Source organism: Listeria costaricensis, from assembly GCF_900183385.1.
GTDB lineage: Bacteria > Bacillota > Bacilli > Lactobacillales > Listeriaceae > Listeria > Listeria costaricensis.
Map to the genome: position 1 here is coordinate 1 of NZ_FXUT01000014.1, position 87,245 is coordinate 87,245.

Annotated in this window: 78 protein-coding genes and 1 pseudogene; 19 read left to right on the top strand and 60 right to left on the bottom strand. The window is 44.9% G+C overall.

Annotation, left to right across the window (positions count from 1 at the left end; translation table 11 throughout):
- The 3 genes from CS921_RS11555 to CS921_RS11565 form a co-directional block, all read right to left on the bottom strand.
- Nucleotides 1–1,367 (bottom strand): adhesive domain-containing protein (locus CS921_RS11555; protein ID WP_240422352.1); only part of this gene is annotated, 1,367 nt, incomplete at its 3' end.
- Nucleotides 1,368–1,792: 425 nt separating this feature from the next.
- Nucleotides 1,793–2,260 carry a YfbM family protein gene (locus tag CS921_RS11560; protein WP_099224055.1) on the bottom strand — a complete coding sequence of 156 codons (468 nt, stop codon included), beginning with the start codon at nt 2,258–2,260 and terminating at the stop codon, nt 1,793–1,795.
- Between the two features lie 15 nt (nt 2,261–2,275).
- Nucleotides 2,276–2,635 (bottom strand): DUF4259 domain-containing protein, encoded by a 360-nt coding sequence (locus CS921_RS11565; protein WP_099224057.1) that lies wholly within the window; start codon nt 2,633–2,635, stop codon nt 2,276–2,278.
- A 179-nt stretch (nt 2,636–2,814) separates the two neighbouring features.
- On the opposite strand from CS921_RS11565, the gene CS921_RS11570 reads away from it, so the two are divergent.
- A complete protein-coding gene (locus CS921_RS11570; RefSeq protein ID WP_099224059.1) occupies nt 2,815–3,177 on the top strand; it encodes a DUF4180 domain-containing protein in 363 nt (120 codons plus the stop codon).
- 36 nt (nt 3,178–3,213) lie between these two features.
- Here CS921_RS11570 and CS921_RS11575 read toward each other — a convergent pair whose 3' ends face one another.
- Entirely contained in the window at nt 3,214–3,471 is a 258-nt protein-coding gene (locus CS921_RS11575; RefSeq protein ID WP_099224061.1) for a YdeI/OmpD-associated family protein, read from the bottom strand.
- 152 nt (nt 3,472–3,623) lie between these two features.
- Between CS921_RS11575 and CS921_RS11580 the strand changes: the two genes are divergently transcribed.
- Nucleotides 3,624–5,132: an IMP dehydrogenase gene (locus CS921_RS11580; protein ID WP_099224063.1), complete on the top strand. Its 1,509-nt coding sequence runs from the start codon at nt 3,624–3,626 to the stop codon at nt 5,130–5,132.
- 50 nt (nt 5,133–5,182) lie between these two features.
- Here CS921_RS11580 and CS921_RS11585 read toward each other — a convergent pair whose 3' ends face one another.
- On the bottom strand, nt 5,183–6,037 hold the full coding sequence (locus CS921_RS11585; protein ID WP_099224065.1) for a metallophosphoesterase family protein: 855 nt from the start codon (nt 6,035–6,037) through the stop codon (nt 5,183–5,185).
- Nucleotides 6,038–6,288: 251 nt separating this feature from the next.
- Here CS921_RS11585 and CS921_RS11590 point away from each other — a divergent pair, with 251 nt between their 5' ends.
- Entirely contained in the window at nt 6,289–9,090 is a 2,802-nt protein-coding gene (locus CS921_RS11590) for a MucBP domain-containing protein (RefSeq protein ID WP_099224067.1), read from the top strand.
- Between the two features lie 330 nt (nt 9,091–9,420).
- Entirely contained in the window at nt 9,421–12,228 is a 2,808-nt protein-coding gene (locus CS921_RS11595) for a MucBP domain-containing protein (protein ID WP_099224069.1), read from the top strand.
- A 515-nt stretch (nt 12,229–12,743) separates the two neighbouring features.
- Here the strand turns inward: CS921_RS11595 and CS921_RS11600 are convergent.
- From CS921_RS11600 to CS921_RS11625, 6 genes are all read right to left on the bottom strand, one after another.
- Complete coding sequence (locus tag CS921_RS11600) at nt 12,744–13,001, bottom strand: GNAT family N-acetyltransferase (RefSeq protein ID WP_099224071.1); 258 nt, start codon at nt 12,999–13,001, stop codon at nt 12,744–12,746.
- A complete protein-coding gene (locus CS921_RS11605) occupies nt 12,968–13,294 on the bottom strand; it encodes a hypothetical protein (RefSeq protein WP_099224073.1) in 327 nt (108 codons plus the stop codon). Before CS921_RS11605 ends, CS921_RS11600 begins: the two co-directional genes overlap by 34 nt.
- Complete coding sequence (locus CS921_RS11610) at nt 13,294–13,473, bottom strand: hypothetical protein (RefSeq protein WP_099224075.1); 180 nt, start codon at nt 13,471–13,473, stop codon at nt 13,294–13,296. The genes CS921_RS11605 and CS921_RS11610 overlap by 1 nt, the downstream gene beginning before the upstream one ends.
- Before the next feature lie 510 nt (nt 13,474–13,983).
- The gene (locus tag CS921_RS11615; RefSeq protein WP_099224077.1) at nt 13,984–15,645 is read right to left on the bottom strand and encodes an alpha-amylase family glycosyl hydrolase; all 1,662 of its coding nucleotides are present in this window, start codon (nt 15,643–15,645) and stop codon (nt 13,984–13,986) included.
- Entirely contained in the window at nt 15,646–18,243 is a 2,598-nt protein-coding gene (locus CS921_RS11620; RefSeq protein ID WP_162921756.1) for a glycoside hydrolase family 38 N-terminal domain-containing protein, read from the bottom strand.
- Nucleotides 18,244–18,319: 76 nt separating this feature from the next.
- The gene (locus CS921_RS11625) at nt 18,320–20,326 is read right to left on the bottom strand and encodes a fructose-specific PTS transporter subunit EIIC (RefSeq protein WP_099224081.1); all 2,007 of its coding nucleotides are present in this window, start codon (nt 20,324–20,326) and stop codon (nt 18,320–18,322) included.
- Nucleotides 20,327–20,519: 193 nt separating this feature from the next.
- On the opposite strand from CS921_RS11625, the gene CS921_RS11630 reads away from it, so the two are divergent.
- A complete protein-coding gene (locus tag CS921_RS11630; protein WP_099224083.1) occupies nt 20,520–21,278 on the top strand; it encodes a MurR/RpiR family transcriptional regulator in 759 nt (252 codons plus the stop codon).
- A 55-nt stretch (nt 21,279–21,333) separates the two neighbouring features.
- Here CS921_RS11630 and CS921_RS11635 read toward each other — a convergent pair whose 3' ends face one another.
- The 3 genes from CS921_RS11635 to CS921_RS11645 form a co-directional block, all read right to left on the bottom strand.
- On the bottom strand, nt 21,334–22,644 hold the full coding sequence (locus CS921_RS11635) for a Mur ligase family protein (RefSeq protein WP_162921757.1): 1,311 nt from the start codon (nt 22,642–22,644) through the stop codon (nt 21,334–21,336).
- Complete coding sequence (locus tag CS921_RS11640) at nt 22,641–23,309, bottom strand: type 1 glutamine amidotransferase (protein ID WP_205527781.1); 669 nt, start codon at nt 23,307–23,309, stop codon at nt 22,641–22,643. The genes CS921_RS11635 and CS921_RS11640 overlap by 4 nt, the downstream gene beginning before the upstream one ends.
- A 386-nt stretch (nt 23,310–23,695) precedes the next feature.
- Entirely contained in the window at nt 23,696–24,442 is a 747-nt protein-coding gene (locus tag CS921_RS11645; protein WP_099224087.1) for an EAL domain-containing protein, read from the bottom strand.
- A gap of 206 nt (nt 24,443–24,648) precedes the next feature.
- Between CS921_RS11645 and CS921_RS11650 the strand changes: the two genes are divergently transcribed.
- Complete coding sequence (locus tag CS921_RS11650) at nt 24,649–26,973, top strand: 5'-nucleotidase C-terminal domain-containing protein (RefSeq protein ID WP_420843756.1); 2,325 nt, start codon at nt 24,649–24,651, stop codon at nt 26,971–26,973.
- Between the two features lie 159 nt (nt 26,974–27,132).
- On the opposite strand, the gene CS921_RS11655 is transcribed toward CS921_RS11650, so the two are convergent.
- Entirely contained in the window at nt 27,133–28,584 is a 1,452-nt protein-coding gene (locus CS921_RS11655) for an AcpB/EbpR/MafR family transcriptional regulator (protein WP_099224091.1), read from the bottom strand.
- Between the two features lie 331 nt (nt 28,585–28,915).
- On the opposite strand from CS921_RS11655, the gene CS921_RS11660 reads away from it, so the two are divergent.
- A complete protein-coding gene (locus tag CS921_RS11660) occupies nt 28,916–30,118 on the top strand; it encodes a multidrug efflux MFS transporter (protein ID WP_099224093.1) in 1,203 nt (400 codons plus the stop codon).
- Nucleotides 30,119–30,426: 308 nt separating this feature from the next.
- Nucleotides 30,427–31,443, top strand: a complete 1,017-nt coding sequence (locus tag CS921_RS11665; RefSeq protein WP_099224095.1) for a C39 family peptidase — start codon at nt 30,427–30,429, stop codon at nt 31,441–31,443.
- Nucleotides 31,444–31,625: 182 nt separating this feature from the next.
- On the opposite strand, the gene CS921_RS11670 is transcribed toward CS921_RS11665, so the two are convergent.
- The 23 genes and pseudogenes from CS921_RS11670 to CS921_RS11775 form a co-directional block, all read right to left on the bottom strand.
- Nucleotides 31,626–32,357 (bottom strand): leucine-rich repeat domain-containing protein, encoded by a 732-nt coding sequence (locus CS921_RS11670; RefSeq protein WP_099224097.1) that lies wholly within the window; start codon nt 32,355–32,357, stop codon nt 31,626–31,628.
- Nucleotides 32,358–32,505: 148 nt separating this feature from the next.
- Entirely contained in the window at nt 32,506–33,084 is a 579-nt protein-coding gene (locus CS921_RS11675; protein ID WP_099224099.1) for an HAD family hydrolase, read from the bottom strand.
- A 27-nt stretch (nt 33,085–33,111) separates the two neighbouring features.
- Nucleotides 33,112–33,711 carry a short chain dehydrogenase gene (locus CS921_RS11680; protein WP_099224101.1) on the bottom strand — a complete coding sequence of 200 codons (600 nt, stop codon included), beginning with the start codon at nt 33,709–33,711 and terminating at the stop codon, nt 33,112–33,114.
- Nucleotides 33,712–33,755: 44 nt separating this feature from the next.
- Nucleotides 33,756–34,907 (bottom strand): FAD-dependent monooxygenase, encoded by a 1,152-nt coding sequence (locus tag CS921_RS11685; RefSeq protein ID WP_099224104.1) that lies wholly within the window; start codon nt 34,905–34,907, stop codon nt 33,756–33,758.
- Nucleotides 34,908–35,087: 180 nt separating this feature from the next.
- Complete coding sequence (locus CS921_RS11690) at nt 35,088–36,740, bottom strand: 6-pyruvoyl-tetrahydropterin synthase-related protein (RefSeq protein WP_099224106.1); 1,653 nt, start codon at nt 36,738–36,740, stop codon at nt 35,088–35,090.
- Between the two features lie 120 nt (nt 36,741–36,860).
- Nucleotides 36,861–37,952: an N-acetylmuramoyl-L-alanine amidase gene (locus CS921_RS11695; protein WP_099224108.1), complete on the bottom strand. Its 1,092-nt coding sequence runs from the start codon at nt 37,950–37,952 to the stop codon at nt 36,861–36,863.
- Complete coding sequence (locus CS921_RS11700; protein WP_099224110.1) at nt 37,952–38,209, bottom strand: phage holin; 258 nt, start codon at nt 38,207–38,209, stop codon at nt 37,952–37,954. The genes CS921_RS11695 and CS921_RS11700 overlap by 1 nt, the downstream gene beginning before the upstream one ends.
- The gene (locus CS921_RS11705; protein ID WP_099224112.1) at nt 38,210–38,557 is read right to left on the bottom strand and encodes a hypothetical protein; all 348 of its coding nucleotides are present in this window, start codon (nt 38,555–38,557) and stop codon (nt 38,210–38,212) included. It lies immediately after the preceding gene.
- A gap of 88 nt (nt 38,558–38,645) precedes the next feature.
- Nucleotides 38,646–38,771 carry a CD1375 family protein gene (locus CS921_RS15800; protein ID WP_276108137.1) on the bottom strand — a complete coding sequence of 42 codons (126 nt, stop codon included), beginning with the start codon at nt 38,769–38,771 and terminating at the stop codon, nt 38,646–38,648.
- A gap of 13 nt (nt 38,772–38,784) precedes the next feature.
- On the bottom strand, nt 38,785–39,120 hold the full coding sequence (locus CS921_RS11710; protein ID WP_099224114.1) for a hypothetical protein: 336 nt from the start codon (nt 39,118–39,120) through the stop codon (nt 38,785–38,787).
- An 898-nt stretch (nt 39,121–40,018) separates the two neighbouring features.
- A pseudogene (locus CS921_RS15735) lies at nt 40,019–40,109 on the bottom strand (hypothetical protein); the annotation flags it as partial.
- Between the two features lie 3 nt (nt 40,110–40,112).
- Complete coding sequence (locus tag CS921_RS15875; protein WP_121497044.1) at nt 40,113–40,487, bottom strand: hypothetical protein; 375 nt, start codon at nt 40,485–40,487, stop codon at nt 40,113–40,115.
- 11 nt (nt 40,488–40,498) lie between these two features.
- On the bottom strand, nt 40,499–41,083 hold the full coding sequence (locus tag CS921_RS11725) for an alpha-amylase (protein WP_099224116.1): 585 nt from the start codon (nt 41,081–41,083) through the stop codon (nt 40,499–40,501).
- Between the two features lie 15 nt (nt 41,084–41,098).
- The gene (locus tag CS921_RS11730; protein WP_240422353.1) at nt 41,099–41,398 is read right to left on the bottom strand and encodes a CCA-adding enzyme; all 300 of its coding nucleotides are present in this window, start codon (nt 41,396–41,398) and stop codon (nt 41,099–41,101) included.
- On the bottom strand, nt 41,395–42,537 hold the full coding sequence (locus CS921_RS11735) for a phage tail protein (protein WP_099224118.1): 1,143 nt from the start codon (nt 42,535–42,537) through the stop codon (nt 41,395–41,397). Before CS921_RS11735 ends, CS921_RS11730 begins: the two co-directional genes overlap by 4 nt.
- Before the next feature lie 12 nt (nt 42,538–42,549).
- Complete coding sequence (locus CS921_RS11740; protein WP_099224120.1) at nt 42,550–43,368, bottom strand: phage tail family protein; 819 nt, start codon at nt 43,366–43,368, stop codon at nt 42,550–42,552.
- Entirely contained in the window at nt 43,368–45,221 is a 1,854-nt protein-coding gene (locus CS921_RS11745; protein ID WP_099224122.1) for a phage tail protein, read from the bottom strand. The genes CS921_RS11740 and CS921_RS11745 overlap by 1 nt, the downstream gene beginning before the upstream one ends.
- On the bottom strand, nt 45,211–45,543 hold the full coding sequence (locus tag CS921_RS11750) for a phenylalanine racemase (protein ID WP_240422357.1): 333 nt from the start codon (nt 45,541–45,543) through the stop codon (nt 45,211–45,213). Before CS921_RS11750 ends, CS921_RS11745 begins: the two co-directional genes overlap by 11 nt.
- 110 nt (nt 45,544–45,653) lie before the next feature.
- Nucleotides 45,654–45,956 carry a segregation and condensation protein B gene (locus CS921_RS11755; protein WP_099224123.1) on the bottom strand — a complete coding sequence of 101 codons (303 nt, stop codon included), beginning with the start codon at nt 45,954–45,956 and terminating at the stop codon, nt 45,654–45,656.
- A gap of 62 nt (nt 45,957–46,018) precedes the next feature.
- Entirely contained in the window at nt 46,019–46,549 is a 531-nt protein-coding gene (gene lmaA / locus CS921_RS11760) for a protein LmaA (protein WP_099224124.1), read from the bottom strand.
- Nucleotides 46,550–46,561: 12 nt separating this feature from the next.
- The gene (locus CS921_RS11765; RefSeq protein WP_099224125.1) at nt 46,562–46,963 is read right to left on the bottom strand and encodes a DUF5072 family protein; all 402 of its coding nucleotides are present in this window, start codon (nt 46,961–46,963) and stop codon (nt 46,562–46,564) included.
- 214 nt (nt 46,964–47,177) lie between these two features.
- On the bottom strand, nt 47,178–47,540 hold the full coding sequence (locus tag CS921_RS11770; protein ID WP_099224126.1) for an ArpU family phage packaging/lysis transcriptional regulator: 363 nt from the start codon (nt 47,538–47,540) through the stop codon (nt 47,178–47,180).
- 142 nt (nt 47,541–47,682) lie between these two features.
- Nucleotides 47,683–48,114, bottom strand: coding sequence for a hypothetical protein (locus CS921_RS11775; protein ID WP_099224127.1), 432 nt, complete (start codon nt 48,112–48,114; stop codon nt 47,683–47,685).
- Nucleotides 48,115–48,346: 232 nt separating this feature from the next.
- On the opposite strand from CS921_RS11775, the gene CS921_RS11780 reads away from it, so the two are divergent.
- The 6 genes from CS921_RS11780 to CS921_RS15580 all read left to right on the top strand — a co-directional run bounded on the left by CS921_RS11780 (nt 48,347) and on the right by CS921_RS15580 (nt 54,509).
- Nucleotides 48,347–48,682: a helix-turn-helix transcriptional regulator gene (locus CS921_RS11780; RefSeq protein ID WP_099224128.1), complete on the top strand. Its 336-nt coding sequence runs from the start codon at nt 48,347–48,349 to the stop codon at nt 48,680–48,682.
- Between the two features lie 5 nt (nt 48,683–48,687).
- On the top strand, nt 48,688–49,140 hold the full coding sequence (locus CS921_RS11785) for an ImmA/IrrE family metallo-endopeptidase (protein ID WP_099224129.1): 453 nt from the start codon (nt 48,688–48,690) through the stop codon (nt 49,138–49,140).
- Between the two features lie 340 nt (nt 49,141–49,480).
- Nucleotides 49,481–51,307: a LapB repeat-containing protein gene (locus CS921_RS11790; RefSeq protein WP_099224130.1), complete on the top strand. Its 1,827-nt coding sequence runs from the start codon at nt 49,481–49,483 to the stop codon at nt 51,305–51,307.
- Nucleotides 51,308–51,693: 386 nt separating this feature from the next.
- Nucleotides 51,694–52,809, top strand: a complete 1,116-nt coding sequence (gene ald / locus CS921_RS11795) for an alanine dehydrogenase (protein WP_099224131.1) — start codon at nt 51,694–51,696, stop codon at nt 52,807–52,809.
- Nucleotides 52,810–52,917: 108 nt separating this feature from the next.
- On the top strand, nt 52,918–54,282 hold the full coding sequence (locus CS921_RS11800) for an APC family permease (protein WP_099224132.1): 1,365 nt from the start codon (nt 52,918–52,920) through the stop codon (nt 54,280–54,282).
- Nucleotides 54,279–54,509 carry a hypothetical protein gene (locus CS921_RS15580; protein ID WP_162921758.1) on the top strand — a complete coding sequence of 77 codons (231 nt, stop codon included), beginning with the start codon at nt 54,279–54,281 and terminating at the stop codon, nt 54,507–54,509. Before CS921_RS11800 ends, CS921_RS15580 begins: the two co-directional genes overlap by 4 nt.
- Before the next feature lie 667 nt (nt 54,510–55,176).
- Here CS921_RS15580 and CS921_RS11810 read toward each other — a convergent pair.
- From CS921_RS11810 to CS921_RS11915, 21 genes are all read right to left on the bottom strand, one after another.
- On the bottom strand, nt 55,177–56,160 hold the full coding sequence (locus CS921_RS11810; RefSeq protein WP_099224133.1) for an internalin N-terminal domain-containing protein: 984 nt from the start codon (nt 56,158–56,160) through the stop codon (nt 55,177–55,179).
- 273 nt (nt 56,161–56,433) lie between these two features.
- Nucleotides 56,434–60,237: a LapB repeat-containing protein gene (locus CS921_RS11815; RefSeq protein ID WP_099224134.1), complete on the bottom strand. Its 3,804-nt coding sequence runs from the start codon at nt 60,235–60,237 to the stop codon at nt 56,434–56,436.
- Nucleotides 60,238–60,615: 378 nt separating this feature from the next.
- Nucleotides 60,616–64,494 (bottom strand): endo-alpha-N-acetylgalactosaminidase family protein, encoded by a 3,879-nt coding sequence (locus CS921_RS11825; RefSeq protein WP_162921759.1) that lies wholly within the window; start codon nt 64,492–64,494, stop codon nt 60,616–60,618.
- A gap of 27 nt (nt 64,495–64,521) precedes the next feature.
- On the bottom strand, nt 64,522–64,935 hold the full coding sequence (locus CS921_RS11830) for a PTS sugar transporter subunit IIA (protein ID WP_099224140.1): 414 nt from the start codon (nt 64,933–64,935) through the stop codon (nt 64,522–64,524).
- Nucleotides 64,928–66,718 (bottom strand): glycoside hydrolase family 35 protein, encoded by a 1,791-nt coding sequence (locus CS921_RS11835; protein WP_099224141.1) that lies wholly within the window; start codon nt 66,716–66,718, stop codon nt 64,928–64,930. The genes CS921_RS11830 and CS921_RS11835 overlap by 8 nt, the downstream gene beginning before the upstream one ends.
- Before the next feature lie 12 nt (nt 66,719–66,730).
- A complete protein-coding gene (locus tag CS921_RS11840) occupies nt 66,731–67,213 on the bottom strand; it encodes a PTS sugar transporter subunit IIB (RefSeq protein ID WP_099224143.1) in 483 nt (160 codons plus the stop codon).
- Between the two features lie 24 nt (nt 67,214–67,237).
- The gene (locus tag CS921_RS11845; protein WP_099224145.1) at nt 67,238–68,200 is read right to left on the bottom strand and encodes a tagatose 1,6-diphosphate aldolase; all 963 of its coding nucleotides are present in this window, start codon (nt 68,198–68,200) and stop codon (nt 67,238–67,240) included.
- Nucleotides 68,187–69,371, bottom strand: a complete 1,185-nt coding sequence (gene nagA, locus CS921_RS11850; RefSeq protein WP_099224147.1) for an N-acetylglucosamine-6-phosphate deacetylase — start codon at nt 69,369–69,371, stop codon at nt 68,187–68,189. The genes CS921_RS11845 and nagA overlap by 14 nt, the downstream gene beginning before the upstream one ends.
- Nucleotides 69,372–69,383: 12 nt before the next feature.
- Entirely contained in the window at nt 69,384–70,556 is a 1,173-nt protein-coding gene (locus CS921_RS11855; RefSeq protein WP_099224149.1) for an SIS domain-containing protein, read from the bottom strand.
- 84 nt (nt 70,557–70,640) lie between these two features.
- Nucleotides 70,641–71,366: a GntR family transcriptional regulator gene (locus tag CS921_RS11860; protein ID WP_099224151.1), complete on the bottom strand. Its 726-nt coding sequence runs from the start codon at nt 71,364–71,366 to the stop codon at nt 70,641–70,643.
- A gap of 116 nt (nt 71,367–71,482) precedes the next feature.
- Nucleotides 71,483–73,438 (bottom strand): alpha-amylase family protein, encoded by a 1,956-nt coding sequence (locus tag CS921_RS11865; protein WP_162921760.1) that lies wholly within the window; start codon nt 73,436–73,438, stop codon nt 71,483–71,485.
- A gap of 23 nt (nt 73,439–73,461) precedes the next feature.
- A complete protein-coding gene (locus CS921_RS11870) occupies nt 73,462–74,289 on the bottom strand; it encodes a PTS system mannose/fructose/sorbose family transporter subunit IID (RefSeq protein WP_099224154.1) in 828 nt (275 codons plus the stop codon).
- Nucleotides 74,273–75,166: a PTS mannose/fructose/sorbose/N-acetylgalactosamine transporter subunit IIC gene (locus CS921_RS11875; RefSeq protein ID WP_099224155.1), complete on the bottom strand. Its 894-nt coding sequence runs from the start codon at nt 75,164–75,166 to the stop codon at nt 74,273–74,275. Before CS921_RS11875 ends, CS921_RS11870 begins: the two co-directional genes overlap by 17 nt.
- A 289-nt stretch (nt 75,167–75,455) precedes the next feature.
- Nucleotides 75,456–77,639 carry a bacterial Ig-like domain-containing protein gene (locus tag CS921_RS11880; RefSeq protein ID WP_099224157.1) on the bottom strand — a complete coding sequence of 728 codons (2,184 nt, stop codon included), beginning with the start codon at nt 77,637–77,639 and terminating at the stop codon, nt 75,456–75,458.
- Nucleotides 77,640–77,691: 52 nt separating this feature from the next.
- Nucleotides 77,692–78,381: a hypothetical protein gene (locus CS921_RS11885; protein WP_099224158.1), complete on the bottom strand. Its 690-nt coding sequence runs from the start codon at nt 78,379–78,381 to the stop codon at nt 77,692–77,694.
- A gap of 503 nt (nt 78,382–78,884) precedes the next feature.
- Nucleotides 78,885–79,886 (bottom strand): GTP 3',8-cyclase MoaA, encoded by a 1,002-nt coding sequence (gene moaA / locus CS921_RS11890; RefSeq protein WP_099224159.1) that lies wholly within the window; start codon nt 79,884–79,886, stop codon nt 78,885–78,887.
- A 12-nt stretch (nt 79,887–79,898) separates the two neighbouring features.
- Nucleotides 79,899–80,378, bottom strand: a complete 480-nt coding sequence (gene moaC, locus CS921_RS11895) for a cyclic pyranopterin monophosphate synthase MoaC (protein WP_099224177.1) — start codon at nt 80,376–80,378, stop codon at nt 79,899–79,901.
- Nucleotides 80,379–80,393: 15 nt separating this feature from the next.
- Nucleotides 80,394–80,591 carry a MoaD/ThiS family protein gene (locus CS921_RS11900; RefSeq protein ID WP_338037324.1) on the bottom strand — a complete coding sequence of 66 codons (198 nt, stop codon included), beginning with the start codon at nt 80,589–80,591 and terminating at the stop codon, nt 80,394–80,396.
- Nucleotides 80,592–80,622: 31 nt separating this feature from the next.
- Complete coding sequence (locus CS921_RS11905; RefSeq protein WP_099224162.1) at nt 80,623–81,045, bottom strand: molybdenum cofactor biosynthesis protein MoaE; 423 nt, start codon at nt 81,043–81,045, stop codon at nt 80,623–80,625.
- On the bottom strand, nt 81,042–81,530 hold the full coding sequence (gene mobB, locus CS921_RS11910; RefSeq protein ID WP_099224163.1) for a molybdopterin-guanine dinucleotide biosynthesis protein B: 489 nt from the start codon (nt 81,528–81,530) through the stop codon (nt 81,042–81,044). Before mobB ends, CS921_RS11905 begins: the two co-directional genes overlap by 4 nt.
- Nucleotides 81,509–82,723, bottom strand: coding sequence for a molybdopterin molybdotransferase MoeA (locus CS921_RS11915; protein WP_099224165.1), 1,215 nt, complete (start codon nt 82,721–82,723; stop codon nt 81,509–81,511). The genes mobB and CS921_RS11915 overlap by 22 nt, the downstream gene beginning before the upstream one ends.
- A gap of 232 nt (nt 82,724–82,955) precedes the next feature.
- Between CS921_RS11915 and CS921_RS11920 the strand changes: the two genes are divergently transcribed.
- Nucleotides 82,956–84,092, top strand: a complete 1,137-nt coding sequence (locus CS921_RS11920) for a Fic family protein (protein ID WP_099224166.1) — start codon at nt 82,956–82,958, stop codon at nt 84,090–84,092.
- Between the two features lie 276 nt (nt 84,093–84,368).
- Here the strand turns inward: CS921_RS11920 and CS921_RS11925 are convergent, their stop codons facing one another.
- The gene (locus CS921_RS11925) at nt 84,369–85,160 is read right to left on the bottom strand and encodes an ATP-binding protein (RefSeq protein ID WP_205527782.1); all 792 of its coding nucleotides are present in this window, start codon (nt 85,158–85,160) and stop codon (nt 84,369–84,371) included.
- Nucleotides 85,161–85,194: 34 nt separating this feature from the next.
- Between CS921_RS11925 and CS921_RS11930 the strand changes: the two genes are divergently transcribed.
- From CS921_RS11930 to CS921_RS11945, 4 genes are all read left to right on the top strand, one after another.
- Nucleotides 85,195–85,410: a helix-turn-helix domain-containing protein gene (locus tag CS921_RS11930; protein WP_099224168.1), complete on the top strand. Its 216-nt coding sequence runs from the start codon at nt 85,195–85,197 to the stop codon at nt 85,408–85,410.
- 266 nt (nt 85,411–85,676) lie between these two features.
- Nucleotides 85,677–85,961, top strand: coding sequence for a DUF3130 family protein (locus CS921_RS11935; protein WP_099224169.1), 285 nt, complete (start codon nt 85,677–85,679; stop codon nt 85,959–85,961).
- Nucleotides 85,962–86,330 carry a hypothetical protein gene (locus tag CS921_RS11940; protein WP_099224170.1) on the top strand — a complete coding sequence of 123 codons (369 nt, stop codon included), beginning with the start codon at nt 85,962–85,964 and terminating at the stop codon, nt 86,328–86,330.
- Nucleotides 86,327–87,245: T7SS effector LXG polymorphic toxin (locus CS921_RS11945; RefSeq protein WP_240422355.1), on the top strand; the 919-nt coding region annotated here is incomplete at its 3' end. The genes CS921_RS11940 and CS921_RS11945, both read left to right, overlap by 4 nt.

The window sequence follows — 87,245 nt, forward strand, 5'->3', positions numbered from 1 at the left end:
CCAGTTCCTGTCACCGTATAGCCATCCGTGCTATTTCCCGTCACACTATCAACTGTCGGGCTAGAAGGAAGCTCCACACTGTCAGCTGGGGTCGTAAATGGCGTCGGCGTGCTTTGATCACCATTACTATTTTCAGCAATCGCATTCAACGCTTCCTCCGCTCCTGCACTACCGGCTGGAAGCGTCACCGTATAATTTCCATTCCCATCTACCGTTCCCGTTCCAATCGTATTTCCACCCGCATTTTGAATCAAAATCGTGTCGCCTGCTGTTCCAGTTCCTGTCACCGTATAACCGTCTGCACTGTTTCCCGCCACGTTATCAACTGTCGGCGGAGTGACCACAGCGGCTTCCCCGGCATAATAGACATAGGAGACACCATTGGCCGTATTAAGCAAATTCACATCAATGAGATCACTTTGGATGACCGTTCCAACAAATTTTGCATCTAAGTCTCCCGAAAGATTGGTAGGACTGTTGATCGTTGTTGGGATTGACACTGTTGTATTACCTAATATAGAAGCATCCGCCAATTGACCGACACCTGAACCACCAACTTGAATCAGTGGTAATACTCCTTGAATGGCCAATGTGACCGCCCCTTTTAAAGGAAGCAGTGTCGTATTGATCGTCGCCGCAACTGATACCGCTACACCGTTAAGCGGGTTTGTCACTGTAGCTTGCAAAGTATTAATCGAAGCATTCAAATCATTCAAAGCATCAGATAAATCCTGCGCAATCACTGGGCCCAGTCCATCACTAATCGGCGCTGAAATGTAAGTCCCACCGCCTAATACTGCTGCATCAGAAGAGAACGATGCGGCACCTAGATTCTCAATGTTATTCACCGCATCCACTTTTTGCTGAACATCTGTCAGATTAATATCGATATCCGTTAAACTGCCCAATCCCCCCGAAGCGATATTTGTTAATGCCGTGGTTAAATTATTGATAGCACTAAGTGTTGTTGTCAAAATTGAAATCTGGTCAAGCGGTACCGTGACATTCGTATCGACTGTTGCCACACCATTTGTAGCCACATTGCCTTGCAGTTCAGTCGGGATTGTTAACACGGCCTGTTTCTCACCAGAAAAAACAGTCGAGGCTCCGACCAGCTCCCCACCTTCAATCGTAAAATTCACATTTTTTGCTGTACCATCATCCGCCCATCGATCGGTTGACGAAGTGGCACTATTATTATCGCTTGTAATATTAGATAATATTTCCGCATCTAAAACTGCCGCTTTTGCAGGCGAGGATTCTATCGGTGAAAAAGCAGCTAATATTCCTAGAGCAGCTGACAATGTGACAATATTGGCGGTCGCCAGTATCGTGACACATTTTTTCAATAACCTTTTTTTGATCAATACAACCAAATCCCTTCGCTAAACAATTAAAGTGATCTGTTCATCACTTTCAAAGCCACTTCTTTTGACTGCACATCTTTCAAGCAAATTCTTTTCTTTCTCGTTCAGGGATACACTAACAAAGATTCTGAACATTATTTGCAGAATGTACATAAGTAGAATTCTAGTGAAGTATCATTTTGTCTAAAAGCTCTAGATTGATTAACCTGCAACGATAGCCTCCTCCCCTCCTTTCCCTTGTTTGATACCCATAACCAACATCTCTAAACATCAAATTTTCAGTTATTAAAACATCATTGTGTCCTACAATAAGTATGCTGAAACAAAGATAATCAGTCATTCCAAAGCGCCACTTGACTCAGCGGCTTCACAAAAAAAGAATGCATTGAATCATTTCTGATTTATGCATTCTTTTTTACATTTACCTAACAAATTTCAAACACCACATAGCTGCCGGCTTTTTCGGCTTCTTGATAAAACGTCTGTAGCGCATTGAAATGGGCCCAGATATAGTCATAAAGCTCTTTCTCATCTTCATCTGAACTGAGCGGATAGAGTTCATCCTCCACCATCGCTTCAAAATCAAAGCGTTCAGCAAAAGCCGGTTCATCAATCTGTGCAATTCCCTGTGCAGCAGCTCGCACTTGCTCGGGTGTCAAAATAGCCGCCATCATTGCCCGAGGTTCCGCAAGTGTCTCCACATCTTCTGCAAGAGGGATCACATAGCCAAGTGGCGGCTCCCCATCCGCAATATCCCCCGTCAGCAGATAGTGGATTTCCTGCCAGCTTTTATCAATATCACAGTCAAACTGATCATAGGAAAGCTCCTCGCCCTGGCGGTACCGCTCGACTTCTTCTTCCGTCATTTTTTTAAAAACAGCAAACATACCCATTTAATCGTTCACCTCTTATTTCAAATTTTTAAGTGTGGCAATTTGTTCTTCAACAGATGTTTTGACTTTCTCATTGTCTCCCCATGCGTCCATAAATTCGGAACCCGGTTCGATCATTTTTTCCAGATAAGTAATCAAATAGGCGCGCGCTTCGTCTAATTCGTCAGCTTCCATACTCGGCCAGATGTAAGTACGACCAAGCGCACCCATCACATGCGCGAGAGCCCGAGCACGATCCCCATCATAATCAACGTCACCCATATCTAAACTCTTGATTTCCGCCAAAAGATAGGCAGTATCTACTTTTTCCATGAAACCGCCAAACCAGTCGGCAGCTGTGTCATTATTCCACGGTTCATAACCCCATGCACCCATTTTTAGTCAGTCCTTTCGTTGCATAAATTTTGCTTTTTGGTGCCCTTAGATTTCTTCCATTATATCATAAAGTGACATACACACTCTTTTTCCACTTGCTTCCTATATAAGAAATTGTTAAACTAATATCCTTCAATAAAAATGAACCATTATTCAACTATTGAAAGGAGTCAACGTCCATGCATGTTAGCACTGAAACACTAAATCAGCAGGTTTGTGCAATCGTCACAAGTGAAAAACTAATCATCCACGACACTCAAAGCGCGCTGGACTTCATCCTGTCAGTCAGCCACCAAACAGATTGCTCACGGATCGCCTTAAATAAAGAAGCTTTCAGTGAAGACTTTTTCTCGCTGCGGACTGGTTTGGCCGGCGAAATCCTGCAAAAATTCAGCAATTATCAAATTAAATTCGCGATTATTGGCGACTTTTCCGGCTATACAAGCAAGGCGCTGCACGATTTTATTTATGAATGCAACAACGGACAGCAAATCTTTTTTGTCTCTACAAAAGAGCAGGCCATCCAAAAATTATGTGCATAAAAACAGCCATTTCAACGGTAGAAATGGCTGTTTTTCTTACTCCCGATAATCCATCCCCATATACCTATCCCCCTGCTCCAGCTCTGCAACCATCTGGTCGAGCCGCTTCATGCGGGTTTCTTCGCGCCGCGCCCGGGTAATCCAGCCGATGTAGTCGTTTTTCTGGTAATCTGGCCGGCGTTTGTAGGCCTCGATCAATTTCTTCTGCTGCAAAAGTTCTTCTATTTCTTTCGGCATTGGATAAATCGTGCGTTTCAAATTTTCACCCTGAATATACGGATTTTTTTCATCCATTTTCTCGTTCCTCCTGTTTTCATATTTACTAAAAAACCCAGATTATCTAGTTAAATATTACCTTTTCTTTAAATTCCCCAATTGCCCATTGACAGAAACATGGTTCCTTGAAATAATGGTAGGAAAAACAAAACTAAAGGAGTGTTTAAAAATTGGCATTTTATTATGAAGAACCTTCCCGTACTTTTAGTGAGTATTTATTCGTTCCCGGATATTCCTCCGCGGAAGCAATCCCGTCTCGCGTGGATCTTAAAACACCACTTGTGAAATTTAAAAAAGGTGAAGAACCTGCGCTTTCGATGAACATTCCGCTTGTCTCGGCGATCATGCAGGCGGTTTCGGATGACAATATGGCGATTGCACTTGCTAAAGAAGGTGGAGTTTCTTTCATTTATGGCTCACAATCCATTGAAAGCGAAGCAGCAATGGTTAAACGTGTCAAAAATTACAAAGCGGGTTTTGTCATCAGTGATTCCAATATCCGTCCTGATCAAACACTCGCCGACGTGCTTGCATTAAAAGAAGAAACCGGTCACTCTACTGTAGCAGTTACAGATGACGGCTCGGCAAACGGTAAACTTCTTGGAATCGTGACCAGCCGCGACTATCGTGTGACACGTATGGAACTGGACGAAAAAGTGGCTGATTTTATGACGCCATTTGAAAAACTTGTAACAGCTAACAAGTCGACTACTTTGAAGGAAGCGAACAACATCATCTGGGACAACAAGTTGAATGCTTTGCCGCTCGTTGATGATGATCAGCACTTGGTTTACATGGTTTTCCGCAAAGATTACGACTCCAATAAAGAAAACAAATTAGAACTTCTCGACGGAAATAAACGCTATGTCGTGGGTGCCGGTATCAATACGCGCGACTACGAGGAACGGGTGCCCGCTCTTATCGAAGCCGGTGCAGATGTTCTTTGTATCGACTCGTCTGAAGGCTTCTCGGAATGGCAAAAACGGACACTTGATTACGTTCGCGAAAATTATGGCGACAGCGTGAAAGTGGGCGCTGGTAATGTGGTTGACCGAGACGGCTTCCGTTTCCTTGCTGAAGCTGGTGCTGATTTTATCAAAGTCGGTGTTGGCGGCGGTTCAATCTGTATCACACGTGAACAAAAAGGTATCGGCCGCGGTCAGGCAACTGCTGTGATTGATGTTGCAAAAGCACGTGATGAATACTTCGAGGAAACTGGTATCTACATTCCAATCTGTTCGGACGGCGGTATCGTCTATGACTACCATATGACACTTGCTCTAGCGATGGGCGCTGATTTTATCATGCTGGGTCGCTATTTCTCCCGCTTCGATGAAAGCCCAACTAACAAAGTAAATGTCAATGGCACCTATATGAAAGAATACTGGGGCGAAGGTTCGAGCCGCGCCCGCAACTGGCAGCGTTATGACATGGGCGGCAAAAAAGGGCTCAGCTTTGAAGAAGGCGTTGATTCCTATGTACCATATGCCGGACCACTTAAGGATAACGTTGAAATCAGCCTGAGCAAAGTTCGCTCGACTATGTGCAACTGTGGCGCACTTACAATTCCAGAATTACAACAAAAAGCGAAAATCACACTCGTTTCATCCACTTCAATCGTTGAAGGCGGCGCACATGACGTGGTCGTGAAGGACGCTTCAAATAATATGATGAAATAATTTTCAAAACAGCTGAGCCTATTGAATGGGTTCAGCTGTTTTTTCATGTGCTAATTTTCAACTATTTGCTTAGCGAGAAACTGACGAACATCTTTTTCATACTGATAAGCCACATTCAGTTTCCCAAGCAGTTCATGATCATGCGTGTATGCTTTGCCCGTCTGCAAAAGTTCCTTGTATAGGGCTAAGTAAGGCCAGCTCGCTTGCTCTGCCAAATCGATTTCTTTTTGCACATCATAAGCCACTTTTCTAAAATCCACCCCTGAAAATCCTCGCCCATCTATTTCTAAAATGGCATACTGTGCCCTTAGGTCGGGCTGTAAATTCGGCCACTTATTGAAGGGCTGACCGATAGAACCCGGATTAATGATCAGCTGTTCCTGACTGCCGTACCTCATCAAAGGGTGATGAACATGAGCATAAACTGCTATATCAATATTTTCACCTTCTGAAAAAAGCTGGTCAAAATGCTGCTGCTCATTTGTTGGTAACAAGGCGCCTCCATAATTTTGTTGTGGCAGATTATGTGAAATGCCAATATGTAAATCATGAACTTTTTTAATTTCTTGAAGCGGCCATCGTTTCAGCTTACCTAGCTCGTCATTTTGTAATTTTGGAAATAATGATTGCGACAATTTGGCAAGATATAAGTCGGATGGATCTGTCAAATCGACATTCCCTACAAGTACATCCAGAAAACAATCCTCCCAATTCCCCTTAACAAACACCGTTGTATTCACCTGCTCCAAAATCTGAAAAAGTTCAGCCCCTCCTGGTCCAGGTAAAATCAAATCGCCCAGAAACCAATATTCCGTCACATTTTGCCTTATACTGTCTTCCACTACAGCTTGTAATGCCGTTGCATTGCCATGAACATCGGCTAATAGCGCAATTCTGTGCTTCATTTTTCACCAGCTCCTCTGTCAGAATGCCATGATTTCATATTCAAATTTTCGTTTATTATAGCATAACGAAAGCCATTTTATTTTCCTATCAACAAATTTCCCTAAATATAGAACGCGACTTTATAACTTGAACTTCAAGAATTCTTCATAAAAAACACCTAATTTTGTATTAATCAAAGATAAGTATTTTTTTATAAAAGCGTATAATTAAATGATTATGCCCTATAATTAACATCTGGAGGACACGCTTTATGAAAAAAATCTTACTACTTTGCCTCATCCTTTTGACCTTTATTGGCTCATTTGCTGCCTTTGCAAGCTCACAAGAAGATATAACATTAAAAGTTGATAATAAGATTCAAGAAAATCAGGCCTTTCATTTAGAAATTAGCAATGCCTCTTCCTCGCTAATCGTCTATTTACCTGAGGATATTACATATACACCTACATCTGAAAACACCGATGCTGACCTTTCTGTTGAAAAAAATGATGATCAATTGATTATTACACCCAATCAAGAAACTACTATGCCGACTAAAATAAATATCTCCCTTTCAGCTGCAAAATCAGGTGATTACAGTATTGTGGTGGAGAACGGGACCGATCATTCTTCTATTGATTTCACTGTTGAATCAGCTGCAGAAGAAAACACTGCGAATAAAAAGGACAACGAAGTAGTTATCGCGACATCCGAAACATCCAATCCCACTAATGATGCCTCTTCCGTAGCAGAAAACAGTAGTCAGCTACAATTAAAAGCGGAGCAGGATGGGTGGACAGAACAAACCACCTACCGAGCAAGTGCGATTAATGTTGACCCGGCTACCACATTATACTATCAATTTGGCAATAAATATCTCCAAGGTACCACGGTTAGTTTAGATGATATAACCTACATTTCTCCCGGTGCTTATATTTATGATAAAATAGCAGATCGCGCGATTTATGCGCTTTATGGACAAGAAAGCACTGACTCAGCTATAAATGCACAAACCAGTCATATTGATATTTTAATTGGGGATGAGCCAAATAGCACATCGGTTTTAACTAACAGCAATAGCTATACTTCATCATGGAATAACCTGCATTACTATACAAAAAGTGATCCAAATGGCCTTGTAGCACAAAAATTAGCCTTTGATTTTGTCGTTATGTTGAACGAAGTCCCATATACTTTCAATATGTCCATAGAACTGCATGGCTATACAAATGGCTATGTGTCAATTACGCAGGAGCTGACAAACCTTGGGGATGAAGAAGTGGCAAACATTGTAATAGGCGACCGCAGCGACACAAAATTAGATGGTGATGATAATGTTCCCATCAAATTTATTGGTCAAAATAAAGGTCTTTATATTGAAACAAGTGATAAAAAATACCGTCTATTCTATATTTTTAATAGAGCAAACAGTTTCCCAAACTGGAAGGGAGACTATTTCACGAATAGCTCCGTTATTTCAAGCACTCCTAGTAATAATGTTATCCATTTCCAGTATCCTACATCCACTGGACAAGAAGTAACAAATGCTGCTGCTGGCACCGATGCCTTCTATGTATATAGAAAAGATTCTGCTATTTTCTTCAAAACGCAGCCATTTTCTTTAAAGCCAAACGAAAGCCATACAAGTGAGTACACCCTCACCCTACAAAGCAGTCCGCCTAAAATGACGGGAACACTTGATAATTTAGAAAATGAATCGGTCTATTATGGTGGCAACCTTGAATTTTCAGGTACTTGGAATGATTTAAATAGTGATTATATGGATCTATACTATCAAATTGACGGCCAAGATCCAGTGTTATTTGAAGATGATCTCATGAATTCTGAAAAGGGTACTTCACGGGACTGGGCACAAACTATTTCGGAAGAAGAAATTCTGAATGGACAAGCATTTACGCCAGGTACAGAACATACCATCACATTTTATGCAACTGATGATGAAGAATATACATCCAATCTCGTCACCTTCAACTTCACAGAAACATACCCTGCCGTAACCGCTAAATATTTAGATTCAAGTGGACAAACATTGGCTCCCGATGAAGTACTCATTGGAGCTCCCGGAACCGATTATCAAACTATAGCTAAAGAAATAGAGGGCTATGCGCTTTCTACTATTGATGGTGAGGCTCAGGGCACGTTCACAACTGAAAACAAGATTATTACCTATACCTACGAAAAACTCAACTACTCGCTGACGGGGCAAGTGTTGGCGAAACAAGGCGATAGTTATGCCGAAATTACCACAGCGTCTCCTGGCGATACGGTACGCTACTCGTATACTTTTAACACCCCTTATGGCGTAAAACAAGGCTATTACTATGATGCAGCAGCTTTTACTTTGAATCAGATTGATGATGACATATCCGAAATCAACAACATTCAAATTACGGACAGTACAGGAAAAGAAGTGGGAAACGGTTCATTTTCTACTGAAAACCGAACACTTACAGCCAATTTGACTGCTAAAGATACAGAACGCTCAGAAAAGCTGACTTTAACTTTCGATGCAAAAATCAGTCCGACAACTGAGATTGGTGCTACAATCGACCAGACTGCACATACAAATGGAAGTTTTACAAGTGGCAATGCATTTTCAACCGATTCCAATACGGTTCATTTGGATATTGTAAGCGGTGAATTGAAGTTTATTTCTACACCTGATACGCTCTCATTTGGAAGTCACTCCATCTCTAACAATGAGACAACGTATTACGGGACAGCAGATGATGATTTAGCTGTACTGGATGCTCGCGGGGCTGGCAGTAGCTGGAAATTAATGCTCCAACTACAGACGCCCCTGCAAGGAACATTAAGCAAGGACGATCTGACTGCCTATCTCAGCTACTATCGCGGCGGACAGGTTTATCCACTATCAACAACGGACGCTATGGAAGTAGCAAATATCCAAACAAAAGATGCCAATCCTGTCGTCATTTCCAGCAATTGGGCGAAGGGGCAAAACGGTTTTCATTTAACGCTTCCTGGGTCTCGCCCTCTAAGTGACAGCTATGAATGTACGGCCACCTGGACATTGCAATCCGCTCCTTGATACGGATTTTAGACTAAATTAGGATCTATAGTATTTCAATTTTTACAGTTCAATATACTAAGCCAATTTTAATAAATACTATACTTGTACTGCTGTTGCATTGCCATGATTTCACGCTCGAATTTTCGTTTATTACAGCATAAACGAATACTATTTTATCTTCCCGTCAACAAATTTTCCCGAATATAGAGCACGACTATATAATTTGAACTTCACGAATTGTTCATAAAAAACACCTGATTTTGTATTAATCAAGGACTAGTATGCTTTTTAAAGAGCGTATAATAAAATTAGATTACTCTATAATTAACATCTGGAGGAAAAACTTATATGAAAAAAATCTTGTTACTTTGCCTTGTTCTTTTGACCTTTATCGGGTCATTTGCTACCTTTGCAAGTTCACAAGAAAATGTAACTTTAGACATTGAAAGCAATATTCAAGAAAACCAAACTTTTAATTTAGAAATTAACAATGCCTCTGCTTCCACTTCACTCGTCGTCTATCTGCCTGAGAATATTACATATACACCTACATCTGAAAGTACTAATGATGCTTTTTCTGTTGAGGAAAACGATGATCAATTAATTATTACGCCCACTCAAGAAAATGCTATGCCGACTCAAATAAATATCCCTCTTTCAGCCGCAAAATCGGGTGACTATAATATTGCAGTAGAAAGTGGGGCCGATAGTTCTTCTATTGATTTTACTGTTGAACCAGCCACAGAAGAAACTGCACAGACACCAGAAACAACTGTCGATGAAGATGATAATGATAATGATAATGACACTGATACATCCACCCCTACTAGCGATGCCTCTTCTGTAGCAGAAAACAGTAGTCAGCTGCAATTAAAAGCGGAGCAGGATGGATGGACAGAACAAACTACCTATCAGGCAAGCACCATTGAAGTGGACTCGAGTACCACACTATACTATCAATTTGGCGGTAAAAATCTTCAAGGTACCACTGTTAGTCTAGATGACACTGCCTATATTGCTCCTGGTGCTTATATTTATGATAAAGTAGCTAACCGTGCTATTTATTCACTTTTTGGACAGGATAAAAACTCAATGACATCCAGCAATATAGATATTTTAATCGGAGCCGAGCCAGATAGTTCGTCTATTCTTTCAAGAAGAGGTAGCCCTTCATCACAGAGTAACATCCATTATTATACAAAAACTGATTCAAATGGTCTTTTAGCACAAAAGTTGTCTTTTGATTTTACCATTACACAGAATAGCATCACTTACTCTTTCAATATGTCTATAGAAATGCACGGCACTACAAGCGGGTACGTGTCAGTCACTGAAACGCTGACAAGTCTTGAAGATGCAAAAGTGGAAGACATTACATTGGGCGCGCGCGCTGATACAAAACTAGATGGAAACGATTATGTTCCCATTAAGTATATTGGCCAAAACGAAGGACTTTACATTGAGACGGACGATGAAGAATATCGCCTGTTTTATATTTTCAAAAGAGCTAACAGTTTCCCAAATTGGAAAGGAGACACTCTCAGCAATAGCTGTATTATTTCAAGCACTCCTCATAATAACGCGATTCATTTCCAGTATCCCACGTCAATAGGGCAGGAAACTGAAAATGCCCATAGCGGCAATACCTCCTTCTATACGGCTAACACAGATTCCAGTATTTACTTTAAAACACAGCCTTTTTCTTTAGAAGCGAATGAAAGCCGCACAAGTGAATTCACGATTACACTACAAAGCAGTCCACCTAAAATGTTAGGAGAAATTGATAATTTGGAAGATGACTCGATCTATTATGGTGATGATCTTGAATTCTCAGGTACTTGGAACGATTTAAATAGTGATTATGTTGACCTATACTATAAAATTGACGATCAGGATGCCGTACTATTCGGTGATAAAGTTGCGAATCCTACACGAGGGCATTCGATAGACTGGACACAAACCATTTCAGAAGAAGATATCCTGAACGGGCAAGCCTTTACGCCGGGGACGAAGCATACTATTACATTTTATGCGATTGATACTGAAGGCTATCCATCCAATCTCGTCACCTTCAACTTCACAGAAACATATCCGACTGTGACTGCTAAATATGTGGATACGAATGGACAAACATTGGCTCCCGATGAAGTGCTCACTGGAGCTGTCGGAACCGATTATCAGACTACAGTTAAAGAAATAGAGGGCTATGCGCTTTCTAGCGTTGATGGGGAGGCTCAGGGGACATTCGCAGCTAAAAATACGACTGTTACCTATACGTATGAAACGATTGACTATGCGCTGACGGGGCAAGCGTTGGCGAAACAAGGCGATAGTTATGCCGAAATCACCACGGCGGCTCCTGGTGATACGGTGCGCTACTCGTATACTTTTAACACCCCTTATGGCGTAAAACAAGGCTATTACTATGATGCAGCTACTTTTACTTTGAATCAGATCGATGAGAATATTACCGACATCAGTAACATTCAAATTACGGACGAGGCGGGGAACACTGTAGGAAGTGGAACATTTTCAGCCGCCGACCGGACCCTTACAGCCAATTTGACTACCAAGGACACGGAACGCTCGGAAAAGCTGACTTTAACTTTTGATGCAAAAATCAGTCCGACAGTTGAGATTGGTGCCACAATTGACCAAGCCGCCACTGTAAATGGAAGTTTCACTAGTGGCAATACATTTTCAGCCAATTCCAATACGGTTCATTTGGATATTGTGAATGGCGAATTGAAGTTTAGTTCTGCACCTAATACGATCTCATTTGGAAATCATTCAATCCCTAATAGTGAGACGACATATTATGGGAAAGCAGATGACGATTTAACTGTCACAGATGCTCGCGGAACTGGCGGCAGTTGGAAATTAATGCTTCAACTACAGACACCCCTAGTAGGAGCGTCTAGCAAGGATGATTTGTCTGCCTATCTCAGCTACCATCAAAACGGACAAGTTTATCCACTATCGGCAGAAGCAGCGATCGAAGTGGCCGATGTTCAAACAAAAGACGCCAGCCCTGTCGTCATTTCCAGCAATTGGGCAGAAGGACAAGACGGTTTCTACTTGACACTGCCCGGGTATCGACCGCGAAGTGACAGTTATGAATGTACGGTTAACTGGACGCTACAGGATACTCCTTAATAACAAATTTTAAAAATGAAAAAGAACCAGGAATCTCGTCATGCCCATCTTAGGAAATGGTGGCAACGGAGTATTTCTGGTTTTTTTGTGATGAATGAAGATAAATATAATACACGTGTTGCTGATAAGGTTTAACAGTGCCGAAATCCAATCCTCTATCGAGAACTTATATCTAAATATGGATTGGAGGAATACTCATAATCTATCAGGTTCGGACAACATCACAATTTGATAAACAATTTATCGAAACTAGACAAACAAGCGAGCCGTACCATCTTAAAATGGTTGTCAAAACATGTTAATGGTACCAATAATGTCCAGTAAAATTATTCAGGCCACTGACACTATCGCTAGGAACAAAAGTTATAAATAGAACGATAAATTTACTGTTCAACAAAATAATCGAATATAAAAGAAGCTAAAATTAAGCATTAGAACCATTTTTTCAAATGGATTTTGCTTGCTTTTTAGCTTCTTTTTAAATGTGTTTCTTTTGTTTGGAATCAATACGCCTGTTATTTTTCTAATACTTCACTGAGAATTAACGCCATATTGGTATTTTTATCTATATCGTCTCCTGTTTTTTCAAAGCCTAATTTTTGATAAAAACCAACAGATTCATTTAGAGCATGTACCGTTAATAAAGTGGCACCAACATTGGGAAGTATATTTTCTTTAACAATGGCGATTACGCGAAACATTAGAAACTCGCCTAAATTATTTTTCTGCCATCTTTTGTCTATTGCAAAATGATGAACTTGAATAGCTGGAATAGATCGCTTATTTTTGGAAAATAAGCATGTTTAGGTAACTTCCCTTTCAATTTTGAACTTTTTATAACATGCGCCCTATCAGCTGTTAAAGAAAAATAACCAATCAATTCTTTTTTGGGCGAGTAATAGAACAGAAAAGTTCTTGTAATATTGCATTGAGCGTCATCAAGTGCGTCTTCATGTAGATATTCATCAATCTCAGCAACTCCACAAGAAAAAGCCGCTAAATCGGCTTTCTCATCTTCGCTAAGACTCGTTATACTTTTAAACTCATATAGCAGTGGTTCATTCATTATAGTTTAATTATTTTTCCATCAATTTTAATTTCTTTAATCGCTTTAATAGACGCTTTTGTTTTTTGAACATTTTTGTTTGTTGTCACTGATTTTCCTTCAATTCGGCTAATGAAGGACTCTAGCTTTTTTTCATCTTGAAAGTTAAAAACGGTATCTTTGATTGTAGTTGTACCCATCATTAACACCTCCTAATTGAATTAGCTGATTATAACTAATATACCCTAAAAAAAATAGAATGAAAAGTATTAATTTATAATGTTACTTTAAAACAGATCATTCGTCCACTAGATTACACACTGTAAAAAGCTTGTGCAACTGACAGGCAGGAAATGATGACCAAATCGATCACCAGTTTACGGTCATTTTTGAAAATATATGCGTGGTAAGCAATCCCAATGATTAATACAGGGAAAACTAGGTCGGCTTACTAAATCTACTAAGAAAATGGTGATTAGATAGGCGGATTCTTTTATCTGGTTGCTTTTCATCTTTGTCCACCCTTATGTTCCTCTATAATCATTGTAAAATCAGGCTGCCTGTCTTGCAAATGATTTTTTATCTTGCTTGTACTACAAAAAAATAGACTGCCTTCCTGTCGCGCTCTGCACCGGCCTCCCGAATGTTAGATTTTAGGGCTAACAATTGAGAGGCCGCCACACTGACAGAAAGCAGTCTATATTTTACATTTAAATAGCTTTTATCCAAGCAAAGCCATATGGTGGCAAATGGTAGCTGCCGGAGACGGATTGTCCCGTTATCAGTTCCTTGCCGGTCGGTACATCGAGTGTGACAGACTGGTCGCTCACATTGGTGTAGCCATAGACCGTCTCGCCTTGATGCTCACGTCGGATTGCAAGAACAGGCTGGTCCAGCTCGCTGATTTCCTGTTTGCCATATGGAGAAAAGGCTTTTTCACGGCCGCGAATCGTCATCATTTTTTCAATGCCCGAATAGATTTGATTTCTTCTGCTGCCAGATTCACTTAGACCCGCCAGCAGTTCGTCAAGCGGCAATTTTTCACGATTGATACGGCGCGCAATGCCCGATTCCTCTGCACCAGCGCGGTCGCCTGTCGAGCCGTAAAGCGAATGATAATAAATCGCCGGTACCCCCACAAACGAAAGTAGAATGTGATGTGCCGCCAACATTTTTTGAATTGCCAGCTCTTCACTTTCGCCTTTGTTGCGCAGTGCATCTGAATAATTGATATTGAGCTCATAAATCGATTTTTTACCGTCTGCATCCGTTTTATATGAAATGAAGCCGCCATTTTCTTCCACTTTCTGTGCGAGCAATTGTCGATCCTCGTCGCCAAGCAGCCCCTCTGTCGGCCGCAAGCCAATTCCATCATGCGATGCCAAGAAATTGAAATAGGTCGCTTCATCGGATACTGCCTCGATCGTTTTCGCCCATTTTTGCAGAGGCTTCACATCGTGTGTCGTAAAGCTATACAAAACGAGCGGCGGCAGTGAAAACTGATACACCATATTGGCTTCATTGTGCCCATCGCCAAAATACTGGATGTTCTCCTGATGCGGCACATTCGTTTCCGTGATGATCTGCGTGCCCGGTGCCACAAAGTCCGCCAGCAGTCGCCAAATTTGAATGACCATGTGCGTTTCTGGCAAGTGCATGCAAGTCGTACCAGATTCCTTCCATAAGAAGCCGATCGCGTCAAGGCGAATGGAATGTGCGCCTTTTTGAAGATACTCTAGCAGCACATTGGTCAACCGAACGAACATTTGTGGATCCTTCGCGTTGACATCTACCTGATCCTCACTGAAAGTCGTCCATACTTCCTTGCCGTCAAAGGTGTGGAAGAGTGGGGAAGTCCGGGGCCGCACGACATTTGCCGTATCAAAGCCCGCTTCCCGCTCAACAAAGGCATGCTGGAAGCCCTCTTCGCCTGCCAGAAAGGACTGGAACCATTCGCTTGATTTGGACATATGGTTTGCGACAAAATCGAACATCAGCTGAAAATCAGTGTGCAAATTTTCGATATCCTCCCAGTCGCCCAGCTCAGGATTGATTTTTTCATAGTCCGTTACTGAAAAGCCATCGTCGGAAGTATATGGAAACATTGGCAGCAAGTGGACATCCGTTACCACTTTTTTACCATGTGCTTTCAAAAGCTCAGACAGTGCCGCCAGTGGTGTTTTGCCCTCTTGCAAAATGCTATCGCCGTAAGTAATCAGGTACAGGTTTTTTTCCGAAATTCCCGCCGACCGCTTTTCATCTTTTGAAAATGAAGCAACGGAATGAACCAACTGGTCAAAAACCCAGTCACGATCTTGCGGAGAAAAAAGTGTTCCCAGCTGCTCTTTCAACTGTTTTTCAAAATTTATCATTTAAAATGCCTCCAATAGATAGGTTTGGTAGCCCTTAGCCGGAATAGCTGCAGGCGCATTTTCCACTATTGATTCTGTCAAGTCGACCGGCGTACCTTGGATGGCCGCCATCACTTCTTGTTCAGCCGGATTGAAAACGCGAAGAACCGCTCCATTTCCTGTTTCAGCTTGCTTGAAGGCACTGATAAAGACCTCTTCCGGCACTTCTAGAAGCGACAGGACGGCTGGCAAAGCGCCGATTGCAGCTGGTTGTGGCAAGTCAAATCGATCGAGCCGCTCGGAAAATGTGTTGAGTCCTTGCAACTGATAAGAAAATGCCTCAAACTGCCGCGCTTCATTTTTAGCAAACCAGTCAAGCGGTTCGGCCGTTTCCGAGAAGCGCCAACCGTAAGCATATGTGTGCTCGCCAAGCATTTGCGCATCTGGTGTTTCGACCACTTTATTGTTGATGCCTGATGCCCGCCCTGGACGCCACGCGAGATCGTCTCGACCGAGCAGTCCGACGCCGCGGAACAGCGTGAGACAGAAGTGGTCATCATGAATTTCATACTCTTTCAAGCCAGTCGTCAGAACGCCCACTGCCCCGCCGTCACATACTGCTGCTGCAAAATTTTCAAGCGGATAGATCGGCACGGGTGCTTCCGCATAGCCGTCTGCCTGCCAAGTGGCCATCCGTGGATTGGTGTTGGACCGCTCGATTGTTGCAAAGCCTTGATCGGCAAAATTGGTCGTGCTGCTCGGAGCCGCAAAACAAACGCGCACACGATGGTCGCAGGTCTGGTTGACAAAATGATGCTTGATTTCCATCACGTCGCTATTTTTGCGAAGTCGGAAGGTCGTTTCAATCGTCATCTGCTGATCGCGCAGCTCAGATGCCAAGTCCGTTTTTGTATGCAGCACATGGCGCACGGTCAGCTCGCTGTAGAGCGGATTCTGCTTGCTGCTGAGCACTTCACAGCCCTGTGTGACAAATGCCAGGTCGTTTTCAAGCGGTGAATAGTCGTAGGAATCGCCCGCGTCTGCCGTATCCTCAAAACGCATGAAGTTCGACAATTGGATGCCGTCATGGCGTGTCAAGTTTAGCCGGTAATTGTCCACCCGCAATTGATAAAATTCATTTTTGATCTCCGCCGATTCTCCGGCCGTAGAACGTAAAGCGGCTCCTTCTTCAACTAGGAGTGTCTGGTAGCTGAAAGGCAACAAGTCGAGCTCGACCGTGATCTGCGTTTCGTAGTAGCCCGGCACCTCCACTTGCTTTTCACCATCAGCCGTAACAACCACTTTTTTACCGCCCGAAAGATATTTTTGCTGCGTGATCACCTGGTCTGGCGCCGCTCCGTCCAGGTCAACCAGCACCACATCTTCAAATTTGCTGAAAACCGTCACTTCTACCTGTTGCGTTACTTTTTTTGGTAGCAAGTGGAAAATTAGCACGGGTTCCTGTTCAAGGGTTTCCTTCACGCCGCGGCTGATTTGTTTTTTATAAACGTTCAGAAGACCATCAGCCACCCGCTCCACACGTTTCAAGCGGTGCACGATCGCATCATTGGTTTCATCCGAGTTGCAGCCGCCGATCGAATCATGGGCGTGCACATCGAACAGCTGCTTGAACATCCAGTCGAACCACTGCCGCGGATAGCGAGCGCCCAGTTCTGCCGCCATCACAGCAAGCGGTTCAAGCTGATAGAAAATCTTCGCTTCCACTTCACTGTTCAGGAGCTTGATGTCCACCCGTTGAGATGGAATCGTATGGTGAATCCGAGTTTTTTGAGAAGCCATCAGCTCTCCGTCGATCGTATGGTCAAACGGCGCCGCATCGCGTACTGCCGCCATGAATTTCTCGTAATCAGACAGCTCAAAATGATAGCCATCCACTTTTCCGTTTAGCTCTGTAATGACTTGCGGCAGCTCACTTCTGCCAAGCACCTGATCGCCGCCTGCCGGAAGTAGAATATGTCCTGACTCGCCGCTCATCTCAGCCAATTTATCAAGGATAGGCAAAAGTGAACGCTCGATATAGTCCGCATCGCTCGCTAGGAATTTCCCGGGTCCATAACCAAAATAAAGATTATTCGCCGGCAAAGCCGTCCCATCAGCCGCCTGCCAGTTGAAATTCAAGTTGTTGTTTAGCTGATCCGTGTACACGCCGCGCTGGAAAACAATCTGCGAAATGCCAAATGACTTGAAAATGGATGGCAAATATTGATTTTGTCCGAAAACATCCGGCAAATAGCCAATATCCATGCTGTGTCCGATTTTGCGTGCCAGATTTGTTCCATATAGCAGATTGCGAATGAGGGACTCTTTGTTTACAAGCATCGTGTCCGACTGCGTATACCAAGGTCCGACAAAAATTCGCTTCTGCTCGATCAATTTTTGAAGTCGCGCCCGATTTTCAGGTACGTAGGTCAAATATTCTTCTACAACGGACATCTGCCCGTCAAACACAAACGCCGGAAATTCAGGATCATTTTCCAGTAGATCAATCAAAAAAGACATATTTTCTGCTAGCAAAACATTGGAATCTTCCAGTGAAAAGTACCATTCCCGGTCCCAATGTGCATGCGGAACAACATGAACCACTATATCTCGTTTCATTCTTAAAACCTCTCTTACCAAGTATAAGAATAGGCACAAACTGACTGAGTGCATCAGCCTGTTTGCACCTTATCCTTTAATAATTTATTTTTTCTCCGTTGCGTTCTTTTTTCTTAATGATCGCCAGTCGAACAAAGATATTAGCCAGTGCAATAATCAATACGCCGACAACAAGACCGATCAGATAAGCACCAATGCCTTGAACAAGCGGCCAGCCCCAAATTGCTGGAAGCGGAAGCCACTGAACAGCACCAAGCGCCACAGCTGTACATGAACCCACAACTGCACCGATAATATTGATCGGTACTGTGATGAGCGGATTACGCAGCATGAACGGTATCGCGCCTTCTGAAATTGCCAGGAAGCCTAGCAGGAAGGACGTGCCCCCAGCCACACGCAAGTCTTGCGGGAATACACGACGGCCAACAATAAAGCGGTCGACAATTGTTGCCAGTCCCACGCCTAGTGGAGGAATAACGATCGCAAGTACACGTGATGTTAGCGGGAAGATGTGATCAGCTGCTAAGCCAATCGCCACACCGCCGGCAGCCTTGTTGATCGGTCCGCCAAGGTCAAATGCAGTTGCTGCTGCAATGATGGCAGAAAGTACCAGCGTACCGGAAGTGCTCATGCTAGTGATCCAGTCAGACAGCCACTGATTGAGCGCCCCGAATACCGGGTCGACAAAGTACATGTTTAAGATGAAGATGACGAACACACTGATTCCGGGAACCAGCAGCATCGGTTTCATCGCAGAAAGATTTTTTGAAAGCTTGATTTTTTCATTTAGGAATTTCGATACATAACCAGCTACAAGACCAAGGAAAAGTGCGCCTAGGAAACCACTTGGAATCCCGCCTTCAATGCCCCAGAATGTGTAGTGAAGACCGCCGGCAAAAAGTCCACCGGCAAAACCGGCAACCAGACCGACACGATCCGCAATGGCATAAGAAACAAACATACCGAAGATTGGATAGATAAACTTGAACAGCATGCTACCGAACGCATTGACAAAGTAGAAGAACTGTTGCGCTCCGCCAGCCGTTTGATTTTTCACATCGCCGATAATCCCTGGATCAAGATTTAGCACGTATACCCAGACAAGCTCGGCAATCCCCATCATCAGACCAGCCGCTACGATTAGCGGGATCATGTAGGAGATACCAGTCATAATCGCTGAAGTAACATCCGAACCGACTTTACGCCAGCCTTTTTTCTCAGCTTTCCCAGTATTTTCGCTCGTCTCTTGCCCGTCGCCTTCCTGAACAACGCCACTTGGTTTTTCAAGCGTTTGGATCAGTAGCTCTTTAGCATATTTAAGCGGTTCAGCCACCTTGGTTGACACATATGGCTTGCCGTTGAAACGATCTTTTTCTTTCACTTTGGTATCGACCGCAAAAAGTACGCCATCTGCTTGTGAAATAGCTTTCTTTTGGTGCCGATCTTCAATACCGCTCGCGCCTTGTTTTTCAACCTCGACATGGATGCCCAGTTCGCGACCTGCTTTTTCAAGAGCCTCCGCCGCCATGTAAGTGTGGGCAATACCGGCCGCACAAGCAGTGACTGCCAATACTGTTTTGCCAGCATATGGACTGTCTTGCGTTGCCACTTCTTCTTTTTCCTGGTTGTCGAGTGCCGCATACAATTCCTCTGCATTCTTAGCAGCAAATAAGCCTTTCAGGAACGCATCGTCCATCAAGCGACCGCTAAGCTCAGCCAAGACTTTCAAATGAGTCGAGCCGGCTTCAGCATCAGGAATCGCTAGCAGGAAGACAAGTTCGACTTCATTTGTCGGGTCGACAGATGGCCAAGCGCCTTGTGCAAGCGGTTTTTGTAGTTTCGCAACCGCGAAGGCCGCTTCTTTTACAGCAGTAGATTTCCCGTGCGGAATGGCAAATCCTTTTTCCATCCCGGTCGCCGAGTGGGCTTCACGTTCGTAGACCGCCTTTTTAAATTCACCCTCATCTTTCAAATAACCCTTTTCAGATAGCTCGTGAATAAGAAAGTCTAAAACTGCTTCCTTATTATCCGCTTTCAGATCAAAGTAAAATAAATCAGGTGTTGTGATTTCCTTTAAGTTCATGATCCTACCTCTTTCCACCATATTAAGATTTATTATGAATTCGTTTACAACACTTTTTGCAATTGCAGATAGAAGTATAGCACGGTTATGATACATTTTTGATACATTTTCTGTACAATTATACGGTTATGATTGTAAAATTTGTCCGGCGGTGCTACATTAGGTATAAGTTTAAGAAGGAAGGAGCCCGACCATGAGCCTGCTAGCCGAAAAATTTGCCAAGGATATCCAGTTGCTCAGCCATTCCGAGCAGTATGTATTTTATTATGTGGACGGCCATTTAGATCAGGTTTCCGAATGGACGCTGACGAAGCTGGCCGATACGCTGAATACGTCCAATACGACCATCATTCGCATGTGCAAGAAGCTTGGTCTCGACGGGTATTCCGAATTTCGCTACATGCTACGTGATCTTCAGGAGCCGGCATCAATGGACGATACACCGGACATTAAAGAAGAATACTTGCAAAATTTTGCCCAGATTGTGCAAAACATTCGCCTGCCCGATGTTGAATTTATTGCCTCAAAATTGCTCCATGCCCAGACGATCATCGTGGTTTCCGTCGGCCTGACCAAAACGATCGGCGAATATTTGGGCAAGCGCCTGATCCAAGTCCAGAAGCCGACCATGTACGCTTATGAATCCCACATCATCGACCTGCTTCCAAGTTTTGTAAAAGCAAATGACGTTGTTCTATTTATATCCATGAGCGGCGATACTAAAACACTCGTTCAGGCGGCCAAGAAACTTCAATATAGCAATTGTTACATGTTTTCGATCACCAATCACGGCGACAGCGAGCTTTCCAAACTGATGACGCAGAACATCTACAGCAACATTCCGACCAAATCCTACGCCGGTTATGATATCACTTCCCGCTCCTGCCTGATGATCCAAATCGACCTGCTTTTTGAAGTATATTTGCGCAAAATGCTAGCCGAACAAAAATAAGCACATACTCGAGGCGACGATTCACCTTGCGAGTATGTGCTTTTATTCAATATGATCAATCGGCTTGTTGCCCCTGAATCAAGCGGCTTCTGATTCTCCGGTTTGCCGTATAGGAAGCCAGAACGATCGGCGTTTGGCTCGACAGAATTTCCCGGTGCACTTCATCAAAATCCTGCGTCCGTGTAATCCGTTCGTCCTCGATTCCCTCCACGCGAAGCCTCAAGTAGACCGTATCCTCACAGTCCCCACCAATCACGAAGCGGCTTTTCGTAAGCGTCCCGAACAGCGACAAGTCGGCATCCCAGACCCAGCTCTCATCGACCCCGTCCGCATCCTGATTATTAAGCAAGAAGACAACCGTCAGCGGCTCTGGATAGAAGGAAAGCAAGCGGATCGTTTCGGTCAAGCCCACCGGATTTTTCACCAGATGTAAAATCACATCCGTCTCATCCAAATGAAGATGTTCCTGCCGTCCTTGCCGTTCCAAATTCTTCATGCTGCCCTTTTGAATCGCCTCATTCGTAATGCCAAGCGATTTTGCCAGCGCATAAGCTCCTAGGAAATTATATACGTTGAAAAGTCCTGGTAGCGGCACGGTAAAATGGGTGTCATCAATCACAACATCACTGTGATTTTCATATAAATGGTAATCCTTGACAGCATAGTCCAGCTCCGGTCGACGCTTGCCACAGCCCGGACACTGATAGTCGCCCAGATTGCTATAGGTGATCTGCGAATAGTTCAAAATCGTTCCGCAAGAAGGGCAGATCAGACTGCAGACATTTTTCAGACCGCTGCCGTCATGAACCGTCCCTTTTTCAAAGCCAAAAAACACGCAGTCTTTCGCCTTGATGGTCGAAAAAAGAGGGAAATCCCCATTGCTGATAATTTTGGCTTCCGGTGCACGCACGATTCCTTCATTCAGAAGCTTGAATGTCGTATAGATTTCACCGTAGCGGTCCATTTGATCCCTGAAAATATTCGTCAGGACAATCGCTTCCGTTTGAATGAGCTTCGTTACTTTTCTTAAATAGGCTTCATCCACTTCGATAACCGCCCATTTTTCTTTATCCGATTTTGGACTCTTTTGAAGGAAAGCCGTGGTAATCCCCTGTGTCATGTTGGAGCCGTCACGGTTGGAGAGCACGGAATAGCCTGCCTCTAAAAGAATTTGATAAATAAGAGACGTAGTGGTCGTCTTGCCATTTGTTCCGGTAACAAGGATGATCTTATAGTCCTTCGTTAATTCCGTTAAAATGGAAGGTGAGATGGCATTGGCTACTTTTCCTGGAAGGTTGCCGCCTCGACCCATTTTTCGCAAGACCATACGCAGTGAACGCCCTACGCCGTACGCTAGTTTATTCATGAATGACATGCTTCCCGCTCCTTTTTCCGCTTAATCATTTCTTCGATCAGCGCCTTTGCAAACGCCTCGTTCTTAACAAGAAAAGGGCCGTGCATGTAGGTACAGTAAGTATTCTTATACGCAAATCCTTCCATTTTATCTTTCCCATTATTCCCTTTTCCTTCAATCACTTTCCCTAAATAATGATTATGTCCTTTAAAGAAAGTTCTGCCGGAATGATTTTCAAAGCCACGCAAAATCTCGCCTTGATCCGTTTTTATTTTGATCTGTCCAACGCATCTTTTTGGAAAATATTTCGTGTAAATCGGCAGAACGTCGGCTCCCTTATATTCCACGCCGGCGCCATCCACCCAAGACTCACCCAACAGCTGATAGCCACCACAAATTGCGACTAAACAGCCTTCATTTTCAATATACGCTTTCAGACCATCGCGATGCCGTACCATATCTTTTGCTACGATTTTTTGTTCATAATCCTGGCCACCGCCGATAAAAATCAGATCATAACGCTGATAATCCATTTCCTGTTCCAAACTAACCATATCAACTTGAACTGTATAACCCTTACTCTTCAAATAATATTCGAGTATCATCAAATTTCCTAGATCTCCGTAAGAGTTAAGCAAATTGCCATATAAATGGCAGATTGTCATATTTTTAGGCATGTCCCGTTCCTCCCTTTGCCATAATCCTCTTATTTTAAATGACTTTTATAGCTCTTCCCCAACTATAAAAACCAGTTAATCAATCCCACTCCATTTTTGGATGAACTTGTTTTTTAAATTATTAAACAAATCATTCTATAATGTGAATTAATTCTCATTTTAGTTGTGATATATCGCTATCTTCCTCCTGTTCCCCCATACTAATGCTCTTATTTTAACACTATTATCAAAATAAAAATACTCCTTTCCCCAATAAAACGCTTGATAAACCTTACAAAAACGTCACATTTAATCACTTGATCAATAGAAGCTGGATGATTCAACGATGACCTGCTTAAAACAAAAAAAGCCTCTAAAAATATAGAGACTCTCACCCTCATAAACCGCTATAACTGAAATTTACGCGCCGCTTCCTCAATCGGCATTGGTTTCCCATAATAATAGCCTTGAAAATAATCAGCTTTCATCTCTCTAAGAAGCTGAATTTGCTCCTCATCTTCCACGCCTTCAATCACAATTTTCCCGCCAAGATCATGACATAAATTGATAATCGCCCGAACAATGGTCCGCTGCTTCTCATCTTGTTTAATGAAAGAAATAAATGAACGATCCGTTTTTAAACCGTCAATCGGTAAAGCACGCAAATAGGTCAGCGAGCTGTAACCCTTGCCAAAATCATCCATCACCACATTAAGTCCCAGTGTTTTGAGACGCTGAATATTTTTTCTAGCCGATTCAAGTTCGGTAATTTCTCCCCGTTCGATGATCTCTAGTGTCAATTGCTGCGGGAACTGGCAGTCACGTTTAATTCTTTCGTATATCTCATCCATATACAGATCCGTCATAAAGAAGGGCGCCGGAATGTTGACCGAGATACTAAACCGTCCTTGGAACTTGTTAACCTGCTCAAGCACTGCGGCTACGACAAACTGCTGCATGTCAATCCCCGCCTGAATCGCCATTACATCTTCAAAGAACAGCTCCGGCGTTAGAATTTTTTCGCCCACTTTGAGTCGGATTAGAGCCTCAAAACCCATTAAGGCTTCCGTTTGCGCATCGACCTTAGGCTGATAGTATACGAGATAATTTTTCTGACTGATCGCTTTCATGATTTCTCTACTTGGAATCGCCACCGGACACCCTCCTTTTTATTAGCTTCATTTTATCGTATTTAAGTGTGAAACGATAACAAAAACCATATTTTTTGAAAATAAATTTACAAAGTTTTATAAAATTCTTGATTGAACCGTGTTAGCTCCTTTGTTAAAATAAAAGTTGAGCGGCAACGAACGCGCTTACAAAAAAATATTTGCCATTGGCGAAAAGGGAGAGTGTGATTGTGAAAAGAAGTTTCAAGAAAGCCACACATGGGATACTTGCTGTAGCTTTATCACTCGGAATCATGGCACCAGTTATCAAGGGAGAAGCTGCACCAGTCAAAGCAGCCGATAACAACGTGCCGATTCAAATTCTTGGCATCAATGATTTCCACGGAGCACTAGAAACCACTTCAAAGGATCCGAGTGGGGCAGCTATCGGTGGTGCTGACTACTTGTCCGCTAACTTGGATCTAGCTGAAAGCCAGTTTACTACAGCAACAGGAGCCTCAGCCAGCAATTCGATCCGTGTGCAGGCAGGTGACATGGTGGGTGCAAGTCCTGCTGTATCAGGTCTGCTGCAAGATGAACCAACCATTAAGGCGCTCGATCAAATGAATTTTAAAATTGGCACACTGGGCAACCATGAATTCGATGAAGGGCTGCCCGAATATAAACGCATTCTAAACGGCGAAAGCACGGACAAATTCGGCCCGATCGTCGAGAACTACCCGCACAAGAAAAGCAATATGAAAATCGTGGCGGCCAATGTTGTCAATAAAGGTACTGACCAAGTGGCAGAAGGCTTTTCACCTTATGTAGTCGAAGAAATCGGCGGCGTGAAAGTCGGCTTTATCGGCATCGTCACAACTGAAATTCCAAATCTGGTACTTGCCAACTATATCAAAGACTATGATTTCCTTGACGAAGCAGAAACTGTAGCTAAATATTCAAAAGTGCTTCGCGATCAAGGTGTGAACGCCATCGTAGTCCTTTCCCACGTTCCAGCACTCTCTTCCGGAAATCCAACAATTGATACGACAAAAACAGATGTTGCTGGTGAAGCAGCCAACATGATGATAAAGGTCAACCAGATCGATCCTGACAACTCAGTCGACCTTGTGCTGGCCGGGCATAACCATCAGTATACAAACGGCGTTGTCGGAACTACTCGCATCGTCCAAAGTTACAATAATGGGAAAGCATTCTCCAATGTGACCGGCGAATTGGACCTGACAACAGGCGATTTCGTCAAGACACCGGATGCGACCATCACTTACAATTACCGCACGGGGACGCCGGATGCTGCCGTTACGGCCATCACGACAGATGCCAAACAGCGCATCGAATCACTTAGTAATGAACCGATCGGCTATACGGATCAGACCGTCATTTCCCGCGATACGAATCCAGAAGGAAAAGCGATCGACGACAAAGAATCGGCACTCGGCAATCTGATCACAGATGCACAGCGCTACATGGCCAATAAAGCGGGCATGAATGTCGACTTTGCCATGACGAACAATGGTGGAATCCGTTCCGACCTGATTACCACACCGATCAACGGTAAAAACACGATCACTTGGGGAAGCGCACAGGCCGTTCAACCATTTGGCAACATTTTGCAAGTCGTTGAAATGAGCGGCGCGGACATTCTGGAAGCACTTAACCAGCAGTATCAAAGCAACCAGACCTACTTCCTGCAAATTTCTGGCTTGAAATACAGCTTTACGGATACCGATGATGCTGACCTTGCCTATCAAGTGGCCAATGTGACGACTGAAGACGGTCAAGCACTCGATCCGGCGAAAACGTACCGCGTTGTCATCAATGACTTCCTATTTGGCGGTGGCGACGGTTTCTCTGCCTTCAAGAAAGCAAACCTTGTTGGCGCGATCGATCCGGATACCGAAACTTTCATCAGCTATATCAAAGATCAAGCTAGTCAAAACAAAGCGATTCATGCAGAAAAAGAAGGTCGCAAAACTTATAAAACTGCCGAAGAACTGGCAGCTGAAAAAGAACAAGCGGCCATCAAAGCCATTCAAGACGCAACAAAAATCAATCCGATTAAAGAAGGCGAAAAAGTGCTAACTGGAACAACCATTCCAAATGCCACTGTTTCCGTTAGCAAAAAAGCCGATACGTCCGCTAAAATGCTTCGTGCAGCAGCAAATCCAGAAGCAACCAGCGATGCAAACGGTCAATTTTCCGTTGATATTTCTTCGCTTGGCTTAGTAAAAGGTGATGAACTGCAAATCACTGTGACAGATGCAGAAGGTTACAGTGCGACATTTGCAGCAACTGTTGCAGCGCCAGCAGAAGAGCAGCCTGGAACTGATGACGGCGAAAACGGCAACGAGAACCCAGCAGCGCCAGACAAAGACAACAACGGCTCAAATGGAAACGGCCTTGAAACAACTGAAAACACCAAAGTGACCGACCAAAAAGCCGACAGCCAGAAACAAGACTTGCCTAAAACGGGTGATCAGTCTGACTTCCCGCTTGTCGCAGGCGGAGTTGCCCTTTCAGCAGCCGCTTATCTGATTTTGCGCCGTAAAGCGTAAAGTCTCCCCTATTTAAATAGAACGGAAATCAAGCGACACCATCTAATCGATGCGCCTCGCTTGGTTTCCGTTTTTATTTGTCGGAAAGCATGGAAAAAGCTGCCAATCGCAAAGGAAAAGCAGCTTTCAATGCTCAAATTTTGTCCCTGAGCGTGCGTATTATCGCGCGCGCTGCACCATTTTACGAATATTGCGCCAGTCGCGGTCGTTTGGATAATAATTAATTTCAATTATTGGAATCAGACCGTTCGTATCAATTGCCCAGTCACTGATAACAAGCTCCACATTATACGCTAGCAAAACTTCCACATTCAACTGGTTTTCATTCATTTCCACGATCTCAACTTGTGACTGAAACCGTGATTTGATCATATTCGTTAAAAAAGCCGTATTGGAAACGCTCAGCTGAGAGGTGACCAGCGTCCTGATTGGCGGGTGTTCCAATTGACGTTCATCAATCAGCCCCTGCCACAATGTGCCCAGCAGAAAAATGAGCGTGTCTATTGAAATTCTCAGTTTTCCAAAGTCACTAGCCTCAGCTGCCGCCTCAATCGCGCTGCAAAAACGCCCGAATTCTTTTCGGAGCTGCCTTGCCACATAGCCCCGTTTTTCCACAATAAAACCATCAATTTCCAGAAAATGCTGACAGTAATTGAAATATTGAAAAAGCTGCCATCTGACCTGATCCTCATTTTCCGGCGCCCACCCGTATTCAGCGATAACTTTTTCTAAAAAAGGGTCTGCCAAAGCCACAATTTCAGGAAGTACCCGCTCATAATAAGCCATACTTTGGTCTATCGCATGCTTATCGCGAAAAGTGACTCCTTGGAGCTGCATTAATTTCATACACAGTCGATCCCACTTTTCGATTTGCAGTCCGGTCATTTGTTCCAATTCCGCGAATCCCTTATGCAGACGAGGTTCATCTAAAATCCGCTCATTTATCTGCAATCCCTCCATCAAGTAGCCTTGCCGAATGCGCTCAAGTCCCACATGGAGCCAGAAATAACGCTCACTTCGATATGGAAAAATAAACTGAAAGCCGGTTGCTTCCTCATTGATTCTCATAAATTGATCGATTTGCGCCCGATCATCCGTTTGAAACGGCCATTCTCCTGGCCCATAGCCACTCCAAAACAGCTGCATGTAAAAATAGCGCACCTGTTGTTCCGGCCCAACAATTGCTACAGGATTGATACTTAAATCCACACCATAAATTTGAAGTCTGCTTTTGACGCGATGAATCAGCCGATACAGCGAAGAGGGACTGATAAACAGCTTATCCGCCCATTCCTCCACCGTTAACTGCTGGTCATAAAAAGTGCCCAGAAGCAGCTGAACAGATGTACTTTTCTTCATAAAAAACTGATATAGCTGATCCAGTTGACTTGTTTCCGGTATTACAAGTCGAATCCCCCACTTTCTTGATGTATCAAGCTCCCAGTTGTCCTGAAGTTCTTTCTGGATAATTGCAATATCATTATTCAAAGTCCGTTTGGAACAGTTGAGTTTTTCCGCCAGCGTCTCCAGCTTGACCCATTCATTATTTTCAATCAGGATCTCTAGCAATTCCATCCGACGGCGAACACTCTTTTCAAGTAATGATCGCATATCCTTGCCCCCATCTATGGATTAATCAAGATAATTATAGCATTTCTTACAAAAAAAATGACGGTGATTGCGCGACTCTATAAAAAAGTGACTCTAGCCTTAGAAATGCACATGACTATTGACTACTCCTTTTTGAGCAAATTCTTCCTCAAGCGGCTGTATACCAAAGTTTGACAAGGGCAAAAGAATTTCGCTATAATAGCAATGTTTCAAGCTGCACATTCGGAGCGTTTCTGAGTATACCAAAACAGCTTTTCAGCCAAGTTATCCGGAAGGCTGTTTTGTTACATTCTGAAACTTCGTGCAAAATATTCACAAAGGGACCATTGATATGACTTTTAATTGGAAAAGAAATCTTTACATTTCATGGCTAGGCTGTTTTTTGACTGGTGTCAGTTTTAATCTGGTCATGCCATTCATTTCGCTGTACATTGTGGACCTCGGCGTAACGGATCATACAGCGCTGAATATCTGGTCGGGGATTGCCATCAGTGCGACGGCTCTGACTTCCGCCATTGTTTCACCAATCTGGGGGAAACTAGCCGACCGGAAAGGACGGCGGCTGATGCTTTTGCGCGCCTCGATCGGGATGACAATCACAATGGGGGCGCTCGGCCTTGTGCAAAACGTGTATCAGCTGGTCATTTTGCGCATGCTAAACGGTCTCTTGTCCGGCTACATTCCTAATGCCACCGCCCTCGTGGCTTCTCAAGTACCGCGAGAAAAAAGCGGCTGGGCACTCGGCTTTTTGTCAACCGGGACGGTAACGGGGACACTGATCGGACCGCTGATTGGCGGCTTTCTGGCTGACGTGCTCGGCTACCGGGCTGTTTTCTTCATCACGGGGATTATTTTATTCCTCACATTCCTTTTGACACTCTTCTATATTAAGGAAGATTTCAAACCGATTCCACGGGAAAAAATACAATCTACTCGGCAAATTTTTGCCAATCTGCCTGCTAAAAATCTCATTCTCGGCTTATTTTTAACCACTTTCATCATCCAAATCGCCAACACCTCGATCAGCCCGATTCTACCGCTCTACATTCGGGATTTGCTGGGCTCATCGAATAATTTATCACTGATCAGCGGGGTGATTACGTCTGCTTCCGGGATTTCCGCGCTGATTTCGTCCCCGTTCCTTGGAAAACTGGGCGACAGGATTGGCAACGAAAAAGTCCTGATTGGCGGGTTACTGGCGGCCGGCATCATTATGGTTCCGATGGCTTGGGTCACCTCGCCTCTCCAACTCGGGATACTGCGCTTTCTGCTCGGCTTCACGACCGGTGCGCTCATGCCTTCGATCAACACACTTATCAACAAAAATTCACCGCGGCATGCGCTCAGCAGTATTTATTCCTACAATCAAAGCTCGCAAAGTCTGGGGAATGTGGCTGGACCGCTCGTCGGCTCGTCCGTTTCGGCGGCATTCGGCTATCCGTATGTGTTCTATATGACGGGTGCTTTTCTGCTGATCAACCTGCTTTTCACCCGCTTTGTTTTCAGCCACGACAAGAAAAATATTCAGGAATAGCCCTCGAACATTTTATGGAAAAATTGGTCGAAGCTTTTAACGACAAAATAGTGCCCACATCGGCGCGCGACCGTTCCCTATAGCCATAAACGGACCAACTTATAGCGGCCCTCTCGATTTTCTGCCAATTCGAGGGAGTCGCTTTTTTTGTTAAAATTTTATGAACAGCTGGAATTCCCACAGCAAGCGGTTTTCTTTTGCCAAATCGTCAGTATTCAAGCCGATTTGACCACTTTGTCGCCAATTTTCTTCATAAAATCGTCATAACTGATTGCTATACTTCTCGTGACACATTGAGGAGGAAGCGGATGAAGAAAAAAACATTCATTTGGTCGGTCATTTTATCCATGCTATTTATCACTGCGGCAGTATCCATTTACGGAAAAGTCAGTACTGCCAATCAGTTGAGCGATGCCGAAATCGCGGTTAATGCCCTTTTTAAAAACGAAAAGCATACCATTCTTTCCAGCAACATCTCAGCAGACAGTATTCAGACTGCCGAGACTGCCGTCAGCAAGCTTTCAGACAGTGAAAACAAGGCCGAGCTGACAAATGATGTTGCGAAAGCGAAAAGCGATTTTTCTGCCAAAACAGAAATCACCACGCTTCTGTCCGGCAGCGACCTTACCACCAAAGATATAAATAACGCGAAAAAGCTGAACGAAACGATCACAGATACGTCACTTCAAAAATCGCTCGCAAAAGAAATTAAACAGGCTCAGAAACAGATTCAGACGAAAAAAAGTGTCCTGCTTGATGTCCCGCTCCTCAATCAAATGGATGCCCCGGTTCTTTACAACGGCTGCGAAGCCACATCCATGGCCATGCTTCTCCAATATGAAGGCTATGATGTTTCAAAAACGGCTATTGCAAATGCCCTGCCAACCGTGCCGCTCGAGTCCAGCGATGGCTATGACGGCAATCCGAATGACGGCTTTGTGGGCGACATTACCGGAGATAGCCCAGGTCTTGGCGTTTATCATGGTCCAATGGCGGAAACGGCGGCTGAATTCACCGATGCAGACAGTGTCCATGACATTACGGGGGCTGATTTGGACGAAATCAAATCCATCCTTTCAGAAGGTCATCCGGTGTGGATCATTACGACAACCAGCTTTGGCGAACCGGCTTCCTGGACAACTTTCCATACGACTTCCGGCGATCTCGACATCACCTATTCCATGCACAGTGTCGTCATTACAGGCTACGATGATGATTACTTTTATATCAATAATCCCTATGGTTACAAAGACCAAGCGATCGACAAAGATCTGTTTGAAGTCGGTTATGAAGCAATGGGACAGCAGGCTATCTATGTAGACTAAATGGCAATTCTATAAAAACACCCCTATTATTTTGTCAATAAGGGTGTTTTAGCTGCTCAGCTCACCAAAACCGATGGGCGTGCAAAAAAAGATTTATATTAAACTTGAGAAAATATGGAATTAGTTTAACAAAGGTTCAACTTTATCAATCGTACACGGCACTAAAAAATTGTATGCAGCTTCTATTTAAAAAGCATCATATTATCAACAACATCGTAACTTTTTGGACTAAAGTTAAAGTGAATTTTTTCCCCCGCTATATTGACCTTTGGATGCACATCTGCCACTGTCATTCCATAATTTCCAAGACCTCTTATATTTTTTAATTCTGGATTTTCTTTCAGATTTAGACTGGTTAATTGATTAAGAGAGACATTAAGATCCACCAGCGCAGGCAATTTGGTTGTGTCTATTTCAGTCAATTTATTATTCGTTACATTTAGAACCTTTAAATTCGGATTATCCATCTTCAAACTATGTAATTCATTATGGACGCAACGAAGCTCCACAAGTTTTTTGTTTTTTGAGACATCCAGCTTTTCTAACAAATTATTGTTGCAGATTAATACCTCTAATTCGGTTAAATGTTCAATCCCGTCCAGCGCCTTAATGTTATCATTGCCGCTTAAAATTAATTTTTTTATTTGCTTCAAATCATCCAGTGACACGACCTCATCTGTATCCATATCCAGCTCTAAAGCAATCGCCATTGCCAGCTCTTCATCTGGAAAAATCACATTAACCGGCGCAGCAATTAGGGCACCTTGATCATCAAAGCGAATCGGTTCGTTTTCCGCTTCTTCCCACATAGCACGGGCGGGTAAAGAAAACGACAGACTTCCGACCGCAATCATAAATACTGCTGCTAGAGCAAGCTTGCCTTTAAGTAATCTTACAAATTTAAAATAACTCAATTCAAATTTCTCCTTTATACATTTTTGCGACTATCAAATATCACTCCCTGTTATTGTATAGGCTTTACTTCCAGAACGTCCTTAACGATTGTTAACTCGCTCAAAATTAACCTTTTTAGATATTAAAAAAACCGCCCTTTCTCCATTTTCAGGAGAAAAAGCGGTCTGTTTCCGTGTTTTTCACTTTTTGTAATACTTTTAAAGCCTGCGGAACGTCTTCCAAATCCCAAACCGGGCAGATAAACGGCGGTGCCACCACAGTATCTGCATGGCTTTCAGGCTTGCGAATCGACACTTCCGGATTTACAAGCCAAATTGAGTCCATTCCCACACGATTTGCACCAATAATATCACTTTCCCATGTATTCCCGATCATGACCGCCTGCTCCGCCACGATTCCCAGCGCATCTAAAACCAGCTCGAAAATTGCCCGATCCGGCTTTTCGGGGCGCCCTTCCTCAAGCTCCGAATTCGACGCATGAACAAAATCAAAATAATCCAGAATGCCCCATCTTGAAAGCAGCTTTCGAACCACTTCCGAATCACTGACCGCCGTATTGCTGAGAATCGCCTGCCGAAAGCCCAATTCCCGAACCTGCTCCAGCACCGCAAGCGCCCCGTCACGCAGCACGACCTCCGGGTATTCCGTCAACGGCTCAAAATCATAACGCGTATGCGGCACCGTGTTGAGCGTCTCCCCCATATCCCAGATGACATATTTTAACATTTTGCACCACCTCATTCTGTGTGAAAATTAGTAGACCCGATACGACTGCCCAGTTTGCGCACCATGGACGCTTTTCTCGAATGCACGCGCCGCCCGATCAGCAGGCACTGGCTCGAAACCTTCAAAAAACGGCTCCAGGCGCCCCCAGGATTCTTCCAGCACGTTCGGACTCACTGTGTTGATGCGAATTCCGCGAGGCATTTCGATGGCCGCCGATTTAGCAAAAGCTGTGACCGCCCCGTTCGCCATCGCCGCCGATGCCCCCTGCCGAATCGGATCCTCCATCATGATCCCCGTTGTCAGGGTGAAACTCCCACCAGCATTCACATAGTCGAGCCCAATCAGCACCAGATTGATTTGCCCGCCAAGTTTGCTCTGAATCGTCTGCTGATTTTTCTCCGGTGTCAATTCGGCGAGCGGTGAAAAGACGGCACTCCCAGTCGCACTGACAACCGCGTCCACTTTGCCGACCTGCTCAAACATTTGACGAATACTATCCACCGATGTAATGTCCACCTGCACATCCCCGCTATGCCGACCAGCCGTGATCACCTCATCTTTTTCTTTCAACCGCTTATAGATGGCACTCCCAAGCGTGCCCGACGCACCTACTAACAATACTTTCATTTCGACACCTCATTTTCTATTTGATAGGGACAGTATAACAAATTTCAACTCGGTCGATCGGTTTCAAGCTCATAGATTTCCGCCAGCTTGCGATGTTGAAAATCCGCCGGAACGCTGCGCATCAAGCTGTTTCGCAAACCGATCAGGAGCGGGTTTCTAATCTGCCCAACGCGGCCGACAAAGCGCGACAGTTTGGCAACCTTGGCGACGCGCTCCCGCCGAACAAAGCTGAGCATTTCAAACGCCTTTTCGACTTGGCTGGTATGAAGCAGCTGTGCCAGCACGAACGCATCTTCCAGCGCCTGATTGCCCCCCTGGCCGGTATTCGGCGTCATGGCGTGTGCCGCGTCGCCAATCAGAGCAACACGGCCGTTCGCATATGTATCAAGCGTCTCGAGCTCGTACAATTTTTCGCGAAGAATGGGCTGATTTTTAGTCAAATGAAGCACTTCCGTCACATCCGGCGGCATCTCCATAAAATGAGCCAGCAAATCCGCCGCCTGATAATCCTCCAAAATCGCACTATTTTTCCGCGCCCTGAGCACAGCAAACCAATATGTCCGCTGACCCGAAAGCGGCACAATCCCTATCCTGCCAGATCTCCCCCAGTATTCCACAAACCTATCAGGCACAACATGTACCGGCTGTTTCGGGATAATACCGCGAAAACAAATACCGCCTGCATAACGAAGCCGATTCTGCTCAAACATTTGCCGCCGAATGACCGAACGCATCCCATCCGCCGCAATCAAGTAGCCCCCGCGCAAATAACCACCCTCTGCAAGTTCAAGCTGCACCCCCTCCTGCGATTGGATTAAATCCATCCCCCGCTGTCCCAGCCGAAGCACCCCCGGCTCCAGCGCTCCGAGCATGATATTTTTTAAATCCGCTTTTGGAAGCGCCCAAATCCGATTATCCCCCGCGGCCTCATGAAATTTCGTAAGCGGCTTACCCTTCCGATCCGCAATAACCAGCCCGTCCCGACTAAATTTTGCGGCCGCTTCAATTTGCTCGCGCAGACCAAGCCGTTCTAAAATACGCATCCCATTCGGCGCTATGGTAATTCCGGTTTCAGGCGTCCTTATCTGCTCATCCGCCTCTAGCAAACAGACCTCCACCTCTTTATTTTGCTGCAGAAAAAGCGCCATTGCCACCCCCGCGATTCCTGCACCATTTATCAAAAAGCGCTCTCCCATTTTCCCAGCCTCCCGTTCATTTCATCTTTAGCTTTATTCCCGCTGAGCTTGGCTTTTAATCTTTTCCACATTGTGGATATCATGTGGATAACTTTTTGATGATTGTGAATTATATTTTTTCACAAGTGTTTGTGAATTTTTCAGTTCCACACAAAACGTGTGGCATAAAAAAAACGACCCCTACTCGGAGCCGTTACATGCTTGTCTTTTTCTTCGCCAAATAAGAATCCCCACCAGCACTAACCATGCAGCAATTGATATGCACCAGCTGATTTGTTGGCAGAGGGTTGTCCGATAGCCGATAACCACCCGGCTTTTCCCACTTGGCACCTGTACAGCAACCGTATCCCGATCGCTTAATAAAACATTCGTATTGTGTTGATTGACAGATACAGTGATCCCTTTATAAAACGGAATGAACGTATTGATGGTAGACGAACGCGTCGCATCTACATCCATAACAAAGTGGTTGCCCATATACCCAGCCTTTATAGATCCATCTGTGAAAAATATTTCTTTCTCATTGATGCTATCCCTCTGAGCATTCATATTATCGGTCAAATAATCATAAATATACATTGATTCCAGCAACGCATCATAATTTTCATCTGAAATACTTTGTTTACCTTGTTCCGGATAATCAATTTGAGCTGTAGCTAAAATCGTTTTTACTTGCCAAAAAGAAAGTATGATTACACTCACTGAAATAAGACTGATCAAACCTTTTCCATATCCATGAACAGATATTTTTGAGAGCAGCTCCCCTGCCACAAACGCCAAACTAACCGAAATAATTCCTATCATTCGCCACACAAACTGGATCTGCGCAAAAAAAGTATCTTGCAACAACGAAAAATCCATACACGTCATAAAAAGCAGCAGAATCACACTTGAGCACAGTAAAGCTTTGCCAAATCGTGACAGCTTCAAGAAACAACATGCACCCACTATGAGCACGAGTAGCATGACGACACCGAGTATATATAAATATTCCCAACCGGCATCATTTGTAAAAGAGGCGGCAATCATTTTACCCAAAGATATTTTGGTATCTTCTAAATTTGGCTGATACGCCGGATGTAACATTCTTCCGCCCATTTGCTCAAGTGCCGGACCTAAGTAAATCAGTGTCAGCACACAGAAAAGCAATACAGAATAAAGTAAACGACGGCACGTTTTCCATGAAGTGACAAAATCTTTTAAGTAAAATAAAAAAAGCAGCAGCAGTAACAGCACTGCCAGCATAATTGAAATCACATGACTATAAGCAATCAGCGTCATTGCCACTCCCAAGATAATAAACGACGGCTGCTTCTTATCAATGATTTTATAAAAGCCATACACGCAAAGCGGCATAAAAGCCATAGCCAGTATTTCACCAACGGCCGCTCTTTGAAACACACACATAATGCGGTAATAGCTGAGCATGTAAATCAGCGCAAACGCCAAACTGCCCCAACGACTTTTCCACATTTTAAGCCCAATGTAGTAGCAGATAAATCCTGTCACCACATTAAGCAGGAGTAGGAACACGTAATAGGCAGTTATTGGCGAAACCACCACAAGCCGGATGATGGCTGCTGGAAAAAATGTGAACATTGGATAAAACGCATCTAGCGGATAGCCAGCGCGCCGAAATGTGTAAAAATCACCATAACTATACGGTTCAAGATGATGCATCAGTTGATACCAGTACTCACAACGAGCCAAATGAAAGTATCTATCATCCCCATAGACCTCTCCCGTACACCAAAATGGCCAAATCATAAGTAATGAAGCAACAATAATCATAAACAACGGAACATATTTGGAAAATTTTTTTACAGTAGGCAATAAAAATACCTCTTTCTCTGATAAAATTTCGCAAAAGTTCCCCATGCCCCGCAGAATATTATATCAATTCCAACTTTATCAAACTATCACTTTTCGTTTTTCATTTGATAGAAAATACTTTCACGGTTGCACATTCGGCCAATTACCCGGGCCACTCCAACTGACTTTCGCGCCCGTATCTGGATGGCAGTAAACCCGCACTCGCCCAAATGCCCCCGTCTCAATCTCATAGTCCCAATCGCCGCGATCTTTTTTCACAGCATATGTCAGCCCGCCAAATTGGGGCGGATTGATCGATCCGATGCTGTACTGCGCTTGCAGAGTTGGAGCCGATAGTGGATACACACGCCAAGTCCCCTGATCAGCTGGGAAGTAGACATATTGATGATGATCCGTATTTACAGCTGGCTTCACAGGCTCACTTGATTTCCTCGAAAATTGAACATACTGCGATTTCCCACTAATCCATTCACCACTTGATACCCGGTACCAGCCATCACGACTTTCATAGACTGAGTGCCCGGATCCCTTGGCTGCCACTCGTGTGATCGCATAAGTCGTCCCGGGACCACTGCGAATATTCATTTCCATCTTTGTTTTCAGTGTGCCGATTGCCTCTGAAAAAGGCGGAATCGTATAGGAGCCGTTAGGAGACCCAGTCGAGGTGCCCGTCATCTTTTGTCGCACATCTTCTTTCAATTTATCCCACTCAGACTGATTTTTCGTGTAGTACCGCGGACAATCTTTGTAGGCAGCACCCACAATATCCGAATGCCGCCACAGGTCATTGTGCGTCAGACCATACTTTTTCAATAGATGGGCCGCAAGCTCCACACAGGCCGCATAATCCGCCTCATAGAATTTACCATTCCAATCAGGGTGCGCATTTTCAATCCCAATCACGCAATTATTCGGATAACTGGACAGCTTATTTAATGCATTTTGTGTATAGCCTTTCGCCGATCCCACCTGATAAGCCATCTCTTGCTCTGGCAGCGCCTGCACGACCGAGCCGTCCGGACTGATACAAAAATGAGCCGAAGCATAAGTCCCGCGCCCATCCTTCAAAGATTCCCAGTAGTTGCGATTCGCCTGCGCTGTCGTCCCCGGATTTCCATACCAGTGGATCACGATTCCCTTGACTTTAATCAGTTTCGTCCCAGGACGCGACCAGTTGTTGAGGGTTAAAAAGTCTTGTTTGATATTCACCATTATTTTTCATCTCCTTTTGGTTTTTCATAATCAAGCGCTTGCCGACTATCTGAAGTATTTGCAGTAGTTGGATCAATAATTAAACCTATTAAAGCAAATATCCCCGTAATAATCGTGATCATTTGTTCAAGCAGGTTACTATAATCCCAGTTAATACCAAACACAATTAAGCTACTTTGAATGATGAAAAAAAGAGTGGCTATCATTGCAACTATCCATACCTTATTTTTAAAGCGCACCTTCCAATTAATTTTCATTTAACCACCTCCCCGCTTAATCTCCTCAACGATTTGCTGAGCGATTTGCGCAGTTGAAAGTTCATTTCTCTCTGTCTCAATAATTGAAATCCGCTTATCGAGATCTGCTTCAACTTTTTGTATATATACGCGAATATCCGCTCGATCTTCTTTACTTTCACGCAAATCATTCTTACTCTCCTGCATATCCTCCCGCAATTGCTGCAGGGTCTGATCCAACGATTGAATCATATTCTTAAGTGGTGCAATTAAGGCAAAACGAATAACAAAGCCAATCACCACACCAACAAACGAAATCAGCGAAATTAATTCACCAACCGTCAAACCTGCAACTTTCAACTTAATCACCTACTAACCACCAACAAGCGTAACGAATATTACTAAAATACACGCTACGCTCAGTCATAACTAATTCGCCTTAAATCGAGTCTTTCTTCTACTCAGCCAGATATCCCAGACCTTTTTCAACTAAAAGCTGTTTTACTCTTTCTTGTTCTCCTACAGGCACATCTTTAAAAGCTTTCTTTTTCGCAATGATCAAATTTACATAAATTTTTTCCATTATTGTCACTCTCCTATAGATTTGATTCGTACATAGCTACCATGGCCATTTGCGTGTCGAGAAGCTGCTGTTCAAGTGCTGCTTTTTCCTCAGAAAGTTGAACGATAGCCTCCTGCATATCTTGCATTTGTTCCCCCATGCTCGGCTGTGCATCTTGTCTATTCTGTACTTTTTCTAATGCTGTCTTTTTAGACATATCAAGAACTGCCTTACCATCTTCTACCTTCACACAGAAAAATAGGTTGCTAAGCGATTCATCAGCTTCAACTTTCTGTGTATTTGGTTGCTCACTTTCACTCCAGCCATCAATAAATCCTTCATCGTTAACCGTAACAAAATAATTCTTCATAATACTGCTTCCACCTTTCGCATTACCGCACTATTATTCGGACTTTCATTGTTAACATCCGCCCCAGTAATCGTCGTATTACTAATGTATACATATTTGTAAATATCCACACCATCCATTTTCATAATGATCGAATGCCCACCATTCTGACCAGATGTAACAACTTGTGTATAAAAATAGTAATCTTTTGCTTCACCGCCGCTATATTTAGACCAGTAAATGATCCAGGCTTTACAGTCAGATAGCGGGACAGAAGGAGTAACTACCTTGCCAGCATCCATGTGGTAGCCACCTGCCCAAGCGACTACATTTTTATTCACGGTTGAGTCATCTACCCAAGCTGACCACGTATTTTTCGATCCATCTCGATTAGATACCCACATGCTTGTCCCACTCCAAGGGCGCCATGTTGCTTTTGCATAACCGCCAGCTCGATATTCCACATCCAACCAACCTGCGCCGCCCGCAGGAGCGTTCGCGGCGGAAGTAACATAAACAGATTCTGACCTCGTCACGTGCTTGTCTAAGTTTACCAAATCATAGCCAGAGGCAAGCGGCCGCATACCAGTCAAATCCAACGAGGTTAACGTTGTAAGCTGACTTGTGTTTGTAATGCTTTCCCAGCCCGTAAAGTTGTTGGCACTTGTCATGTAGTTCGTATAGATCTCATTTTTGTCGTTTATGGAATAAACCCAGCCAATATCTTTACTCGTCTTATTGATTAGCCCTCTTGTCGCTCTCGTCGTTGGCGCTCCGGCTGTATTCGATGGGCAATAGAAAGTATACAGGCCTTGCGTAGCTTTTCCAATTTCGTCCAGCAAATTTTTCCCGCCGCCAGATAAATTAATTGCAGGCCCCCCTGTTGGCACGGTGATTGCTTGTTTTTGCCAACTATCCGCACCGACTAATCCTTCCACATGTGTTTCTGGATAAAATGGTGTCAATGTACCGTCCGTGTTTTTTTCAGACATTCTTACAATTTTTGTCATTCCTTAAACCTCCTTGACTGTTTCCAGCTTGATTTGGGCATTTGCAGAAAGAGCTGTGTGAATTAGTTCTTCCGCCCGTTCTTCGGTAATGCCAGTCGTGCTACCAAGCCCATCTAATTTCGCCTTGTCAGCCGCCGTCATGAATCCAGCGACTTTTGTTGTGGCGGCTGAATGGCTATGCGTTGCTGCCGCCGCCCCAACGTCTGAGGCCTCAAGCTCTACTGCGCCTGTCTTATGGTTCACACTTGTCACGCCGACTGGGATCTGCCCACTTACATATGAGCCTAGCCCAACGACGCCTTCCGCATGCACTTCTGGATAAAACTGTTCTACCGTGCCGTCTGTTTTTGTTTCCAACATTTTTTTAATTTTCGTCATTTGTCTTCCTCCTAACTCGCCGTTCTGCCTGTCTCTTCGTAACGATAGCGCTCATTCGGTCCGAGTTTGGCCAGCACAAGGCTTGTGATTTCGCCGGTATATGCAACTTCGCTTAGCTGGGTCAGCTGAATGGGTGCCGTTTTATCGGAGCTCGATACATTTAAAAGGCATACCGTCTGCCGGTCGATGATCTCTTTATAAGTCCACACGCCTAAATCCTGCGACGCCATTGTCATGATCTCGCTCAGGTCGGTGTGAATCGTGCTGTGCTTTTCAGCGGCTTCCTGTTCTGCATTCAGCCGTGTCCGCAGGGTTGGGTAAATTTTACCGTGACGGTCCGCCCGGGCATCAACCGTTTCCGATGGCTGCTCCACTCCAGCGATCAGATTGTCGACCCGGCCGTTCAATTCGTCCCGCGTATCCGCCAGATCAGCCGCAAGCTTCGCGTCCTGCTGGTCGACATAGTGGTAGATCGTCCGCAGGCCCGTCTCGATTTCGCCCGACCAGTCGCTGATTTTCTGCCAGTTTTCGTTGGTCTTATTGCGGAATTCCCGCCCCTGAAGAAGCATGTCCCATAGCCATAAATCCAATTTCATTTCGTTTGCACCTCCTCATTCCGCTGCCGGAACCGCTTCAAGTTTGCCATCATCAGTGACCTGCAATTTGAAGCGCTGCCCGTTCGGCGAAACCAGAATTGCCTCCTGCTTCGCGTCCCAGCGGTTCTTTTCTTCCGCAGTCACATTATTGCGCTCTGCCCCGGCCTGAATGCCGTCTAGTTTCACTTTGTCAGCCGCTTGCAACAGCCCGTCAGCCTGACTCGATGCCACCTGCAAGCCTTCCACTGCCGCCAGATGTGTCTTAGGATAGAACACCACTTGTTCCGCGTCTTTTAAAATCCGGATTTCCGTCAATGAACCTCACCTACCACTTCCGTTAGAATGCGGGAATCATACGCCTCAGCAGCCGTCCGGGAGATCGACCGAATCCGTTCCGTACTTTTGGCCGCTTCTGAAACAGCCGTCGTCACACGTTTGGCCATTTGCGACTGCAAGCGCACCATGTCCCGCCGCGTATTGCTGAAACCAATTTCCTGCGGCTTGAGGCTCCACGGGTGCGGACTCTTGATTCGCGTCACATGAACCTCCGTCTCAAATCCCATCGGCTCGTGAATGAAATACCAGATGTCCCGCTCACTGACCGGCTCGTCTCCACGATAAGTCAGCGTAAGTGACGTGTCCGGCACATCCATCAGCTCACCTTTGGCAAATTCGAGCAGCTCCTTTGTGGTCGTGATTTTATCATTCGACTTGGCCGCCGCCATCCGCTTGCCGTATTTTTCGGCATTTGGCGACATGTAGGTCACAACCGCTGTATATTTATTGTCTCCGCTGTATTTATCCGGCTCGTCCTTCTGCTTTCCGTAACATTTGATGTAGGTTTTCAGCGTGTCGGTATTCACATCGACCGTGACATCCTCCGTATTGTACAGATAGCGCAGCTGCTTTTCCGTTCGCCGGTACCAGTTGGCCTCATCATAAAACAGCAATTTCTTATTATCCGCAAAGAAAATCGCGCCAAAACTGTCCACACAGAGATTGATCAACTCCAGCCCGTTTTTGTCCCCAAGATTCTCCAGCTTGGCCATTCCAAAACTGCCAATTACCTGAAAAGAAAAACCGAGTTCATTGCCATTTAGCGCGAATTCCAACACACTTTGAAGCGAATAGGTTTTCTCGCCATCTTGAACGGCATACTGCATGTGATCCTGGATCGTATAGGAAATATGATGCGCGGTGATCTCCTTGGAAAAGACCGCTCCAACCACTTTAGGCGTACACTTCTTCACAACGAACTGCTGCCCCTGATAAATCACAGTCGCCTCATTTTCCAGAAGTTCAAAGGAGAACGCATTTTGCTCCGTGCGCCGAATCGAAAAACTGATCGTCCGACTTGTATTTCGCTCGTAGCTGTAGCTGAAAGAATCATAGTTAACGCTTGTCAAAATTTCTTCAAACGCGCCATCAATGCTTCTTACAATCAAATAATCCATCCTTCTCCCTCCTTACCTGTAAATGAACGGGAATGCGAACGCAATGCGCTGTTCTTCAAGCCCCGTGAGTTCAAACTGATTCCAGCCTTTTTCAAGTTGGATGACACCATGATTACTGTCTTTGCCGCAACGATCATCATTTAAATACGGATAAATGCCGTCAATCACCAGTCGATCACTGTGCCGCAAGTCGCGATTTAGCGCAAAGCTGCTGCCATTCGTTTTATTGGTGAGCGTCGGACAACCTTTTCCAGAAATGGCAATCGTCAGTTCATGGCGCATTAGCGGATCAATCCGGTCACTCGAGGCGTTATACACCCGAAACAGCGCGTCTGAAAATGTATAGCGCAGATCTTCCGGATTCACAAGTCCATTGCCAATCTGCCATAGCTCCGTTTCAAAAGTCAGCGGATCAAGCGTTGTCCCGCGCGACTCTCCGTATCCTTTAAAGCAGTCGAATTCCAAAGTGAACAGTGCCACCCGTTCTGACTGCCGGTCAAAATCAAACGGCTTGGGGAAAACATGATAGCGGATCCCCGGCATCGTTTCGCTCCAAATATAGTAACTTTCTCGTTGAAACAAGAACTGATAAAGCTCTCGCGCAACTAAATGATAATCAGAAATGTCGAGCGCCTGTAAATAAGCAGTTACTTGGATTGTAAACGGCTGAAAACTGACCGTGTGGGGAATCACGCCATCTGTTCCTGTAATTTTTTCACTGTCGATCTCTATTTGCGGACTTTTCCGAATCACTTCCTGTATAAAAACTCCCGGAAAGTGCTCGCTAAGAGAAATTGACTTCCCGTTCATTTCGATAAATAAATCATGCATCAGTAAACGGCACCTCCCAAGGAATAATTGTATTGATCAAAGTCTGTTGCCTGATTGCGGCTCACAACGTCGGAAATCACTTTGTCGTCCATTGTGATGACCGTATCTTTCCGCAGCAGCCGTTCAAGCAGCGTTTCCACGCGAGAAAGATCTGTCGTTTGACCATAGATGACCGCGCGACCGCTCTGCTTGGCACTTTCTTTCGCATATTTCATCGTCGCATCATGCGGAATCACCTGTGAACCAGAAGGAAGAATGACCATCTCGCCGCGGCCGCCTTCATTCATTCTGGCCATACCGCCTTGGAAATTATACGTCCCGGATTGAAGCTGCGGAATTTTCTTGATTTCCACTCCCGGAATCTTATTAATCAGCCCGATCGCCGAATTAATCCCGCCAATCACGCCGTTAATAAAGCCCTTAATCGTCCCAACGAGCGATTCGACAGCACCTTTGATTCCGTCAAAAATATTGCTGACAAAATCCGTCAAACCATTCCAAGCCCCCTTGATCGCATCAAAAACGCCCACAATGATCCCCTTGACACCATTAAAAACACTCGATACCGTGTTGGAAATCCCCGTAATAATTCCTTTGATTGCATTTACAATCCCTGTAATCACGCTGAGAATCCCATTCCAAATCGTGCCGACCACATTTGCCACTGCCTGAAAAACCATCCCGATAACCGCTCCGACTTGCTGGAAGATTCCGCCAATCGTTGCAATGATCGGTTGCAGAATCGACATCACCGTACTGATCACCTGCGCGATGAAACCAATGATCGACCCAATCACCGAGGCAATCGTCTGCGCAATAATGACCACATAATTGATGATCGTCATAATCACCGACACAATCACATTGATAACCGTCATAATAATTGGAATCACTTGTGAAATCGCCGTGATAATCGTTGTCACCACTTGGATAACCACCGTCACAATTTTCATGATGATCGGCAGGAGCATTTGAATGACGCTCATAATCCCTTGAATAATGGTCATGATCGGCGGAAGAAGTGCCGTCACCAGATTCGACACCACTTGAACGATCTGCATGATCACCGGCATCAGCGCCGCAATCAGCATTTGCACGAACGGCATGACGGCGGCCATCAACTGACCGAAAAACGCGATAAACTGCATGACAATTGGCATAATGGCCGCTGCTATTTGACTGAACAGCTGCACAATCTGCATAATGATCGGCATGAGCGCTTGAAAAAGCTGCGCAAATAATTGACCAACCTGCGTCACAACTGACATGACAGAATTACGAAACGACTCGTTTGTCGACATTAAATAAACAAAAGCCGCAACTAGTGCTGCAATCCCAGCAATAATCAGCATCATTGGGATATTGATCGCACTAAAAACACGTCCGATTCCTGAAAAAGACGGAATCAATCCTTTTGCCGCAGTCCCAACGCCCATCAGTGCCGGTCCAATCGCCTTCATGCCTGTCATCAAAGAGCCAACAGCCGTAATTGTACCGCCAAAGCTTCCGGCTATTCCAGAAAGTGAAGAAAACATGCCCGCAACGCCGCTCAAGGCTTGTCCTAATCCGCCCGTCCCAGATTGAATTCCAGCGAACGCCATCAAAGAATTGTCTTTTAGTGACTGGAAACTTTCTCCCATTACGCCTACATTTGAACCGATATCCGCTAACGGGCCTGATACACCGCCCACTGCGCCGCCCAGCGAACTAAGCGAGCCATTTAATTCGGAAAATTTCCCCTGTGCCTCACCTACGCGGGTTTTGACTCCCGAAAGCATCATATCCAGTTTCTCAACTAATTGCTGAGCAAGCGACGTATCCACCTGAACACTCATTTTTTGACTATCTGCCATCTATTTCCCTCCTTTCCTCTTTCGTTTTCGGTCGGCGAAGACCGTTTGCCTGGTAAATGCGCTCGATCCACCGCTTGCCTTCTCTGGCTTCGTTTTCCTCGATCGCCTGACGAGCATCTTGGTTGTAATTCGCATCCGCCTTCTGCTGCCGTTTCTTATGCAGCTCGATAAAACGGGAATTTTTCTTGCGGTTGACATTGAGCTCCGCATTTAAGACCGCATTGCGTATCATCGTCGACTCAAAAATGATTTTATTTTCCCATTCCTTTAGAATGAAATGCTTCTCTAGTTCTGTTAAACCGTCGAATTCCTGTTTAGACATATGAAAATTGACAACGAAAAAGGCCATTTGCTGCACATCACTGAATTTTGCTGCTTCCGGCGCCGGTTCTTCTGCTTCGTCACTGCCCAAATAGTCAAATTCGATCAGTTTTAACGGAACAAAAAACCCATATCTTCCTGCATTTTCTCAATTACAGCCACATTGATTGAAATAAGGCCCAAATCCTCGACCAGTTTGTCAAAAATAGCCAACGCTTCTTTTTGTTTGACTGCCACCAAGCCTTTTTCTTCAACCAGTCCTGCGACGAATAAAGACTCCACCATCTGATAGCTCAAAATGCCTTTATTGGCAGTCATGGCAGAAACCACACTGGCACCAGTCGTCAGCTCCACCGTTTTGATTTTTTGTTTATTAAAACGCAAAGTGTACGTCGTATCATTCAATTCAAACATCTAACATTCCTCCGATTTAGAAAGCCGCAGCAAAGGCGGCTTCAAGATTTAATCACGATCAATTATGCTTCTGGTGTTGGTGCTGGCGTTGGTGTCGGTTCAGCCTCGCCCGGCATTTGGTCGCCACCTTCTGTAATAGTCAGATCGACAAGTGCTCCCATGCCGTCCAGCTTGATCGAATAGGTCATCGCCTCGTCAAACGGCGCTTCAAAACTGTAGTCCGCTACAATCGCCAAGCCGCCAAACAAGCCTTTTTTGGAGACCTGATTGATCACTTTCACGCAGACCGGCGCATCACTTTCGAAATATTTCGCCAATTCCTGATGAGACTCAGCATCAAAAACATATAAGCCATCATTTTCGATTGACCATTCTTTCATGCCGCCGATTTTGGATTTCCAACCGCCAACTGTGTCCTTGGAAGTGATCTCGATGCTATCTTTGGAACGATTGACCGTTAGTCCTTGCTGTCCCGCCACAGCCAGTAGCTTGTCACCCGCCGCATTAAAGACTGCTAATAGAACATCTTTCCCCGCAACCGCTTTTGCCGCGCCGGGTGTGTAGTCACAATACAAATTATTTTCAAATGCCATCAATAATTCCTCCTAAAAGTTCATTTTATCGCCGTGCAAAATGACTGTTTCAAAGCCGATTTTGGCATGAAACTGATCTTCCGCCAGCATTTCCATTTTTTGCTTGCCCGCTCCTGCTTGCCGCTCGATGTCGTAGCCGGGTGGCAGGGCAATTTTTGTCCGAAGACTGACTTCTGCCTGCTCTATCATTGCGTAGAGTACGGCTTTTGTTGGTGCATAAGCGTGGATAAAATAGCGATAAGCCGTTTTCCATGCTGTCTTGCTGTCTACATCTTCCTGCTCGTCGGTTTCTAAGGCAAAATAAGCACCTTCTCCACGAAGCGGCAAGAAGTCGAGACACGGATAGTCCGTTTGTTCTTCGATGCGTACGACTGTTTCTTGAACAATGTAAGTAAAACTAAGTCGCTCTAACACTATGTCACATCCTTTAATGCATAAATTCAAATACCCGCAGCTTCTGTTTTTCAGCCATTCGTAATCCTTTATCTGAAGGGCAAAAGATGCGATATTCAACTTGTGAAAATTTGGAACGCGCTCCCAGCCAGCTTTTTTTGTCATCAGGCATTGGACAATTAACTTATATTTATATATTAACTTACTATATAAAAGCAAAAAGATCATAAAAGTATCATGCTTGCTTCAAAACAACAATCTCCAACAGGGCTGCCACTTCGATGACCGCCTTTTTCTTCAAACGTTTAAATTGCGCAATTTCGTATGGCAAATCATACATAACAGCAATATCTTGTTTCTTATAGAAAAAACTTTTGATGATGATTTCGCGAAACAAAGGATCCAACTGGTTGATAGTTCTGCCTAAGCCAAATGGGTCGCAGCCGTCATCTGCAAGTTGATAGTCACTCAAAACGGCCGGCCATTTGTCGAATTTTTCATATTTCCGCTGCAACTGATAGCTTTCGATAAGTCGCTTGAAAGCCCTGACTGTTGGCATATACTGAATATCCGCCACGTTTGGCAGTAGCTGTTCCATTCTTCTTTTACCTCCTTAGAAGCCGCAAACAAAGGCAACTCCTTTCCAAACTAACACAACCAAAAGTGCCATAAAGCTGATAACTAATGCACTGAAAAGTACCGCCGATATCATTTCTAACGCCCTCATGCCGTCACCCCTTTCACCCATTATGTGTTTCATTGATTATATAAGCCGCATAACGATTTTCAATCTCCCGCAGCGGCAGCTCACGGATCGTCTGCAAATCAACTTCCAAATAATGGCTCAGCGACTCAGCCATCACCGCTTTGTCAGGCGATTCTCCAACAAGTCCGTTTTTCTTTTTCCATAAATAAAAAGTACGCCTTGAAACATGCAAATATTCATAGATTTCTCGATCACAAGCTTTTTCCCGCATCAGCCAATATTTCTCTTTTGTAAAAAGCAGCAGTTTTTGCTCTGGTGTCAGCGGCAAGCCTTTCAGTTGATCGCCCAGCGCTTCATAAAATTCTAGCTGCTTCATCATCCGCCGCTTCTCCATCGTATTGTCTGTCTCTTCCATTGCATGCAAAAGCTTGAATTGATTTTCTCGTAATTGTTCACGTGTCAGCAATCTTCCCTGCCTCCTTTTGTCACCAATTCGGTGCGTATAATGCTAAAAAAATGCACTGTTCCGAAGTACACACCAGAAAAAGCGCCAAATAAACAATATTTATTGTTTGTAAATGAATTATAGCACCATTATGGTTACATGTAAACAAAATGATGCAAGCAGGATCATTTAGTTCCAAAAAGGTAACATTCGTGCTATACTGTCACTAACCATAAAGAAGGAGAACGGAATTATGGAATTAAACAAATTTGTAGGGAATAAAATACGTGAATACCGGGAAGAAGTGGGAATCAGTCAGGAGACACTTGCGGCGCGTCTTAGAACAACCAGACAGACCATCAGCCGTTATGAGACAGGCGAAAGAAAAGCCAACCAAGATGTGCTTTACCAGCTGGCCCAGATTTTCAACAAACAGATTGACGCTTTTTTTCCACCAAGAAGTACAGACGATTCCAAGAACGAGCGCCTCATGACAATTGCAGCACATTTAGACGATGATGTGACGGATGAGGAAATGCGCGAAATCCTGAACTATATTGATTTTAAAAAACTCCAACGCAAGGAGTGACAGATGTGTATGACGATTTGATGAATGAATACGGAGATAAAGTGCCGATTAAAGAAGAAAAAATGCCGGCCAAACTCCCGGGTCTTTTTCTCGACGGGATGATTTTTATCGATCAGCAAAGAAGTGCTGCTGAAAAAAGCGGCATCCTGATTGAAGAATTAATGCACTGGAAATATTCAGTTGGGAATATCTTTTCACTCGACAACATGGCCAATATCAAACAAGAAAATTTCGCCCGAAAGCGTGGCTACGAGGAATTGGTCTCCATAGAGGATATCATTACTTGCTTCTATGCCAATATGCGGGAATATTTTGAAGTAGCCGAATATCTCGGTGTGACAGAAGAATTTTTACGGAAGACGGTCTCCCACTATAAAGAAAAGTTCGGCCCAATGTATCACCATGGCCGTTATATCATTAATTTTGGCAATACAATCGATGTATATAAGAAATATTGATGCTGCAAAATGACAAATCAGACTCATTTTGCAGTTTTTTTGATGAGATAAATCTAACTTAATAAATAACTCGTTTAGTTTTCAGATGATACTACAACACTTAAAAAACCTAAAATTTATTAAATGTGTCTATTTTGTTACGTTTTCAATTTTATCTGCATTTTATATAATGTAACCAATTATCCTATAAACCATTGCACAAAGCCAAACCGTTTTATATATATCTGATTTTTCTTTATACTCTGTTTAAAAAACATGTTTTTCTAATCTAATTCTCATTGAAAGTAATATATATAAGGATTATCCTGATTTAAGAAATTATTTTAACAAGGAGCTAACAATGAGAAAACTTTTCACTTTATTTTTAATTGCTATTTTTTTATTTACATCTACCGGCCTATGGACAACCGCTGTGCATGCAGATGAAACAGCCTCTACAGCAACTGAGGTAAATATTCCTGACCCAGCCTTAAGATCATATTTGAATTCTCTTCTTAAACAGCCAAGCGACGCTCCGATTACAACGGATCAAATGGCAACAATTACCTCGGTCGATTTATCAGGCAGTACTTATACAGACTTGACCGGACTTGAAACAGCAGTCAATCTAACTTATTTAACCATTAGTAACACAAACATTACAACGCTAGCACCCATCCAAAATTTGACCTCGCTCATCAGCTTGACGGTATCAGGCAACAACATTACGGATAGCTTTTTTCCTGATTTGAATGGGTTGACAAGCTTGGAATCTATCAGTATCAATAGTCCCAATGTAACCGATGATATTTTCAATACGTTCAATCAGTTGCCTAATTTACATGAAGTATATGCGCAAAATTCAATGGGAATCACTGATATTTCTGCATTAGCGTCACTTCCGACTTTAAAAACGTTATTCGTTCAATTTGACGGAATTGATGATTTCAGACCGCTAAATGATTTTGAAAGTTTCAAAAACGGCTCGCTGCAAACGCTGGCTGCTTATGGACAGAATACCGGACGCTATTACCCGCATGTCTCACTAAAATCCAGCCAACTAGACTATGACGAAGCGGCTCAAACTCTATATCTGCCCTTCTCAATGATGCCTCATCGCCTTACAAGCTTTGATGGAACAGTTGCACCATTTACAAAATCAACATCATCCAGCAACACATACGTCGGCTTTAATGATCAGCAAGTGGCCAGTTCTCGTCTGACGATCACAAATGATGGGATTACAATCAGCAATGTGACGAAGGAAGAATTTGATGGCCTGACTGAACTCGAATATAATGCTCGCTATGATTTTGCTACTGGAAGTTATCCTGTTCCTTCAAACATGACGAGTTATGTGATTTCGAGCGGAACTTATGATCAGTATTTCGATATTCGCCATGTCTTAGATCTGACTGCCGACGAAAGTGTCGACTACAATCAATATGAACCAGTGACTGAGGAGCAGTTCTTACAGGACGTTCATGCTGAAACAGATGACGGCACGCCCGTTCAAAGCGATTTTGACCAAGTGGTTGATTTTAACACACCGGGTGAATATACCGTCACATTGACTGCTGAAAATACAGCCGGATTAAAAGCAGATCCCGTGACAGTAAAAGTGATCGTTCATGCAAAACCAGTGATTACTGCTGATCCAGCCATCACTTATGAAAAAGATACAACCAAATCAGCCGATGAATTCATGGAAGATGATCATGCTTCCGTTACTGAAAATGCCCATTTGGTAAGTGATTTTGACGATGTTGTTGATTTATCGACACCAGGTGATTACACGGTCACATGGACTGCCGAAAACGATCGTGGTCAAAAAGCCGATCCAGTCGAAGTAGTCGTAACCGTGACAGATGCGTCCCCAACGCCTGATCCAGGAACAGACACAGATGATTCAGATAACGATAAAAACACAGATATTGTGACGCCAGCACAAGACGATCGGGACACACCGCAAGTAACTACTTCACCTAAAAATGAACAACAATCCGTAACTGTGAAGGAAAAAAGTCCCTCTTCCTCCCAAACGACAAAAGCCACAGAAACAGAGAAGGCGACTTCCAACAAGCAAGAAGCCTTACCTAAGACAGGCGACTCAGCTAATTGGCCAATCGCTGTAACAGGCGCAATGTTAAGCCTCGCTGCTATTGTCCTTCTAAGAAAACGTAAATAATCCTTTCCATCCAGCAAAATGACTGTTACAGGTTATTTTGCTGGATTTTTCACGTTTTAATTTTTGTATAAAAAAACACTAATAGGTGATCAAAACTTATCAAACGATTCATTTTTAGTGTTTCTTTTTTAGATTTTATAGCTTTATTAACAGAAAGATTGTAGACTAACAACGAAGGGGTTTCCATATCTCTTCAAGCATTTCCCTTTTGGCCGCCAGCCCCCCAACTCCTACTGGTGGCCTTCCTTTTCTTCCGCCTCCTTTAAAATGTAGTTTTTTTCAATAATTATTGTGTTTATTTTTAAAAATTATAAATATTTATTGCTATCTTTTTAAGAAAGCGCTATCATGAAGTTGTTAAAAAATCACTTTTAGGAGGAAAGAAAATGAGAATTGGTGTCGTGAAAGAAATCAAAAACAATGAGAATCGTGTAGGGTTAACGCCTTATGGAGCAAAGGAACTGGTGGCGCACGGCCATGAAGTACTCGTAGAAAAAAATGCTGGGGCTGGCTCCGGATTTCATGATGAAGAGTACCTTTCGTTTGGAGCGAAAATAATTGATTCCGCTGCTGATGTTTGGCAGGCTGACATGGTCATCAAAGTCAAGGAACCGCTCAAAGAAGAATATCCCTATTTCCGTAAAGGTCTGATCCTCTTTACATACCTGCATCTTGCTGCTGAAAAAGAGTTGACGGAAGCCCTTGTTGAAAAAGAAGTCACAGCGATTGCCTATGAAACGATCCAACTGCCCGACCGCTCGCTTCCTCTATTGACACCAATGAGTCAAATTGCGGGACGAATGGCTAGTCAGGTTGGGGCTCATTTCCTTGAAAAAGTCAGCGGCAAAAAAGGGATTCTTTTATCAGGTGTACCCGGCGTGGAACGTGGTATCGTGACGGTTGTTGGCGGCGGTGTGGCTGGTATCAATGCGGCTCGAATTGCTATCGGATTAGGCGCAAAGGTCAATATTTTAGACATTAATCCGCTTCGTCTGCAAGAAATCGAGAATATTTTTGGCAATGAAATCAATACGTTAATGTCCAATGCTTACAATATCGAAAAAGCAGTGACCGAGGCTGACTTGGTGATCGGTGCCGTCCTCATTCCAGGTGCTAAGGCGCCAAAACTGGTATCTGAAGCAATGGTCAAGAAAATGAAGCCGGGCAGCGTGCTTGTGGACATTGCCATCGACCAGGGCGGGATTTTTGAAACGACGGACCGAATTACCACGCATGACAATCCGACTTATGAAAAACATGGCGTGATCCACTATGCCGTCGCCAATATGCCGGGTGCCGTTCCGAATACTTCCACTTTGGCGCTGACAAACTGCACACTTCCTTATGCGGTTATGCTGGCAGATAAAGGCTACCGTGATGCCTGTCTGGCGAATGAACTGCTGCTGAAAGGGATGAATACCTATGCCGGCTTTGTGACATGTGAGCCTGTTGCCGATGCTTTTGGAATGCCTCATAAAGATTTCAAATCACTGATAAATTAAAATTCATGTTCTTTATTATCTGATTTTTAATTTACAATAGACGGAGAATTCGGTGTTCTTCGTCTATTATTGAATTGACTGCCAAAAATAATCAAAGGAGATCTCACTATGCCGCTTTTCCAAAAGAAAGATTTGAATCTCTTATTAGAAAATAGTATCGCGAGAGAAAAAACTTACGGATTGCTCGATCTGGTTTTACTCGGAGTGGGTGCTATTATTGGTACAGGCATTTTGGTATTAACAGGCATCATCGCCGCAACGGATGCAGGGCCTGCTGTTGTTGTATCTTTCATTATTTCGGCCATTGCCGCGACGATCATTGGGCTTTGTTACGCAGAAGTCTCTTCTTCCATTCCTTGTTCGGGCAGCATTTATGGCTATGCCTGGGTCGTACTGGGCCAATTTCCGGCTCACTTGCTCGGCTGGACGATGATTGGTGTCTACATTTTGACCGCTGCGACTGTTGCCAATGGTTGGACGGGTTATTTTAATGCTTTACTGCTCGATTTTCATATTACGCTTCCCGAAGAGCTGCTTCATACGCCCATTCAAGGCGGCTTAATCAACTTGCCATCCGTTATAATCGTACTGGTCATCTCATTTCTGCTGACACGTGGCAGCAAGGAGAGCAAAATGGTCAATAATATGATGGTTCTGATCAAATTGGTCATTATCACTTTGTTTATTGTCGTCGGTGTTTTCTATGTGGAGCCGGGCAACTGGACGCCGTTTGCACCATTTGGCGTACAGGGAATCTTTGCCGGGGCGGCGACGGCCTTCTTTTCTTTCCTAGGCTTCGACGCACTCGCTACCACGGCGGAGGAGGTCAAGGACGTGCAGAAAACCTTGCCGAAAGCGATCATTCTGTCGGTGCTTGTGGCAACAACGCTCTATGTAGCTGTCTGCCTGATTATGACCGGCATGATGAAATACACCTTTTTGGACGTACCAGAGGCCATGACTTTTGTGATGAAAGTTGCTGGTCAGGATGTGGTCGCGGCGATTATTGCAGCCGGCTCGGTCATTGGCATTCTGGCAGTAATCCTCGCCTTCATTCTTGGGTCATCCAACATCATCATGTCCATGGGGCGCGGCGGCTTCTTACCGAAAACCTTTTCGACCATGAATAAAAAATATCAAAGTCCGAACCGCGCGATCTGGACGGTTGGCATTTTAACGGCGGTTTTCTCCGGGCTGATGGATGTCAAGTCGCTGGCAAACTTGGCCAATATCGGCTCGCTGATTGCCTTTGCAGTGATTTGCTTTATTGTAATCCGTTTTCGGCAGACGCACCCTGATGTTAAAAGGGATTTCAAAGTGCCCTTCACGCCGCTAGTGCCCATTCTTGGGATCGCCATCTGCCTTTTCCTCGTCGCCAATCTGGATGCCATGAGCTGGGTCGTCTTTCTGATATGGCTTTTGCTTGGCACGCTCTTCTATTTCACCTATTCAAAAAAACATATCGAAAATTGATCCACTCAATAACGATTCAAAATATCAATACGGGCGGTACGAGGATATTTTCAAATGTGTGGACGGTCATGCTGAATACGGCGCGGGGTACCTCCTCCATTCAGCGTTTGCCGCAATCCCCCAAATGGCTGGAGGCAGAACTGCTCAGCTTCACGATCATTCTGGAAAACGGAAAGCTGGAAACTTTTCCGGCACCAACTTGGATAATTTTACATGTGGATCGCTAACAAAAGCCACTCGTGAGAACGGGTGGTTTGTTCTGTTGTGCCAATTGGTCGGCTGCTACCCTCATCAGTTGCATCCATTGAAAACCTATAAAATTTGAACACTCCCTGACAAATTCTCATGAACTTCTTAACTAATTAATAGTAGATTCTTAACTTGAAAGGTTAAGATGAATATATCAAATGAAACCAATCATTTTTTACTCCCTTTTTTAATGATTGATTTCCAAACTCCCTTTTTTGACCAATGCGGTTTACTCCCTTTTTCCACATTGGTTTTTTTATTGCCTGAAAACAGCTGGGTGAGAAAAACTTTTATAGAATCTCATAGAACTTTCATGAAAAACACTCTGAAATCTCGTCTAATCTGGTTAATATATAGTCATAAGCTAACAACAAGCAAACATTTTCATTTTTCCCCTATTAAATGAAAATCCCAAACTCCCTTTTTGGCCGATGTGGTTTACTCCCTTTTTCCACATCGGTTTTTTTGTTGTCTTTTTTAATCTCCATAATGGTTCAACTGCAGTCAAAAACGCCTTTTCCTACTTTGGAAAAGACGTTTTTTAAATGAGATGAATTGGCCCGTTGCGGCTATCTAATCACCCGGTCTCATCTCGATTGGATAAGCTCTTAGGGATAGAAAGTGCCATTGGACCTTTTCTAGGCTTTATTCAACTGTAATTTCAATTGTATAGTTTCCTGAAACATAATGACTGTAGCGATCCATTACTTGGTAGATCAGTTCATGCGTCCCGGGCGTCAGCTCTTCTGTTGGCAGAGCGACATAGTAAGTACTGGGATCCACTGGAGCCCAACCGTGCACAGCTCCGTCAATATTCACATTGGACATTATACCACCCTCTACCGCCTCGTATTGTGCACCGATTGGGTTGTAAATAGACACTGAGTCTCCTTGTTGAATTGTGATTGGTGCATACGTATAGGTTTCATCTAATGCGACTACCGGATAACCCGAATCTTCACTATAAGTAAACTGTGTCGGAACACTGATAATGTGGTTCCCCGTCAAATCCATTTCGCCAATATGCACCAAATTAGGCCAGGCATCTAATGGCAAATCGGTGATATTGCAATTTGCCAGGCTGACTCCCTGTAATTGCTCCATTCCATTCAATGTCGGATAGCCACTGCTGAAATCATTTTGATGTAAATCTAGTTCGACCAAGTTCGGATAATTGGCATCTGGGAATGATGTGATCTGACAGATAGGCATTTCCATTTGTTCCAATGCAGGGAAGGCACTTGATAAGTCCGGCATTGCGCCCACATTTCCTGATTCTACTGAGAAAAACGTGACGTTTGGAAATACTTCATTATTAAATAAAGCAAGTTGTTCACCTGTCAACGCTTCCCCTTGCATTCCTAATTCCGTTACCGCATCCAAATCTGCTTGTGTAATGATATCATTTACTGTATCTTTATGCGTGGCATTTCGCACCCAATCGGCAATCTCTTCATCAGGAAAAGCCTCAATAATTGGCGCTGGCAACGGTACGGTCTCATTCACCTGTACGGCAGAGGCGGTGCTCGAATAATCTTCCGCAGTTTTTTCCGAGGCAGAGACGATTTGCGGGGTAGTAAGCACTAGCGCAATCCCTAATGCCCCCAAAATAATTTTATACTTTTTCATCTTTTAAAAACTCCTTCCTTTTTTATTTAGGTTACTAAAAGAAACGCCTGCCAGCTGAAAAAGCCTCAATTTTGAACATTGAAGCTCCGAAAAATTTCTTTCATTTTAAAAAATGCATCCCCTGCCACACTGGTGATTTTTAACGCTATTAAGAATCAGCTACGGATGAAAGCTAAAAAACCAAAAAGCAAGTAATGGCTTTCCGGCTCAATAGAGGGAATTCCTACATGCTTTTTGGTTTTTTTAATAGTCTCTCTGATATTTGTTCATTATTTAAGGCGCATCTACAATCGACCAGTTAAAGTTGGTTTGATAGGTATTGGCCTTGACTGCATTTGTATTGTATTGAAGCAGCGGACCTTCATTTTTACCAAATGAAAGGGTGGTGGTTTCTTTGTCGTCGCTGGTTGTCGAAGCCAGTTTCCCGACTTCTATCGAGCTGCCAGGAATTAGCGGTGTTTCGGTTCCATCCGCTGATTTCCAGATAATCGCGCCATCGAGTTTGTCCCCAGAAGGAGAGGTAAGGGGCGCATCAATGCCCACATACACTTTCCAGCCCTTTTGGTAACGTGTGTCAATGATGGAGAAATCATACGTATCGGTTTCACGATTAACTGTTTTTAAGCCACTATTCACCTTTGTCGTATTGAAGGTGATCGGATCAGGGCCATTGGTTTGGTCAAATTGGACAGAACCAAATGGATCACTGACAAGCTGGAAGCCGTCTTTCGTTACTTTGTAATAAAGCGTTCCGCCAGATGTGGCATCAGTGTTTGCTTTTGAATCATCATAACGTGTGACGTGATCCTGATAGCTGTAATCGACCGCAATGATATCACCATATTGGAGTTTATCCGCGATTCCGGCGGACTTGTAGGCAGCTGTATAATCAGCTAATTTGTTTCCGTTGTTGACCGCCACTGAACCATATTGGGAGGCACTGCCGATCGAGCCGGCATCATTCGTATGATAGAAAGTGGTGGACAAGAACTGGGTGGAACTGTTCGAGGAAACAAAAGCATTGCTTCCATCATTATCACCAGCCGTAATGGCTAGTTCAGGCGTGCCATTATCATTGGTCAGGGTCAAAACCACACCGCCGCGATTTTGCTCAGCACCAACATACAAGCTGTCTCCGTATTCGATCGTGACACTCACAGGAATGCTTGCCTGAACGCCGCGATCGTCTTCAATGATGACATTGCCGGATTGTGTGCCGACAGTCTTGCTGGAAGGCGTGTTGGCGGCGTCCCATCCAACCACATGGACATCATCGACAAAGGAAACCGTCGAATTGAGATTTTTAACGAACTGGCTGGCATCCAGCGCGGAGATATCTGTCCCGAGCGGATAGACTTTGTTTGGTGTCACCGCATCAGCCGTTGGTAAAGTCGTCTTCATAGTGATCTTATTCGTCACGGTTTTTTCTGTATCCGGTGACCAGTTCATCATGGTGTTCCCGGCTTTATCCTTTACATGAATGGTAATCGGATAGGTGCCGGAACGATTACTCGTCACGGAAGGATCATAGTCGCTCGTAATCGTGAAATAATCATCGGCAGACATGGTACTGGCATCAAACATGTTGTCTGTACAGCTGAGATGGATCAAGTCATAGTAATCTGCTTCTGATAAGGTTTGCTTGTATTCCAATGTAGCAGAAGAATCTAGTGTAGCAGCAGGTGGCACATTGTCGACATATTTGAAGCCGGTATCGACCATTTCTAATTTCAGGGCACCATCATTCACTGTGTTCTTAAAATAGGTGGATGGCCCGACCATATTCGTAGAAGTAGGGGCAGGTGGCTTATTGGCAATGGTCGCATTTTCTTCATTGGTTATCCGCCAAGCCTCCGCATAATCGATGAGATAATAATCACCGATTTCATAACTCCAATCTTTGATACTATCGTAATAATCAGAAGGCTGCACGTTGGCTTTCATTGTGACGGAATTTTTCACCTTACCGTCTTTATCACAAAGGGAAAGTCGGACATAATCGGCGTTTCCATAGCTGGAATTAAAGTTAGCATAGTCAGCGGGCCCCTCCTCGATTTTAATCTTTTGATGATAAGTATCCGCATATGCATAGTAACGAGTTAACTCAGGAGCACCCGTTATTGTGACACCATCAAGATGAATTGGTTCCACGATGGAGAGTTTGCGCGTTATTTCATAGACGACTTGATTGTTGCTGTTTTTATACTGAATGGGTACTGTGTAGGTGCCGACTTGATTGACATTCACGCTAGAAAGATTGGCGGTAGCTGTCAATCCTGAAATCTCGGATGCGTGTATAGCGTTTAAATACGACTCGCTCGAGATGGGGCTTCCTGTTCGATAAGTCATCCCCTCATCCGCAGTGACCGTTTGTTCTTTCACTGTGACGTTGACATTGACAGTGCTGGAGACATTGCCAGAAGGATCAATGGCTTTCACTTTGACCGTCTGTTTGCCGTTTTTATTCATGACGATGCTTGGATCAAAATCACTTTCAAAAGTGAAAAAGTCATCTTGCGACATGGTGTCCGGATCAAACATATTATCTGTCCCACTTGCATGAACTGCTGCACAGAATTCTTCGTCTGTCATCATCACGCCATAAGGCAACTCAATACTAGCATCTGTCGTGACAGCAGGTGCCACATTATCCATATAAATAAAGCCATCTTTGTTGAAAGACATTTTTAAAGCTTTCCCACCGCTATAGAGCAGCGATGGCCCAGCCATGTTGGTTTCTGTTGGATAGGGAGGCTTATTTTGCATCGTAGCGTTATTTTCGTTTACTAGACGAACACTGGCTTCGGGTCCTTCAATCACATAAATATCTCCGTATTCGTAAGACCAATCATTGAGAGCAGATGCATATTCGCTAGAATGGTGTGTTCCACTAACAACAACTTGTTTTTTTACAGTACTGCCATCACTCCCATATAATGTGAACGTATAATACCCATCAGGAAAATAGGCGTGGATTACAGAGCCTGAGTTTAATGTCTCTACTTTGATTTTTTGATGATAGGTATCATCGTAAACTTTGAAAAAATCAGTGTAACCAAACCCCTCTAATGTCACTGGTTCTACAATCGTTACTTTGGACGTTGTTTGTGCAACGACATTTCCGCTTGAATCTTTTTCTGTAATCGTCACATCAGCTGTGCCCGTTTTGCTTGTATCCACACTGCTCACATTTGTGATGACATTGGGGTTACTAGCTTCCGAGCAATGGACATCAGAAAGAAACTGGGAACTGGAAAGTGTCGCCCCAACAGGATAGGTCATCCCAGCGTCCGCCGTAATACTTTCAGCCTTTAAATTGCCGCTTTCATCCGCAGATACTTTCCCCGTATAGCTCATCTGAATGGCGACGGTCCCGCTATATTGTTTGGCGGAAGAGTGATAGGTCGTATCGTAAAAGTCATAGGAAAGGGCATCAGGTTGTTCCGCAAGTGGCCAAGTGATCTGATTGGATGCTTGGGCACCTTGTCCGCTGATATTTTCAGTGGAAACGGATGTGCCATTTACGCCTGTTTCAAGCGTGTTGTTATATTCCGCTCGACTGGCAGCGACGGATTGGCTTTTCGTAATCGTTTGTCCAGAAGCATCAAAAGTCGTCAATTGGTCAATTTGGGCAGAAGTAGCTCCGTTTAAATTGACAATATGATTATCCCGCACGGATACTTCTTTGAGCGCTGGTGCGGACCAAATGGCCGAAATATCTTGTAGACCGCAGTTATTAGCACTCAGTGAAGTCAATTGTGGCAACTGTTCAATGCCTTCCAGTGAAGAGATTGTCTGATTATCAATATTTAAACTCGTGACAGAGGCTAATTGCGTTTCCGTTAAAGGCATGTCAGCAGTAATCGTGGCATCCGTTGCTTGTAATTCCTTTAGTACCGCCGCCCGAAGCGTCTCGTCTGGGAAAATTTGTTGTAAGGTTTTCTCCTGCGAAGCAGTCTGTTCATCTATAGAATCATCTGTATTCTCTGTGGCCAAGCTATGTAGTGGTACTAAGGCGATCAATAGAGTAAGTACAAGCAGACACTTTAGTATTTTCATTTTTCTAGGAGACAACATTTCTACACCTCTTTATTTTTTATACGATGCTTATTCAGCATATAATCAAACTTAATGATACCTTGTATCTCAGTACCTTTTTGTTCGCATTTATGACTTTTTTTCCTCTAAATCCGAATCTTTTGTGTCTAATTGATATTTTTCACAAAAACCAGTGCATCCAGTGCACAAATCGCCATCTTTTCAACGATAATTTTTTAATGTTCACTTGGTCTGTTGGGCAAAATGCAAAGAAGAAGCTAAAATCAAGCGAAACCATTTGAAAAAATGGGCTCATACTTGATTCTAGCTTCTCTTATTTTCCAATTATCTTGTTGAAGCTTCTTTATGTTCCAGCCTTTTTCTGCATGTTAGAGAACTGCCTGTAAAAACTTCTCCTTATTTCTCCACTACTTGTAGCTCGTCAATGACCATATCGCCTTGGCCGGCATTGTTTTGCTCGATTCCGAACCAGCTGAGGCCAGACGGGGCACCTTTCATTTCAAAGGTGTATGTTTGTGTATCTGTGGCTTTTGGCAGATTGATTTTCTTCTGTTGATTTGTGCCGGTGCCGATAACGAGAGAATAGCCATTGTCGACATTTGCCTGATACTTGAAGGAGATCTGGTAGCGTTTGTTTGGCTCGAAGCGGATCGTTTCTGGGATGGTTTGCATGACACGTCCGCCATTTTCTTTATGCAGCTTGAGCGACCAGTTGCCGCTGATTACATCATCGATTGTGTTACCGTTCCAGCCTTTTTGTGTATATGGCGCGTGTAGTTCCGACAGATGGGTGCGCGGATCGGTCACATCCCCTGCATTGCCTTTGACAAACGGGTACCAGCCTTGGCTGACATGCTCGAAGTCTTCATAGAACATTGTGCCTGCTGGGTTGGCTGTGCGTTCATCTTTCGTGATTCGCACGTCGTCAAAATGGATCGTTCCATTGCCGGCATCTTTATATAGCTGCAATGTGACTGGTTTTCCTTTTTTCACTTCAAAGGAAACTTGCATGCGCTGCATATAGGATTTTTGACTGCCGGTATGCTTGGAATCAGCAGACATGAAGTTTTCTGCAAAGGATTCGCTAGCTTGGTTTCCATAAGTACTCTTTTTATGACCGCTCAGTTTGATGCCGCCGGTTTGACCTTTGCCTGTGACTTCCACATTGACTGATGCGAGATATTTTCCTTCTGGCAAGCCTTTGAGTTTTTGAGATACGGAGTTGGCTTTACTGCCGCTTAGTTGGAGCTCATACTGACCGTTCTCATTGCGAATGACTTCTGCGCCGCCACCTTTTGCCTTCCAGTTTTTGCGAAGGGTGTTTTCAGCATTGAAACCGGGATCCTGAATGGCTGTATACTCGCCAAACGCGCCGGCTTTTTTGGCTACTTCTTTTGCCGGATAGTTGTTCGCAACAAGGATATAGGCAGTTTCTTTTTCTGCATGGAGGGTGACTTGGCCATTTTTGATGGGCACATTTTCAATAAATTGATTGCCCTGATCTGTAAGCTGGTAAAGTTTCAGCTTGCGATTATTTTTCCATTCGTCGGATAGCTGCCAGGTCGTGGTGCCGCCATCTTTATTGTAATGGTACAGCTTGTTGTTGCCGTCTGTTTGCCATGGGAGCAGATAGCTGTTGCCTTGCAAGACGGTAACGCCACGGTCGGTAATGACGCGTTCCTTGGCAGGATTGTCATTGCGAGTGACCACTTGGTCGGAAAGCTCGATGACGCCATTGCCGTTCAGGTCGGTCTGCCATTTTTGAATCGTGTGATGTTGCAGATATTTTGTCGGCAGGTTGACTTCAAAGGTGTTGCGGATCATTTTATCGTAGTCGACTCTGCCTGCCCAGCCTTCTGAACCGATCAGCTCTGTGCCGCCAAGCAGCGGATTATCTGTGATGACCCAGTTGTCCTTCTGGTGGTTGCGAATGAAGCGGGCGATCGTGCTATTAATGCCTTTCGTATCGGAGCCGCCATAGTTTTTGTCGGCCGACCAGTGTGTCCAAATGGCATCACTTTCCATGGAAGCCGGGAATTCTGTGTAGACATTGTAGCCTTGTTGTTTGATTTCTTCCGCTAGGCGTTTGCTTTCCCAGCCGTCGCCATACCAGACGTCCACATAAACGAAGTCCAGATTTGGCGCGACTTTTTTCAAGTCTTCAAAACGCTGGAGTCGATTGTTGCTGATGGCATCATTGCGCGTCTTAATCCGGTAGGACGAATCCAGCCAGTCCCAGCCGGGTGCGGACGGGTCGACGAGTTCTTCACTGAATGATTTTGCTTCTGGATAGGATTCCGTGGCATTGACATGGACGCCGAATGCTGCGTTCAATTGGTGGCCGCGGTCGACAAGTTGCCGCATTTCTTCAGCGCCGCCTTGACGTTCGCCGACAAGGCCGTAGTCGGGATGCCCGGAGTCGTGTCCTTCATTTTGGTAGCCTTTCAGTAGCACATTTTGACCGAGGCCGTCTGTCGAAAGGGCGATTCGTTTGGTTTCGTCGAGCGTCACCAGAAACGGATTGGTCGCTTGGCTGGCAAAGTTCATCGGGATGCGCTGCACGACAAGATTGGGAATCTGGTCACTGCCGGCCGGATTATTCATGATGTCCCGGAATGCAATCGCTCCGTCCTGCCAGTCGACCTGCTGATCCTGATTGCGATCGCCAGTCAGAATGATTTTCACTTCTGGTTTATCTTTCTCCATTTCCGTGGCACCATCTGGTCGAACCGTCCACTCGCCACTCCAAATGCCCGTATTGTAGCCGCGGTCTGTCCGGGTCGTCTGCTTCCAGATGCGGCCGTTATTATTTTTAGTCGCGTTGTCCGTTTTATCATAGACGGAATTCGTCCAAATGGAAGCCGCCAGTTGATCATTATTCAAAATTCCGTACATGTAGCCTTGCGGAGTCTGGTCGACTGTTGGCGAACCCGTCAAGTCTGCAAACGTGTCGCCCGTTTTGCCCGTGCTGGCAGTTGTCGCCGTGAACATTCTGGCACCGGAAAATGCCGCCCCAGCTTCCGTACTGTAGACTGAAAGCAGTTTTTGATTCGGGATGGCAAGCGTATTCACTTTTGTGCCGCCGTTTTCCTTGATTTCAGGGATTGTCAGCTTCACTTGACCGTTCTGCACCGCCATTTCCATTTTGATCGTCAGTTTCTCCTGATCGAAATGAAGCGTGTAGCTGGCTTTTTGCCCCTGCTTTTTAAAGTCGACTTTTGAAGGTGTGAGGTCCTGATCGTTGATGCGCACCTTGTCGATCGCTTCCGGCTGGCCGTTCAACATCTGCCCGGAATCCTTCAACTTGTAGCTGATGATGCGCGGGAAGGCTTTATCAAGCGATACCTCTAGTTGTTTGGAGGCGATTTTTTCCACATCGCTCGGTTCCGGCGTGACATCGCCCAGCACATGGATCGTTGCTTCCGGTTGTTCCGTAATGCCTTCTACCGTCCCTTTGACCGAAAAATCGCCCGCTTGCGCATAGGAGGCCGCCGGAATTTCATCCCATTTGACTTCCTTCTGCTCTACCTTGCCATCTGAATAGTGCGCGGTGACGGTTTTTGGTAGAGCCGGTGCTGTTTTCACTTTCGTGTAGACCTCTACAGGATCATAGCTTTCAAATTTACTTTCAACCGGCGGAATAGAGCCGATTTCGCCCGCCTGCAATTGACTGATGTACATTTCTTTGCCGTCATACCATGTCCGGTAGCCCGTCTTTCCAGCTTCTTTCGGGAATTGTGGCAGTTCAGCGCCGACATCTCCTGAGAAGAATGTATTGTTACCTAGAGACATTTCAATTTTAGTGCCGCTGTAAGATACTTTAAAAACATATTTCTGATTTTCTTCCAGAATTGGACCGCTGATGCCGCTCTTATAGCCGTCCGGGGTTACGATGGCCCACTTGCCGCCGCTGTCATAGCCCGCAAACGCCCAATGCGCATCGTCTTTCACGCGAAAAGCAATCCCAAAACGATCGCTGCCATTTTTCAAGGAGAAAACAGCCTGTGCTTCCCCGTCGGCAAGATCCGGCGACGCTTGATCAGCAATCAGCGCCTCATTGCCGCCAGTTGCATCACGTTTTAGCTTCAGCTGGCCGTTTTCAATGCTGGTATCCATTTTGCCAACAATATTTTTCAAGTCCCCAATTTGACCGTCCTGATAATTTTTCGTATAAATCTGTTCTGTCTGGGCTGTTACTTTCCCATTAAAGTTCGGGATAAGAGCAAACACTAGTGCAAAAGCAGTAATAATAATCAACCAAGCTCTTTTTTTCATGTTTTTCCTCCCTCTCATTTTAGCAGCCTATTCATCTTCATCCATCAGCAAACTCGTTTTTAGCACTCGAATGTCCACAATCCCCTCCTTCCCATCTGCCATGATCCGATCTTCTTCGCTTTCTAAAAATTGTTGATTGACAAACGAAAGAATCATCGGCAAATTGACCCCGCTGTAAACGGCCCAGTTTGGGTGGTCATCCATCATCCTAAGCAAAACATTGCAGGGGGTTCCGCCTAAAAGATCCGCCATCACGATCGCGTCTTTCAGTGTCGGTTTTTGGTCGATTAGCTGCTCGATTTTCTGCTGCAAGTCGGTTGGTCCTTCTTCCGGCATTAAGCTGATCGCATGGATCGACTCATTTTCACCAATAATCATGGCGGCGCTCTTAATCAGCTCTTCACCAAATTTCCCGTGTGTCACGATCAGTAAATCACGCATTGTCCTGCTCCTCTCCAACCTCGATATAAACGGGAGCTGCCAGCAGTTCAAGCCGCTCTGCCATTTGACCTTCCGTTTCAAAAATAATCAGCCGGTTTTCGCCCGATTTCAAAAGCGTTTCCGGTATATATAAATAGCCTTGCGGGCCCACCGTCCAGTATCTGCCCAAGTGAAAATCATTCAGCACGGCAATCCCTTTCCCAAGCGGACGAATATCTAGGAATGTATCTGCCGGCGTATCAATTTCAAAAACATATTCGTGAAAATGGGGCGACCCGCTAGCTTCGCTTTCTGCCCAGACTAGGCGGCTGAATCGAGCGGGATCAATCAAAAACATTTCCCAGTCCGCTTCAAAATGGATATCCACTTTAAAGCCGCTACGAAGGCCCTTTCGCTGCGAATGCGCCAACAGTTTTTCCCCATAGTTGACACGCCCCATATTCTCAATCAGCAGGTCGACCGTATTGTCAGCCTGCGGAAAAGCAATCTGCAGCGTGTCTTGTAGCTCCTCCTGATATTTCGCTCCGAGATATTCGGCATTCCGGTAGAGCTGCACGCGATCACTCGCTTCTACAATCTTGCATTTTAGCGCCGGTTTCGGGCCAGCCACAGTCGTCCGGTAGAGCATGTAGCCGTACGGATGACCGCATTCTTCCATCGTCAGCGGGTAGGTGTTCGTTTTCTTTTCAAACTGGTCGAGCGCATCAAAAAGCGACATGCTGCGCGCCAGCCGGATTTCCCCAAAGCCGCACGTCTCTTTCGTTTTCGGCTCCATCTGCTGCACTTCCGGACAGACCTTCCCGATCGCCCGCTGTGCCGCAAAATATTTCTCAGTCGGAGCGCCCCATTCAGTCAGTAGCGCGTCATAGTCATACGAGGTGATCTGCGGCAAATCGCGTTCATTTCTAACTGAACAGCCATTCATGAAGCCAAAATTCGTGCCGCCTTGGAACATATAGAAATTCAGGCTGCCCCGTTTCAGGAGCCGCTCGACTTCGTGCTCAATCTCGGCCGGATCGCGTCGAATGATGGGGTCATGGTAGCGGTTGAACCAGCCGTCCCAGAATTCCATGCACATTAGTGGCCACTTCTTGTCATGCCGTTCAAAAAAGGCCGCCAATTCGTCAAAACTTTCATCCGTGCCGGAGCCGAAATTGGCCGTCGCCAGGATGTCCGCTTCGATGAGACTGCCGCTCTCAAGGACCTCCTGCCAGTCACCATCTGACGTAAATAATGGAACCGTCACGCCCAGCTGCCGCATCAAATCTGCAAGCGCCTTCAAATAGGCCTTGTCATTCCCAAAAGAGCCGTACTCATTCTCGACCTGCATCATGATGACCGGCCCGCCCTGATCGATTTGATAGGGCAGAAGCCGCGGCAGTAAGGCCTTGTAGTAGTTGGTTACTTTTTCCATAAACTGGGCGGAGCTACTTCTGACTCGCAGGCCGCTATCATTCAGCAGCCAAGCCGGTAAGCCGCCGAATTCCCACTCCGCACAAATGTAGGGTGTCGGGCGCAGGATGACCAGCAGCTCTAGCTCGGCGGCCGTTTGGATGAACCGCTCGACATCTGCCAGACCTTCAAAATAGAAACTGCCTTCTTGCGGTTCGTGCAGGTTCCACGGAATGTAAGTCTCCACCGTATTGCAGCCTAGTGCCTTCAAATTGTACAGCGTTCGCCGCCACTCAGCTGGGACGATTCGGAAATAATGGACGGCACCGGAGATCAGTTTGACCGCCTGCCCATTTAATCGAAATTCTTCTTTTACATCAAACGATTGCATCATCACGACCCCTTATAATCCTGCAAGAATTTGTTCAAAATCCACTTTTTCTTCATTGGGCACTTTTTGCGAGATTAATTTGCTGCCCTGTTCCTTCAACCATGTCAAAAGCTCCACTTCTTTCGGCGTGATGCAGACACTTTTTAAAACCTGCTTGGTGTTTTCACGTTTTGCCAGATTGCCCACATTGATTTCTGGCAGAGGAACACCTGCTTTTGCCAGCTCAACCAGCATGGCAACATCTCTGACCACGATAAAAACGCGTTGTGAATCATATTTGCCCGCTAAAATATTCTGCGCTGCTTTTTCAACTGGCAGAACACTCAGCTTCACCCCTGCTGGAACGGCCATTTTAAGCGCCACTTTTTCCACTTCATTCTGTGCTACGGCATCATCAATCACCATGATTCGTGTCGCCTGAAGCTTGGTCGTCCATAAATTTGCCACCTGTCCGTGAATCAGTCTGTCATCTACTCGTACATAAGTAATTGCCATTTCCTTTTCCTCCTTGATCAACATTTATTGCGGCAGGTCAATTGCCGTTGCTGTCTGTTTAAGGACTAGGTCAAGCGCCTGAATATTCTCTCTGCCTTCCGCTGCCAGCCACGTCCGCGCATTGTCGATCCCGTTTGTTCGGAATGCTTCTGCACCGCCGCGCCAGTTCGCCCGACCACAAAGCACGCCATGAAATTCTGCGCCCGCTTCTTTTGCAAAAACGAGTGTCTGCTGAAACAGTTCTGCTGAAACACCTGCACTAAGAAAAATATACGGAACCTCCGCCAAATCACTTTGTTTCTTGAAAATTTCCGCCGCTTCCTGTCTGCTCCACAAAGCTTCTTCCGCCCCAAATCCCTCGACATAGGCCATGTTGACGGGAACCTCGACTTTTAGTACATCTACACGATAATCCGGATGGCCAAAGATTCGCATTGCTTCCAATACTTTCCTAGGTTTCATTTTACTGTATGCAGGCGATCCTGTATCTAAAATCTTCTCGTCAAAAGTCAAAATTTCAAGGAAAAAAGCGACATCTTCTGCGGCGCATTCCGATCCGACCCGCTCGACGAATGCCTGCTTGGCGAGATTCACTTCTTCCGGCTGGTCCACATCATAGTAAATCAGCAATTTGATGCCATCTGCTCCCAGCTCTTTTAAAATTTTCACTGAAAACTGTGGCAGCAAGTCTGGCAATCGACGCTGGTCAGCTGCATCGTAGCCCGTTTTTTCATAAGCGAGGATTAGACCGACTCCTTCTTTCCGCGCTTCTGCTGCCGAAAGTCCATACTCCGGATCAAGCAGAATCGCCGAAACATCAGCAGTCAACTCTTCGGCGGTCAACTTTTTAAAGTCTGCCAGTGCCTGATCGTCTGCTTTTTCACCCAGTAGTTTCCGTAAAGCACCACGTTGATCGACCGCCAGTGCTGCAATGATGCCATTTTCATCTGTAAGCCTTTTCAACTTTTCCAATTTATTGATTCGCATTTGTCTTTTCCTCCGCACTCCATATTTTTCTCCCTGCAAGCCACGTTTCCTGCAACGTCATGTCCGGTGTTAGCACGAGAAAATCGGCCACTTTTCCGGCACGAAGCGAGCCCAACCGTCCATCCATGCCGACTGAACGCGCGGGATTTAGACTTGCCATCCGCCAAACAGCCGCCAGATCGAGCGTTGTCCACATGACCATATTTTTCACGGCGTCCAGCAGTTGAAGCGTACTTCCTGCGAGCGATCCGTCTTTTTTCGTCCTAGCAATCCCGCCTTGCACTTCAACGGCCAGCTCGCCCAGCAAGTATTCCCCATCCGGCATCATTCCGGCACGCATTGAATCGGTGATCAAAATCGTCCGGTCGGGTTTAAATTGTGCCGTAAAGGCCAGCACGGCAGGATGCACATGGTGTCCATCGGCAATCAGTTCCGCAAAGGCGTGTTCAGAATGGAGATAGGTGCCGACGACGCCCGGCTCGCGATGATGCAGGCCGCTCATGCCGTTATAAAGGTGTACAAAAATTTGTCCGCCGGCTTTCATGGCTCGGTCCGCCTGTTCAAAATTGGCATCTGTATGTGCCAGCGCGCCATGGATGCCCGCCTGACGAAGCTTTTCCAAAAACGGGACGGCTTCTGGATACTCGGCCGCGACCGCCACTTTGACGATATGCCCGCCGCTTGCCTGTTGGAGCCGCTCGACTTCTGCATAATCTGGCGCTTTAAAGTAACGCGGATTTTGGGCGCCCTTATGCTTTTCTGTAAAAAATGGCCCCTCAAGGAAAATTCCTTCTGCCCGTGCCGCGTTTTCCATCGGCCGCTCGATCAACTCCGCCACTTTTCGGCAACAGTCGAGCAGCTCTACTGTACCGGCAGTCAATGTTGTGGGCAGAAAGCGTGTCACTCCAGCTGCTGGAAGTAGAGCCGCCATTCGGTGCAGGGCCGTCGTGTCGCCATCCATGACATCTGCCCCGCCCACGCCGTGAATGTGGGTATCGAACAGTCCGGGGGCAATGGTGGCCTTGCCGTAATCGATGATCGGGATAACCGGCTCGACTGCTGGCAAAATTGGCCGCCAGTTGCCGAAATGACCATCTTTGACCTCCAAATAGCCGCCCTGCCGAAGTTCATCTTCCATAATAAAATAGTCGGCTTTCAAAAAATAATGCACAGCTGCCCCTCCTTATTGCTCGTGATACGGGTGAATCGTCACACCTTGCACGACCCGGTTTACAATGCCTGATGGGCTTGGATTGTCCGGCGTAATCCCCAGTGCCAGCGAATTGTAAAGCGCCAGACTCTGCCCGAAAAGAAGGAACAAAAGATTGCGCAGCAGTGGATCGGCGCCCGACTTGCCGTTCAGTTGGATTTTTTCCACACCGGCAGGCGAATTTGTCTCTTCCTCGCCTTGCAGCACGATCAGCGGGTTGCCTAGTCCGTCAGCCGCCATTTCGGCCACAATGTCCTCGTCATATTTCCTCGTATAGGCATCTGCCGAATAAAAAGTGACCACAACGGTATCCTTATGCATCAACGATTTGGGTCCATGGCGGAAGCCCAGCACACTTTCAAAGGAAGCGTCGATATTGCCGGCACTTAGTTCCAGCGTTTTCAGCGACGCCTCATGTGCAATTCCCTTAAGCGTGCTGGATCCCAAATAGATCAGCCGTTTGGGCGTCTTTTCCGCAAAATTTTTCATAATAAAAGCCTCAGACACTTGTAAAAACTGATTGGCAGATGTCGCCAGGTCAGCCGCATCCCAGTCAGCCATTCCGGCCGGGTGAAAGAGCGCATAGCTACTCATCAGCATACTCGTAAAGCTGGAGGTCATGGCAAAGCTGACATCATTGGTTTCTTCCGGCAAAACGATTGGCAGATGCCGCTCGCCGGACTGGCCGCTCACCTTCAAAAGTTCGCCATCCTTGTTGCACGTCACCGAAATTAAAAACAACTGATCGACCAGCTGCTTCAGAAGATCCACTGCCGCGATACTTTCCGGACTGTTGCCCGAACGGCCGAATGACACGGCGATGGTGGGCCGATTTTTCACATATTGCTTCGGTGCCGCCACCAGGTCGACTGTTGCCACCGCCTGATAACGAAATTCCGGATAGTCCGATTCTGCAAACAAGAGCGGCACGACCGTCTCGCTGACAAATGCCGATGAGCCCGCCCCTAGAAACAAGACATCCACTGCGCCCGCCGCGCGGGCCCGCTCGATAAAGCCTGTGGATTCTGCTTGTTTTTCTTTTAGCAGCTCGATCACTTTTCCCCAAACATGCCCTTGATGTTTGATCTCGCCTGCCGTGTGAATCGCCGCCCTTTTTTGAAGTGCCTCTTCCTCTAAATTAAACATGCCTCTTCCTCCTATTGGTAATGTTGTTATTACCACTCAACTTATAAAAAAAGTAATCTAGCGGCCAACTTGCAGCCGTTTCGATTACTTCGTTGTTTCGATTCGATAGTAAAAGTCTTGGTTGGAAACGATCGTAATCGTATATTCTACCAGCCGCTGATCTGCATATCCGAAACGATTGATCATCATTCCGGCAGAATTTCGGCTTTGCTTTAACAGTTTCGCCTCATCTTTTTGCAGGAGTGTGCCTTTAAATTCCTCCACTGCCCGCGTGATGACGATCCCATAATCTGCAAAAACATCATACATGGGTTTGGCTTCGATCTGCGCCTTTGTCAGGTCGGGAAACATGGCTTGGGACAAATAGGTTCGCTCAAACATCATTTCCTTATCGTCTGCCAATCGAAGCCGCACCAGTTCATAAATCGGATCATTCTCAGCGACTTGCAGTTTTCGCGCAATCCGCTCACTGGCCGCGATCTTATTAAATTCAATCACGCGCGTTGTTGGTTCATGACCAAGGCGTTTCATTTCCTCTGTAAAGCTGAATAAATGAATCAAATTCTGCGGATCCGTTTTGTCTGCCACGAAGGTTCCTTTTCCGTGACGCTTGACGATATAATTTTCCCGTTCCAGCTCTTGCATGGCCTGCCGAACGGTGATCCTGCTCACGCCATATTTGTCGCAAAGTTCGCGTTCTGAAGGAAGTCTTTCTCCCGCTGAATATTGCCCTGACTGAATGGCTTCAATTACCACATCCATCAGTTGCAAATACAGGGGAATGCGACTATTATGATTGATTGCATTCATGCTTTATTCCTCCTCTGATCATAACCTCATAACCAGTTAAATTTTATAACTTGCGACATTTTTTGTCAATTTTTTGTATACTTTCGGATTCCGCGCACCGCCCAAACCCGTTCAGTTCACGGCTCATAAGTGAGGATGACCATTTCGTGCCCTAAAACCTCTGGAATGGTAAAAGTGATCGACCCGGCCGTCTCAACAAATGGCAATTCTGTCCCTGCTTCCAGAAGCGCTACACGCTTGATGGATTTTGGCAGGTGCAAGGTAACTTCCTGCTGACAAAGCGGCATTCCGTCTTCAATCACCGCCAAATTGCGCGCCCGTTGTTCGGGAATGTAGTGCAGGACATGCAGCAGATAGCGATTGTGCTGCTTCTGCTCGTTCAGCAGCAGATCGGCCGAGCTTGGCGCACGGCTGTCGACAATTGGCCGGCCCAGATGAGCGAGCACTTCATTCATCACGCAGCTGCGGTAAATGCGCGGGCTTTCATTTGCATAGGGTGTGAAAACCGGATGACTGAAAAAACTGGCCTGCTGGTTGCGGACGATTGCTGGAAAACCGCTTGGCTCTTTTGGCGGAGCATCAAAATGCCCATAATAATGCCGATAGGTGCGATTAAAGTACGGGCGCCACAAGTCGGCAATCGTTCGGCTCCCTGTGCAGGGGCTGGCATGAACCCCGCGGCCATACCAGATGTGCTCATGTGCCTCGGTGCCCACCTTGAAATACTCCTTCTCATATTCCGAAATTGTCGCTGCTTCTACAGGACTTCCGGCAAGGTGCCCTGTCAGTGCCGTCTGACCGCAAAAAATCACTTTGCCGCCGCTCGTCATATAGGTGTCTATTTTTGCCGATAAATCAGGCGTGAGGCAGACATCATCCGGCAAGATGAGCAGCGGATAGCTGGCAAAATCGGCCTCCTGGTCGACCACATCAAACTGGATATGTGCTTCGTTCAGCATCCGTACAGCCCCCGTTAGCGCCGGACTGATTTTTTCCGCTTGTTTCTGTTGTGCTTTTTGGTAAAATACGGCACATTCGACTAGCGGTGCCACCGCCTGACAATAGGGTTCCATTTTTTTGACCGTCCGATAAACTTCGCCAATCCGCGCATAGGTTTCCTTTTGCAGCACGCCGTCTGGGTACAACTGGTCACCGATCGAGCATTTTGCCCCGAGCGCCAGTGCCAGAAAGCATTCGTATTCTAAAGCGGCCCGGTTTTTATAGCCGCCAAAATCGGCCCAACCTTTGTGAAATTTTCCCGTCATGCCAAGATATTCTTTTCCAAGCGTCCTTGCATACCGCGCAGCCACCGGAAAATGGTGATACCCCCAGTTGGAGCTTGGCAGCGATTCGATTTCCAAATGACTGTAAGCGTCCAAACTAGCCCGCAGATCCGGCGTCATATTGCCATCATTATAGAAAATCGGGCAGTCAGGCACTAGTTCCCACACGAAACGTGAAATTTCCTGTTTAAAATCAGCCGCCACTTGTTTTGCAAACTGAAATACTTGCTGCTCGTCTTCCGCATCAATGCCCTGCTGCTTCATTAGTTCCAAACAATGATTGCAATAGCAGGCATCTTGCCAAACGATATCAAAAAACAAGCCGTCCAGCTCCGTGCCGACATGCGCAATCAAATCTGCCAACTGTTCCTTCAGATAAAAGATATAGGGGGAAGCCAGGCACAGCTTCTTCCAACCCGGCCGTAACTGTCCAACATCATGCCCATAACAACTTCCATCCGGCTTCCGTTCCAGCCACTCTGGGTGTTGCTCCGCCACGAGCGCATCCCAGCCGACCGTCACGTACACTGGTGCCCGAATGCCCACTTCATGGCAAGCCGCAATTTGCTCCATTAGTAAATCAAAAGTCAGGTCTGGATGCCTCGCCGGAAGCTGGCTGTCATAATACAAGTAGCCATGATGACAACGCGCCGTCAGTGTGATCGAATCGACCTCTGCGAGCTGCAATGTTTCCTGAAAAGCCCGGCGGTCAAATCGGGCAGCAAGCGGTTCGCCTAGTTCAGGCGTATGAAAATCCAGATGCAGCTGCCGAAAAGCTAAAGAATCCATGCTGTTGCTTCCTCCCATCCATTCTACATTTTACCGATAATTCCCAGCGCCGAAAGTGCAATTGAAACGAACAGCACAATGAAAATCACCCGCGTCGAGTTCAGCCGTTTTCTGCCCAGCATCCAATAGATCCCTGCAACAACCAGCGCCGGAATCAATTTTGGCAAAATCATATCTGCAATATTTTGGAAATCAATGCTGACATCGCCCAGATGCGCCACAAACGTCAGCTTCACATTGATCATCGTGGCAATCAGCGCACCGACAATAAAGACCCCCAGAAGAGTCGCCGCATTTGTCAAAGCGTTCAGCTTATCCTGTAGCCGTGTAACCAGCACGACCCCTTCCTTATGGGCAAATTTCAACTGGTGCCAACGAAAAACCATGATGACAACAGCCACAGCCATCCATATGAAAATCCCGATCGGATTCCCATTGATCGCCAAGTTGGCCGCAATCGCACCCATAATCGCCGGAATCAGCGCACCAAAGATCGCATCCCCGATAGCGGCGAACGGCCCCATCAGCCCAGACTTGATCCCAGCCACCGTTTCCCGGGATTTCACGCCTTCCTCTTCCTCAATCGCTAAGTCAATCCCCAAGATGATCGTATTGAAAAAGTTACTCGTATTAAAGAATTGATTATGCAGTCGCATCATTTCTTTTAATTTCTCCGGATCGTCTCCATACATTTTCCGAAGCTGCGGCAAGATCATCCATAAGTAACCAGAACTCTGCATCCGCTCGTAGTTCCAGCCAACCTGATTAAACAGCAAGTTCCGTACGTTGATCTGCCTAAAATCCTTATCCGTCAACCGATAGTTTTTCCCCGGATCAGAGTTCGTCGTCATCGATTTCTCCTCCTTCATCTGCCGTATTTGAATGATTCTCAGCTACCGCCACCGTTTTACTCGTACTGCGCTTGTATTCCAAAATCGCAAATGCCAGCCCGACAAAAGTGATCGCCAGCATTGGCAAGCTGTTGAATGTTTGCGTGAAGTCTTTGGAAACTCCTGTCATGGCAGTTCCAAGCGAAATGATATTCGTGTAAAGCGTTGCAAATAGTGCCGTCAAAATGAAGCCCAAGATTAGGTAAGCGATATGTCGTTTGACCGGCAAGTAGCGAAGCAGGATTGCGAAACCGACTGCCGGAAGAAGTGCCCCAGCCGTCGCCAGCCCATTGTTGAGCCATTCTAAATGCTCATTCATAAAGTTGACAGCCGTCTCAACCACACCGCCGCCAAATGCTAAAGCAAGGAAAACCGGAATCATCCGTGAAAGTGACCAAGGAACGATCCCCATCAAATAGTTAAATGTGATCCCTTTAAAATTGAGTCTTTCAATATTCGTATCGATCCGGTGCAAGAAATACGTATTCGCAAAGCGTCCCAAAATATCCGTTTGAATCATGAGACTGGCCACCGGTACCGCAATTGCCGCGATTGCCACCTGCGGATCCATGCCTACACCAATCGAAAAAGCCGTTGCAATGATCGTTCCAGAGTTGGCGTCAATCCGAGATGCACCGCCAAATGTCCCGACCCCAAGAATCGTCAGCTGCATGCTACCACCGATAATCAGTCCTGTCACCATGTCGCCCATAATCAGCCCCGTAATGAAGCCGGCAAATACTGGTGAATCCATACTAGAAGAAATCGTAATCGAGTCCAAAATTTGATAACCAGCATATAACGTCAAAAGTAAAATTTGCCACCATTGTATATCCAATGATCTCCCTCCTTAAAAATGACTGACTTTCTATCTGTATCCTTGTCGCTTTCACCTCACTTTTCTCAAAATAGGAAATCGCTTACAATTCATAAAGTCTCGTTTTCTAAGTTGAAGAACCACCGCACATCAATGCTTCGCCTAGTGGTTATTACTGGTAATTACCACTTAGAATATAGCATCTATAAAATTACTTGTCAATATTTTTTTAGTAAAAAACACACAAATAAAACAGCCAACCGCCATCGAGAATATCGGCAGTTGGCTGTTCAGAACGATTACAAGCAACTTAAATTTTTCTATTTTTAACTAAAATTATCAGTCCTGTCAGCAGGAGCAAGCATCCCGCCATTCCCCACGGCCAGTTCGACCGCTGCTCACCGGTTTGCGGTAGTTTCGCTTGTTCATGCGTGTACACGTGCACGAAATCCAGCTGATCCGCGCTTCCCTTGTCTGGCTTTACAGGAACTGGCGGCACTTTGTCATCCTTCTCTGCAATCACTGTTATATTTGCAATAGTTTGAACACCATTTACCTTATACATGACTGGATATCTCCCAACTTTTGACGTATCGACCGTTCCCTCCACTTGGATTTTTTCCGGATCAAAAAATGTTTGTTTTTTACCATCTCGATCTGTCCATGACACAAAATTGTCTTTTGCCGCCCACTTGTCACCCACTTTAAGCACGGAATCCTTGGCTTGAATCGCGCTCCTATCCGCCCTCACAGTGACATTTATCGTGGTTTCCGCCCCGTCTATGCTGTAAGTTACTGGGTATTTCCCAACTTTATATACATCTACCTGCCCGCTCACCTGAATTTTTTCCGGATCAAAACTCTTTATCTCCTGCTCATGCTGATCCCTGGCAGACACAAAATTATCCGCAGGCCCCCATTTATCTCCTACATAAATCGTGGAATCCTTCGCATAGATGACCGCCTGACTTTCTCGCCATTTCGCATAAAGTGTTAAATTTGTATCGATACGCTTCTGAAAATCGAACGCCTTCTCCCCCGCCGAATCCTCATGCCAGCCGACAAATGTATACCCTTTACGCTCGCCCGGGGTAATATTTTGAATATCTTCTAACGGCTCATGTTTCACCTCTTTCGATTGACCTCCCGGATAGTTATCCTTATACGTGACAATTTTTCCAATTGGGACGATGGCATGCCCTTCAAGCACCTTGCCGTCATTTATATTAAGCCAGTAAGGCACCATTGTCCCGAGCGTTTTCAGATCCTTCTTCCCCGTCCGCCAATTGTAAATCTGAATCTCCTGTAAATTTTTTATACTTAGCGTGGCATTCACCAAGCCGCCTTCCATCCGACAGGCTTGCACATCAAAATTATCAAACGAACTGAATTTCTTGATAGCCGCACTTCCAAATGAATTCCCGACATTGACCAATCCATTTAAATCAAGCAGTGACTGCTCGCCCTCCGTTCGCAAAAATTGTGTGGGCAAGAGGAAACTGTTGGAATTAGCGCCTCGAAAATTGAAGTTTGCTGCAATCGGCGAAAAATCACGAATCTTATTCCCATTTACATTTATATTTTTTAATTTGGTGAGTCCGCCAAGGCCCTGAACACTATTCATCGAACTGTCTGTTATTACCACTTCTTCCAAGTTTACACAGCCGGCAAGCCACGCCATGCTATTATCGTCCGTGTCGCCAAATTGCCCTAAATATAATTTCGTCAAATTCGTCAATTTTCCCAGTCCTGAAAGCTCACTTTTCACACGATTATAGGCCATATAATTCTGGTCTATATACGTATTAATAACCGTCAAAGACAGTGTTTGTAAAGCTTTCAAATTGCCCAGTGGTGAAAAATTAACCGTCTGAGTGATGCCGATTTCTTTCCCATATTCGTCTTTAATCACCGCATCCTGCCCAGTGACATAAACAGTATTCAGCAGCAGATAGGTCAGCGAAGTTAATTTTCCCAGATGCTCACTGACATCAGCAGGAACCGCAGCGCTGATGATGGTTAGACTGCTCAAATTCGTTAGATATTCAATCCCCTGAAATGATTGAATATCTAGCGTTTCCTTATAGCTACTTATATTCAGCGCCTTGATTGTGGCCAGTTCTTCTTTAGTTGCCGAATAATCTTTATTTTTGCCCAGGCTTTGATTGATTTTTTCACGAAGACAATTATCTGGAATTAAAAAATCTCCCAGCTGATTGACGACCGCCCCCGCTCGCTCATTTTGGACAGCTGGCTGAGCCTGCTCATTTGGCGGTTCACTTGGAGATTCACTCTTTTGCGCCACCATTTCCCCTTCATTTTCATGTACCGCCTTAGCTCCTTCCGCCTCCTTTTCAACTGGTTTCTTCTCATCAACCGCTGTCTCTTCCTCTGTCATTTGCTTTGCCGGCTCCCCGACTGTTTGTGCAAAAACCACATTGGACAATTGTACGCATAATAGTATACAAATAATCCCCGTTAAGACTTTTTTCATCCTAAATCACTCCTCTCTTTTATCCATACAAATCAGCTTGTTCAGCACTGATTTATAAACTGATGTCATCGAAATATCGGTTTAAATAGCTCATCAATTTGCCGTTGTGAAGCGTGATCGGCTTTATTTGTTCGACAATTCCACAGCGATGAAATTCCTGCAGCACTTCCCCTGTTCTACTGACACCTGCCTGTGCTAATTGCGCAATCATATTTTGATGAATCATCTGCGGTAAGATTGTGATTTTGCCATGCTGGATCTGTTTACCCATAACAGAACTAAAGCGAAATAAAGACCACGCCACTTTAATATTGGACTTCTCATTAGAAATTTTCTGTGCAACCGTAATTTGAATAAGCTGATGAATGATATTTTCAATAAATTTATGGTATTTTTGAGGATCTACATAAAGATGGGATAAAAAGAATTCCTTATCAATTGCATAAATTTCTACATTTCCAATGGCTTTTACACGATAATTTACAAATGGTGCAATTTCTTTTAACGTACATAAATCACAGACGACCTCTAAATTGATAATGCTGCCTGCTTTTAAAACTTCACATGCCGTCCATGCCCCCTTACCATTTCGCATTTGAATCAGAAGACTGCCCGCTTTCAGAATCAAAATCTGATAGTGATTCCCTAACTCGGATGAATAGCATATTTGATGCTCACGATATTCCTCTAACTCCCAAAACAGCGTCCTCCATTTTTCCGTTACCAACGTGTCCAGCTCCACTACAATTCCTCCCTTGCCACAGCCGAAAATTATTTTATCGTCACACTAAAAAATAAATTGTCTTTCTTTTACATTTGTAAAATTAGAATATTCCATATATAAATAATCTAGTGACAGAATCGCAAACAATCATTCTATCCATCTTCATTAATCATAAGGGAAACGCTAGTGCAAAGCCTATCTTTAAGATAAAAAAACATCATTTATTATTACATTTTTGTGAACTTTTTAAATAAAATAAACGCAAAAAAGACAAAAAATATCATCTGATAACTTGACAATATTTTTCGCCTTTATACGTTCCTATTCCATTGCATCTCTGATAAAAATTCCCGCCGTGTATCGCCCGACTAGCCCTCGTGGAAAGCCGCGCGAAGAAAACTATCACAAGGCCAGCCCGCTTTCCCTCATACCGCTCAACTTAGGCTCAAGCCATACAGCTGGAGGTGCCTTTTCGCGCTCGGCCACTAAACTCCTCACGCACTCCTTATTCCACATGAAAATCAGCCGCCGATTTGACTCATTCTCCGCCAGGTTGGCTGATGACTTGTTACTTCATCTTGTAATTTCAATGCCATTTCATGATTTTCCGGCTTATTGTCGATCGCTTTTTGCACGAGTGCCATCAGTTCATCCGGTTTTTGAATCAGCGGTCGAATGTTCATTTCCTCGTCCCAGTACAGGCAGGCCTTGATATAGCCATCCGCCGTGAGCCGTAGCCGATTGCAGCTCGCACAAAAATGAGCACTGACCGGATGGATTAAGCCAAATGTTCCCTGCGCCCCCGCCAGCCGGTAATTCTCTGACGGCCCATTCCCACGAATCGATTCGACCGGCTCATATGTCAGACCAGCCTCTCGAATTCTTTCAAAAATCGTCTCGAGTGACATATATTTTTGTTTCCAACTGTTTCCCGCGTGACCAATCGGCATATATTCAATAAAACGCACATTGATATCCTTATTCTGCGTAAAACGTAAGAAATCCAAAATCTCATCATCATTTTGCCCTTTGATCAGCACGACATTCAGCTTAATCGGAAACAGCCCGACCTCTTCCGCTTTTTTGATTCCGTCAAGCACCTTTTGCAAACGTCCGCCACGCGTAATCGAACGAAAACGGTCCTCATGTAGCGAATCCAGACTTACATTGATCCGCGTAAGCCCCGCCGCTTTCAAATCAGCCGCCTTTTTCGCCAGATACATCGCATTTGTCGTCACCGCAATATCCTCAATCTCAGGAATCGACGCAATCCCGCGAACAATCTCCACAATATCCGTCCGAAGCAGCGGTTCCCCGCCCGTCAAACGAACCTTTTTGATCCCAAATTGCACCATAATTTTCATAAAATCCACAATTTCATCCTGCGAAAGAACCTTCTCATGTGGTAAAAATTTCAGCCCTTCTTCCGGCATGCAATACACGCAGCGCAAATTACAACGGTCCGTCACCGAAATCCGAATGTAATCGTGCACCCGTCCAAATCGATCCGTTAACACTGGCATCCTAAATCCCCCTTATTCAGCGAAAAAATGTCCGCTCTTGCCGCCCGATTTCTCCAACAGTCGCGCCGCCTCAATCTGCATTCCCCGGTCGACCGCCTTGCACATATCGTAAACCGTCAGTGCAGCAACCGTCACAGCCGTCAGCGCCTCCATCTCAACACCCGTCTTGCCAACCGTATGCACCTCACTCGTCACAATCAGCCGATCATGCCCGTCATCCGTAAAAGAAAGATCCGCCTTGGTCGTCATGATTGGATGGCACATGGGGATTAGCTCGCTCGTCTTCTTGGCAGCCATTATGCCCGCCACTTGCGCCACAGCCAGCACATCACCCTTCTTCATTTTGCCTTCTAAAATCAGCCCAAGCGTTTCCGGCCGCATCACCACCACCGCTTGCGCCCGCGCCACACGCCGCGTCTCATCTTTCTCCGTAATATCGACCATCTGCGCCCGTTTTTCCTCGTTAAAATGTGTCAATCCGTCCATCTTCATCATCCACCCCTTCCTTCAACCACCACTGACCGGCGGAATGACTGCCACCTCGCGCGGCGCATCCAGCAGCTCATCGTCCTGCCGAAACGTCATATCAACCGCCAGCATGCACTTGGCCAAATCCAGCGCGATCTCTGGAAACTCCGAACTAATCAGCTCGCGCGCCTCGCCAACCGTCGAACAACCGCTCAGATTCAGCTTGGTTTCCTCCATGCCCGTCTTCTGAATCAGATAGGCGAAAAACTTAATCGTCGTCACGCATTGCACCTCCCCAACGAACGCCATCCGTATCAATCTCTTCTTTCCAGATTGGCACCCGTTTTTTCAACATCTCGATAATATAGCGACTGCCCTCGTAACTTTCCGCCCGATGAGCCGTGGCCACCCCGATAAAAACAGCCGGCTCGCTCAGACGTAGCTCTCCCAGCCGATGCACGATCACGACACTGGCCGCGTATTTCGCCTCCACCTCGCGTGCCAGAAGCTCCATCTCTTTTTCCGCCATCTCCCGGTAGGCCGTATAGCGAATCGCCTTCGTCTGAACCTCGCCCGTCCACTCCCGAATCGTCCCGACAAAAATATTGATGCCGCCAAAGCGAGGATCGACTAGGTGCTGATAACAAGCGGAAATATCAATCTCCTTTTCCGTCAAAAAAACGCGAATCATGCAAAAATCTCCTTTAAAAGCCTTTTGGTAAATTGGTCGAGCGCTTCTTCCCCTCCAACAAAATCAACATCCGCCCTGTCAAGCGGAAAACGCGACGCAAAGCGCAGCGGTTTTGCCACATTCATATGTAATTCCTGAAAATCCTCCAGCGACCGAACCATCACCACTTTCGGAAACGGCGCATCCTTGTAGCCCTCAATCAAAACAATATCCGTTTCTGGCAACAGTCGAAGCGTCTCCCTCAAAGACTGCCCACGCTGCGTCATCATCGCAAACTGCCTAGAGGACGCAATCGCCACAACATCCGCCCCCTGCTCCCGAAACGCATACGAGTCCGTCCCCGCGTGATCGATCTCAAAATCATGCCCATCATGCTTCACAACCGCCACCCGATAGCCGTCCTGTTTACAAAGCTGTATCAGTTTTTGCATCATCGTCGTTTTCCCACTGTTCTTAAAGCCCACTATTTGGAGGATAAAAGCCATGCTTCCACCTCTTCCCCGGCCACCTTCCCAGTCTTGCCCCCAGGAATCCGAATCAAACAATCCGCAAAAGCCAAATTGGCGAGCGCACTCGACATGTCACTCCCAACCGGCGTCACCCGAAACGTCCCTTCTTCAAGCTCATAACACCCTCGTAAAAAGCGGTCGAAACCGTTATTTTTCAAATAATCAGCCGCCATCCTCGCCTTCACTTTACGAACACGCGACCGCCCGCCAGCCAATTTCCGCAAAGCCGGCTCACCGAACAAATAAAACCCCGTAAAACAGGCCCCCGGATTCCCAGAAAGCGCAATAAGCGGCGTCCCTTCAAAAAGCATCCCAGTAGTCGGGCTTCCCGGCCGCATCTTAATTTTATTAAAAAGCAGTTCCGCCTCATTTTTCCCAATCAGCGCCATATAATCAAAATCGCCAACCGACACCCCGCCAGTCGTCAAAATTAAATCACATGTCCCAGCCGCCTCCCGCAGTGTTTCCAGTGTCAGCGCATAGTCATCCGGTAATTGCGCCTCCCGAACAATGACCCCGCCAGCCTCCTCGACAAGCGTCCGAAGCAGCGGCTGATTACTATTATAAATTTTCCCATCAGGCAAACTTTCCCCCGGAGTCACAAGCTCACTCCCCGTAGAAAAAACCGCCACACGAGGCCGCCTAATCACAGCCACCTGACTGACCCCAAACGCAGCCAAGAAACTAATCGAACCAGCATTCATCTCATGAAAGCGATCCAGCAGCAAATCCCCCTGAGCAATCTCCGCCCCGACTTCCGTAATATTACTTGTTTTCTGTGTATTCAAAAGCGTCACCCGATCCTTGTCGACCTGCTCCGCCTGTTCCAGCATAATAATTTTCGCCCCATTTTCCGGCACCTTGGCCCCCGTCATAATCCGAACCGTCTCCCCCGTTTGCAGCCGCCGCCCATAAGTCGCCCCACAAGGCACCTCGCCCACCACTTTCAGCGTAATCGGGTAATGCGCATCATCCTCCGCACAAATCGCGTAACCATCGTACCCCGACCGTCGAAACATCGGAAACGGAAACGGCGCAAAAACCGGCTCAGCCAGCATCCGACCATCCGCCTCGTTCAAAGCCACCACTTCACTACCAAGCTTTTCGATCTGATTCAAAATCAACTCCCGCGCATGCTCATACGTAACAATCGCCCGTTTTTCCAGCATCTCTCCACCTCCACCAAATTGTAGGCGTTTTCTACCTACAAATATACAGGAAGTACTTGAAAAAAAACAGTAAAGGGGCTTTGAAAAAAGAGGCATAAACAAACCGTATCCCCTATACTTTCATACGTATTTTATCGCCAATCCCCCCTTTATTCTATTTGATTATTTTTATTGATTTTAATCAAATAGAATGCGATAATGAATATGTTATCAAAAGAATAGGAGGGTTCAGATGACTGCTATTAAAGGAATCGAATTGTTGCCCCCCAAAGTAACAATTTCTCAAGCCCTACATCTATATCAGAAAATTGCAAAGATAAAATCCAGTGTTGGTGAACTAAACGCTGAATTGGAGCATTCCGTAGTAAATACTCAGCTTATTCAAATGTTAACACTGAATGAATCTGTACAATCAACCCGAATTGAAGGCACCCAAGTCACCTTTGCAGATATGATTGAAGAGGCTACAAAAAAAAACAAAAGTACGGAAGTTGTAGAAGTAGAAAATTATATGGAAGCCTTGTCTAACGGAATTGCACTCATTAAAGGAGGTCATCCCATCTCCTCTCGACTCATCCGATTATTGCATAAAGAACTTATGGGGAGAAATACACGTGGCACAACATCCGCTGCTGGAGAATTTAGAGCCATTCAAAATTTTATTGGTCCCACTAACCGAATAGAAGATGCTGTTTATATACCAGTAGGGGCGCATGAAATTAGTGACTATATGACTAATTTAGAGTATTACATTAATGACGAAGCGCACCCTTCATTTCAAAAAGAAGTCAATTCTGATTTTGAAGTACTTTTAGATGAAAAATCCGACCCATTGATTAAAACAGCTATTTTACATGCACAGTTTGAATCTATTCATCCATTCCTTGATGGCAACGGTCGTATGGGAAGAATCCTAATCGTCCTAAGCACCATGAAAGATGGCTTGATTAATCAACCAGTATTTTTTGTAAGTGAAGAATTAGAAAAAGAGCGTATCCGCTATTATAATTTATTAAATGGCGTTCGCGGAAAAGATGCGGACTGGTTCTCATGGATAGATTTTTTCTTAGATGCTTGCCAACGAATGACTGAAAACATGTTAAAAAAACTAGCAGCAATTACCAACTTAGCATCAGCCGGACTAAAAATGATTGATATGCCTCGCCACTCAATTAACGATATTTGGCTAACAACATTTACTAAACCCTACACCACCGTTAGCGAAGTTGCTAAAACACTTCATATAGGTGTTTCTACTGCACGTAACGGGTTGAATCGTTTGGTTGAATTAAGATTGATTGATGTAGATAAAGCTAAAAGAAAAAATAAGGTATATGTAAACTACGACTTATTACGCACATTAAGGTAAAATCAACACCCCAATAACCATCAAAAGCGAGCTGCCCCCTTCCCTCCTAACGGTCCAGCTCGCTTATTTTTCGTAACTAGGCATTATTTAGGCGTTCATCTGCCCAAACCACAAAAAAAGACCGCGAGCCTCACGTTCCAAACGTCCTAAAACGCCCATGAAGTCTCCGGTCTCGTGGGTTTGGCACCCAAATGGGTTATGAGGGGTTCGAACCCCCGACCCGCTGATTAAGAGGAAGTACGAATGGTAGCAACCATTCAGAACACCACATCTTAGTTACAATATAGGTGTACAATTATTATGTTTTCTTCCACACTCATAGATTTTCAAGTGAATATCTTGTAATAGATTAATACTGGTCAAAATAGCTTCCCCTCTATTTAGTTTCCTAACTTGCCCTAAAGAATTTGATTTTAAGTGATTTTGAATAGCTTTAAGTTCTTCTGATTGAGTTAGCCTATGGATCAGTAATGTTCCTATCTGACCTAATAAGATACTTGAAACATCTTGAGGGTTTTGAGTAGTTAAAAATAAAAAAACACCTTTTTTGCGGCCTTCTCTAGCAATTGATGTTAGCCCTGTATAAAAATCAACTTCAAAATTAGTAAGTTTAGTATATCTATGAACTTCATCAATGAATAATACAAATGGGTTAGGAATAGTCTTCTTATTAATTAAATAATTACTAATCAGGTCAATAATCATACCCCCTATTCCATCAGCTACTCCTATCTCCGATACATCAATATACAGGCTTGATTTTTGTTCAGAAATAAAAGCATCCAATTCATCTATCAGGCTTTTTTTATTACTATCATTATTAAAGAAATCCATAAGGCTAGTATTATTAAGCTTATATTGAACTTTTTGAACTAACCATTGATGTTGATTAAATTGAAATGCATTACTTACATATCTATCTCCTTTATTATTAACTTGATTTGTCTCTTCTGAAATCTGTAATGGTAAATCGCTTAAATTAAAATCCTTATGATTAGTTAAAACACTAGCCATATCTTGATTAACTTTAGAGACAAGCTGATCTTTTTTTCTATAAATTCCGGGCACTCCGCATTTTTTTTGAAATTGATGGAGATTTATAATGAAAAATTATTCTAAACTAACTATCGATATTCACAAAATACGTTCACTACGACTAGAACGCGGAATCACACAGGCATTCATTGCGCGCAAAATGGGGTATAAATACACTTCCGGCTATTCGAATATCGAAAAAGGCAACACTCGCCTTTCTTATCGTAATGCAGTTATTTTAAGTGAAATCTTAATGTGTGATTTAAGTGAGTTTTACAAATAAAAATAGTGTTAATTTTGGACTATTTTTCCGCATTCTATATGTAAGATTGATTACTACACTTATTAAATACCAAAATTTGACTATTACTATTTATATGTATCTTTATTTAAGGAAATATGTAGCCTTTCTTATATGCTAATCATTAAGAATTCTTGTCAAACATGGTGACACAAACGTTTTCGCACCGAAATGTTCACATAACTTTCACCACCATTCTTTATTTCATCTTCGTATAATGAACCTAGAGAAAAAGGAAGGTGAGAAGAATGGGACAAGTAAAGGTGAAAGAAAGCACCATGCTGAATCATGCCAGCGAAGTCGGTGAAAGCCTAAGCGACTTTGCTTATTTGCCATTCCAAAATGGAAACATTCAGCGTTCCAAAGCGAATTCCATCGATCAGTTTCGGGATGGGATCACTACACTGATTACCGCATTAGACGGCTGGGAAAGCTTTGTACAAGAAGATGCCTTACGAATTAAGAAACTGGGGTTAGCTTATAGTGAAAAAGATCGGGAAATTCAGAAGAAAACGGGATTGAAGGTGGATTAAGTGAATAGTGAGCTGCAGAAAAAAGAACAACAACTTGTCCAACTTCGGAAAGAAAAGGAGCAAAAAGAAGAGGCTCTTTTAGATTTACGAAAAGACAATTATTTATTAGAGGATGCCGAGGAAGATTTGCGCCGCATTGACCGAGAACATCAAGAAATCATGGCTCTTTTCCAGGAAGTTTGGCGTGGTCATCAAAGTCGAAATGAACAGCTTGAGATGATGGAAGATCATGCCATCTATTCACGAAAAACGAGACTGGAAGTAGATGCCGCATATGAGCGTTTGGATAAGAAAAAGCAGGCCCTCCAAAAAGACATCCAAACCACCGAAGAAGCCGAAACACGGTTGAAAAAGGAGCTGTACACATGACCAAAATTGACATCGGAGAGTTAAGTGAATTTCTAAGCTTCCTCAAAAAGACCAACGCTGAAGCAAAGCCCAAAATTGAAGCACTCAAAAAAGCGGCACAAAGCTATGCCAATGATGCTTCACTGAAAGGAAAAGCCATTGACACATCACAAGACTACTATGCGAAAGCGTATCCTGTTTTATGCGACAGTATCACGCAAGCCATGGATTTAAGTGAAGAACGCCTAGAGACCTATATCAATGACTTCCAAGCACAGGTTGATCCTTCCCCTGATGCGTATGTGGACGCAGATGGCTTGTACGAATTGGATCAACAAATTGACCGCTTAGAACGCCGCATGGAGGACTTAGAACAAAGTCTAACCAGTTTGATGCCGTCTTTCCAGCAAGAACAAATTCGCCAACTAAGAGGCCAGATTACAGCAAAACATCGGAAAGAACAATTGAAAGAAAAGCTGTTAGATTTTGAAAGTGGCCATGCCAATTTCTTTCAGGAATACACCCAGCTAACCCGTGACATTGAAAAAAGCATCCGCACTCTACAAGCTAACGTGACCTTTAATGCGGAGACAAACACACTTGATTTTGGTAAAATCAATGTAAACCTATTGAAAGACCTAAAGAAATATACGGGAAAACATCAACCTGAAATTCCCAATTTTGATAGCTACATAAAGATTTATCAAAGTAACCAATGGATTTTGATGAAAAACGGCGTGGTAGATGTTGAAGCAACGAATTTATACAACCAAATGATAAAAGAAGGCACACTCCCGCAAGAAGAAAGCAACGCCACCATCACGGGCAACATGATTGAGTCGCTCAAAAAAGGAAAAGACCCTATTACAGGACAAACCATTACAAAAGCCCAAACCTTTGGCGTGCTTACAACGCTCATCTTTTATTATGGTGCAG

Bases quoted from the DNA above. Each gene is read 5' to 3' on its own strand.
- CS921_RS11560 (WP_099224055.1), bottom strand. From the start codon at position 2,260: ATGGGTATGTTTGCTGTTTTTAAAAAAATGACGGAAGAAGAAGTCGAG.
- CS921_RS11565 (WP_099224057.1), bottom strand. From the start codon at position 2,635: ATGGGTGCATGGGGTTATGAACCGTGGAATAATGACACAGCTGCCGAC.
- CS921_RS11570 (WP_099224059.1), top strand. From the start codon at position 2,815: ATGCATGTTAGCACTGAAACACTAAATCAGCAGGTTTGTGCAATCGTC.
- CS921_RS11575 (WP_099224061.1), bottom strand. From the start codon at position 3,471: ATGGATGAAAAAAATCCGTATATTCAGGGTGAAAATTTGAAACGCACG.
- CS921_RS11585 (WP_099224065.1), bottom strand. From the start codon at position 6,037: ATGAAGCACAGAATTGCGCTATTAGCCGATGTTCATGGCAATGCAACG.
- CS921_RS11590 (WP_099224067.1), top strand. From the start codon at position 6,289: ATGAAAAAAATCTTACTACTTTGCCTCATCCTTTTGACCTTTATTGGC.
- CS921_RS11595 (WP_099224069.1), top strand. From the start codon at position 9,421: ATGAAAAAAATCTTGTTACTTTGCCTTGTTCTTTTGACCTTTATCGGG.
- CS921_RS11605 (WP_099224073.1), bottom strand. From the start codon at position 13,294: ATGAATGAACCACTGCTATATGAGTTTAAAAGTATAACGAGTCTTAGC.
- CS921_RS11610 (WP_099224075.1), bottom strand. From the start codon at position 13,473: ATGGGTACAACTACAATCAAAGATACCGTTTTTAACTTTCAAGATGAA.
- CS921_RS11615 (WP_099224077.1), bottom strand. From the start codon at position 15,645: ATGATAAATTTTGAAAAACAGTTGAAAGAGCAGCTGGGAACACTTTTT.
- CS921_RS11620 (WP_162921756.1), bottom strand. From the start codon at position 18,243: ATGAAACGAGATATAGTGGTTCATGTTGTTCCGCATGCACATTGGGAC.
- CS921_RS11625 (WP_099224081.1), bottom strand. From the start codon at position 20,326: ATGAACTTAAAGGAAATCACAACACCTGATTTATTTTACTTTGATCTG.
- CS921_RS11630 (WP_099224083.1), top strand. From the start codon at position 20,520: ATGAGCCTGCTAGCCGAAAAATTTGCCAAGGATATCCAGTTGCTCAGC.
- CS921_RS11635 (WP_162921757.1), bottom strand. From the start codon at position 22,644: ATGAATAAACTAGCGTACGGCGTAGGGCGTTCACTGCGTATGGTCTTG.
- CS921_RS11640 (WP_205527781.1), bottom strand. From the start codon at position 23,309: ATGCCTAAAAATATGACAATCTGCCATTTATATGGCAATTTGCTTAAC.
- CS921_RS11655 (WP_099224091.1), bottom strand. From the start codon at position 28,584: ATGCGATCATTACTTGAAAAGAGTGTTCGCCGTCGGATGGAATTGCTA.
- CS921_RS11660 (WP_099224093.1), top strand. From the start codon at position 28,916: ATGACTTTTAATTGGAAAAGAAATCTTTACATTTCATGGCTAGGCTGT.
- CS921_RS11665 (WP_099224095.1), top strand. From the start codon at position 30,427: ATGAAGAAAAAAACATTCATTTGGTCGGTCATTTTATCCATGCTATTT.
- CS921_RS11675 (WP_099224099.1), bottom strand. From the start codon at position 33,084: ATGTTAAAATATGTCATCTGGGATATGGGGGAGACGCTCAACACGGTG.
- CS921_RS11680 (WP_099224101.1), bottom strand. From the start codon at position 33,711: ATGAAAGTATTGTTAGTAGGTGCGTCGGGCACGCTTGGGAGTGCCATC.
- CS921_RS11685 (WP_099224104.1), bottom strand. From the start codon at position 34,907: ATGGGAGAGCGCTTTTTGATAAATGGTGCAGGAATCGCGGGGGTGGCA.
- CS921_RS11695 (WP_099224108.1), bottom strand. From the start codon at position 37,952: ATGGTGAATATCAAACAAGACTTTTTAACCCTCAACAACTGGTCGCGT.
- CS921_RS11700 (WP_099224110.1), bottom strand. From the start codon at position 38,209: ATGAAAATTAATTGGAAGGTGCGCTTTAAAAATAAGGTATGGATAGTT.
- CS921_RS15800 (WP_276108137.1), bottom strand. From the start codon at position 38,771: ATGGAAAAAATTTATGTAAATTTGATCATTGCGAAAAAGAAAGCTTTT.
- CS921_RS11710 (WP_099224114.1), bottom strand. From the start codon at position 39,120: ATGAAGAATTATTTTGTTACGGTTAACGATGAAGGATTTATTGATGGC.
- CS921_RS15875 (WP_121497044.1), bottom strand. From the start codon at position 40,487: ATGACGAAAATTAAAAAAATGTTGGAAACAAAAACAGACGGCACGGTA.
- CS921_RS11725 (WP_099224116.1), bottom strand. From the start codon at position 41,083: ATGAAATTGGATTTATGGCTATGGGACATGCTTCTTCAGGGGCGGGAA.
- CS921_RS11735 (WP_099224118.1), bottom strand. From the start codon at position 42,537: ATGGATTATTTGATTGTAAGAAGCATTGATGGCGCGTTTGAAGAAATT.
- CS921_RS11740 (WP_099224120.1), bottom strand. From the start codon at position 43,368: ATGCATGATTTATTTATCGAAATGAACGGGAAGTCAATTTCTCTTAGC.
- CS921_RS11745 (WP_099224122.1), bottom strand. From the start codon at position 45,221: ATGGCAGATAGTCAAAAAATGAGTGTTCAGGTGGATACGTCGCTTGCT.
- CS921_RS11750 (WP_240422357.1), bottom strand. From the start codon at position 45,543: ATGTCTAAACAGGAATTCGACGGTTTAACAGAACTAGAGAAGCATTTC.
- CS921_RS11755 (WP_099224123.1), bottom strand. From the start codon at position 45,956: ATGTTTGAATTGAATGATACGACGTACACTTTGCGTTTTAATAAACAA.
- lmaA (WP_099224124.1), bottom strand. From the start codon at position 46,549: ATGGCATTTGAAAATAATTTGTATTGTGACTACACACCCGGCGCGGCA.
- CS921_RS11770 (WP_099224126.1), bottom strand. From the start codon at position 47,540: ATGGAACAGCTACTGCCAAACGTGGCGGATATTCAGTATATGCCAACA.
- CS921_RS11780 (WP_099224128.1), top strand. From the start codon at position 48,347: ATGGAATTAAACAAATTTGTAGGGAATAAAATACGTGAATACCGGGAA.
- CS921_RS11790 (WP_099224130.1), top strand. From the start codon at position 49,481: ATGAGAAAACTTTTCACTTTATTTTTAATTGCTATTTTTTTATTTACA.
- ald (WP_099224131.1), top strand. From the start codon at position 51,694: ATGAGAATTGGTGTCGTGAAAGAAATCAAAAACAATGAGAATCGTGTA.
- CS921_RS11800 (WP_099224132.1), top strand. From the start codon at position 52,918: ATGCCGCTTTTCCAAAAGAAAGATTTGAATCTCTTATTAGAAAATAGT.
- CS921_RS11810 (WP_099224133.1), bottom strand. From the start codon at position 56,160: ATGAAAAAGTATAAAATTATTTTGGGGGCATTAGGGATTGCGCTAGTG.
- CS921_RS11815 (WP_099224134.1), bottom strand. From the start codon at position 60,237: ATGTTGTCTCCTAGAAAAATGAAAATACTAAAGTGTCTGCTTGTACTT.
- CS921_RS11825 (WP_162921759.1), bottom strand. From the start codon at position 64,494: ATGAAAAAAAGAGCTTGGTTGATTATTATTACTGCTTTTGCACTAGTG.
- CS921_RS11830 (WP_099224140.1), bottom strand. From the start codon at position 64,935: ATGCGTGATTTACTGATCGTGACACACGGGAAATTTGGTGAAGAGCTG.
- CS921_RS11835 (WP_099224141.1), bottom strand. From the start codon at position 66,718: ATGCAATCGTTTGATGTAAAAGAAGAATTTCGATTAAATGGGCAGGCG.
- CS921_RS11840 (WP_099224143.1), bottom strand. From the start codon at position 67,213: ATGGCAATTACTTATGTACGAGTAGATGACAGACTGATTCACGGACAG.
- CS921_RS11845 (WP_099224145.1), bottom strand. From the start codon at position 68,200: ATGCGAATCAATAAATTGGAAAAGTTGAAAAGGCTTACAGATGAAAAT.
- CS921_RS11855 (WP_099224149.1), bottom strand. From the start codon at position 70,556: ATGTTTAATTTAGAGGAAGAGGCACTTCAAAAAAGGGCGGCGATTCAC.
- CS921_RS11860 (WP_099224151.1), bottom strand. From the start codon at position 71,366: ATGAATGCAATCAATCATAATAGTCGCATTCCCCTGTATTTGCAACTG.
- CS921_RS11865 (WP_162921760.1), bottom strand. From the start codon at position 73,438: ATGGATTCTTTAGCTTTTCGGCAGCTGCATCTGGATTTTCATACGCCT.
- CS921_RS11870 (WP_099224154.1), bottom strand. From the start codon at position 74,289: ATGACGACGAACTCTGATCCGGGGAAAAACTATCGGTTGACGGATAAG.
- CS921_RS11880 (WP_099224157.1), bottom strand. From the start codon at position 77,639: ATGAAAAAAGTCTTAACGGGGATTATTTGTATACTATTATGCGTACAA.
- moaA (WP_099224159.1), bottom strand. From the start codon at position 79,886: ATGCCAGTGTTAACGGATCGATTTGGACGGGTGCACGATTACATTCGG.
- moaC (WP_099224177.1), bottom strand. From the start codon at position 80,378: ATGAAGATGGACGGATTGACACATTTTAACGAGGAAAAACGGGCGCAG.
- CS921_RS11900 (WP_338037324.1), bottom strand. From the start codon at position 80,591: ATGGAGGAAACCAAGCTGAATCTGAGCGGTTGTTCGACGGTTGGCGAG.
- CS921_RS11905 (WP_099224162.1), bottom strand. From the start codon at position 81,045: ATGATTCGCGTTTTTTTGACGGAAAAGGAGATTGATATTTCCGCTTGT.
- mobB (WP_099224163.1), bottom strand. From the start codon at position 81,530: ATGGCTTTTATCCTCCAAATAGTGGGCTTTAAGAACAGTGGGAAAACG.
- CS921_RS11915 (WP_099224165.1), bottom strand. From the start codon at position 82,723: ATGCTGGAAAAACGGGCGATTGTTACGTATGAGCATGCGCGGGAGTTG.
- CS921_RS11920 (WP_099224166.1), top strand. From the start codon at position 82,956: ATGACTGCTATTAAAGGAATCGAATTGTTGCCCCCCAAAGTAACAATT.
- CS921_RS11930 (WP_099224168.1), top strand. From the start codon at position 85,195: ATGAAAAATTATTCTAAACTAACTATCGATATTCACAAAATACGTTCA.
- CS921_RS11935 (WP_099224169.1), top strand. From the start codon at position 85,677: ATGGGACAAGTAAAGGTGAAAGAAAGCACCATGCTGAATCATGCCAGC.